General features: G+C 47.2%; 115 protein-coding genes and 3 tRNA genes (1 of these 118 cut by a window edge). 47 read left to right on the forward strand and 71 right to left on the reverse strand.

The genetic code is table 11. The features are described from left to right. Positions 1–42 precede the first annotated feature (42 nt). From QNM19_RS08930 to aspS, 13 genes are all read right to left on the reverse strand, one after another. Positions 43–118, reverse strand: a tRNA-Lys gene (locus tag QNM19_RS08930). A 35-nt stretch (positions 119–153) separates the two neighbouring features. After that, a tRNA-Lys gene (locus QNM19_RS08935) sits at positions 154–229 on the reverse strand. Between the two features lie 38 nt (positions 230–267). Then, positions 268–343: transfer RNA gene (locus QNM19_RS08940), tRNA-Lys, on the reverse strand. 158 nt (positions 344–501) lie between these two features. After that, positions 502–1,257: a tol-pal system protein YbgF gene (ybgF, locus tag QNM19_RS08945; protein WP_049866418.1), complete on the reverse strand. Its 756-nt coding sequence runs from the start codon at positions 1,255–1,257 to the stop codon at positions 502–504. 15 nt (positions 1,258–1,272) lie between these two features. Further along, positions 1,273–1,806 carry a peptidoglycan-associated lipoprotein Pal gene (gene pal / locus QNM19_RS08950; RefSeq protein WP_049866419.1) on the reverse strand — a complete coding sequence of 178 codons (534 nt, stop codon included), beginning with the start codon at positions 1,804–1,806 and terminating at the stop codon, positions 1,273–1,275. A gap of 41 nt (positions 1,807–1,847) precedes the next feature. Continuing rightward, on the reverse strand, positions 1,848–3,206 hold the full coding sequence (tolB, locus tag QNM19_RS08955) for a Tol-Pal system beta propeller repeat protein TolB (protein ID WP_049866420.1): 1,359 nt from the start codon (positions 3,204–3,206) through the stop codon (positions 1,848–1,850). 9 nt (positions 3,207–3,215) lie between these two features. Further along, positions 3,216–4,157: a cell envelope integrity protein TolA gene (gene tolA, locus QNM19_RS08960; RefSeq protein ID WP_049866421.1), complete on the reverse strand. Its 942-nt coding sequence runs from the start codon at positions 4,155–4,157 to the stop codon at positions 3,216–3,218. Further along, complete coding sequence (gene tolR, locus QNM19_RS08965) at positions 4,157–4,585, reverse strand: protein TolR (RefSeq protein WP_010382196.1); 429 nt, start codon at positions 4,583–4,585, stop codon at positions 4,157–4,159. Before tolR ends, tolA begins: the two co-directional genes overlap by 1 nt. Then, a complete protein-coding gene (gene tolQ, locus QNM19_RS08970) occupies positions 4,572–5,276 on the reverse strand; it encodes a protein TolQ (protein WP_010382197.1) in 705 nt (234 codons plus the stop codon). Before tolQ ends, tolR begins: the two co-directional genes overlap by 14 nt. 986 nt (positions 5,277–6,262) lie before the next feature. Next, positions 6,263–7,270 carry a Holliday junction branch migration DNA helicase RuvB gene (ruvB, locus tag QNM19_RS08975; RefSeq protein WP_284026608.1) on the reverse strand — a complete coding sequence of 336 codons (1,008 nt, stop codon included), beginning with the start codon at positions 7,268–7,270 and terminating at the stop codon, positions 6,263–6,265. A 20-nt stretch (positions 7,271–7,290) separates the two neighbouring features. Next, positions 7,291–7,908, reverse strand: a complete 618-nt coding sequence (ruvA, locus tag QNM19_RS08980; protein ID WP_010382201.1) for a Holliday junction branch migration protein RuvA — start codon at positions 7,906–7,908, stop codon at positions 7,291–7,293. 2 nt (positions 7,909–7,910) lie between these two features. After that, positions 7,911–8,432, reverse strand: a complete 522-nt coding sequence (ruvC, locus tag QNM19_RS08985; protein ID WP_010382203.1) for a crossover junction endodeoxyribonuclease RuvC — start codon at positions 8,430–8,432, stop codon at positions 7,911–7,913. Positions 8,433–8,555: 123 nt separating this feature from the next. Then, complete coding sequence (gene aspS, locus QNM19_RS08990; RefSeq protein WP_284026609.1) at positions 8,556–10,331, reverse strand: aspartate--tRNA ligase; 1,776 nt, start codon at positions 10,329–10,331, stop codon at positions 8,556–8,558. Positions 10,332–10,509: 178 nt separating this feature from the next. Between aspS and QNM19_RS08995 the strand changes: the two genes are divergently transcribed. Both QNM19_RS08995 and QNM19_RS09000 read left to right on the forward strand, forming a co-directional pair. Further along, on the forward strand, positions 10,510–11,358 hold the full coding sequence (locus QNM19_RS08995; RefSeq protein WP_049866359.1) for a DUF72 domain-containing protein: 849 nt from the start codon (positions 10,510–10,512) through the stop codon (positions 11,356–11,358). 63 nt (positions 11,359–11,421) lie between these two features. Further along, the gene (locus QNM19_RS09000; RefSeq protein ID WP_157576681.1) at positions 11,422–11,586 is read left to right on the forward strand and encodes a hypothetical protein; all 165 of its coding nucleotides are present in this window, start codon (positions 11,422–11,424) and stop codon (positions 11,584–11,586) included. A gap of 33 nt (positions 11,587–11,619) precedes the next feature. On the opposite strand, the gene QNM19_RS09005 is transcribed toward QNM19_RS09000, so the two are convergent. Beyond that, complete coding sequence (locus QNM19_RS09005; protein ID WP_049866354.1) at positions 11,620–12,027, reverse strand: GFA family protein; 408 nt, start codon at positions 12,025–12,027, stop codon at positions 11,620–11,622. Between the two features lie 71 nt (positions 12,028–12,098). Here QNM19_RS09005 and QNM19_RS09010 point away from each other — a divergent pair, with 71 nt between their 5' ends. Next, positions 12,099–12,623: a M48 metallopeptidase family protein gene (locus QNM19_RS09010; RefSeq protein WP_049866355.1), complete on the forward strand. Its 525-nt coding sequence runs from the start codon at positions 12,099–12,101 to the stop codon at positions 12,621–12,623. Position 12,624: 1 nt separating this feature from the next. Here the strand turns inward: QNM19_RS09010 and QNM19_RS09015 are convergent, their stop codons facing one another. The 3 genes from QNM19_RS09015 to QNM19_RS09025 form a co-directional block, all read right to left on the reverse strand. Next, positions 12,625–13,422 carry a M48 family metallopeptidase gene (locus QNM19_RS09015; RefSeq protein ID WP_049866356.1) on the reverse strand — a complete coding sequence of 266 codons (798 nt, stop codon included), beginning with the start codon at positions 13,420–13,422 and terminating at the stop codon, positions 12,625–12,627. Positions 13,423–13,539: 117 nt separating this feature from the next. After that, on the reverse strand, positions 13,540–14,151 hold the full coding sequence (gene grpE / locus QNM19_RS09020) for a nucleotide exchange factor GrpE (RefSeq protein ID WP_010382216.1): 612 nt from the start codon (positions 14,149–14,151) through the stop codon (positions 13,540–13,542). A 58-nt stretch (positions 14,152–14,209) separates the two neighbouring features. Further along, positions 14,210–15,154 (reverse strand): HrcA family transcriptional regulator, encoded by a 945-nt coding sequence (locus QNM19_RS09025; RefSeq protein ID WP_284026610.1) that lies wholly within the window; start codon positions 15,152–15,154, stop codon positions 14,210–14,212. Positions 15,155–15,246: 92 nt separating this feature from the next. On the opposite strand from QNM19_RS09025, the gene nadK reads away from it, so the two are divergent. The 3 genes from nadK (at position 15,247) to recN (ending at position 18,535) form a co-directional block, all read left to right on the forward strand. After that, positions 15,247–16,131, forward strand: coding sequence for an NAD(+) kinase (gene nadK, locus QNM19_RS09030; RefSeq protein WP_049866358.1), 885 nt, complete (start codon positions 15,247–15,249; stop codon positions 16,129–16,131). Positions 16,132–16,193: 62 nt separating this feature from the next. Then, the gene (locus QNM19_RS09035; protein WP_284026611.1) at positions 16,194–16,769 is read left to right on the forward strand and encodes a hypothetical protein; all 576 of its coding nucleotides are present in this window, start codon (positions 16,194–16,196) and stop codon (positions 16,767–16,769) included. 89 nt (positions 16,770–16,858) lie between these two features. After that, complete coding sequence (gene recN, locus QNM19_RS09040; protein ID WP_049863982.1) at positions 16,859–18,535, forward strand: DNA repair protein RecN; 1,677 nt, start codon at positions 16,859–16,861, stop codon at positions 18,533–18,535. A 304-nt stretch (positions 18,536–18,839) separates the two neighbouring features. Here the strand turns inward: recN and QNM19_RS09045 are convergent, their stop codons facing one another. The 5 genes from QNM19_RS09045 to QNM19_RS09065 all read right to left on the reverse strand — a co-directional run bounded on the left by QNM19_RS09045 (position 18,840) and on the right by QNM19_RS09065 (position 26,581). After that, positions 18,840–19,205 carry a hypothetical protein gene (locus tag QNM19_RS09045; RefSeq protein WP_156202225.1) on the reverse strand — a complete coding sequence of 122 codons (366 nt, stop codon included), beginning with the start codon at positions 19,203–19,205 and terminating at the stop codon, positions 18,840–18,842. Positions 19,206–19,251: 46 nt separating this feature from the next. Then, positions 19,252–19,647: a hypothetical protein gene (locus QNM19_RS09050; RefSeq protein WP_049863984.1), complete on the reverse strand. Its 396-nt coding sequence runs from the start codon at positions 19,645–19,647 to the stop codon at positions 19,252–19,254. Positions 19,648–19,823: 176 nt separating this feature from the next. Continuing rightward, positions 19,824–21,239, reverse strand: coding sequence for an FAD-dependent oxidoreductase (locus QNM19_RS09055; protein WP_049863985.1), 1,416 nt, complete (start codon positions 21,237–21,239; stop codon positions 19,824–19,826). Positions 21,240–21,247: 8 nt separating this feature from the next. Next, on the reverse strand, positions 21,248–25,708 hold the full coding sequence (gene gltB, locus QNM19_RS09060; RefSeq protein WP_284026612.1) for a glutamate synthase large subunit: 4,461 nt from the start codon (positions 25,706–25,708) through the stop codon (positions 21,248–21,250). A 525-nt stretch (positions 25,709–26,233) separates the two neighbouring features. After that, entirely contained in the window at positions 26,234–26,581 is a 348-nt protein-coding gene (locus QNM19_RS09065) for a Grx4 family monothiol glutaredoxin (protein WP_046006741.1), read from the reverse strand. Positions 26,582–26,854: 273 nt separating this feature from the next. Here QNM19_RS09065 and QNM19_RS09070 point away from each other — a divergent pair, with 273 nt between their 5' ends. The 4 genes from QNM19_RS09070 to QNM19_RS09085 all read left to right on the forward strand — a co-directional run bounded on the left by QNM19_RS09070 (position 26,855) and on the right by QNM19_RS09085 (position 32,613). Then, entirely contained in the window at positions 26,855–27,436 is a 582-nt protein-coding gene (locus QNM19_RS09070; RefSeq protein ID WP_010382239.1) for a Fe-Mn family superoxide dismutase, read from the forward strand. 424 nt (positions 27,437–27,860) lie between these two features. Next, positions 27,861–29,783 (forward strand): PrkA family serine protein kinase, encoded by a 1,923-nt coding sequence (locus tag QNM19_RS09075; RefSeq protein WP_010382242.1) that lies wholly within the window; start codon positions 27,861–27,863, stop codon positions 29,781–29,783. A gap of 23 nt (positions 29,784–29,806) precedes the next feature. After that, the gene (locus tag QNM19_RS09080) at positions 29,807–31,087 is read left to right on the forward strand and encodes a YeaH/YhbH family protein (RefSeq protein WP_010382243.1); all 1,281 of its coding nucleotides are present in this window, start codon (positions 29,807–29,809) and stop codon (positions 31,085–31,087) included. A 14-nt stretch (positions 31,088–31,101) separates the two neighbouring features. After that, positions 31,102–32,613 carry a SpoVR family protein gene (locus tag QNM19_RS09085; RefSeq protein WP_010382244.1) on the forward strand — a complete coding sequence of 504 codons (1,512 nt, stop codon included), beginning with the start codon at positions 31,102–31,104 and terminating at the stop codon, positions 32,611–32,613. A gap of 58 nt (positions 32,614–32,671) precedes the next feature. Here QNM19_RS09085 and QNM19_RS09090 read toward each other — a convergent pair whose 3' ends face one another. Both QNM19_RS09090 and QNM19_RS09095 read right to left on the reverse strand, forming a co-directional pair. Then, positions 32,672–33,643 (reverse strand): sensor domain-containing diguanylate cyclase, encoded by a 972-nt coding sequence (locus QNM19_RS09090; RefSeq protein ID WP_284026613.1) that lies wholly within the window; start codon positions 33,641–33,643, stop codon positions 32,672–32,674. A 4-nt stretch (positions 33,644–33,647) separates the two neighbouring features. Further along, entirely contained in the window at positions 33,648–34,652 is a 1,005-nt protein-coding gene (locus tag QNM19_RS09095) for a response regulator (protein ID WP_049863986.1), read from the reverse strand. Positions 34,653–34,854: 202 nt separating this feature from the next. Between QNM19_RS09095 and tpx the strand changes: the two genes are divergently transcribed. Next, on the forward strand, positions 34,855–35,442 hold the full coding sequence (tpx, locus tag QNM19_RS09100; protein WP_049863987.1) for a thiol peroxidase: 588 nt from the start codon (positions 34,855–34,857) through the stop codon (positions 35,440–35,442). 57 nt (positions 35,443–35,499) lie between these two features. Here tpx and QNM19_RS09105 read toward each other — a convergent pair whose 3' ends face one another. Both QNM19_RS09105 and QNM19_RS09110 read right to left on the reverse strand, forming a co-directional pair. Beyond that, complete coding sequence (locus QNM19_RS09105) at positions 35,500–35,934, reverse strand: GNAT family N-acetyltransferase (protein WP_049863988.1); 435 nt, start codon at positions 35,932–35,934, stop codon at positions 35,500–35,502. Between the two features lie 50 nt (positions 35,935–35,984). After that, a complete protein-coding gene (locus tag QNM19_RS09110; RefSeq protein ID WP_010382254.1) occupies positions 35,985–36,728 on the reverse strand; it encodes a sporulation protein in 744 nt (247 codons plus the stop codon). Positions 36,729–36,942: 214 nt separating this feature from the next. On the opposite strand from QNM19_RS09110, the gene QNM19_RS09115 reads away from it, so the two are divergent. Next, a complete protein-coding gene (locus QNM19_RS09115) occupies positions 36,943–38,514 on the forward strand; it encodes a cation:proton antiporter domain-containing protein (protein WP_284026614.1) in 1,572 nt (523 codons plus the stop codon). Positions 38,515–38,798: 284 nt separating this feature from the next. After that, on the forward strand, positions 38,799–39,083 hold the full coding sequence (locus QNM19_RS09120) for a hypothetical protein (protein WP_049863992.1): 285 nt from the start codon (positions 38,799–38,801) through the stop codon (positions 39,081–39,083). A gap of 56 nt (positions 39,084–39,139) precedes the next feature. Here the strand turns inward: QNM19_RS09120 and QNM19_RS09125 are convergent, their stop codons facing one another. The 6 genes from QNM19_RS09125 to ilvY form a co-directional block, all read right to left on the reverse strand. Then, the gene (locus QNM19_RS09125; RefSeq protein ID WP_049863989.1) at positions 39,140–40,117 is read right to left on the reverse strand and encodes a sterol desaturase family protein; all 978 of its coding nucleotides are present in this window, start codon (positions 40,115–40,117) and stop codon (positions 39,140–39,142) included. A 108-nt stretch (positions 40,118–40,225) separates the two neighbouring features. Further along, entirely contained in the window at positions 40,226–42,454 is a 2,229-nt protein-coding gene (locus QNM19_RS09130) for a TonB-dependent receptor family protein (RefSeq protein WP_284026691.1), read from the reverse strand. A gap of 10 nt (positions 42,455–42,464) precedes the next feature. Next, positions 42,465–43,913 (reverse strand): imelysin family protein, encoded by a 1,449-nt coding sequence (locus tag QNM19_RS09135; protein ID WP_049863991.1) that lies wholly within the window; start codon positions 43,911–43,913, stop codon positions 42,465–42,467. A gap of 85 nt (positions 43,914–43,998) precedes the next feature. Further along, a complete protein-coding gene (locus tag QNM19_RS09140) occupies positions 43,999–45,819 on the reverse strand; it encodes a DUF4856 domain-containing protein (protein ID WP_284026615.1) in 1,821 nt (606 codons plus the stop codon). A gap of 333 nt (positions 45,820–46,152) precedes the next feature. Continuing rightward, the gene (locus QNM19_RS09145; protein WP_049866339.1) at positions 46,153–46,851 is read right to left on the reverse strand and encodes a winged helix-turn-helix domain-containing protein; all 699 of its coding nucleotides are present in this window, start codon (positions 46,849–46,851) and stop codon (positions 46,153–46,155) included. 62 nt (positions 46,852–46,913) lie between these two features. Continuing rightward, positions 46,914–47,804 (reverse strand): HTH-type transcriptional activator IlvY, encoded by an 891-nt coding sequence (ilvY, locus tag QNM19_RS09150; protein ID WP_049866338.1) that lies wholly within the window; start codon positions 47,802–47,804, stop codon positions 46,914–46,916. A 128-nt stretch (positions 47,805–47,932) separates the two neighbouring features. On the opposite strand from ilvY, the gene ilvC reads away from it, so the two are divergent. The 4 genes from ilvC to QNM19_RS09170 all read left to right on the forward strand — a co-directional run bounded on the left by ilvC (position 47,933) and on the right by QNM19_RS09170 (position 53,814). Continuing rightward, positions 47,933–49,405 (forward strand): ketol-acid reductoisomerase, encoded by a 1,473-nt coding sequence (gene ilvC / locus QNM19_RS09155; RefSeq protein WP_284026616.1) that lies wholly within the window; start codon positions 47,933–47,935, stop codon positions 49,403–49,405. Positions 49,406–49,625: 220 nt separating this feature from the next. Beyond that, positions 49,626–51,533: a methyl-accepting chemotaxis protein gene (locus QNM19_RS09160; protein WP_049866337.1), complete on the forward strand. Its 1,908-nt coding sequence runs from the start codon at positions 49,626–49,628 to the stop codon at positions 51,531–51,533. 204 nt (positions 51,534–51,737) lie between these two features. Further along, the gene (locus QNM19_RS09165; RefSeq protein ID WP_284026617.1) at positions 51,738–52,943 is read left to right on the forward strand and encodes a tetratricopeptide repeat protein; all 1,206 of its coding nucleotides are present in this window, start codon (positions 51,738–51,740) and stop codon (positions 52,941–52,943) included. Beyond that, a complete protein-coding gene (locus QNM19_RS09170) occupies positions 52,924–53,814 on the forward strand; it encodes a M20/M25/M40 family metallo-hydrolase (protein ID WP_284026618.1) in 891 nt (296 codons plus the stop codon). Before QNM19_RS09165 ends, QNM19_RS09170 begins: the two co-directional genes overlap by 20 nt. Here the strand turns inward: QNM19_RS09170 and QNM19_RS09175 are convergent. Further along, positions 53,754–54,062 (reverse strand): GIY-YIG nuclease family protein, encoded by a 309-nt coding sequence (locus QNM19_RS09175; protein WP_049864269.1) that lies wholly within the window; start codon positions 54,060–54,062, stop codon positions 53,754–53,756. The two genes, QNM19_RS09170 and QNM19_RS09175, sit on opposite strands and share 61 nt — an antisense overlap. A 130-nt stretch (positions 54,063–54,192) precedes the next feature. Between QNM19_RS09175 and QNM19_RS09180 the strand changes: the two genes are divergently transcribed. Next, a complete protein-coding gene (locus tag QNM19_RS09180; protein WP_010382285.1) occupies positions 54,193–54,552 on the forward strand; it encodes an outer membrane protein assembly factor BamE in 360 nt (119 codons plus the stop codon). A gap of 53 nt (positions 54,553–54,605) precedes the next feature. Here the strand turns inward: QNM19_RS09180 and QNM19_RS09185 are convergent, their stop codons facing one another. After that, the gene (locus QNM19_RS09185; RefSeq protein WP_284026619.1) at positions 54,606–55,967 is read right to left on the reverse strand and encodes an ankyrin repeat domain-containing protein; all 1,362 of its coding nucleotides are present in this window, start codon (positions 55,965–55,967) and stop codon (positions 54,606–54,608) included. Positions 55,968–56,351: 384 nt separating this feature from the next. On the opposite strand from QNM19_RS09185, the gene QNM19_RS09190 reads away from it, so the two are divergent. Beyond that, on the forward strand, positions 56,352–56,528 hold the full coding sequence (locus tag QNM19_RS09190; protein WP_010382290.1) for a DUF2897 family protein: 177 nt from the start codon (positions 56,352–56,354) through the stop codon (positions 56,526–56,528). Positions 56,529–56,559: 31 nt separating this feature from the next. Here the strand turns inward: QNM19_RS09190 and QNM19_RS09195 are convergent, their stop codons facing one another. Then, positions 56,560–57,930, reverse strand: coding sequence for a YjiH family protein (locus tag QNM19_RS09195; RefSeq protein WP_049864293.1), 1,371 nt, complete (start codon positions 57,928–57,930; stop codon positions 56,560–56,562). A gap of 98 nt (positions 57,931–58,028) precedes the next feature. Then, positions 58,029–59,096 carry an outer membrane protein assembly factor BamC gene (gene bamC, locus QNM19_RS09200; RefSeq protein ID WP_049864271.1) on the reverse strand — a complete coding sequence of 356 codons (1,068 nt, stop codon included), beginning with the start codon at positions 59,094–59,096 and terminating at the stop codon, positions 58,029–58,031. A gap of 334 nt (positions 59,097–59,430) precedes the next feature. On the opposite strand from bamC, the gene QNM19_RS09205 reads away from it, so the two are divergent. Then, positions 59,431–59,964: a glycine cleavage system transcriptional repressor gene (locus QNM19_RS09205; protein ID WP_049864272.1), complete on the forward strand. Its 534-nt coding sequence runs from the start codon at positions 59,431–59,433 to the stop codon at positions 59,962–59,964. A 10-nt stretch (positions 59,965–59,974) separates the two neighbouring features. Further along, a complete protein-coding gene (gene bcp, locus QNM19_RS09210; protein WP_049864273.1) occupies positions 59,975–60,445 on the forward strand; it encodes a thioredoxin-dependent thiol peroxidase in 471 nt (156 codons plus the stop codon). A 211-nt stretch (positions 60,446–60,656) separates the two neighbouring features. On the opposite strand, the gene pdxJ is transcribed toward bcp, so the two are convergent. The 10 genes from pdxJ to rpoE are packed head-to-tail and all read right to left on the reverse strand — an operon-like array spanning position 60,657 to position 69,055. Then, the gene (pdxJ, locus tag QNM19_RS09215; protein ID WP_049864274.1) at positions 60,657–61,388 is read right to left on the reverse strand and encodes a pyridoxine 5'-phosphate synthase; all 732 of its coding nucleotides are present in this window, start codon (positions 61,386–61,388) and stop codon (positions 60,657–60,659) included. Between the two features lie 5 nt (positions 61,389–61,393). Beyond that, positions 61,394–62,101, reverse strand: coding sequence for a DNA repair protein RecO (gene recO / locus QNM19_RS09220; RefSeq protein ID WP_049864275.1), 708 nt, complete (start codon positions 62,099–62,101; stop codon positions 61,394–61,396). Further along, positions 62,102–63,004 carry a GTPase Era gene (gene era / locus QNM19_RS09225; protein WP_049864276.1) on the reverse strand — a complete coding sequence of 301 codons (903 nt, stop codon included), beginning with the start codon at positions 63,002–63,004 and terminating at the stop codon, positions 62,102–62,104. Then, positions 62,994–63,671 (reverse strand): ribonuclease III, encoded by a 678-nt coding sequence (gene rnc, locus QNM19_RS09230; RefSeq protein ID WP_049864277.1) that lies wholly within the window; start codon positions 63,669–63,671, stop codon positions 62,994–62,996. The genes era and rnc overlap by 11 nt, the downstream gene beginning before the upstream one ends. Position 63,672: 1 nt before the next feature. After that, positions 63,673–64,608, reverse strand: a complete 936-nt coding sequence (gene lepB / locus QNM19_RS09235; RefSeq protein ID WP_284026620.1) for a signal peptidase I — start codon at positions 64,606–64,608, stop codon at positions 63,673–63,675. Positions 64,609–64,619: 11 nt separating this feature from the next. Beyond that, positions 64,620–66,407 (reverse strand): translation elongation factor 4, encoded by a 1,788-nt coding sequence (gene lepA, locus QNM19_RS09240; protein WP_058795887.1) that lies wholly within the window; start codon positions 66,405–66,407, stop codon positions 64,620–64,622. Between the two features lie 58 nt (positions 66,408–66,465). Continuing rightward, complete coding sequence (locus QNM19_RS09245; protein WP_049864278.1) at positions 66,466–66,924, reverse strand: SoxR reducing system RseC family protein; 459 nt, start codon at positions 66,922–66,924, stop codon at positions 66,466–66,468. Further along, on the reverse strand, positions 66,921–67,874 hold the full coding sequence (locus tag QNM19_RS09250) for a MucB/RseB C-terminal domain-containing protein (RefSeq protein WP_049864279.1): 954 nt from the start codon (positions 67,872–67,874) through the stop codon (positions 66,921–66,923). The genes QNM19_RS09245 and QNM19_RS09250 overlap by 4 nt, the downstream gene beginning before the upstream one ends. After that, positions 67,875–68,474, reverse strand: a complete 600-nt coding sequence (locus QNM19_RS09255) for a sigma-E factor negative regulatory protein (RefSeq protein ID WP_049864280.1) — start codon at positions 68,472–68,474, stop codon at positions 67,875–67,877. Then, positions 68,471–69,055, reverse strand: coding sequence for an RNA polymerase sigma factor RpoE (rpoE, locus tag QNM19_RS09260; protein WP_046006775.1), 585 nt, complete (start codon positions 69,053–69,055; stop codon positions 68,471–68,473). The genes QNM19_RS09255 and rpoE overlap by 4 nt, the downstream gene beginning before the upstream one ends. 258 nt (positions 69,056–69,313) lie before the next feature. Between rpoE and nadB the strand changes: the two genes are divergently transcribed. Continuing rightward, entirely contained in the window at positions 69,314–70,942 is a 1,629-nt protein-coding gene (nadB, locus tag QNM19_RS09265) for an L-aspartate oxidase (protein WP_049864281.1), read from the forward strand. A 22-nt stretch (positions 70,943–70,964) separates the two neighbouring features. Here nadB and QNM19_RS09270 read toward each other — a convergent pair whose 3' ends face one another. Beyond that, positions 70,965–71,315 (reverse strand): protein YgfX, encoded by a 351-nt coding sequence (locus tag QNM19_RS09270; protein WP_349654724.1) that lies wholly within the window; start codon positions 71,313–71,315, stop codon positions 70,965–70,967. Positions 71,316–71,355: 40 nt separating this feature from the next. Further along, positions 71,356–71,607: an FAD assembly factor SdhE gene (locus QNM19_RS09275; protein WP_010382320.1), complete on the reverse strand. Its 252-nt coding sequence runs from the start codon at positions 71,605–71,607 to the stop codon at positions 71,356–71,358. Between the two features lie 161 nt (positions 71,608–71,768). Between QNM19_RS09275 and ygfZ the strand changes: the two genes are divergently transcribed. Together ygfZ and QNM19_RS09285 are read left to right on the forward strand one after the other, a co-directional pair. Further along, complete coding sequence (gene ygfZ / locus QNM19_RS09280; RefSeq protein ID WP_049864283.1) at positions 71,769–72,686, forward strand: CAF17-like 4Fe-4S cluster assembly/insertion protein YgfZ; 918 nt, start codon at positions 71,769–71,771, stop codon at positions 72,684–72,686. A gap of 11 nt (positions 72,687–72,697) precedes the next feature. After that, a complete protein-coding gene (locus QNM19_RS09285; RefSeq protein WP_049864284.1) occupies positions 72,698–73,177 on the forward strand; it encodes an FKBP-type peptidyl-prolyl cis-trans isomerase in 480 nt (159 codons plus the stop codon). Between the two features lie 30 nt (positions 73,178–73,207). On the opposite strand, the gene QNM19_RS09290 is transcribed toward QNM19_RS09285, so the two are convergent. The 3 genes from QNM19_RS09290 to QNM19_RS09300 are packed head-to-tail and all read right to left on the reverse strand — an operon-like array spanning position 73,208 to position 74,820. Next, positions 73,208–73,648 carry a hypothetical protein gene (locus QNM19_RS09290; protein WP_049864285.1) on the reverse strand — a complete coding sequence of 147 codons (441 nt, stop codon included), beginning with the start codon at positions 73,646–73,648 and terminating at the stop codon, positions 73,208–73,210. Positions 73,649–73,660: 12 nt separating this feature from the next. Then, a complete protein-coding gene (locus QNM19_RS09295) occupies positions 73,661–74,488 on the reverse strand; it encodes a DUF481 domain-containing protein (RefSeq protein ID WP_049864286.1) in 828 nt (275 codons plus the stop codon). Positions 74,489–74,502: 14 nt separating this feature from the next. After that, on the reverse strand, positions 74,503–74,820 hold the full coding sequence (locus tag QNM19_RS09300; RefSeq protein WP_049864287.1) for a DUF440 family protein: 318 nt from the start codon (positions 74,818–74,820) through the stop codon (positions 74,503–74,505). 218 nt (positions 74,821–75,038) lie between these two features. Between QNM19_RS09300 and QNM19_RS09305 the strand changes: the two genes are divergently transcribed. From QNM19_RS09305 to QNM19_RS09340, 8 genes are all read left to right on the forward strand, one after another. Beyond that, positions 75,039–75,833, forward strand: a complete 795-nt coding sequence (locus tag QNM19_RS09305) for a crotonase/enoyl-CoA hydratase family protein (protein ID WP_049864288.1) — start codon at positions 75,039–75,041, stop codon at positions 75,831–75,833. Positions 75,834–75,903: 70 nt separating this feature from the next. Further along, positions 75,904–76,260 carry a CidA/LrgA family protein gene (locus QNM19_RS09310; RefSeq protein WP_049864289.1) on the forward strand — a complete coding sequence of 119 codons (357 nt, stop codon included), beginning with the start codon at positions 75,904–75,906 and terminating at the stop codon, positions 76,258–76,260. Beyond that, complete coding sequence (locus QNM19_RS09315; protein WP_049864290.1) at positions 76,253–76,945, forward strand: LrgB family protein; 693 nt, start codon at positions 76,253–76,255, stop codon at positions 76,943–76,945. The genes QNM19_RS09310 and QNM19_RS09315 overlap by 8 nt, the downstream gene beginning before the upstream one ends. A gap of 72 nt (positions 76,946–77,017) precedes the next feature. Then, on the forward strand, positions 77,018–77,857 hold the full coding sequence (locus QNM19_RS09320; RefSeq protein WP_049864291.1) for a mechanosensitive ion channel family protein: 840 nt from the start codon (positions 77,018–77,020) through the stop codon (positions 77,855–77,857). A gap of 73 nt (positions 77,858–77,930) precedes the next feature. Beyond that, positions 77,931–80,495, forward strand: a complete 2,565-nt coding sequence (locus QNM19_RS09325; RefSeq protein WP_284026621.1) for an Ig-like domain-containing protein — start codon at positions 77,931–77,933, stop codon at positions 80,493–80,495. A 154-nt stretch (positions 80,496–80,649) separates the two neighbouring features. Continuing rightward, positions 80,650–81,510 carry a glutathione-dependent disulfide-bond oxidoreductase gene (yghU, locus tag QNM19_RS09330; RefSeq protein WP_049866397.1) on the forward strand — a complete coding sequence of 287 codons (861 nt, stop codon included), beginning with the start codon at positions 80,650–80,652 and terminating at the stop codon, positions 81,508–81,510. Between the two features lie 213 nt (positions 81,511–81,723). After that, positions 81,724–82,227 carry a hypothetical protein gene (locus QNM19_RS09335; protein WP_049866398.1) on the forward strand — a complete coding sequence of 168 codons (504 nt, stop codon included), beginning with the start codon at positions 81,724–81,726 and terminating at the stop codon, positions 82,225–82,227. A gap of 16 nt (positions 82,228–82,243) precedes the next feature. Beyond that, positions 82,244–82,855, forward strand: a complete 612-nt coding sequence (locus tag QNM19_RS09340; protein ID WP_049866399.1) for a superoxide dismutase — start codon at positions 82,244–82,246, stop codon at positions 82,853–82,855. A gap of 51 nt (positions 82,856–82,906) precedes the next feature. Here QNM19_RS09340 and aroC read toward each other — a convergent pair whose 3' ends face one another. After that, positions 82,907–84,007 carry a chorismate synthase gene (aroC, locus tag QNM19_RS09345; RefSeq protein WP_284026622.1) on the reverse strand — a complete coding sequence of 367 codons (1,101 nt, stop codon included), beginning with the start codon at positions 84,005–84,007 and terminating at the stop codon, positions 82,907–82,909. A gap of 56 nt (positions 84,008–84,063) precedes the next feature. Further along, on the reverse strand, positions 84,064–84,999 hold the full coding sequence (gene prmB / locus QNM19_RS09350; RefSeq protein WP_010382353.1) for a 50S ribosomal protein L3 N(5)-glutamine methyltransferase: 936 nt from the start codon (positions 84,997–84,999) through the stop codon (positions 84,064–84,066). An 85-nt stretch (positions 85,000–85,084) separates the two neighbouring features. Here prmB and smrB point away from each other — a divergent pair, with 85 nt between their 5' ends. The 4 genes from smrB to QNM19_RS09370 all read left to right on the forward strand — a co-directional run bounded on the left by smrB (position 85,085) and on the right by QNM19_RS09370 (position 87,287). Beyond that, the gene (gene smrB / locus QNM19_RS09355) at positions 85,085–85,639 is read left to right on the forward strand and encodes an endonuclease SmrB (protein WP_010382355.1); all 555 of its coding nucleotides are present in this window, start codon (positions 85,085–85,087) and stop codon (positions 85,637–85,639) included. 215 nt (positions 85,640–85,854) lie between these two features. Further along, positions 85,855–86,655 (forward strand): response regulator, encoded by an 801-nt coding sequence (locus QNM19_RS09360; RefSeq protein WP_049865037.1) that lies wholly within the window; start codon positions 85,855–85,857, stop codon positions 86,653–86,655. A gap of 193 nt (positions 86,656–86,848) precedes the next feature. Then, positions 86,849–87,160 carry a hypothetical protein gene (locus tag QNM19_RS09365; protein WP_049865036.1) on the forward strand — a complete coding sequence of 104 codons (312 nt, stop codon included), beginning with the start codon at positions 86,849–86,851 and terminating at the stop codon, positions 87,158–87,160. 1 nt (position 87,161) lies between these two features. Further along, on the forward strand, positions 87,162–87,287 hold the full coding sequence (locus tag QNM19_RS09370; protein WP_257721229.1) for a hypothetical protein: 126 nt from the start codon (positions 87,162–87,164) through the stop codon (positions 87,285–87,287). A 67-nt stretch (positions 87,288–87,354) separates the two neighbouring features. On the opposite strand, the gene QNM19_RS09375 is transcribed toward QNM19_RS09370, so the two are convergent. From QNM19_RS09375 to QNM19_RS09385, 3 genes are all read right to left on the reverse strand, one after another. Beyond that, entirely contained in the window at positions 87,355–87,960 is a 606-nt protein-coding gene (locus tag QNM19_RS09375) for a peroxiredoxin C (protein WP_010382361.1), read from the reverse strand. Positions 87,961–88,273: 313 nt separating this feature from the next. Next, entirely contained in the window at positions 88,274–88,987 is a 714-nt protein-coding gene (gene fadR, locus QNM19_RS09380) for a fatty acid metabolism transcriptional regulator FadR (protein WP_010382365.1), read from the reverse strand. Positions 88,988–89,209: 222 nt separating this feature from the next. Continuing rightward, a complete protein-coding gene (locus tag QNM19_RS09385; protein WP_284026623.1) occupies positions 89,210–89,815 on the reverse strand; it encodes a class I SAM-dependent methyltransferase in 606 nt (201 codons plus the stop codon). Positions 89,816–89,922: 107 nt separating this feature from the next. Here QNM19_RS09385 and QNM19_RS09390 point away from each other — a divergent pair, with 107 nt between their 5' ends. Continuing rightward, complete coding sequence (locus QNM19_RS09390) at positions 89,923–90,327, forward strand: helix-turn-helix domain-containing protein (protein WP_010382369.1); 405 nt, start codon at positions 89,923–89,925, stop codon at positions 90,325–90,327. 174 nt (positions 90,328–90,501) lie between these two features. Beyond that, positions 90,502–91,674 carry a DUF418 domain-containing protein gene (locus tag QNM19_RS09395; RefSeq protein WP_082225465.1) on the forward strand — a complete coding sequence of 391 codons (1,173 nt, stop codon included), beginning with the start codon at positions 90,502–90,504 and terminating at the stop codon, positions 91,672–91,674. Here the strand turns inward: QNM19_RS09395 and QNM19_RS09400 are convergent. Then, positions 91,623–92,729, reverse strand: coding sequence for a helix-turn-helix domain-containing protein (locus QNM19_RS09400; protein ID WP_049865034.1), 1,107 nt, complete (start codon positions 92,727–92,729; stop codon positions 91,623–91,625). The genes QNM19_RS09395 and QNM19_RS09400 overlap by 52 nt on opposite strands. 15 nt (positions 92,730–92,744) lie before the next feature. After that, positions 92,745–93,152, reverse strand: coding sequence for a nucleotide triphosphate diphosphatase NUDT15 (locus tag QNM19_RS09405; RefSeq protein ID WP_049865033.1), 408 nt, complete (start codon positions 93,150–93,152; stop codon positions 92,745–92,747). Positions 93,153–93,329: 177 nt separating this feature from the next. Between QNM19_RS09405 and dsbB the strand changes: the two genes are divergently transcribed. Together dsbB and QNM19_RS09415 are read left to right on the forward strand one after the other, a co-directional pair. After that, the gene (gene dsbB / locus QNM19_RS09410) at positions 93,330–93,839 is read left to right on the forward strand and encodes a disulfide bond formation protein DsbB (RefSeq protein WP_417712165.1); all 510 of its coding nucleotides are present in this window, start codon (positions 93,330–93,332) and stop codon (positions 93,837–93,839) included. Between the two features lie 7 nt (positions 93,840–93,846). Continuing rightward, positions 93,847–94,149: a hypothetical protein gene (locus tag QNM19_RS09415; protein ID WP_049865031.1), complete on the forward strand. Its 303-nt coding sequence runs from the start codon at positions 93,847–93,849 to the stop codon at positions 94,147–94,149. Between the two features lie 44 nt (positions 94,150–94,193). Here QNM19_RS09415 and QNM19_RS09420 read toward each other — a convergent pair whose 3' ends face one another. Continuing rightward, positions 94,194–94,352 (reverse strand): hypothetical protein, encoded by a 159-nt coding sequence (locus tag QNM19_RS09420; protein WP_156202325.1) that lies wholly within the window; start codon positions 94,350–94,352, stop codon positions 94,194–94,196. Between the two features lie 293 nt (positions 94,353–94,645). Here QNM19_RS09420 and QNM19_RS09425 point away from each other — a divergent pair, with 293 nt between their 5' ends. Both QNM19_RS09425 and QNM19_RS09430 read left to right on the forward strand, forming a co-directional pair. Next, on the forward strand, positions 94,646–96,997 hold the full coding sequence (locus QNM19_RS09425) for a TonB-dependent receptor (protein WP_049865029.1): 2,352 nt from the start codon (positions 94,646–94,648) through the stop codon (positions 96,995–96,997). 11 nt (positions 96,998–97,008) lie between these two features. Further along, positions 97,009–97,920, forward strand: coding sequence for a hypothetical protein (locus tag QNM19_RS09430; protein ID WP_284026624.1), 912 nt, complete (start codon positions 97,009–97,011; stop codon positions 97,918–97,920). Between the two features lie 55 nt (positions 97,921–97,975). On the opposite strand, the gene QNM19_RS09435 is transcribed toward QNM19_RS09430, so the two are convergent. Beyond that, positions 97,976–98,269, reverse strand: a complete 294-nt coding sequence (locus QNM19_RS09435; protein WP_049865026.1) for a ComEA family DNA-binding protein — start codon at positions 98,267–98,269, stop codon at positions 97,976–97,978. Positions 98,270–98,641: 372 nt separating this feature from the next. Between QNM19_RS09435 and QNM19_RS09440 the strand changes: the two genes are divergently transcribed. Further along, the gene (locus QNM19_RS09440) at positions 98,642–98,953 is read left to right on the forward strand and encodes a YebG family protein (protein WP_049865025.1); all 312 of its coding nucleotides are present in this window, start codon (positions 98,642–98,644) and stop codon (positions 98,951–98,953) included. 150 nt (positions 98,954–99,103) lie between these two features. On the opposite strand, the gene QNM19_RS09445 is transcribed toward QNM19_RS09440, so the two are convergent. The 4 genes from QNM19_RS09445 to QNM19_RS09460 all read right to left on the reverse strand — a co-directional run bounded on the left by QNM19_RS09445 (position 99,104) and on the right by QNM19_RS09460 (position 103,148). Beyond that, on the reverse strand, positions 99,104–100,297 hold the full coding sequence (locus QNM19_RS09445) for an amino acid aminotransferase (RefSeq protein WP_049865024.1): 1,194 nt from the start codon (positions 100,295–100,297) through the stop codon (positions 99,104–99,106). A gap of 105 nt (positions 100,298–100,402) precedes the next feature. Next, positions 100,403–101,062 carry a GAF domain-containing protein gene (locus QNM19_RS09450; protein ID WP_049865023.1) on the reverse strand — a complete coding sequence of 220 codons (660 nt, stop codon included), beginning with the start codon at positions 101,060–101,062 and terminating at the stop codon, positions 100,403–100,405. A 115-nt stretch (positions 101,063–101,177) separates the two neighbouring features. Next, positions 101,178–102,824, reverse strand: coding sequence for a fused response regulator/phosphatase (locus QNM19_RS09455; protein ID WP_049865022.1), 1,647 nt, complete (start codon positions 102,822–102,824; stop codon positions 101,178–101,180). Between the two features lie 18 nt (positions 102,825–102,842). Beyond that, the gene (locus QNM19_RS09460) at positions 102,843–103,148 is read right to left on the reverse strand and encodes an STAS domain-containing protein (protein ID WP_010382395.1); all 306 of its coding nucleotides are present in this window, start codon (positions 103,146–103,148) and stop codon (positions 102,843–102,845) included. Positions 103,149–103,293: 145 nt separating this feature from the next. Between QNM19_RS09460 and QNM19_RS09465 the strand changes: the two genes are divergently transcribed. Then, positions 103,294–103,623, forward strand: a complete 330-nt coding sequence (locus QNM19_RS09465) for an SUI1 family translation initiation factor (protein ID WP_284026625.1) — start codon at positions 103,294–103,296, stop codon at positions 103,621–103,623. 47 nt (positions 103,624–103,670) lie between these two features. On the opposite strand, the gene QNM19_RS09470 is transcribed toward QNM19_RS09465, so the two are convergent. Beyond that, positions 103,671–106,664 (reverse strand): bifunctional diguanylate cyclase/phosphodiesterase, encoded by a 2,994-nt coding sequence (locus tag QNM19_RS09470; RefSeq protein WP_284026626.1) that lies wholly within the window; start codon positions 106,662–106,664, stop codon positions 103,671–103,673. Positions 106,665–106,980: 316 nt separating this feature from the next. Between QNM19_RS09470 and QNM19_RS09475 the strand changes: the two genes are divergently transcribed. Further along, a complete protein-coding gene (locus QNM19_RS09475; RefSeq protein ID WP_010382400.1) occupies positions 106,981–108,135 on the forward strand; it encodes a chorismate mutase in 1,155 nt (384 codons plus the stop codon). A 204-nt stretch (positions 108,136–108,339) separates the two neighbouring features. Here QNM19_RS09475 and tyrA read toward each other — a convergent pair whose 3' ends face one another. From tyrA to QNM19_RS09505, 6 genes are all read right to left on the reverse strand, one after another. After that, positions 108,340–109,473: a bifunctional chorismate mutase/prephenate dehydrogenase gene (gene tyrA, locus QNM19_RS09480; protein ID WP_284026627.1), complete on the reverse strand. Its 1,134-nt coding sequence runs from the start codon at positions 109,471–109,473 to the stop codon at positions 108,340–108,342. 161 nt (positions 109,474–109,634) lie between these two features. Continuing rightward, complete coding sequence (rplS, locus tag QNM19_RS09485) at positions 109,635–109,994, reverse strand: 50S ribosomal protein L19 (protein ID WP_058795922.1); 360 nt, start codon at positions 109,992–109,994, stop codon at positions 109,635–109,637. 33 nt (positions 109,995–110,027) lie between these two features. Further along, a complete protein-coding gene (gene trmD, locus QNM19_RS09490; RefSeq protein ID WP_010382409.1) occupies positions 110,028–110,792 on the reverse strand; it encodes a tRNA (guanosine(37)-N1)-methyltransferase TrmD in 765 nt (254 codons plus the stop codon). Further along, on the reverse strand, positions 110,792–111,325 hold the full coding sequence (rimM, locus tag QNM19_RS09495) for a ribosome maturation factor RimM (protein ID WP_049865897.1): 534 nt from the start codon (positions 111,323–111,325) through the stop codon (positions 110,792–110,794). The genes trmD and rimM overlap by 1 nt, the downstream gene beginning before the upstream one ends. Before the next feature lie 17 nt (positions 111,326–111,342). Beyond that, positions 111,343–111,591 (reverse strand): 30S ribosomal protein S16, encoded by a 249-nt coding sequence (gene rpsP / locus QNM19_RS09500; RefSeq protein ID WP_010382415.1) that lies wholly within the window; start codon positions 111,589–111,591, stop codon positions 111,343–111,345. Positions 111,592–111,879: 288 nt separating this feature from the next. Continuing rightward, positions 111,880–113,970, reverse strand: a complete 2,091-nt coding sequence (locus QNM19_RS09505; RefSeq protein ID WP_284026628.1) for a TonB-dependent hemoglobin/transferrin/lactoferrin family receptor — start codon at positions 113,968–113,970, stop codon at positions 111,880–111,882. Between the two features lie 240 nt (positions 113,971–114,210). Here QNM19_RS09505 and QNM19_RS09510 point away from each other — a divergent pair, with 240 nt between their 5' ends. Then, on the forward strand, positions 114,211–115,029 hold the full coding sequence (locus QNM19_RS09510) for a heme/hemin ABC transporter substrate-binding protein (protein ID WP_284026629.1): 819 nt from the start codon (positions 114,211–114,213) through the stop codon (positions 115,027–115,029). Continuing rightward, positions 115,026–115,343: the start of a FecCD family ABC transporter permease gene (locus QNM19_RS09515; RefSeq protein WP_049865900.1), read on the forward strand. It continues 729 nt past the right edge of the window; the window shows 318 of its 1,047 coding nt (coding positions 1–318); it begins with the start codon at positions 115,026–115,028; its stop codon lies beyond the right edge, outside the window. Before QNM19_RS09510 ends, QNM19_RS09515 begins: the two co-directional genes overlap by 4 nt.

Raw genomic sequence — 115,343 nt, forward strand, 5'->3', positions numbered from 1 at the left:
ATGACCCGCTCGAAGATACTTAAGTAATACACCAAATTTGAATGGTGGGTCATGATGGACTCGAACCATCGACCAATGGATTAAAAGTCCACTGCTCTACCAACTGAGCTAATGACCCGCTCGGAGTTACTTAAGTTATAGACCAAATTTGAATGGTGGGTCATGATGGACTCGAACCATCGACCAATGGATTAAAAGTCCACTGCTCTACCAACTGAGCTAATGACCCGCTCTGGTTTTACTTAAAGTAAATATAACAAATTTGAATGGTGGGTCATGATGGACTCGAACCATCGACCAATGGATTAAAAGTCCACTGCTCTACCAACTGAGCTAATGACCCACTAAATTGTTTCGCTGCAAGAAGTGTGTAACACTATCGGCTGCTGCGGGCGCTTATAATACTTATTTAAAAATCTTGTGCAACCGAAATCGCCTGTTTTTTTCAATTTTCGCGTCTAAGCGCCTAATTTTAAATCACTCTGAGAAAAATTCAGCCATTTATATTTTGCTGAGTCGTTCTGTCGCCAGTTTTGCCGCTGTGGTACTGGGGTATTCTTTGATTAAATTCTCAAACAGAGCCTTGGCTTCAGCAGATTGCCCCACTTTTTGCAGTAAGGTCCCCAGCTTTAACATCGCATCAGGTCGCTTATTTGAGTCAGCAAACTGATCAACCACTGTACGGAAGTGCACCATGGCCTGAGCATCCTGATTCTTAATAGACTGAAGCTGACCCAGCCAATAATGTGCATTCGGAATATAAACAGAATTTGGGAACTGCTTTAAGAAGCCTTCAAATTCAGGAATAGCGGCGTCGTAGCGCTTATCTTTCATGATCAAAGCAACCGCTCTGTCATAGGCTTCATTTTCAGATAAGTCCGTGCTCACAGCCTGCGCAGTCGCACTATCAGGCGTCACAACGGGTTGCAGCTGCTTGCTTTGCTCATAGACTTGGGTGACACGTGTTTCGATTTCCTGGTACAGCTCTCGTTGGCGCTGCAGTACTTTTTCGAGTTTGTAACTTTGTTCCTCTGTCACACCACGGATCTGGCTCACTTCGTCCTGAAGTTGATCAAGTTGCGTTTGCAGTTCAGCCTGGATCAAGTTGCGGTTACGCATCAGATTTTCAAGCACAGACAAACGTTGTTCAATAGTTTGGGTAGCACCAGCAGCATCAGATACAGCAGCGGGAGCTGCCCACAATTGGGAGCTCCCGCTGACTAAGATGATGGCTGCCAAAATAGTATTCGGCTTCATAGCATCTCTTTACAATTAGTATACCAGTACCGCGCGGCGGTTCTTAGCAAAAGCTTCTTCGTTGCGCGCTTTATCCATCGGCTTCTCTTCACCGTAGCTCACAACAGAAATTTGGCTGTCAGATACACCCAAGCTCTGTAAGTACTTAGCAACGGCTTTACCACGGCTTTCGCCCAGTGCGATGTTGTACTCAGGTGTACCACGCTCATCGGCATGACCTTCAATCAGTACTTTTACACTTGGGTTTTTAACCAGGAAATCAGCGTGTGCTTGTAGCAGCTCTACAAATTCGCTGCGTACAGTAGACCGGTCAAAGTCGAAGTATACGATCTGCTCTTGACGCAACGCTTCATACTTTTCTTTCAGTAGCTCTTCTGCTGATTTTTGGCGTGTTGCTGTGTTCACATCAACGTTGCTGCCATTGTTTGCAGAAGCTGCATTTGTTTCGCTGCCAGCGCCTTCACCAACATCTGACGACGAGCTACATGCAGCCAGCGTCATCACAGGCAACGCGACCAAAAGGGCCTTGAGAGTTTTGTTAAGTTGCATCGAGTATATTCCTATATCTTTTATAAGTCTTACCAGCAAAATTACTGTAAAAATGGCGACCAAGCTGGTGCCTTAACCTGTCCGTCTAATACCGGCAGGCGAGCCTTAAAGCGGCCATCCATCGACACCAACGCCAGTACCTGCTTATTATTATGCAAGGTACTATAAATAATCATAGAGCCGTTCGGCGCAATACTCGGTGATTCATCGAGTCTGGTGCGCGTTAATACCTGAAACAGCCCAGAGTCCAATTCTTTCTTGGCAATATGGTAACGGCCTAATGTACGATTTACCATTACCAGTTGTTTACCATCTGGCGTGATTGACCCGGCTAAGTTCATGTCGCCGTCAAAAGTGACACGCCGTGATCTTCCTGTATCTAAATTTAACTTATATATCTGGGCATTACCACCCCTTTCAGATGTATAGACTATTTCTTTGCCATTTGGGTGCCAGGTTGGCTCAGTATCTATACTACGGTGCTTTGTCAGACGTCTTTCTTTACGCGTTTCAAGATCAATCAAATAGACTTCTGTTGCGCCGCCTTTATCTTTTGACAACACGATCAACATTTGTGTGCCGTCAGGAGAAAATTGCGGTGCACCATTAATCCCGGAATAACTGGTTAAGATCTCACGCTTACCCGTATAGATATCCTGAATATAAATTTGTGACTGACGATTCTCAAACGTGACATACGCCAGTTTGTTACCATCCGGTGACCAGGCCGGCGACATCAAAGGCTCTTTAGAGCGCAACAGCACCTGTTCATTGTAGCCGTCATAATCTGCTACAACCAGCTGATAAGGTTTATCCTGCTCTTCACGAACAATGACATAGGCAATTTTAGTACGAAATGCGCCTTTTTCACCCGTCAGAGATTCGTAAACAACGTCGCTGATCTGGTGCGCGTAATAGCGAAAACTCTGCGCATCAATAACACTCTGGCGCGCCTCCAGGATATGATCCTGGCTTTTCATCAATTTGCCGTTGGTCATCATGCGCGTTTCCCCACCGGTGATTTGAGCACGGATCACATCGATCAGCTCATATTTCACCAGAAAACGATTCGCAGGCTGTTGAGTAATGGTGCCCACAACAACGGCTTCGACGCCTAGTTCAACCCAGGCGTCGTAATCTACCTCTTCATCCGTTGTTGGTAGCTGAGGCATTTGCTCCTCTGCCACCGGCTTAAACTTACCACTGCGGATCAAATCCGCTGCAATCACTGAACTCAGCTCAGCAGGTGCTTCGCCATTGCCAATGTATTTAAACGGAGCTATCGCAATCGGTCGGGCACTGTCAACCCCTTCTGTAATTACGATCTCCAGTGCTGCGTAGGCGACCCCCTGCGCAGCGAAAGCCAGAACCAAGAGTAAATTTCTTAAATGGTTGTACATGGTCTTCCTTTATAGAGTTGGTTTAATCGTCAGGTTAATATTCTTAAGCTGTTCGAAAACATCTTTATTTTCAGAAACAGGTAACGTATCCGCCATTCGCACTGCTCGTAAAGCCGCTTCACACACCAGTTTGTCACCACCGAGTGACTCTGCTTGTGTCACCAGGCCATTGAAGCCCAGGCGAATATTCAGACGACACTGCTTACCCTTCATTTTCTCATCAATCAGCAGGTTGGATTGGATCCGCTGCATGATCAGTGCTTTGTACTTGTCGACTTCCGTCAGGATCTGTTGCTGGCGGACCTTGGCTCTGGCGGCTTGTTCCTGCGCCAATTGCTCCTGAAGCAGTTGCTCTTGCAAAGCTTTTTGGCGCGCTTCTTCAGCAGCCTGAGCCTTACGTTTAGCTTCTTCTTCTTGTTGCTTGCGCTTGGCTTCCGCCTGTCTCAACCTGTCTTCCTCAGCTTTACGCTTTTCGGCAGCGGCTTTAGCGGCCTGCTCAGCGGCATGGGCTTCCTGGCGGGCTTTTTCAGCCTGCTGACGCTCTTTGTTTTGAATTTCCTGGGCACGTTTCGCCTGCGCTTCTGCCTTACGCTTTTCTTCAAGCTTAGCCAGACGCTGTTGCTCTAGCTTTTTGATCCGACGGGCTTCGGCTTCACGGTCTTTACGTGCCTGAACAGCACGACGCTCTAAATCACGGATCCGTTTCTCTTCGGCTCGTTTTTGTTGCGCTTCTTTTTCACGAAGCTGAGCAATCTTCTTTTCTACAGCCTGCTGGTCAACCGATATCGCTGACACGGCTTTGACTTCTTCAATTTCATTAACGGCCGGATTAAGCTGAACTTCCATCACACTCGGGCTGGAAAATTGGAAATTAGCCGTTGCAAACAATAACCCGGCTATCGCGAAATGAAGTAAAAATGACTTAAATATGCCGCTGGTTAAAGCATCCATTAACTGTCCTCAAACGATTTAGTCATTAGCCCAACAGACGGCACACCGGCATTTTTCAAAAAGTCCATGAGTAACAGAACTTCCTGATATGACACATGCCCTGAGCCTTTAATCATCACCGGGGTCTCCGGATTTTGCTGTAACTTCAGCTTAATAATGGCTGCCACTTCGACGGCATCCATTGGTGCTTCCGGATCGGTTCCTACAGAGACGTAGTAACGGCCCTCAGCATCGATACTGGCGATAATGGGTGGCGCGTCTTTGGTGTCTACCAGATCAGACTCCTCCATCTGCGGTAAGTCCACTTTAACACCATGCGTGATCAGCGGCGCCGTTGCCATAAAGATGATTAACAGCACCAGCATAACATCAATGTATGGCACCACATTGATCTCTGCGACTGGGCGACGTCTCTTATGCTGATACATTTTGCTTAGCCTCAGTTAAGCTGGCAGCCTGGCGATGCAGAATATTGGCAAACTCTTCCATGAAGTTGATGTAGTTTGACTCCAGCTTTTCTACATTCTTTGCAAAGCGGTTATATGCCATGACCGCCGGAATAGCCGCAAACAGGCCCATGGCCGTCGCAATCAAGGCTTCAGCAATACCAGGCGCAACCATTTGCAACGTTGCCTGCTTTACTTCACCCAGCGCAATAAATGCATTCATGATCCCCCAAACAGTACCGAATAGGCCGATGTAAGGGCTGATAGAGCCAACCGTTGCCAAAAATGATAATCCGGACTCAACTTTCTCAACTTCGCGTGACAGAGCTACGCGCATAGAGCGATGTGTCCCTTCTATGATCATGCTCGCCGATCCTGTGTTTTGTTTTTTGTGGCGTGCAAATTCTTTAAATCCGGATACAAACAGCGCTTCTAAGCCACTTGAGCTACCCGCTCTGGCCGTAATTTCATTATATAACTTGCCCAAATCCATTCCCGACCAGAACTTTTGTTCAAATTTTTTCGCATCTGCCAGAGACTGCGCCAGTATGCTGCGGCGCTGAAAAATAATGGCCCATGAAGCAACCGACATGCCGACCAGTGTCAACATTACAAGTTGCACGAGGATACTGGCTTCTAAAATGAGATCTACGAAATTAAGTCCCGATTCCACGTTGTTATACTCCTAGAAAATAATTGTGTTCTCGGCCAAGGCAGCCGTCACCGTATTGACTGTAAGCCAGCAAAAAGGTTCAGGTAGTTTAACCACACTAATAAGGGCTTACAATCTCAATGCCGTAAAATCCACTTAAATGCCGATAATTCGCACATTCAGCCCCTTGACTCTATATTTTGGCCCGATTGACGGACCTCCACCCAGCACCGGAGCAAATATAGCTCACACAAAACCCCACCTTCATTACACACGGTTAGCAATAAAAACAGCCCATAAAAAAGTAAACTTGATCCTTATTTGCAAAGCCTAGCGCGTGTTTGTGACAGAAAATTAATGTGGTCGGAACAGTACAGCATTGAGCGTGTTTATTTATTTATGCAACCTGCATAAAAGTAAAGTTTTATTCACTATCTCCGAATAAACCCTCAAAAACCGATTGGTAATACCAATTAACAACAAATAATCTAATATTCACAAATTGAGTATAATAAATACAAAACCTTATTTTACAAAAGCTTACAAAACACCATCAGTTTATGTTTTATTCAATAAGGGACTGAAGAAACTCATCGCATTAGTTTTTTTTATAGCAAAACTGCAATTTTTCTAGTTTGATAAAATCCCTCAGTCGCCTTATTATACTCCCCGTACTGAGCGAGCAGCATCTCTCAATGCAAATGCACAGTTACTTAGGCCGCAGAAGTCTGATTTATTCTGCAGTCATGATGAGGAAATTTTGGATAACACCTTAATGTACTCATCTGTTCCCTGGATTACTTCCTTCAACTTGTTGTTTTCGCCCGCACACTGTGCGGGCTTTTTTTTGTCCGCAGTTTACAAACACATCAGAATCTTGATCCGCTTAAAATAAATGAAGCAAAATGAGCATGAAATGAATACAAGTGTGCAGAGATAGGAGTGTAAGACCCAGGAAGCGCATTGCGCGCTGCCTGGCAAGGTCGTCTGAGAATTAAGAGTATGTGTTAGTCGTCTGGTTTCGCTAAATCGAAATGCAGATAAGCCCTGTCTGATACGATCCGTCCTCTGGGCGTACGCTGAATAAAGCCCTGCTGGATCAGGTAAGGTTCTATCACATCTTCTATGGTTTCACGCTCTTCACCTATGGCCGCTGCCAGATTATCCAAACCCACAGGACCCCCCATGAATTTTTCAATAATTGCAAGTAAGTACTTACGATCCATGTAATCAAAACCACATTTATCGACGTCAACCATGTCCAGCGCCTGACTCGCAATCAGCTCGTCTACGCTGCCGTCTCCTTTAACCTGGGCGAAATCCCGAACCCGTCGCAACAAGCGATTAGCAATACGCGGGGTGCCTCGGGCACGTTTCGCCACTTCAACCGCACCCGCGTCACTGATTTCAAGATTAAGAAAATGCGCAGAGCGCGACACAATCGATGCCAGCTCAGCCACAGAGTAAAACTCAAGACGTTGCACAATACCGAAACGATCTCTCAGAGGGGAAGTCAGAGATCCCGCGCGGGTCGTAGCCCCCACCAAAGTAAACGGTGGCAAGTCCAGTTTAATCGACCGCGCGGCGGGCCCTTCACCAATCATAATGTCGAGCTGATAATCTTCCATTGCAGGGTATAGGATCTCTTCAACCTGAGGACTCAAACGATGTATTTCATCAATAAACAACACATCCCCTTGCTCCAGATTAGTCAGCATTGCAGCAAGGTCGCCGGCTTTTTCAAGCACCGGCCCTGAGGTGGTTTTAATATTCACACCCAGCTCATTCGCCACAATATTTGCCAAGGTCGTTTTACCTAAGCCCGGCGGGCCAAATATCAGCAAGTGATCGAGTGCTTCCTCACGACTGCGCGCTGCTTCAATGAAGATTTCCATTTGCTGCTTTACATGCTGCTGACCGGTATAGTCCGCCAACAACTTAGGTCGTATTGCTCTGTCTACGGCCTCTTCACTGCCCTGCACTTCTGGCTCAATGAGTCTGTCTGCTTCAATCATAATTATTTAATCAGCCTTTCTTACATCATAGATCTCAGGGCTTCTTTGATCAGCCCTTCGGTATCCATGCCTGGTTTACTCACCGCTTTCAGTGCTTTTTGTGCTTGTGCGGGTTTATAGCCAAGTGCTAACAATGCTGCCAACGCATCATCTTCAGGCGTATTTGCCACAGTAGGATCTTCCTGAGGCGCTAAAATAGCGTTATCGCTGAATGGAGTCAGCAAATCATGACCAAAGTTCTTCAGCTTGTCTTTCATCTCAAGCACCAGCCGCTCAGCGGTTTTCTTGCCTACACCCGGGATTTTCACCAAAGTAGACGCGTCGCCCTGATTAACACACTGTACAAACTGCTCCGCCGACATACCGGATAAAATCGCCAGTGCCAGCTTAGGGCCAACACCATTGGCCTTGATCAACTCGCGAAATAACGCCCGCTCAGTTTTGTGGTTAAAGCCAAACAGTAATTGTGCATCTTCGCGCACCACAAAATGAGTATAGATGGTTGCTTCATTACCCGCCTGAGGTAACTCATAAAAGCACGTCATCGGCATTTGCACTTCATAGCCGATGCCACTTACGTCTAACAGGATCTCTGGTGGCTGTTTTTCTACCAGAATACCTTTGAGTCTGCCTATCATAATTACCTCAATCTTCCTCGTACGGTTTTTTTCGCATTACCTGCCAGCTTGATCAGATTTTGCTCTGAATGTGCATGACAAATTGCAATGGCCAGCGCATCAGCGGCATCGGCCTGGGGAGTACCCGGGAGTTTTAATAGTCGTTTCACCATTTCCTGAACCTGAGACTTATTCGCTCCGCCGGTGCCAACAACGGCTTGTTTGACCTGCCGGGCTGAATATTCAAATACCTCAATCTCATTCATCGTGGCCGCGACAATGGCTGCACCACGTGCCTGACCGAGCTTTAAAGCGGAATCAGGGTTATGTGCCATAAAGACTTGCTCAATCGCAAACCCCTGCGGGTTAAACTGTTCGATAATCTGGCTTACGCCCTGATAAATCATCTGTAGTCGTTGTGGAAATGGCTTATCACCAAGTCGAATACAACCGCTGCCCAGATATTGAAACTGACTGCCTTGACGCTTAACTACGCCGTATCCGGTCAGCCTGGAGCCTGGATCTATGCCTAAAATTACTGCCAAGGCGCATACTCTCGTTGTTTTTTCGCTATCATGCCAAAATACTGTATGGATTTCCAGTTATGTATAACTTGCAGAATAAAAAAAAGCGGCATAATCGCCGCTCTTTCATTCTATTCGCTGTAATTATTCAGCATCTTTTTGCTGCGCAGTTACTGTTACCGCGAGCTCTTTCAGTGCATCCGGGTTTGCAACGCTAGGTGCATTGGTCATCAGACACGATGCCTGAGTCGTTTTCGGGAACGCAATCACATCACGGATGTTGTCTGTACCACACAGCAGCATGACCAGACGATCCAGACCAAATGCCAGACCCGCATGAGGGGGAGTACCGTACTTCAGTGCATCCAGCAGGAAGCCGAATTTGTCTTGCTGCTCTTGTTCATCAATACCCAGGATACGGAAAGCCGCTTGCTGCATATCGTTGTTGTGGATCCGCACAGAACCCCCGCCGACTTCGTATCCGTTCAATACCATGTCGTAGGCATCTGAGATTGCACCAGCCGGATTGGCTTCCAGCTCTGCCGCTGAAATATCTTTAGGTGCTGTGAACGGGTGATGTACTGCGTGCAGGTTACCTTCGTCATCTTCCTCAAACATTGGGAAATCAACAACCCACAGCGGTGCCCACTGGTTCAGGTTTGTCAGCTCAAGGTCCAGGCCCACTTTCAGACGCAGTGCACCCATAGCTTCGTTAACAACATTACGCTTATCAGCACCAAACAGGATAATGTCGCCAGTCTGTGCATTTGTGCGTGCCAGGATCCCTTTGATCACTTCTTCATTCAGGAACTTGGCAATCGGCGACTGAATGCCTTCAAGGCCAGCGTCCAGATCGTTCACCTTCATCCATGCCAGGCCTTTGGCCCCATAGATACCAACAAACTTTGTATACTCATCAATTTGCTTACGAGACAATGACGCACCGCCTGGTACAGTCAACACAGCGACACGGCCTTTCTCGTCATTTGCAGGGCCAGCAAGTACTTTAAACTCAACGCCCTTAACCAGATCAGCAACGTCAATCAGCTCCAACGGGTTACGCAAGTCAGGCTTATCTGAACCATATCGACGCATTGCTTCTTCGTAGCTCATTACCGGGAACTGACCCAGATCAACCTCAAGCAGTTCCTGCCACATTTCGCGGATCAAGCGCTCTGTGATATCACGTACCTGATCAGATGTCATAAACGACGTCTCTAAATCGATTTGAGTGAATTCAGGCTGACGATCCGCACGTAAATCTTCGTCACGGAAACATTTCACGATTTGATAGTAACGATCAAAGCCAGACATCATCAGCAACTGTTTAAACAGCTGAGGCGACTGTGGCAATGCATAGAAGCTCCCTTTGTGTACACGGCTTGGTACCAGATAATCACGCGCACCTTCAGGGGTTGCTTTAGTCAGTACCGGCGTTTCAATGTCCAGGAAGTCATTGCTATCGAGGAAGCGACGCACGAAGCTCGATGCTTTAGCGCGTAGTTTAATGCGGTCGCTCATTTCAAGACGACGCAGGTCAAGGTAGCGATAGGTCAGACGACGCTCTTCTGAGTTTTCCTGGTTAAAGTCCAGCGGTAGTGGCTCAGCGCGGTTAATAATTGTCAGACCAGTACCGAGGATCTCTACTTCACCGGTTGCCATATCCTGATTAATTTGGCTCTCAGGACGCGCACGAACTGTACCTGTCACTTTAACACAGAACTCTTGGCGCAATGTGTTAGCAACATCCATCAGGCCATCTACTTCTGGATCAAACACAACCTGGACCAAACCTTCGCGATCTCGCAGATCAATGAAGATCAGGCCACCCAGATCGCGACGTTTGTTGATCCAGCCACATAGCTCCACTTCCTGACCTACATGGTCCTTGTTTAATTTTCCGCAGTATATTGAGCGCATAATAATCCTATTTGCCTACTTACTCTAAAGGGCATAATGAATGATAAATTTAATCGCCAATTATATAAAATTGCCACGCTTTGTCATCCCACAAAGGCCGGATTCTTTCGCTGTTGCGATTTTTTCTCCATCCGGACTTTGCTAGACTCCAACGCAAAGCAATATGGGAGCGAATGAGATGCTGTATTTGGGGTGCCCTCAGTGGAGCGCAGCGCATTGGAAAGGCCGTTTTTTTACGAGTGACTGTAAAACCGCAGATATGTTGCGCGAGTATGCACAAATCTTTAATAGTGTAGAGGGTAATACCAGCTTTTATGCCAGTCCTAAGCCAGACACGATCACGACCTGGTCAAACGCCGTACCCGACACCTTTCGCTTTACCTTTAAAATCCCGAAACACATTTCTCACGAGCTGGCGTTGAGCCAGTGCCAGCAAGAACTCAAGCAGTGGCTCGATTTATTCTCGCCACTCTTTCCACGCCTTGGCATGGTGATGTTGCAACTCCCCGCCAGTTGCAGCCCCGAGTACTTAACCCGAATTGCAGATTTCATAGCACAAATACCAAAGGAGCTGACACTGGGTATTGAAGTCAGACATCGGGATTTTTTTGCCAAGGGGGACGCAGAAAAACGCTTTAACCAGCTCTTAATGCATACCGGGGTGAATCGTATTATCATGGACACGCGGCCGTTGTTTAGTGAGCCCCCCGCGACCCCCGCCATCCTGGATGCTCAGCAAAAGAAGCCCCGGGTCCCCGTAAATGTCATCGCTACTGCTCAGGCACCGATGCTGCGCTTTGTTGGTTGTTCAGATTTAGCTGCAAACCGCACATTTTATGCACCCTGGCTTAACAAAATTCGTGGCTGGTTAAATGAAGGCCGCACCCCTTATGTGTTTTTTCACACTGCCGACAACCATGATGCCCCGTTGCTGGCCAGGCAGTTTATTCAGGATTTGGGGATACCGCATCAAGTGTTAGATCCCTTTCCTGCTGAGCGTCAGCCCCAACAACAGACGTTAATTTAACCACTTGACAGTGAATGGATTTTGCTGGATGTTAAAGAGGCAAACAACAATAAGGAAAATACTATGCAATTAAAACTCAATAAAAAACCAGTTAAACAACTCTCTGATGACCAGTCGGCATTACCAGCAAAAGCAACGCGTGCGGTTGGCGGTGCAGGAAGAGCGGCACTGCAAAAAACAGGTGGCAACTCACGTGCATCTGATTGCTGTACAATGACAGACAACTAAGCTGTCAATAGCAGGGCATGCTGGCCCTGCTCATCATTCCCGGCCCGGCTCTTTAGCCTCATAGCGAGGTAAGCTGGCATCTAACTCTTCCCAGTTTGCTTTCGACGTCACATAATTATGCGACATAGGCCGCTCCGAAATATCAGAATCCAGGATCCCCAGCCGCAACCTGAGCTTGTCCGGGTTGTCTTCATTAGAACTGAATAGAGGTGATGCGCAAACGCCACAAAAATGTCGTAACCTGCCAGGTTTGAAGGCATAGTGACGAATATGTGTTTCTCCGGCAACGATCTGCAAATCGTCCCGATTGACAAACCCATTTGTGGCATAAGCTGTGCCTGAAGATTTACGACACAAGGAACAGTGACAATGGATGATACTCGAAATGGGCCCGTTTAACCCCAGTTTAACCGCACCACATAAACAACTGGCTTGATACATTTATTATTATTCCTGTTATGATCACAAGCTAACTAGCTTAAAATGTTTGTTTCCTATTTACTACCGCCATTATGAACTATTTGCAGTACTTTCAGCACTATCCATCCAGCTTGCAAGCACAGATCGAAGCCTTGCTGGAGCCCAGTAAACTCGCCAACTACTTTAAAAATAAATATCCGCAAGGCCATCAGCTGCAACATACGCAGGCACTTTACGATTACTGTCATGTTTACAAAAATAAATACCTGAAAAACGTGCCTCGTCTTCATAAAGTCCACTATGCAAAAGGCCGGGATCTGATGACGGGGACGCTGGGCCATCACAGCCAGACACGTAAACAACACGGCGGAAAAGTCAAAACGCGCTATGAAATTGTACTTTCTCAATTGGTGAAACATGCTCCGGAGGCAGTATTAAGAGCACTGGTTGTTCACGAACTTGCGCATTTTAAAGAATTGGATCATAACAAAGCGTTTTATCAGCTTTGTTGTCATATGGAACCGGATTACCATCAACTAGAGCTGGATCTCAGACTGTTTATTGTGCTCGACAAACTGGGCAGTAACTTTTATCAAAGCCCCGCCCAACAACTTTAGTTTACCGGCAAGATGGGTTACGCCCCTGTCGCTTAGCATCAGCAGCCAGTGTGTTTGCCTGTGTCATTTTGCTTTGTAGCATAGCTATCCTGTTTTGCGGCGATGGGTGCGTGGATAAAAATTCCATCGGGCGCTCTCCTCCGGCTTTTTCCATGTTTTGCCACAGCTCCACGGCACCCTCTGGCTTAAACCCGGCTTTTGCCATCAGATCAAGCCCAATGACATCCGCTTCACTTTCATGAGTGCGACTAAATGGTAGCGCTATCCCATATTGTGCACCTAACCCAAGGCCCTGCATGATGGCATTTCGATACTGCACATTGCCCATTTCAAGCGCCGCATTACCAGCCTGTAGCCCTAGCTGTAACAGGTTGTTCTGAGATACCCGCTCATTGGCATGCTGGGCAATCACATGGCCGACTTCATGGCCCATCACCGCAGCGAGCTGATGTTGATTTTTAGCTACCTTCAACAGTCCGGTATGAACCCCTATCTTACCGCCTGGCAGGGCAAATGCATTCGCACTGGATTCTTTAAAGACTACCACTTCCCATTGCTGTTGGGTGTATTGCGCTGGTAACTGTGCGATCAGTGCATCTGCAATGCACTTCACATAGCGATTTGTACTGACATCGCGCTCTATGGTCTGCTCTTGCTTCATTTGCTCAAAGCTCGCCACCCCCATTTTATCCATCTGCTGCTCTGAATACAGGGCTATCTGGGTACGCCCGGTCGGGGACGTTTTGCAACCAGCCAATGCTAACGCTATGGCCGTTGCAGCTATGATTTTTTTATTCATCGGGTCATGCCTGCTAAAACATACTAATAATTAGTGTAAAAGGAGCCTGTGGGCTATGCAAATCAGATCAAAAAAGCCCGCACTAATGCGGGCTTCATAACTTTATGTTTCTGTCGCTCAGTCAGCCGCTTTTGAAACCATCACCATGGCTGGGCGAAGCAAACGACCATTTAACGTGTAGCCTTTTTGCATCACAGCTAATACTGTGTTCGGCGACACGTCATTGCTAGGCTGAATTGACATTGCCTGATGCAGTTCAGGGTTGAACGCTTCCCCTTGCGGGCTTACCGCTTCAACACCAAACTTAGCCAGTGCATCGTTAAATGACTTTAACGTCATTTCGATGCCTTCTAAAATTGACTTAGTCGCTTCGTTTTCTTTGTCAGCAAACTCAATGGCGCGCTCTAAGTTGTCAACCACAGGTAGCAACTCATTTGAAAACTTTTCCAAAGCAAACTTCTGTGCTTTTTCTACATCCTGTGCGGCACGGCGACGGACATTTTCAGAATCTGCAGCGGCACGTACCACGCTGTCTTTCTGACCTTCAATGGTTTGTTTCGCCGCTTCCAGCTCTGCATACAGACCTGCAATCTCTTCTTCTGGGCTCAACTCAGCTTGCTCAGTTTGTGCACTCTCTTGCGCTGGTTCTGCTTGCTCAGCCGTATTTTCCTGTACGTCTTCTTGCACTAACTCTTGTTCCTGCTCTTGGGCTTTTGTCTGCTCAGACATGAAAAATTCTCTCCGATTCTTTACAACTGCCGTAATTATGGGGATTCAAATTCGTTATTCAAGCTTCTTTTTTGGGGATTTGCGTAAATTCACCGATAATTGCTTCAATTGGTGCATCGGCCGGGCAAATCAAACAAAAACGACTCTGATATTCGCTGGCCGTAAAATAAGGCACGCTCAGAACAACAAACCGTTCTAAATTCAAATAGCTAAGTTCGCTACCAAGTAACACGGACAGACCGTTTTTGAATGCCAGATGATCTTCCACCTGATGCAAAAAGCTCACACCCAGATTCAGTTCATTGTTCCCTTCCAGGCGGTTATACAGATACCGTTCTCCAACCACAATGCTGTTATCGGTGCCCAGCTGCAAACTTAACTCACGGCTCCATTGCATCAAAGAGCCTCGGCAGTCGGCCATCGCACTTTTGGCCATCGCCCGCATTCTGTGTAGCCCTTCTTTAAGTGTTTGCTGGCTAAATACGGTATTCATCCAGGCCGCAAACTGATAGCGCACCTGATCGGAATTCGACTCCGGTTTATTGATCAAAATATTGTTGGACTGGCCTGTGCGGTCAATCAGCAATACCAACCAGTGCTTACGGTCAAAATCTAATACCTCAACCCGAAAGATGGTCTGTTCACTCACCTGAGGTAAGCCAACAATACAACACACTTGGTATTTCTGACTTAACGTATGGGCAAAGCCTGTTAATTGTTCGCGTTCAGGCTCCCAATAAGACGCAATGTCCTCAAGCCCGAAATACTCTTGTAGCCAGTACTTGATCCCCAAATCGGAAGGAACTCGCCCTGCCGATGTATGGGGGGAAAAAAGCAACCCCTGATTTTCAAGGCGAGCCATGGCGTTGCGCACTGTCGCAGAGCACACCGCCATACCTTTTAGTTTTGCTATCTTACTCGATGCCACAGGGTGGCCGTCACCATTACAGTAGAGGCTCATTACGGCAGAGAAGACTTGTTTATCACGTGCACTAAGTTTCATAACATTATAAATAAGGCTAAATTTGCGAGTTTCAAGCAAATTCATTTTAAGATAATCTTGGCAACAGATATTTTGCCAAGGAAACTCACTGAATGAGCACACCATTTAAAACCATCGGCCTGATTGGAAAACCCAACCATGATGGCGCTGCCCTGACATTACAACGCCTGTATACTTTTTTGCAAGCACTTGGCTATGAAGTTTTTGTGGAGCAACGCGTAGGCAGACAGATAGCAGATTTACCCGACTCACATATACTCGATGTGGTTGCGCTGGGCGAACGCTGCGACCTGGCTGTGGTTGTGGGTGGAGACGGTAATATGCTTGGGGCTGCCCGGGTACTGGCCAGATTTGATGTGGCTGTGATAGGCGTAAACCGAGGCAATTTAGGATTCTTAACCGACCTTGATCCGGATGATTTTGAAGCCGAGCTGGAGCAGGTGCTGAGTGGCAAGTTTGTTGAGGAACAGCGCTTTTTATTGGAAGTTGAAGTATTTCGCCATGCCGAATTAAAAAGTGCCAACCTGGCCGTTAATGAAGCAGTGTTGCACGCCGATAAAGTGGCCCACATGATCGAATTCGAAGCCTTTATTGACGAACAGTTTGTGTTTTCTCAGCGCTCCGATGGCCTGATAGTGACCACACCAACAGGCTCTACTGCCTACTCGTTGTCGGGCGGCGGCCCTATTTTAACTCCAGAACTGAATGCCATGGCACTCGTGCCTATGTTTCCGCATACCTTGTCAAGCAGACCACTCGTTGTCGATGCCAGTAAGCAGGTCAAACTCAAACTGAGTCCGGAGAATACTGCAAGCTTACAGGTCAGTTGCGACAGCCATGTGGTACTCGCGCTGCTCCCCGGAGATGAAGTGGTCGTAAAAAAAGCAGAGAAAAAGCTTCGTTTAATTCATCCTGACAGTTATTCCTACTACAATGTTCTGAGACAGAAATTAAATTGGGGCAGCAGGCTTTACTAAGCGCTGGAAGTTCAGCAGAATAAGTGAAATTTGTTTTCTATTTTAGGGAAAAGTAAACCAACATGAGCTACGTTGTTTTCGTATCTATTACTTTGTTGATCACCATTTTAGGTGTCTATGTAGTAATTGAGAATAACCGTAAAAAAGCACGCGAAGCCGAAAAGCGCGTGTTCAATGAGCGCCTGAAAGAGATCAGCAGCCACTTTAAAAGTAAAATCAGCGAATTTGTGAATTATAAACTGATCCGCCCTAAGCATGCGCCCCAGTTTAACGCCATTGTCGGCAACTTTTTTGTTGTTCAGGCCCATAATGATGACAATCTTGAAGCGCTGGAGCGTGTGACAGATCAACTCCTTGCAACAATAGGTAAAGAACTGAATAAATGCAGGGAAAATGGCAATATGGATTTATTGGCCGACCAGCTGTTTATGTTTGTCAGCGAGTTACCGTCTGCCGGGCTTGCCTACAATAAAGCATTTTACAGTGAAATATTACCTGCGCTGATATCTCGGATCCAAACCCCTGATACGCCGGTTCAAGCCGATGCTCAGGAAGCCGTACAGAATGAGGAAGAGTCTGTAACATCGAGCGAAAGTGACGACTCTTCAACACAACAGCAAAAAGCCGCGGCTCTGTAAGGCACTCACACACCAAAGTGTAATTTCAAGTTGCATTTTCTAAGAATGCTGTATAGATTAACAGTAATTATACTGTTTGGATATACAGCATGCTTATCAGTCTGCAAATTAAAAACTTTGCCATTGTTAACGAATTAACCATCGACTGGCGTTCAGGTATGACCGCTATCACAGGTGAAACCGGAGCGGGTAAATCCATTGCAATCGATGCATTGTCTTTGTGTCTGGGTGAACGCGCGGATGTTGCCAGTATTCGTCCGGGTGCCGCCAAAGCTGAGATCTCCGCTCAGTTTGATATCAGACAGCTCCCCTACGCACAGCAATTTCTGAGCGATCTCATGTTGGATGACGAAGAGCAAAACTGCATATTGCGCCGTGTCGTCATGCAAAATGGCCGTAGTAAGAGTTTTATTAATGGCAATTCGGTGACCGCTGCCCAGTTAAAAGAGCTAGGCCAACGCCTCATCGCCATCCACGGTCAGCACGCCCATCAGCTATTGCTCAAGCCCGAACACCAGCTCGGGTTGCTGGATGCCTATGCCGGGCACGACACTTTGCTGCATGCAGTACGCGCTCAATACCAGCACTATCACACGCTGCAAAAAGAGCATGCCGAGCTTATTAAACAGCAACAAGCACAGGCTGCCAAAAAACAGCTGCTTGAATACCAGGTTCAGGAGCTGGATGAATTCGCTTTGGAAGAGGGTGAGTATGAGCAGATTGAAACGGAACATACACGACTAAGCCACAGCCAGACACTGGCTGAAAGCTGCCAGCGCGAATTAATGTGCCTATCAGAGCAGGACGATCAGACAGTATTGGGCCAGCTGCAACATAGCGTACAGACTTTCATTGAGCTCAGTAATTATGATCCCAAATTGCAAGAGATCAGTCAGCTATTAGGAGAAGCCGCGGTACAACTCGAAGAAGGCTGCCGAGAACTGCGCGCTTATGGTGAAAACATAGAGCAAGACCCGGAGCGTCTCCAGAGCGTTGAAGACAGGCTGGCACAGGCCATGGCCTTATCACGTAAGCATCAGATCAACCCGGAATTACTGCACCAGCATCATCAGCAGTTACATGAAGAACTGGCTTCCATTTGCTCTAACAACGAACGCATTGAAGATCTGCAACACGAAATCGCGGAGGCACTACACGCCTATCAGATCTCAGCTGCACAGCTTAGCGAAAGCCGCGCACAGGCGGCACTGACTCTGAATGATCTGATCAGTGAAAGCATGCATGAACTGTCAATGGAAAACGGCCACTTTGCGATTCAACTCAGTCAACATGAAGACAGGCGCCCTAATGAGCTGGGCATGGATCAAATTGAATTCCTGGTTTCGACCAATCCAGGTCAACCTCTGCAAGCGCTGGCCAAAGTGGCCTCCGGTGGTGAACTATCGCGGATCAGTCTGGCCATTCAGGTGATTATCGCAAATCGCGTAACCACCCCCACCCTGATTTTCGATGAAGTCGATGTGGGGATCTCCGGCCCAACCGCTTCTCAGGTCGGTAAACAACTGCGCTTACTTGGTAAGTCAACTCAGGTTATCTGTGTAACGCACCTGCCTCAGGTTGCCTGTAGTGGCCATCATCAGTTCTTTGTATCTAAGCGCGTTGAAGGCGGGGAAACCTTTACGTCTATGCTCCCACTGGTTCAGGAGCAACGCATTGATGAAATCGCCCGCCTGCTTGGTGGCGACAAAATCAGCAGCACCACACTTGCCAGTGCTAAAGAGCTGCTTGAGGTGCAAGGGGCGTAATGCGGCAGATTGGCGGGTTGTGACAAAGTAAACCGGCAAACGACAAGCTCGATTTTGTATGATTTATAAATCCTCTAATGTCGTTTGCTTGTGTCTAGATTGATTGTCGACTCTGTACTGCATTAAAAACTCGAGGCGGGCCAGCCTTACAAAGTTATACGCTGTGCTACGCTCGACAGCAAACTAGTCATTCTTACCACGTACCTGAATGTACAACTTGAATTGCTTGTGTACCGTCAGTTCAAATGTACTATGCGAGTCGAGTCAACATAGCTAGACATAAACGATTTCCGTCCCGCAATTTTTAGTTGTCATAACCTAATAGCCCTTTTGCACAATAGACAACTGTGTCTGACACAGTTGAAACACAAAGCATATCATTCTCATCTGGACTCGATATTTCTACGCCAGACAGGCCATTGATAGAAACCTCCTTCTCGCTTCCCTTTGCGATTATGGACACTCTAGCCCCGTTATCATATTCCCATCCAGCAGACAGACTATGTATATTTCCACAAATGAAAGCCTCACAAATAAACTCTTGTTTTTGACTCGCCTTAGCGACTGAACAGGATGTGTCAACTACAGTACATGCAGCACATACTTTGAGGCTGGTTAGCAGGCCTACGGCAAAGAAACCTGGGAGCATTGATTGAATATTCACTTTCAAAACGTTCCTAAACGTGTAGATACCGACTTTAAGGTTGTCGAGAAATCTACCTAAATAGTGTGGGAAGTGCGCCATCTATCCAGGCCTGTACAGGAAGTCGCCCACTCTCCAGACAAATAGAATTTCCTGTTGAAGCCGGATAATCGAAATAGACGCACAACTCATCAATGTGTGTTGCCCAATCATTTATCTCGTACATGCCCACTAAATCGTGCTTTACACCAATCACGACTAGGCGCAGAGACGCCCTCAGTCCCCCGTTAAAATAACGACGATAGTTAAAAACCTTATCTCCATTACTGAGCGATCCTAAAAACTGAAATTCAGTCTGATCATCAATAACAATATGTTCTGAGGATGAGGCTGTATTTTTAAATATCAGACTAATATCTGAGCTAGTCGGTATAGTTACCAGAGCGATTGCGACAGTAATGTAGTTCATGGATCCCTCAATCAATACTTACGGCTCCAGCAGCTGGCTTGAGCGTACTCTACTTGATAACTCAGTCCAAGAACAGAGCGATTCCCCCCAAAAAACAAAAAGCCTACCGTACAGCGCAGCTGAGTTACGGTAGGCTTATTTAGAAACAGAATCACTCTTAGTGAAGTTTCACAACTTTATACCCCAAGATAGTCCATGATCCCTTCTGCAGCATTCCGGCCTTCAAAGATAGCTGTGACCACCAAGTCAGAGCCACGTACCGCATCACCACCTGCGAAGATTTTTTCATTACTGGTTTGATGTGTGAATGCGCCTTTTTCAGGGGCAACAATACCGCCCCACTCATTGATGGCAACGTCATACGCTGCAAGCCAGTCCAGGTTATGAGGTTTAAAACCAAACGCCATAATCACCGCATCAGCTTCAATCAGGTGCTCTGAACCAGAGACTTCCTGTGCCCGCCTGCGCCCGTTCTCGTCTGGCTCACCCAGTTCAGTTCGGACCATGCGCACACCCGTTACCTTGCCGTTTTGGTCTAATTCGATGCCTTTAGGCTGAACGTTAAAGCTAAACTTAACCCCCTCCTCCTTGGCATTTTTTACCTCACGACGTGACCCCGGCATATTGGCTTCATCACGGCGATAAGCACAGGTTACCGACTGCGCGCCCTGGCGCACAGAAGTGCGCACACAGTCCATCGCGGTATCACCGCCACCTAACACCACCACACGTTTGCCTGCCATGTCGATATACGCCTGCTTATTCTCATCGTATCCCATCACGCGGTTAGTATTACCAATGAGAAACGGAAGTGCGTCATACACCTGCTCAGCATCTTCATTATCCAACCCGGCACGCATGTACTGATAGGTACCCACGCCGATAAACACCGCATCATACTGAGACAGTAGTTCATCCATGCTGATATCTGTGCCAATTTCAGTATTCAGGCAAAACTCCACCCCCATTTCCGTAAATATCTCTCGACGCTTCTCCATCACCGACTTTTCCAGCTTAAATGATGGTATGCCAAACGTCAGCAAACCGCCGATCTCTGGGTTGCGATCGAATACCACAGGTTTCACCCCATTGCGTACCAGAATATCGGCACAACCTAGCCCGGCAGGGCCAGCGCCAATGATGGCTACCTTTTTATCGGTCCAGGTCACATAAGACATATCGGGCTTCCAGCCCTGTGCAAATGCCGTGTCTGTGATGTATTTCTCAATATTGCCTATGGTCACAGCACCAAACTCATCGTTCAATGTGCATGAGCCTTCGCAGAGCCTGTCTTGTGGACAAACCCGACCGCATACTTCCGGCAGGCTATTGGTCCGGTGCGACAACTCCGCAGCTTCCTGGATCCTGCCTGTACGGATCAATTTCAGCCACTGCGGAATATAGTTGTGCACCGGACACTTCCACTCGCAATACGGGTTACCACAATCCAGACAACGATCAGCTTGCGAGCTAACCTGCTGCTTGGAGAACGGTTCGTAAATTTCAACGAAAGAGCTCTTACGCGTCGTGATTGGCTTCTTTCTCGGGTCGATGCGCTGAACATCGATAAATTGATAGACATTTTCGCTCATACTTCCCCCTACTGTGCCTGTACACGTAATTCAGCACTGCTGCGTGCACGGTGCCCCAACAAGCTCTTCACGTCGCTAGATTTTGGTTTGATGAGCCTAAACATAGGCACATACAACTCAAAGTTAGCCAGGATCTGCTCTGCCCGGCATGATGCCGTGTGCTCAAGATGTTCTGCGATTAAACCCCGCAAGTGCTCCTGCATGGTTGCCAGCCCTTCCAGCGACAACACTTCGACCAGCTCAGGGTTATAACGCTTATCAAAATCCCCTGCTTCGTCCAGCACATAGGCAAAACCGCCTGTCATACCGGCACCAAAGTTAACCCCCACCTGACCAAGCACACATACCACGCCCCCAGTCATGTATTCGCAACCATTATCACCCAGCCCTTCCACTATGGCCTGAACACCTGAATTACGCACTGCAAAGCGCTCTCCGGCGCGACCAGCTGCATATAACTTACCGCCGGTGGCCCCATACAAGCAGGTATTACCAGCAATCGTGGCAAGGTGCGTCTGGAAGCTCGAACCAACCGGTGGGCGCAGCACCAACTTACCACCCGCCATGCCTTTACCAACGTAGTCGTTCGCATCGCCAACCAGAGTCATTTCCAATCCTCCGGCATTCCACACACCGAATGCTTGTCCGGCAGTACCATGTAGCTCAATCACGACAGGATCTGCTGCCATCCCCTGATTGCCGTGACGAGATGCAATATAGCCAGACAACATGGCGCCCACGGAACGATCGGTATTTTTGATCCGATTCACCAAAGACGTGCCTGTTTTATCGTCTATCGCCTGTTTTGCCTTATCCAGTAAGCTCTCATTAAGTTGCCCTTGGTAGTGCGATGTATTCGGCGCACTGCAATAGAGCGTTTCGCCCGAAGGATTCGCAGGTTTTGCCAGTAAAGGCTGTAGATCAAGCTTTTGCTGTCTTGCAGTCGTACCTTCCAGCACCTCAAGCAGGTCCGTTCGACCAATCAGATCGGTCAGCTTGCTTACTCCCATCGACGCCATAAGCTCTCTCGCTTCCTGAGCGATAAAGCGAAAGTAATTCATCGCCATTTCTGGCAGGCCATGGTAGTGCTTCTGTCGCAGTGTCTCGTCCTGTGTTGCGACACCTGTCGCACAGTTATTGAGGTGACAAATACGCAGGTATTTACAACCCAGCGCAACCATAGGTCCGGTGCCAAAGCCAAAGCTTTCAGCGCCGAGAATGGCCGCTTTGATGATATCCAGACCGGTTTTCAAGCCACCATCCGTTTGTAAACGGATACGGTGACGCAGCCCATTTTCAACCAGAGCCTGCTGAGTCTCAGCGAGACCAAGCTCCCAGGGACTGCCGGCATACTTAACCGAGGTAAGCGGACTGGCGCCTGTACCACCGTCATATCCCGCTATGGTAATTAAGTCTGCGTAGGCCTTCGCCACACCGGTGGCTATCGTGCCCACTCCAGGCTCAGACACCAATTTGACAGAGATCATGGCCTGAGGGTTGACTTGCTTGAGGTCAAAGATCAGCTGCGCTAAGTCCTCAATGGAGTAAATATCATGGTGCGGCGGTGGAGAGATCAAGGTGACCCCAGGCACTGAATATCTTAATTTAGCGATATAAGGCGTCACCTTTTCTCCTGGTAACTGACCGCCTTCTCCAGGCTTCGCGCCCTGCGCGACCTTTATCTGGATCACATCGGCACTTTGCAGATAATGGGGTGTCACCCCAAAACGGCCTGATGCCACTTGCTTGATACGCGAGTTTTTCTCCGTACCAAAGCGGAGTTTATCCTCACCACCTTCACCGGAGTTAGAACAGCCACCAAGCCGGTTCATAGCAATTGCCAGGGCCTCGTGAGCTTCTGGTGAAAGCGCACCAATACTCATTGCCGCTGAGTCAAAACGTTTGTATAACTCAGTGGCAGGCTCAACCTGATCAACATCTATTGCAGGACCACTGGTATTGAGCTTGAGTAAGTCCCGTAAATTGGTCACTGGCCGGTTGTTTACCAGATCCGCATATTTTTGATAATCCGCGTAGTTACCGGAGCGCACTGCAACCTGGAGTGACTGTACAACGTCCGGGTTATAGGCATGGTACTCGCCACCATGGACGAATTTTAATAAACCGCCGTGTGACAGTAACTTGCGCTTGCTATACGCCAGCTTGTGTAACTGTACGCCGTCAGCCTCAAACTCCGCAAAGCCTGCCCCCTGTATCCGACTGCTGACACCTTTAAAACACATATCAACGATTTCGTCTGACAGACCGACCGCCTCAAACAGCATAGAGCAACGATAAGACGCGATTGTACTGATCCCCATTTTGGACATGATCTTGTACAGGCCTTTATTAATCGCATTGCGATAAGCTAGAGTGACATCGCGATAAGTTTTCTCAATGACTTTACTGTCGCACAAAGCAACCAGCGTCTCGTAAGCCAGGTATGGATAAACCGCGGTTGCACCAAACCCGAGCAACACTGCAAACTGATGTGGATCGCGCGCACTGCCCGTCTCCACAATAATGTTAGAGTCACAACGCAGATTGGTATTGACTAACCGTTGCTGTACTGCTCCGACTGCCATCGCTGCGGGTACCGGCATAGTATCTTTACTGATAGCTCGGTCGCTTAATAACAGCATCACACAGCCGTGCGCCGCTTTTTCCTGTGCTTCATCACAGACCCGAGCGATTGCACTTTGCAAGCTTTCGGTTTGTGGATCGTAGTTCAATGAAATACGACACGCACTGTAATGGTCATCGTCAGCTGCCAACAATTGCTGTATGTCTGAATAGGTCAAAACTGGTGAATCAAACTGGAGCCGTTTAGCATGCCCGGTGGTTTCGTTAAATACATTCTGCTCACGACCAATACAGGTCGCCAGTGACATCACGTGGTTTTCACGTAACGGGTCAATTGGTGGATTAGTAACCTGTGCGAATTTTTGTCTAAAGTAGTCGTAGGGCGAACGGATCCCTTCCGACAACACGGCAAATGGCGTGTCATCTCCCATTGACCCTGTTGCTTCCTGGCCATTTTGACCCATCACTCGGATCACTTGCTCAATTTCTTCGTTGCTGTACGCAAACAGCTTTTGATAAGTCAGCAAGGTATCGTCATCAAAATCCCGCTGACCCGCATCCGCCTCAGCCAGGGCTTCAAATGGTGTCAGCCGCTTCACGTTTTGCTCTAGCCAGGTTTTATATGGGTGTCTGGCCTTAAGATCTTCGTCGATTTCGTCGGATTGCCAGATCTTGCCATGCAGTGTATCCACCACCAATAGTTCACCTGGTCCAACACGGCCTTTCTCAATGACTTCATCGGGCTCGTAATCCCAAATTCCGACTTCAGAGGCCAAAGTAATAAAACCATCTTGCGTGATCACATACCGCGCAGGTCGCAGGCCATTTCTGTCCAGGTTACACGCCGCAAAACGACCATCAGACATCACTATGCCTGCTGGGCCATCCCACGGCTCCATGTGCATTGAGTTAAAGTCGTAGAATGCTCTGAGCTCATCATCCATAGCACGGTTTTTTTGCCAGGCAGGCGGCACCAACATGCGCATCGCGCGAAAGATATCCATGCCACCAGCCAGAAATAATTCGAGCATGTTGTCCAGACTGGAAGAGTCTGAACCGCTTTCATTGACAAACGGCGCAGCATTTTGCAAGTCTGGCAACAACGGCGAAGCAAACTTATAAGCACGCGCTTTTGCCCACTGGCGGTTGCCGGTAATGGTATTTATTTCACCATTGTGCGCCAGATACCGGAATGGCTGCGCTAACGGCCAACGCGGTTGCGTGTTAGTTGAAAAGCGCTGGTGAAATACACAGATGGCACTTGTCATACGGATGTCTGCCAAATCCAGATAAAAGTTTGGCAGATCGGCCGGCATCATCAAGCCTTTGTATATAGTGACAAGGCCTGACAGACTCGCTATATAAAAGTCTGGATCTGCTTCCAGGCGCTTTTCAATACGTCGTCGCGCAATATACAGTCGGCGTTCCAGGTCTTTTGGTCGCCACCCTTCCGGTGCAGACACAAACACCTGTTCAAACTGAGGTAATTGCTCTGTGGCAATAGGACCTAGCATACCTGGATCTGTCGGTACTGTCCGCCAGCCCACTAGCGTTAAAGTTTCTTTTTCTAATTCTTCGTTGATGAATTCACGTGCTTGCCTGGCAAACGACGTATCCTGGTTAAGAAACACCATACCCACGGCATAGTTTTTCCCCAGATGCCAGTCATTTTCAGCCGCAATTGCTCTGAAAAAACTATCGGGCTTTTGCAGCAGCAAGCCACATCCATCTCCAGTTTTTCCATCCGCAGCTATGCCCCCACGGTGCTGCATTCTATCCAGGCCAGTAATTGCCGTACGGATCAGCTTATGGCTCGCCTGACCTTGCGTGTGTGCAATCAAGCCAAAACCACAGTTTTCTTTTTCTAATGCCGAGTCATATAACATGGACTCCTCCCCTTGCTACAACTGCCAGCCGGTAATTTCAGACGAACTACTGGCAGATAATCAAAGCTAGCCTTGATTAGTATTCGAGTCAATACAATAAAGAATAGTTATTCACATACATGAATATTTCTCATTAAAAGGTACTCAAATCACTTCTTCTCATATAAAAAAATATTGATTAAAGGTAGAGAACCACAAAATGACACCGGTATCAAATCAAAAAAATAGGACAAACCGCACAAAAAGAGGGAAGTTTACGTTAACGTAACCCAATTATTGACATGAATAAATATTCACTATTCACCTTGTGAATTTGGCAACCCCTTGATTTGTGCAGGACGCGAGCTTGACGCATGCGTAAACTGAGTGTTGCAAAACTTAAAATACACCGTGAAACAAGAGAAAAGATATCAATGATAAAAGCACAAATAAGCTGGTGCGGACCAAGATCAGAAAGGAGGGAAAAGAAACAAAAAAGGGGCATGCAATCAATAGTCACATGCCCCACTATGAGTTAAATCAGACTTACTCGGCTTTTTCAGCGTCGTCTTCTTTGTACTTAGCAGCAGTTTCAGCAATCAATGGCTGCAACTCGCCTTTTTGGAACATCTCGATAATGATGTCACACCCACCGATCAGCTCACCCTCAACCCACAGCTGCGGAAAAGTCGGCCAGTTGGCATAATGAGGCAGCTCAGCACGAATGTCCGGGTTAAGCAAAATATCGACGTAAGCAAACTGTTCACCACACGCCATCAGCGCCTGAGATGCCTGCGAAGAAAAACCGCAGTTAGGTAACTTAGGTGACCCTTTCATATATAGAATGATCGGATTCTCTGCGATTTGCTGTTTAATCTTTTCAATGGTTTCCATTATTTACCTCAAAATGACGATAGCATAACTCATAATCGCACCCGCTTTGCCGGACACTGCCTGTCAGCCATTACTCTGCCCGTACAAAATAAATGCAATCTGAGCCATTCATTTTACAAGTCTTGGCTATTGCCATTGCTGTTTGCCAAAACTTGAGTAAAATACTCAGGAATTATAGTATCACTATATGCCGTCAAATCGTATAGAAATGTAAGCTAAGAAAGACATTGCTTTTATTTGCTTTGACAATTAAACAACGAAATGGAGATTAACATGGCTTTTGAACTACCGTCACTTCCGTATGCTATCAACGCGCTTGAGCCGCATATTTCTCAGGAAACGCTTGAGTTCCACCACGGTAAACACCACAACACGTACGTTGTAAAACTGAACGGCCTTATCCAGGGCACAGACCTTGAGAACAAATCTTTAGAAGAAATCGTATGCAACTCAGAAGGTGGCGTATTCAACAACGCGGCACAGATCTGGAACCACACTTTCTACTGGCACAGCCTTGCACCAAATGCAGGTGGCGAGCCTACTGGTAAAGTCGCTGAGCTTATCAATGCAAAATGGGGCTCTTTCGCAGCATTCCAGGAAGCATTCAATGATAAAGCTGTTAACAACTTCGGTTCTAGCTGGACTTGGTTGGTACAACTTGCTGACGGTTCTTTGGATATCGTTAATACATCTAACGCAGCAACTCCTTTAACAGAAGCAGGTGTAACGCCAATCATCACTGTAGACCTGTGGGAACACGCTTACTACATTGACTACCGTAACGTTCGTCCAGACTACCTGAAAGGTTTCTGGGCACTGGTTAACTGGGATTTCGCAAACGCAAACCTTGCTTAATTCTGAGATAACGCAAAAAGGCGCTTTTTAGCGCCTTTTTTGTTGCCCTTTATACCTGATTGTCGTCACTTATCACCGCCCCGTTATCCCAATAAATAACACTTCAATTCCATCACCTGCGGTCTACTCCGCATAGAGCATTTCCGTTATACGCTGCTGACACCAAGTCAGGGACTGACAAACACCTTCAACCCAACCAATTGGCACAAAGATACCTGCCTTACTATCCTAATTAGACCATTTATATGAAATCTGTAAGTAAAAGCTCCTTAAGGTCAATTGACACCCACATTCCGCACTAATGCATTGAGCTGAATAGACATTAAATTACTGGAATTTTTAGGCAATTTTTAAATAACCCGACTAAGCTTTAAATAGCCTTGCATTAAGAGACCGCATCATCAACAGGTTATTGGAGTTCATTATGAGTATATTTGAGCATTACCAGTCCAGATACGAAGCGTCCCAAGAAGAAGAGTTCACGATTGCGGAATATTTGGAAATATGTAAAGAAGATAAAGCTGCATATGCGAGCGCCCCTGAGCGCCTGCTAATGGCAATTGGTGAACCTGAAATGGTTGATACTTCGACAGATGCGCGGCTCAGCCGTCTGTTCTCAAATCGCGTGATCGCACGCTACCCCGCTTTCCATGAGTTTTATGGCATGGAAGACGCCATCGAACAGATCGTTTCTTACCTAAAACACGCCGCACAAGGCCTGGAAGAGTACAAGCAAGTACTTTACTTGCTCGGCCCGGTCGGTGGGGGTAAGTCTTCGATTGCCGAGAAGCTCAAATACCTGATGCAACAGGTGCCCATTTATGCAATTAAAGGCTCTCCGGTCAACGACCACCCGTTGAGCTTGTTTAATCCGCTCGAAGACGGTGAGTTACTCGACAAAGAGTACGGCATTAACAGTCGTTATTTACGCACCGTGATGTCCCCTTGGGCGACCAAGAGATTGCATGAATTTAACGGCGACATTTCTAAATTTAGAGTGGTAAAACGCTATCCCTCTATCTTAGACCAGACAGCCATCGCGAAAACTGAACCCGGCGATGAAAACAATCAGGACATTTCCGCATTGGTTGGTAAAGTCGATATTCGAAAATTGGAGCATTACGCTCAAAATGACCCCGATGCATACTCATATTCAGGCGCACTGTGTTTAGCGAACCAGGGCTTAATGGAATTTGTGGAAATGTTTAAAGCCCCCATTAAAGTGTTGCACCCATTGCTCACCGCGACGCAGGAAGGCAATTATAACGGCACAGAGGGTATCTCTGCTCTGCCCTTTAACGGGATCATATTGGCGCACTCCAACGAGTCCGAATGGCAATCATTCAAAAACAATAAAAACAATGAAGCGTTTCTGGATCGGGTCTTTATCGTTAAAGTGCCTTACTGCTTGCGAGTTTCAGAAGAAGTTAAGATTTACAAAAAGCTCATAGAAAACAGCGAACTTAAAACTGCTCCTTGTGCACCAGGTACGCTTGAAACCTTGGCTAAGTTTTCGACTCTGTCACGTATCAATGAGCCTGAAAATTCCAGCATCTATTCTAAGATGCGTGTTTATGACGGTGAGAGCCTCAAAGACACAGATCCAAAAGCGAAGTCTTATCAGGAGTATCGAGACTACGCCGGAGTCGACGAAGGTATGACTGGCCTGTCTACTCGCTTTGCATTCAAGATATTGTCGCGCGTATTTAACTTTGACCATGCAGAGGTTGCCGCAAACCCTGTGCACTTGTTCTATGTACTGGAGCAACAGATTGAACGCGAACAGTTCAGTGCTGAAGTTCAAGAGCGCTATCTCAGCCACCTGAAAGGCTACTTGATCCCGCAATATGTGGAGTTTATTGGTAAAGAGCTACAAACAGCGTATCTCGAATCTTACTCAGAGTACGGACAAAATATTTTCGACCGTTATGTCACATATGCTGATTTTTGGATTCAAGATCAGGAATACCGTGATCCGGATACTGGCCAGCTATTCGACAGAGCGGCACTCAATGCCGAGCTTGAGAAAATTGAAAAGCCAGCTGGTATTTCGAACCCCAAAGATTTTCGTAATGAGATCGTCAACTTTGTCTTGAGGGCCCGCGCTCACCATAATGGCGCAAACCCTGTCTGGACCAGTTACGAAAAACTCAGGACGGTGATCGAGAAAAAAATGTTCTCAAACACAGAAGAGCTGTTACCGGTTATCTCATTCAATGCGAAAACCTCAGCTGAAGATCAGAAAAAACACGAAGACTTTGTCAATCGTATGATGGAAAAAGGCTATACCCAGAAGCAAGTCCGCTTACTTTCCGAGTGGTATTTACGGGTTAGAAAATCTCAATAACATTAGCGGTTGGAGGGTGTTCTATGGCACATTTCATCGATCGTCGACTGAATGGCAAGAATAAAAGCACGCTGAATCGTCAGCGCTTTATTAGACGCTACAAGAAACAGATAAAAGAAGCTGTTTCTGATGCCATCAATAAAAGGAGTGTCACTGATATTTCCAGCGGTGAGAGCATCTCTATACCGCAGCGAGATATCAGTGAACCAATTTTCCATCAGGGCAAAGGTGGTAATCGCGAGCACATTCACCCAGGCAACGATCAGTTCACAACAGGTGACAAAATTCAGCGCCCGCCCTCAGGTCAGGGCGGAGGCGCTGGCGAGGGTAATGCGAGCGATCAAGGTGAAGGCCAGGATGATTTCGTTTTTTCCATATCGAAAGACGAATATCTTGACCTGTTGTTTGAAGACCTTGAGTTACCAAACTTGCAAAAAAGCCAGCTCGACAAATTGGTACAAATGAAAACACACAGAGCTGGCTTTTGTAATGACGGTATGCCCAGCAATCTCGACATTGTACGATCTTTAAAAGGATCTGTTGCACGCCGAATTGCCATGACAGCCAGTAAAAGAAAACAACTCAAAGAGTTGGAAGAAAAGCTAGCGCTTTTGTTACAGGAACCTGTTCCCAAGCAAACCGAGATCCAACAACTAGAGCAGGAAATCGCAGAACTCAAACGCAAGATTGATGCAGTCCCATTCATTGATAATTACGATTTGCGGTTCAGAAACTACGAAAAGCGACCACACCCTACGAGCAAAGCCGTTATGTTTTGTTTGATGGATGTATCAGGCTCAATGGACCAGGCAACTAAAGATATGGCAAAGCGCTTTTATATTTTGCTATATCAGTTCTTAACACGTACCTACAAAGACATTGAAGTTGTTTATATTCGCCACCATACGCAGGCCAAAGAGGTCGACGAGCAGGAGTTTTTCTACTCGCAGGAAACCGGCGGTACCATTGTATCGAGTGCGTTAAAATTAATGGATGAAATTATTGCTGATCGTTACGCGCAGGGCGATTGGAATATTTACGCTGCGCAGGCATCTGATGGCGATAACTGGGCGGATGACTCTCCTCACTGTACTGATATACTAACGAACAAACTGCTAAACACAGTGCGTTACTACGCCTATATCGAAATCACCACACGTGCTCACCAGAGTTTGTGGCGCGAATACCAAGGTATTGCGGACACATTCGACAACTTTGCCATGCAGCATATTCGGTCAGTGGAAGATATCTATCCGATATTCAGAGAGCTGTTTAAGAAAAACCGACAACAGAATGCAGCCTAACAAGGGGAGTGCCTATGACGTATAACCCGCTAAATGATGGCCCGGATTGGACGTTCGACCTGCTTGAAGAGTATCAGGCTGAGATTGCCCGTGTTGCGGCCCATTACAGACTGGATACCTATCCGAACCAAATTGAAGTGATCACCGCAGAGCAGATGATGGATGCCTACTCCAGCGTTGGCATGCCCATTGGCTATGCGCACTGGTCTTACGGGAAGAAATTTATTCAGACCGAGCAAACTTATAAACGAGGGCAAATGGGACTCGCTTATGAAATTGTGATTAACTCAGACCCTTGCATTGCCTATCTGATGGAAGAAAATACCATGCCAATGCAGGCGTTGGTTATGGCACATGCATGCTACGGACACAATTCGTTTTTCAAAGGCAATTACCTGTTCAAAGCCTGGACAGATGCCTCTTCAATTATTGATTACTTAGTTTTTGCAAAAAACTATGTTGCCAAGTGCGAACAAAAATATGGGATAGATGAGGTAGAAAACCTACTAGACTCTTGTCATGCCCTGATGAATTATGGCGTGGATCGCTATAAACGCCCTCAACAGATCTCAATGTACGAGGAACAGAAGCGTCAAAAAGAGCGTGAGGACTACCTGCAGTCACAGGTCAATGAACTTTGGCGGACTATTCCACAAGGCAAGCAACAGGACGAACGAGAAGACGTCAAGTTCCCATCTGAGCCGCAGGAAAATATCCTGTATTTCATCGAGAAAAACGCACCGCTGCTGGAATCCTGGCAACGTGAGATAATACGGATTGTACGCAAAGTCTCTCAGTACTTTTATCCACAACGACAAACGCAAGTCATGAACGAGGGGTGGGCGACATTTTGGCATTACACAATCCTTAACCACCTGTATGACGAGGGTAAGTTGAGCGATGCATTCATGCTGGAGTTCTTGCAAAGCCACACCAATGTTGTTTATCAGCCTCCCTATAACAGCAAATTTTACTCGGGCATTAACCCCTATGCGCTGGGCTTCAATATGATGGTCGATATACGTCGGATCTGCGAGAACCCGACTGATGAAGACAAGTATTGGTTTCCGGAGTTTGCTGGCAAAGACTGGTTGGATACCCTGCACTTTGCTATGGAAAATTTTAAAGATGAGAGTTTTGTGAGCCAATTTTTATCGCCAAAGATCATGCGCGATTTTAAGCTGTTCACCATTATAGATCAGGAAAAGTCCCCTCATCTGGAAGTTGGCGCTATTCATGATGAATCAGGCTATCAGAAAGTCAGAAATAGCCTGTCTGCTCACTATAACTTGAGTAACCATGAGCCCAATATTCAGGTTTACAATGTAGACATACGAGGTGACCGCTCACTTACTTTGAGATACGTACCACATAACAAAGTGCCCCTTGCAGATTCAAAGAAAGAGGTTATAAAGCATTTATATCGATTATGGGGCTTCCCCGTTAAGCTTGAAGAACTTCAGGACGATGGGTCGGTGAGCATATTAGGCCAGTGTCCTCAGGAAAGTAAAGAAGACGCTTTATAGCAAAAAGCCCTTTTAAAAAGGGCTTTTTTGTTTTTATTATTCCAAATACCAGGCCTAGTTAATGAGCCATTGAAGGGTCGTATACAGTCACAATGTTACGACCATTTTCTTTTGAATGATACAAGGCAGTGTCCGCGGCCTCAATCCACTGCTCATACTTTTCAAAATTGTCGTCACAGCAGGCAATACCCAGGCTCACCGTTAATTTAATTTCTTTATTATCATAATAGATGACTGAGTTCTCAATTAAGCTACGCAGCCTCTCAGCAAATACTTTGGCCCCTTCGGCGTCAGTATCAACTAATGTTACCGCAAACTCTTCACCACCATAACGCCCCGCAACATCTGTTTCACGGAGTGTCTTTTGCAGCAGATCTGAGATATGGCGAATAGCCTCATCACCGCCGCTATGTCCATAGGCATCATTGATACGCTTAAAGAAGTCGATGTCGAACATCAGCAAACTGCTGCTACCATGGCTGCGCTGCAAGCGTTTGAACTCTGTCCTTAAACTCTCCTCCCAGTAGCCCCGGTTGGCCAGCTTAGTCAGGCTATCTGTGCGGCTCATCTTTTCCAGAGTTTTGTTGACCTTTTCAAGCTCAAGCTTGTTCATGGCTTCGTCAGTCACATCGTAAATGATGACACAGATGTGCCCCACTTCACCGGTCACTGTCGTCAGTGGAATAAAGGTCGCATTTTGATACATATAGTCGGCTTTGCCGGTAATTGGCCGATAATTCTTAAAGCGAAAAATATAGGGCTGCTGCTCCCAGATAGTAAACGAGCGATTCTTCAATACAAAAACAGGTTCTGATTTACTCTTAAACCACGCTTCGTCAATACCAGGGAACAAGTCGAACACGTCTTTGTCTTTAACTGCGCTTGGCAATAATCCAGAGTGGTTTTCCATAAAGCCATTCCAGACGCACACTCGATAATGCCTATCCAGCACAACCAGGCCGACATCAACTGTGTTAAACATATCCATCAACCAATGGATCTCATTCATGTCAAAATCAGATGCAGGCATAATTTTAATCTTCTAGCAGGTACTCAACTTTATATTTGAGTGTTTTTAGTGAGTCTTCGGTAAACAACAACATTAAATCACAATTAATGTCATGGTTTTCGATCCCGTAACTAATTTCAATCGCTAACGTACGTTGCCATCTGGCTTTATTTGCCTTCACCAGTTCAGACACTTCGCAGTGCTGTCCTAGTACCACAGGATGACCTTGGCTGAATGGCATGTCGAGTTGCTTCGAGAGTCCTGTCAATATTGCCCCTATCAGAATATTACTGATGTCCATGAGCAACTCAAGCTCCACTTTTTGGTTGAGCTCCCCCTGATAACTCATCAGCGACGCAATTTCCTTAAAACTGGAATCATTGAGCAGCAATAAGGCTTCTCCGGACACGCCACCACCAATGAACCCCTGACACACACCCGATGTTGTAGCGCTGGCATCGATAGCTTGCAATGCCATATGCAGTTCACTGACTTCAAGGACGTTGACATTCGGAATAGGTAATTCCACGAAAACGTTTAACAGACGTGCTAGCAGATCACCAGCCTGGCCCATTGCCACATTGGTGATTTCCTGATAGATATCACGGATCTCAGGTTCAAGTTGCTCCCCGAGTTTATGCACCAGATTGGCCCGGATGGCTTTGTCTTTGATCCCATGATGCGTGATGATTTCTTCCAGCTTCGCGGCATCACAGGGTTTTCGAATAAAATCTATTGCACCTAGTTCCATGACTCTTTGGTGCGCGTTTGGCTGGATATCTCCAGAGACGACGACTGTCAAAACATTCAATCCTTGTTCGTTTATTGCTTGTAGCACCTCATATCCATCCATGTGAGGCATATTTAAATCTAGAAAAAGTATCTCTGGCGAGACCACTTTTATTTTTTCAATACAGTCCAGGCCGTGCTCAGCAAATTCTACTTTAATATCCCAGTCGTCCGGCAATGACCGCGCCAGTTGCCGGCGAGCCAATTTTGAATCATCGCATATCAGGACAGGTGTTGACATAAAAGCTCTCTTCGCTTAGCGGCTAACTCGTTGTAAGAAGCCGTAATTTTTCTAATTATAGTTATGACACAGCAGCATTTTAGGACCTACATGGTAATCAAAGCTTGGCCGATTTACAATCCAATTTACTGCAAAGGTTGGTTATATAATTTCAGTATAATACACTGACGAGAATTGCAAAAAATTTAAAAGGGAATACGTTATGCGGATCATCACCTTGCTTGCTGCGTCTTTATTGACAATGACCAACCCACTCCATGCCAGTGAGCTGCCTGAGAACCAGGTTGACGCGGGCAAAGTCAACGCTCAGGGGAAACCTGTTACCTTATTAGGCCAGGGTGTTAAAGTCGGCGACACTGCACCGGACTTCAAAGTTGTCGATGGCAACTTTGTACCTGTTACCTTAGCCAACTATCAGGGCAAGCCCGTTCTGATCAGTGTGGTGCCGAGCCTGGACACCGGGATCTGTAGTCTGCAAACTAAGTACTTCAATGAAAAAGTAGCTAAGGAGTATGCAGGCGTGGCAATGCTCACCATCAGTGCGGACCTGCCCTTTGCACAAAAGCGTTTTTGTAAAACAGAAAACATCGACCAAATTGATACCCTGTCGGATTCAGTCTGGCGCGACTTTGGCGCTAAGTACGGACTTTACATCAAAGATATGGGACTATTGAGCAGAGCCGTTCTGGTCTTAGACAAAGACCACAAAGTCGTATACAAGCAGTTAGTCAGTAACCTGGCCAGTGAACCTGACTACCAAGGTGCCATCGAAGCACTTAAACAACTCTGACTAGCATAATATGCTACTGACCTGGTATACAGTAAGCACTGTATACCAGTACCTGCCCTAGCGTAATACCATATCTATATGCTCAATCCCATCTTCCAGATAGGCCTCGCCACAAGGTACAAAACCGAGAGACTGATAAAATTGAGTCAGGTAAGTTTGCGCTGCGATTTTTATCGGTTGTGGTCCATAGTGTGCGTGACAGGCTTCTATCGCTCGGGCCATCAAAGTTTGTGCAACTCCCTTCCCTCGACATTCTGGTGACACCAACACACGCCCAATTGCACTGACACTAGGTTGCGGCTTGTAACATCGGGCATAGGCCTGCACTTCACCCTGTTGAATTAAGAAAACATGAAGTGTATCAGCGGCTCTGTCAACTTCATCAATTTCCTGATATGCGCAGGCTTGCTCAACAACAAACACGGCAACCCGGGTCTTCAAAATGCTGAAGAGCTCGTCGTGTGACAACTGGTAAAAGGTTTTAACTTGCATGGATTTTATCACTGTGGGTAGATACGCCTCCGGTGAGGCGTAAAATAGATTCAGGCAAATAGCCTTTCAAGCTGATCGCACAGCTGAGACAGGTTCACATGGTCATGCTCAATTGTCAGGTCTACATAGCCATCTCCACGAAAGGCTCTGTCGAGCTCAATCAGCACATGGGTGCGATGTGCTTCCGGCACAAAGGATAACTCAACTTCCTGAAGCCCGAACAAAGACGTATTCGCCGGGCGGTATTCAATTTCCTGATAGCAACCAGATACCGACTGAAAATTCGACGCTTTCAAATAGCCACGCTCAACATCCGCTTTAATCATCCGAAAGCCGAGCTTCTCCATAGCCATTAAACAGTTCTTAACCGCTTCATTCGGATAGATATGCAATAGGTCTTTATCACTGGGATCTAAAGCCAGATCGATATCCAATCCGGTTTCAAGCCACACATAACTGTGGTTATACGGCGCATTAATTTCAGTGATTGGGGTTTCAGAATGCAACCGGGCCTCAAACGGGATCACTTTTTTCTCACCTGGTGCTATGGTGAATTGGCTACCCACACGCCACTTTTCAATGACCTGATTTGCGTAGTACTCGCCATTGTCTCCTTCAACCTTGACTTTGGTCATCAGCGCTAACTCTAAACCGCTAATTTCTTGTTCAACATCTCCACCCACAACAACGATCTGAGCCTGAAATTTCTGACCCGGATGCAGGTGTTCTGTTTCTAAAATTGTATCTACTTTCGCGGCACCAATACCTACGGATGCCAAGAGCTTTTTAAACATCTTATCTCCTCTCGAGGATGTCCCCTTATCCGCATCTTAACCACATTTTTTCTGGTTTGTCAGCGAAAATTTATAGCAATCAGCCAAATAGTTGAGGATAAACCTTATAACAATCGCCATACGGCATTTACCATTCACTACAGCAGCCAATTTTTCATTTATATATCAGATTGTTTTGTTACACTGCTAACACCTTCGACTTGACTGAATCACTATGGAATTACTGTACTTTGCCGTTGCCTTTGCCTGTGGCTTTTCTGTCTACCAACTTAAACTCCCGCCTTTAATTGGCTTTTTGCTGGCGGGTTTTGTGCTCAATCTGTTAGGCCACAGCAGTACCGACTTACTCACCCAACTGGCCGACTTGGGTGTCACACTATTACTGTTCAGTATTGGTTTAAAACTGAAGGTTTCGAATTTGATTAAACCTCAGGTTTGGGCGCCCGCCAGCTTACACTTAGTCACCAGCATTGCCTTCTTCGCCTCCCTGTTATTGATGTTGGGTGCGTTTGGTTTACCTTTATTTGTCGACTTGTCTTGGCAAAGTGCCTGTCTGGTTGGGTTTGCGTTCAGTTTTTCGAGTACCGTATTTGCAGTTAAAGTACTGGAAGAGCGAGGCGAGATGGCCAGCCTGCATGGTAAAATTTCCATTGGGATCCTGGTTATGCAGGATATTTTTGCAGTGATCTTCCTCGCTATTAGCACAGGAAAATCTCCCAACATATGGGCGCTTGCTCTGCTGGTTGGACTGCCACTGTTACGACCGCTGCTATTCTGGGTACTCAACCGCTCAAAGCACGGCGAACTCTTACCCTTGTTCGGGTTTTTCTTTGCACTTGTGCTCGGTTACCACGGATTCGAGTTAGCTGGTCTGAAAGGTGATTTGGGCGCCCTGATCATAGGCATGTTGTTTGCGCCACATAAAAAAGCTGGCGAGCTATCCAAAGCTTTGCTGAATGTTAAAGATATCTTATTGGTTGGCTTTTTCCTCAACATCGGATTGAATGCCAATATCTCACTCGAAGCCGTGTTGATTGCCGTGTTACTTGCCGTCGTGCTGCCAGTTAAAGTCTTTATTTATTATCTTTATACCAATATGTTCAGACTGCGTGCCCGGACGTCGCTACTCAGCGCATTTACACTGTCAAACTACAGTGAATTTGGTCTGATCGTATGTGCTGTCGCTGCCAGCAGTGGCATGATCACCGCCGACTGGCTCGCTGTGGTTGCATTGGCTGTCTCAGTTACATTTGTGCTGGCCACACCGCTCAACAAGAAAGCCAATGAAATCTACGTGAAGCTGGAACCCCTGCTGGTTAAATTCGAGAGTGATAAGCGGCTCGAAGAAGAGTTACCTGTTAACCTGACCGACACACGCATCGTGATTTTTGGCATGGGACGTATTGGCACAGGTGCTTATGAGACCATTCATGCCTCTTATCCGGGCTCAGTCGCAGGGGTCGACATCAAGCCCGAAGTCGTCGAGAAGCATATTAGTCTGGAACGTCGGGTACTACTGGCAGATGCAACGGACCCTGATTTCTGGCAACGCGTCAATCACTCCAATGTTGCTATGGTTATGCTGGCAATGCCAAAACATATGCAGAATATTTACGCGCTGGAGCAGCTAAAAGCGTCAGGCTTTTCAGGTCAGGTAACTGCTATCGCCAACTACCCGGATCAGCAAAAAGAACTTGAAGATTTAGGCGTACATTCCACTTATAACTTCTACCTGGAGGCCGGTAGCGGCTTCGCAGAACACGTTAAAGAAAAATTATTTTCATAGACTAAAAAATAATTCTCAGTATCGATAGGGGTACTGAGAATTATTTCTAATTCCGCATCATATAGTTACATCTAGACGTCTAAAAATCAGGCACATAACTCTGACGGTTTTGTAACTCTACGATTTACAAAGCTTTACATCATCGTTGGTAATTGCCCCTCAATTCGAAGTACACTGAGCTCAGTAGGTTGGTTGCACTAATCTATTTTCTCAATTTAAATCTTATACTTATACCCCTCAATCAGGAACATTGAGTGGGGACCATATTATTCGAGAGGGCAAGCATGTTAAAAAATAAATCGGCTTCTTACTTTCCTGCAGCGGTGGATGATGCAAGTGCAGGCCCGCTCGCAAAATTGCAAGCGCAGTTGGATGCTATTCAAGATTCAGGAATGACAGCGTTGACAATTAGGGACATTCTTTTTCACAAAATGCTGGACATGCATGCGGTCCCTAAAGAACACTTTTTACGCGATCAGGCAACCCCTGACAGATTAGACGACCCAGCGATTATTGAACAACTAAACGCGCTGGGATTCTACCGCACCTCGCCAAATCAGGTGCACTAAGTCTCAATTTATGGGAGCCTACTCTCCCTTATAGGCTGGCAATGCCCGTCGCCAGCCTATTTCTCTTCTCTCACATCGCCACGCGCTTTTTTAGACAACACGCTAAACCACGCTTCTCGCAACGGTTTCAGGTATATGGCGCTCAAGCTATCATGGCCAGCATCATAACGCCCTACACCGATTTCAATATTGCTCACTGCTGATGCGCGGATCAAACTTCTGCCCATTCTGTCCCATATGGCCAGTGCCGAGCCCAGGTTAGTATCAAAATGAGCCGGATCTGCACTATGATGGATCTGATGTTGTGCCGGACTAATAAACCAGTTTTCTATCTTGTCTCCCCAACTGAACCAGATGTGTGAATGTCTCAGGTTTGAGCCAAAAATGTTGAATAGAAAGACAAAAGCATTCGCACCTAAGATATCAAACATACTCAGCGCCGTACCGAAGACAAAGTAGCCCAGCCCAACCACAATCCCCTGCGTCAAAGCCATTCGACATGCATACAAATAACTTTCAACCGGGTGGGAGCGATAAATGGTGAATGGGGTCAGCACTTTTGCAGAATGATGCACCTTATGAAATTCCCAAAGAAACGGGATTTTATGTAACGCCAGATGTAACAGATAGCGAGTAAAATCATCGACCAGAAACAACATCAGTGTAAACAGAAAAATCACCACGGAATCATCCCAGGCCAAATGCAGAGGTGTCCCAAATAGCCATTCGAGACCATCAGAGACTGCAATCGCAACCGGCACCATAGTTAATACAATAGGTGCAAAGGTCAGGGCTTTGATCAGTTTGTTGACGACAAATAAGCCATAATCCAGCTTCGCACTGTCAGACAGCCACACATCGCGTGGGAACAGAAACCCCAGGAAACCTTTAAGCGAACGAGGGCCTTGTAGTTTGGTGTAAACCAGACCAGCCATCACCACTGCACTCAGCAGGTACAGCCAATAAATGCGTTTATTTGCATCCAGTAAATAACCGGGCAAAGATAACAAGCTTTGCCAGAGTGTTTCGATCATAAAGTGGACTGACTCCTGTAAAAAAGGCCACTGATGAGTGGCCCTGTTAGTATACATAATTATGTCAGATACACAGCAGATTGTGCATCTGACATTGACTTATTCAGATTAGAATGAGTACTTATAACCCAATGTAAACTGGCGAGGTTTGCCTGGTCGAGCCCCATAAGGACGACGACTTACAATCTTGGTCTCATCCAGCAGGTTATCAACTTTAGCGTAGACCTGACCATATTTGCCCAGCTCATAGACCGCTGACAGATCAACGGTTGTGATCGCTGACACCTCTTTGCCTTCAAGCACCAGATCATAGCTACCATTTGGCGCATTTGGATCTGTGCTGCTATCCCAGCTTCGTCCAGCCGCTTCAGACATAGAGCCAACATACTTGACAGCAAGCGATACACGCCAGTCCGGAGCCGACACACCAATGTTAAAGCTGGCCTGATGCTCGGGCAGGTATGGCAGCTCGTCACCGCTTTTCACATGACCCCATTGGGCAAAATTAGTGTATCGATCGTTTTTGAATTCACCTTTGGTATAGGTGTAAACAAACCCGTAAGGAATATCAATTTGCAAGTTTAGAGGGTAACGCTGACTAAACTGGGCTTCCAGACCATATACATGTGCTTCACCGCCGTTGAACTCTTTGCCGACTTCCAACGCACCACAGTTAGACTGACCGCAACTTTCTTTCAAATTACTGTAATCATTGAAAAAGCTCACTACTTCAAGCTGCGTTACCCCATCATTAAAACGGCCGCCGAATTCATAGTTGGTGCTCTTCTCGATTTCGATGTCAACCGATTGCTGCGGCGACGCTGGAGAGAAACCCTGATGAACGCCAAACAAAATACCGGAGTCTTCCGACAACTGATAGAAGCCACTCATACCCGGTAACCAGATCCGTGTGGTTTTGTCCTGCCAGTCATCCGCATTAACGGTATCCTGATACGCCATATCCATCAGCTCACCACGTATACCCAGGCCAAGAGTCAGGGCATCTATGGTGACCTTGTCCTCAAGATAGACAGACCAGGCCTTGGTATTTTCGGTGTTCTGAGAGGTATAAACCTTATCCAGGCCCAGATTAAACGCACTGCCATCTTTCATCCCGTAGGTTTCTTTAAAGTGCTTACGCTCGATCTCGTCTTCATGAAAACGCACACCAAATGACAAGGTATTGTCATAGCCTGCCAATTTAAACTTAGCTGTGCCATCTACCTGCATACCTTGTGAGAAATATTCTCTGTCATTCGTCCCCATACTAAGGAAGTTTGGTCGCCCACTAAATGGGATCGAATCTTCTACCCCACTTAATACATGGTACAAACGTTGATACTCTTCATCTTGCGGATTTGCCAGTATCTCAGGCAATGTTGCTTCTGTATTGGTCACTCCATCCAGCTTAAGCCAGGCACGTTCATAGTCATTACGATAAACACGCGATGTTAAACTCACATCCTGATACTTCAGATGGTGGGAGAACATCACCTGACTGTGCTTAGTATCCATGTTGTCTGGCTGAGATGCTGCATAACGACGATAAGGCGTGGCATCAAAATCCGCATCTGTCAGGCCAAGATACGTTTCATTAGAAAGCTCGTCAGCATAACTGAGCTTAAGTCCGAACGTGTGCTCAAACTCCCCTTGTTGCAGCTTATAGTTGAACTTTGCCAGCAGGTCATTTTTCTCGAATCCGGTATCTGTACCACCATCCAGGTCTTTAAACCCATCCGCTTGCAGATTCACCCCTTCGAGTAAAAACCCAACATTGTTCACTACAGATCCAAAATACGCATGCGCTTTGGTATATCCGTCACTGCCCATGGCAAGATCAATGGCCCCTTCCGAAAACTCAGGTACAGCACGAGTCACCAGGTTCAGTGCACCAGCGACAGACTGTGGCCCATGTTTGATAGCAGCAGGGCCTTTAAAGACCTCAACGGCTGTCATCCTCGTTGTCACAGGGAAATAATATGCAGCTGGTGCTGAATAAGGTGCCGGGCCAATCAACACACCATCTTCCATAATGGTGATTTTCTTACTTCGTTCTGGTGTTACACCACGAAAGCCGATGTTAGGGCGCAAGCCATAGCCATCTTCCTCACGGATATTCACTCCCGGTACTGACGCTAGAATACGATGGATATCATCATACTCAAACTCCGCTAATTGCTCCTCACTTAACAGTGTCGCAGAGCCCGCTTCTGTGCGAAGTTTATCGTAATGACTCAGGATCTGAATATGCTCCATGTCGTCACTTTTTACGTCATCATTTGCCAGTGCCTGAGGCGCAGCCAGCGCAACGGCAATGGCCAACATAGATCTCTTCATCATAGGTCCTTTAGTCATTGTCACCTGCCGATGTTTTTGGAAGTTCAAGTGCCAACTTTTGGATAAAATCATTCTTTAGTTGATCTGTAACATCCTTCACTTTGTCATGCGTATTCTGCACGCCAGCGACATTCTCTTCCAGAGATTGCTGTAAACTGTCATCAAGTGCGCCAGTTGCCGCCTTAGCGCTTGCGATACCAGCCAACATAACCTCTTTGGTCTGGCTGGCATTTTGCTCATCCAGGAAATCATCAAAGCCTGTTGTGTCTTCACTGTCTGTGCCCTGACCCAAGAAAATCTGCTCAAAAGCAGCTATGTTGGCCTGAATATTCTCTACAGAATGCTTGGCAAAACGAGACTCAACGGCTTCAGGACACACATCAATGCCACACTGGTTAGCAAACATGCCTAATGGCGTGGCAAGCTTATAATCTTTCAACTCTTCAGTCATATAAAACAAGGCATCTGAGATATGATTAACAGCCTGAGTAACGGACGTAAACTCACTGCCTGATTCACCCGCCTTTTTCAGCTTAGCAGCATAACCCTGGTCTCCCGCCCACTCGAACATCAAACGTTCAGACGTCGTCTTAAGATCACCAGAAACTTCCACTGCATATTGACAACGCATCGTACGTCGCTGCTGTTCACTTAACGTATTCCATTGAGCCAAAACTTGTCCACTGGCCGCAGTTGAACAGCTATGATTGAGATCATTGTTGAACAGTAAATATTCGAGCGCATCCAAGCCGCGACGCTTGTCACTGCGCTTGCTAATGTCGTAAGGAACACCGTTAATGTCACCTTGCGCAAAATAAGCCACATCCTGATCGACATTACAATAGTTGGTATCCGGCCAGGAATAGATGTCTTTACGTAGTGCTTTATCATCTTCCAAAAGCGGACCGACGATCATTAACTCGGCATGCTGCCAGCTCACCATCGTCTCTTTCCAGCTATTCTGCGCAGCCAGCTTTGCTTCATCTCTTGCTGTTTTTGCCGCATCATCATTCAATGTCGGATCAAACACAGTTTCCAGATCGCAATATGCCCGTATCACATCAGGCTGAGCACTTGCTTTACTAGCAAACTGTTGAAAGGTCGGAGTAAATACATTATCAGTCAGGTTAGCAATCAGTTTTTTTTGACTGAAACTTGTCTGATTATTGTCATCACCAGAATTAGGGTTATCACCCGTCGAATCCTGGTTATCACCTGATGAATCCTGGTTGTCGTTTGACGAATCCTGGTTGTCGTTTGACGAATCCTGATTGTCGTTTGACGAATCCTGGTTGTCGTTTGACGAATCCTGATTGTCATTGCTCGAGTCTTGGTTATCGCCCTGGTTAGCTGCTTGTTTATAACCTGGACCCGCAGAGCTCGATGTGCTCTCACCACACCCGCTTAATGCCAACCCAATGGCTACAGCCAATAAAAGAGGTCTGGATTGTATTTTCATTGTCTGCCTCAAATGAATAGTCTAGATACACAAAAGGCTAGCAAAACCTGCTAACCTTTTGACAGTTCAAAGAATGGTTTATAACTTACCAGTTAGCAACATTCTCTGCATCAAAGCCGTATACTTCCTGAAGGATGTCACGTGCTTTTTGCAAATCTTCCTTATAAGTCGGAATAGCATCAGCTGTTATAGCAGGCTGTGTGCCCATGAAGTCATGCATTTCCTCGAATTTACCGATATTGCTTTCAGTGTAGAAAGGTGAATGTCGATTAAACTGGAAATTCAGTGCAAAGCCTTTCATTTCAGACCAGTGCTTAGCTAACGTCGCAAAATCTGAAGGCTCGTATTGTTCACCGTCATAATCATCTGCATGTGTTCCTGCCAGCTCTGACGCTAGACGGTCCAGGTCTTTTTGAGTGTCGTTGATATAGTGAACAACAGTAGCAGCAATCGCTTTCTCCCACGCAAGTAACGCATCTTTCGCGTGACCTTGCAGCGTTTCCATTTGCGTTTCGCTCAATGCACCTTCAGTTGAATTAATCAACTTACGACCATTGTAAAATGCTTCAAACGCTTCTTTCGTCAGGTCCGTTGGTTTTGCGTTATCCACAGTACCGCGGTCACGCTTAGCTGCGTTAGTCGAGTTACCGAAGTTATACTCTGAGTTAAAGTCAATTTTACCGTCAGCATTGGCATCGTTGTACCCAGCACTAAAGCCATCACGTCCGCCTTTACCGGCAATCTCGTCATCCGAGTAGTTCATGTAATTACGCGCCGCGCCGAAGTAGCCAAAACCTTCGTCCCATTGGTGCTCAAGATTGGTGTAAGTCTTGCCCTCAACAGCTTCCGTATTGTCAGTCAGCAAGCCTTTCCCTTCTGTATTATAGTCCAGATAATCATCTGCTGACTGAGAGAAAGCCAATGCGCCATACAAGAACTTTTGGATCATCTGATTCAGATCGACACCGGTTTCAGTGACGTAAATAGTCTCGATTTCTCGACCAGTTGAATCTGATGGAGCTTCAGACTGAGCACGTTCCGCCAACTGAGCAAACAACTGTCTTACAACTAACTCAGGAATGGGTGTCTCACCATCTGCAGCAATCGCTGTCCAGCCTGCAAAGCTGCCATCTTCTTTCCAGTCTTTGTGCTGACCTTTGGCATCATTGCCTGCCACTTTGCCGTTCAGATCTTTATGAGACGAAATATCTGTCAATTTAGTCTGTGCAGCGGGATCTGTCACAACGGTAAGGTCACGCTCTCCCCAGATGCCTTCAAAATCTTCTTCAGAAACCGCATAAAATTTATCCAGCTCGGTCAAAATGGCGTCTTTGCCTTGTTTTGAATCGGTGACAAACTGCTCACTTTTGATGTAATTGAATAATTCTTTGATTAAAATGTGACGCGCAATCTGGCCTGAGTAAGCAACACTAGATTCACCCTCTGCAAAGCGGCTGATGAAGTCATAGTCCATTTCGTCTAATACTTTGAACTTTACGTCAAAGCTCTTTTCGTTATCGCCGCCGTCTTTCACTGTCACACTAACAGTTACTTCTTGCTCAAGTTCATAGTTCAGGTGCTCACCAGCTTTTAGCTTGAGAACGCCCTCTTCAGTCACTTCAAAGCGATCATCAGATACACTGACATACTCATGCTTGTCGTCGTCGCTGTCGGTTACGAGCAATGTACCAATCTCTACCGCAACCATGTTTTCAGTCACAGTGACTTCGGTTGCGTCTGCATCCTTACTTTTCAGAGTAACAGCGGTTGGCGCTGCATTTGTCGGTTGATCAGGTGTCTGACCATTATTGATATTGTTGTCATTTGAGCTTGAACCACCACATGCGGTCAAACCTAAAGTAGCAACTAAAATAGAAGTAGCAAGCAGAGATTTTTTGAAAATCATTGAGCATTCCTTAATAAAGCAATGTTAAAAATTATTCTTAGTCGCGTTAAGTATACACCGCTTTAAATAGCAATCAATTCTATTTACGTTGCTAAATACACGATTTAGATCAAGGAATGCGCAATTTCACTCTACATGTAAAACAGACAGGGACCGTTTATACGAATATAATGTGGGGCTATGCAATTGATTTGTATAGACTACTAAATCAAAAATGTCACTAAAGCAGAAGAGGAAACAGAAGGGATATACAAACGAGAGCGAATGGATAGTTCGAATAATTGGAACTATCCAATGTGGAAATTTCACCAAATTATGAGCTAAGCGTTAAGGTTACCAGGCATCTTTTACAAACAAATAACCTTTGCGCCAAACCGTTTTGATTTTTTCTGCGCCGACAGCAGTATCCCCCAGCTTTCTGCGCAAACAAGATACACGCACATCTACGGTTCGACTATTCGCCTGGTAATGCTGTCCAACCACCTTTTTATATATGTCTTCGCGACTAACAACGTCAGGGGCGCGAGAAGCCAACAGCCAGAGCAGCTCAAACTCATGACTGGTCAAGCTAACCGGTTGCTTTTTCAGTGAAACACTGCGCTCATGCAAATTCAGGTAAAGCTGACCAAAATGAAGCTCATTTGGCGTTTCGGCATGCATGGCCGATGTGGCCGGGTGTCTACGTGCCAAAGCATCTAGCCGGGCACGCCATAGCCGAGGTTTGGCCATACAAGGAATAACGTCATCCGCACCCAGCTCCAACATCAGGCTCTGCAAGTCTTCGTTATCCTCATCAAGTGATACCATCAGGGGCGCATCGAAACAGGTTTTGAGCGTATTGATAGTATCGTACCGCGCACTGGTCGCCAGAGCCTGACCAATCACAATGCTGTCTACCTGTTGAGCCGGACCCCCTTTGCGGGTTGCCTCATGAATATTCATAAACCGCATGACATAACCATGCTGCTGCAATGCCTCAAAAGGTGCGATGCTGTGTCCTTTTTCATCTTGTGCAATTAATACCGTTGACACGAAAAAGCCTCGTTCAAACTAACTATGCTGGCTAGTCTAGTGACCCTAGCTGAACAACCGCTTTACGCAGCAAACAATCGCGCCGCAACCTGAAATAAGGCACTGACAACCGGGTCCTGCAAGCGTTTCTTTTTACATACCAGGCCAATTTCAATCTCTTCGCTTTGCAACCCCAACGTTTGCACCTGGTTTCTAAACGGGCTCTGTTCCAATACGACCTCGGGTACATAAGCAATGCCAAAACCCAGGCTGGTCAAGGCAACCATGGCTTCATGACCGGAGACATGTGCATAGATCTTTGGCTGGAGTGCTTTTTTCTTGAAAAACACATCAAGGCGGTCCTTCAAGACGCCGTGCTCGGGCACAATAAAAGGCACTTGCTGCCAGGGCAACTCTCCGCGGTGCTGCTCCAGCAGCTCACTCAAAGGGCATTTCATCGTTGGCGCAATAAACAACAGCCGCGAGCGACCAATACTGAGGTACTCCAGTCCCTGAGGCAGGTTACGAGGCCGAACGGCAACGGCAACATCAACCACCTCTCCTTGTACCTGAGAGATAGAGTTTGCAGGATCGCCAGTCAACAAATTGAGTTCAACCTGAGGGAAATCCTGTCGGTAACGCGCAAATAAATCATAAATAAAACTGTAAGAAGCCGTCACAGAGCAAAACAGACTCAGTTCACCACTAAGCGGCTTGTCTTCATCCAGACATTCACTTTTAAACTGCCGCCAGCTTGCCAGCGTAGCCTGTGCATAATGAATAAAAGCCTGCCCTTGTGATGTCAGAGCGACACTGCGATTGTCCCGGATAAATAACGGCGCACCAACCTCTTCCTCCAGTTGTTTTATTTGCCGACTCAGCGTCGGGGGGCTGATGTAGCAGCGCTCGCTGGCGCGGGAAAAATGTAACGTATCCGCCAGCGCCAGAAAGTACTTTAATTGTTTATGGTCCATCTTGTTATCACTTAGTGCGTTTCACAATGTGAAATACAATAGTTTAAATATATCATTTTACGCAACTTAAACTTATTACTAGTCTAGAACCTAACTCATAATGTTAGAACATTCAGACAGGACAAATCATGGCGAACTATTTCAATTCACTGCCACTACGTGAGCAACTGGCCCAACTGGCGCAATGCCATTTCATGGACCCCAAAGAATTTGAGGACGGCGTTAACGTCCTGCTTGGTAAAAAGCTGGTTATCATTGGGTGTGGCGCTCAGGGCCTGAACCAGGGTCTGAACTTACGCGATTCAGGGTTAGATGTCAGCTATGCGCTGCGTCAGTCTGCCATTGATGAAAAGCGTCAGTCTTTTAAAAATGCCAGCGAAAATGGCTTTGAAGTGGGTACCTACGAAACCTTAATCCCACAAGCTGATCTGGTTCTTAACCTGACCCCCGACAAGCAACACACCGCGGTTGTTGAAGCAGTGATGCCACTGATGAAACACGGGGCTACCCTCGCCTACTCCCATGGCTTTAATATCGTTGAAGAAGGGATGCAGGTGCGTGAGGACATTACCGTTATCATGGTGGCACCTAAGTGTCCTGGCACCGAGGTTCGGGAAGAATACAAGCGTGGCTTTGGCGTACCGACCTTAATTGCAGTGCACCCGGAAAATGACCCTCAAGGTCATGGTTTGGCTCAGGCTAAGGCCTATGCAGCAGGGACTGGTGGACACAAAGCCGGTGTGCTTCACTCATCCTTCATCGCCGAAGTGAAGTCTGATTTGATGGGCGAACAGACCATATTGTGCGGTATGCTGCAAACCGGGTCATTGTTATGTTTTGATAAAATGGTCGAGCAAGGTATTGAAGCGGGTTATGCCTCAAAACTTATCCAGTACGGTTGGGAAGTGATCACAGAAGCACTTAAACACGGTGGTATCACCAATATGATGGACCGCCTGTCCAACCCAGCCAAAATCAAGGCGTTTGGTTTAAGTGAAGAGCTTAAAACACTCATGCGACCTCTTTACAACAAACATATGGACGACATCATCAGTGGTGAGTTTTCTCAGGGTATGATGGCGGACTGGCACGAAGACGATGCCAAGCTGCTTAGCTGGCGCGCTGAAACCGCAGAAACCGCGTTCGAGAAACAGCCAAACTGTGAACAAGAAATTACCGAGCAAGCATTTTTTGACAACGGTATTTTGATGGTCGCTATGGTTAAAGCTGGTGTAGAGCTTGCGTTTGAAACAATGACCGCTGCGGGCATCATCGAAGAGTCTGCCTATTACGAGTCCTTGCATGAGACGCCGTTAATCGCCAATACAATAGCCCGTAAAAAGCTGTTCGAAATGAACCGTACAATCTCAGACACGGCAGAATACGGCTGTTATTTATACAACCATGCCTGTTTACCGTTACTCAAACCATTTATGGAGAAAATCGGTACAGATGTCATTGGCAAAGGGTTATCACTTGACAGCAATGAAGTAGACAACCAGGCGCTGATCGAGGTCAACGCGGCAATCCGTAATCATCCGGTTGAAGTAGTTGGTAACACCTTGCGTGGCTACATGTCTGCCATGAAGAAAATAATCTAACCATTTGAAAAATAAGAGTACAGCAGCCTTTTAAGTGTTTTGTACTCTGCTCCTTTGCCATTTTAGTTCGCTTGTTAGAAACCAAGGCCCGCCTGCTATGCAGCGGGCTTTTTTACTTTATAAATCATGACAGTATTATGACAACGACTTTATACCTATAGGTGTTAATTATTGACCATGCTAAAATTATTATCCACGGGATATAGAAGTAGTAACTTTAATGCATAACACTGGTTTAACAATTACACAACGTATTACTCTGCTGGGCAGTCTAATCGCGGTTGTTGTCGCTTGTCTGATCGGATTTATTTCAACCTATCAGGCTAAGTCTATGATCGAGACGCGCATGCTGGGCTCTGAATTACCCAGCAAGGTTGAGAGCATCAACAAGTCGATTAGCCAACAAATTGACCAGCTTAAGAGTGCGGCAAAGCAACTTTCAAGCAACCAATTCTTACTCAATGCGGTCAACAAAGGTCAATTAGATGAGCAAGTCTTACTGACTGAATTGGCGCGTGTGCAAAATCAATACGCGCTGGTTACCGCCTCCTGGGCAAACAGAGAAACACAGCAGTACTGGAATCAGAACGGCTTTTTGCGTGTACTGAACCAGCAACAAGACGGTTGGTTTTTCCATTTCACGCAAAGTGCTGAGGAGTATTCCATCAGCATCTACCAGGAAGCACCCGGTGATGTGAAAATGTTCGTTAACCATCAGCAAACCAATGGCATTGGTCTGGCTGGTCTTGCCAAAAGTATCGATGCCATGCAGACCATGCTGGCTAACATGACCATTGAGCAAAGTGGCTTTGTCTTTGTCGTCGAAAAATCTCAGGGCGTTGTCCAGCTTCACCCTGATGCGAGTAAAGTAGCCAAAACTAAATTACTCGACTTATATGGAGCACAAGCTGCTGGCCAGTTGCGCAATAGTCGCGACTTTGTTGTGCTTGACCTGGAAGCCAATGGCACGCCGTCTTTGGTTGCTGCCAGCCCGATAGCAGGCACCGATCTGCTTGTTATTGCACAAGTTCCTAAATCAGAAGTCTTTGCACAAGTTTCTTCTTTACAGTGGCAAATTGTGATCTGGTCACTGGTCGTCGTGGTTGTGGTCTGTATTGCGAGTATGCTGATGGCACGCAACCTCAGTGCACCGTTGCTGAAAATGGCTGACGTGTTCCGTCAGCTCGGTAGTGGTGATGCCAAACTGAATTACCGGGTGCCTAATGCAGAGCAACCTGAACTACAAGCTCTGGGTCAGGGGTTTAATCAGTTCATTGAAAAAATAGAAGCCGCGATCTGTAACGTTGCAAAAGAAAGCAGCGATATACGCATTGCCAGTGAGCATGTCTTTACCCAGGCAAAGAAAAATTCATCGTCATTGGATGAGCAAAAATCTCAAACACTCTCTGTTGCAGCGGCGATAAACCAGATGGCCGCAACGGTGCAGGAAATAGCAGGCAGTGCCAACAATACCGCCAAGCTCACCGATGAGAGCCGTGAGCACACCAAACACAGCCACAGCTGTGTGCAACAAAGTCAGTCTACCTTGCATCAGTTAGCGCTGGATATACAACAAATGGCAGACCAGGTCGCAACGTTGGCGAGCAAAACACAATCCATCGCCAGTATCTTAGATGTGATCAGAGGGATTTCAGAACAAACCAACCTGCTCGCACTCAACGCAGCGATAGAGTCTGCCCGTGCTGGTGAACACGGTCGTGGGTTTGCTGTTGTTGCAGACGAAGTCAGGGCACTGGCAAGCAGAACTTCTCAGTCAACAGACGAAATTCAGGCGACAATCCAGGAGCTGACCGCAGCATCGGACTCTATTGTGACCCAGATCGCACAATCCTCAGATCAGGCGCAGCAAAGCGTCAGCAACATGCAAACGTCAGTAGAGCTGATGAACACCATTAGTGAAACAGCCGATCAGATCAACGATATGACCACTTTAATCGCGACAGCCACCGAGCAACAGAGTAACGTGGTCGCAGATGTAGGACGCAGCATTGAGCAGATCAGTGTGATCAGCGACGCTGTAATGAGTGAGCAACTCGACACTGAGCAGGCAATCCAGCAGCTGGCTAATTCGGCCAAAGCACTCGATAAACTGGTTGCCAGCTTCTAGCTTGAGTTATCAAGCGGTCACCTGTATGTGGCCGCTTACTTTTGCCAAAAAATCCTGCTTTGTCGTTTCTTTCCATACCTCTCCCAAACGCGCATTTTCCCGATAAAACGTGCATTTACTGCAACGGATTGTAACAATTTTTGCTTCCTTAAACGGCCAAAATAGCTACACTGAAAGTAAGCTGTAGAATTTAGGAACGTCTTTATGTTGTCGTATACTCGTTTTGCCCGACGCTATCTCTGCTCTTTGCTGGCCGCCTCAACTTTGTTACTCAGTGGCTGTGAAACAACCAAGGTCCAGCCAGAAATCAACATGCTACTGCTCGATAATGCCCCCTTCAGACAACATGAAGTAGAAACACAAAGCAGTATCTTTGCATTAGACGCCAATATTCGGGCCACGTTAGACCGATACCTGGATCGCAACAATGGGTCTAATATTAAAGTGGCAGAGCAGTTACTGCAGTTTTTAGTCGAAAATGGCGATTCAAGCCTCGCATATATGCGCGGTGCCAACCTCAGTGCCTCAGAAGCCTATTACAACCTCAATGCCAACTGCCTGTCACTGTCGATCCTGGCTTATAGCTTGTCGGATTACCTGGGCTTTAAGGGCCAGTTTCAGCGCGTGCATATTCCTGAGTACTGGGCACAAACCAAAGGCTACAGCTTGTTGACCGGACACGTCAATTTGGTGGTGACCCAGACCAATGCCGGAGCCCGAAAAAACAGCGATAATCGCGAGGTGTTATATACGCGCCCGGCGCGCGTTGTGATTGACTTTGACCCCAACAGTCGACAACAAAAATTCGCCACATCTAAAATCAGTAAAGAACGCATCACCGCTATGTTTTATAGCAACAGAGGCGCTATGCACATGATCAATAAAGAGATGGATCAGGCATACAGCTACTTCCGTGCTGCCATAGACATAGATCCACTCTACTCCGCAGCCTGGGGGAATTTGGCCGTGCTCTATCGCATTAACGACCACAACGCACAAGCCGAATCTTTATATCAACAGGCACTGCTCATCAATGACGAAAACAAAACTGCGCTGGGTAATCTAGCGCTGTTATATGAACTGACTGACAGACCACACAAGGCGCAAGAGATCAGAACACAGCTACATGCCCTGCGTAAAGACAACCCCTATTATCTAATCGCACTCGGTGATGAAGCCTTTGCTGCTGAAAACTACGATCAGGCATTGAAGCATTATCGCGCCGCAAACAAATTGTCAGCGTCCATCCACGAGGGGTATTTTGGCCTGGCAAAAGTCTACTATGTACAGGGTGAGCTTGAGCTGAGCAGAACATTTCTAAACCGGGCTTTGAACCACGCCAGTTTCAACCATGACAAGAAACGGTATCAGAACAAGCTGGAGTGGCTCAGTGCAACGGCTAAAAATTAGTGCCCTGTGGCTTTGTTGTATTACCGCTACAACGCATGCGAATACGCAGCTGGAAACAGACCTAAAGGTACTGACCAGTCCGGAACACGCGGGTCGGGGTTCTGGCAGCATCGCCATCAATGAAAGTGCCCGCTATATTCACACACGCTTTGCGGAGGCGGGGTTAGATACCTATTATCAGTCTTTTCGCTTTCGTCAGGGGCTCGGTAAACTAGGACACGGTCACAATGTTGTTGCCACCTTGCCCTGCAACGCGCTTGTATGTCACAAAGCATTAGTGATCAGTGCCCATTACGACCATTTAGGCAGCAGGGGCTCTCGTTATTATCCCGGCGCCAATGACAATGCCTCTGGCGTGGTGGTAATGCTGGACATTGCGCAGCGCCTGGCCTCACAGCTTAGGCATCGGGAAATCACATTTGTGGCCACCGATGCTGAAGAAAAAGGCCTCTACGGAGCACATTTTTTCGCAGCCACGCTGACTCCCAGCCAGGTTGCCCTGAATATCAACCTGGATATGCTCGCTGTAAGCCCAAAGAATCGTTTGTATGTCCTTGCCTCAAAACAGGCAAGTAAGTTTACCGATGCCATTGAGCCTGCATTTGACAGCCAGATCCGTGCTTTGATCTATACGTCTGCGGCCAGTATGGCACGTCGTTTGGACACGCCCCGGGTAGACTGGCTCCGAGCCAGCGACCACTATGCCTTTCACAAAGTTGGAATACCTTTCGCTTATTTTGGCGTGGGCATTGACCCCAATCACCACACCCCAAAAGACCAGTTTGATAAAGTGAATTTACCTAAACTCAATCAGGTATCGGAACATATCAGTGCTTTTATATCAGCATTATCGGTGTCAGCCGCTCCCTGAACAAGCGCAACCTTGCGTGACTTTGACAAACGCTTAAACCGCCACTCAAGCCGGGCGGCAGTGCGCTTGTCTTCAACCGCCAGGCTGTAGACAAGCTTTAACGGGCCTTTGCCACGCAAATTTTTAGCACCTTTGCCAGCATCATGCTCGGCAAAACGCCGAGAGACATCGTTGGTGATCCCGGTATACCAGTGGCCAAACCGATTTTCAATTATATACAGATACCAGGGCTGCTGGGGTTTACTCATGGCTTTGACAACTCAATACAATTAATGGAACTATTTTAACGGTGAACAGTCGAAACTTACCAATAATTCTACTTTACCTTCTTTATCCATTCTGTATCATTCATACAACCAAAAATAAGGATACACATACATGCAGTTAAAAAAGCGCCTTTTTGTTTGGCTTAGTATTATTCTTGCGACGACATTGCTGTCTGCCTGTTCCAGCTGGGTATACCGGATAAACGTGCCTCAGGGTAACTTCCTGGAGCAATCCGATGTCGATAAGCTCAGAATTGCTATGACAAAAGAGCAAGTTTTATATGTATTGGGCACGCCGGTGGCTAAAGACGCGTTTAACAGCGAGATCTGGCATTACTCTTATGTGTTCAATCTGGGCCGAGACTCAGAGCAACGCAAAGAGCTGGTGGTTTATTTCAACGGTGATGCATTGAATGATATTTCAGGGGATTTTGATAAACCGGCGGATTTCAATACGCCGCTTACCGAGTGATTTGATTCTCTCGCCACTCTTTCCCCATTAAAAGCAGAGCTTGTGCTCTGCTTTTAGCTACCCATCACCGCAATCAACACCACAACACTGAATAAAAATTGCAGTGACATACTCAGCCAGGCCAACACATTCACACCGATCAGGCTCCAGGGTGAGGCATCCTGAGGGTAAAGCGGGCTGCGCTTTTGCCAACGTGCTAGCGCGAAAAACAGCAGTGTCAGACTCGAGATCATGATGGTCGCTGACAGCTTGTCACCATGTGACTCATTAAAAAAGAAATTCAACTGCACCGGCATCAGAATTGCCACCAACGCATACAAACTGTAAACCCGTGCGACTTTCTCGTATTTGGCTGCAAAAGATAGTTCAATGATGCCCCGTGCTTCAAGAAACTTCTTTGCAGCGACCGCTTGTGCCTGATTTGCCAGACGATATGGCGTCATTCCGGTGACATCAGCTAGTCTCGGGTCGACCCCCATAGACTCAACCAATTCAAGCATGGCGGTTGAATTAGAGAGCACCGCATAGTGCATCAGATTGCGACCGAGATCATCCAGGGATTGAGGACAATACTGCTCTTTGAGCGCCTCGGCAGCGCTCACGAAGCCCTGCTCTACGAGCCACATCATGGCCGATTTACCAGACTCATCTTTGCTTTGTCCGCTGGCCCCTTTTTCTATGAGTTTGAGGGCAATAGATTGCTTTGCCTGTTTAGACACCACATGAGCCAGCAGTGCCTGATCCAGCAAGCGTTCGACTTCGTCACCATCACACAGATGTTGCAACAGTCCAATATAGGCTTCATCGTTTTGCAGGCACTCAACGGCTAGCTGTAAGGTCGCTACGGTGTCTTGCAACACCGAGTTAAGCATATCACTGAGCTGCTCTCGTATTGCTTCATCAGCAATACGCCATAGCTCGCAGGCTTCTTGGGCTGTTAGCGTTAAACCATGGTGCAGAAGTAGCAACAGAGCACGGGTGTAAGTTTTATTCAGCAGCAGTGTCGCGGGTGAGACTTCAGTATGATAAGCAAGCTGCGCCTTAATATCAGCATACTGAGCAAACACGCCCAGCAATTTGGCAATCAACTCATCCTTGCTAACACCTGCATCGGCAATATGCGCCAGTAAGTCATCACAATAAGTCTGGTGCGCCTCATCGTAGTCATCAATATGCTGATAATGACAAGACTCGAATGGCTCTAATGGTTTAAGCCACAAAATATACATCAGCGGAGGTAAAACCGATGAGCGTACGCCTTGTTGATCTGTCAGTGTTTCACACTCAGGCCAGGCCTCGAGTGCATCCAGAATAAACGCCCCATTATTTTCAACCAGGCCTTTGAGTAGCAAAGGAAACTGAGCCGGCCAAATTAAAACATGCTCCATTAAAGAATTAACCACCTTATTAGTCATATCACACGCTTATTGCCATCAATATTGTCGCAGTGCTGTTAGCGGAATGATACCAATTGCATCTTAAAAAAGCTGCTGCTGATCTCAAGAATTTCGCCAACTTTCCTAATATAAGGACATCCAAATATTCAATACGTACCTTATATGTTTACATGCTGCCCTATGCACTCCTGTACTGAATGCCCTGCGAACTTTCTAGCGCATCGAAATAGCTCACTACCGCATTGTTATTATGGAAAATACCTGATTATTTGATGCACCGACGCAATGAGTAGTGGCGGTGTTTTGTAAGTAACTTAGGTCTGTGCTTGAGGTATTGTGCGCTTAAGATATACAATGGAAGTGAACGTCCAATGAAGGCCCTGTGATAGGGAACAAGTCAAGATGGAAAATACCTTACCAACCTGGCACGTGATACTGATCATTGTCATGGTCCTTGGGTTCATCATCAGTAATATTATGTTATTGAAATATATGACCCGCTTTGATGTGAAAGGCAAGCTCGATAAGCAAACCAAACCAGAGCCAGAGACCAAGCCCGAGGAAAAGGAAGATAAGTAGGGCCGCGCTGCGCCAGCCCTACTTTCATTGCTTAACCTACCAGCCAGTGCGCCATCAGCGCAATCACCGGTAATGTCACCAACGTACGCAAAATAAAGATGCAGAATAGCTCAAACAGATTAACCGGGATCTTACTGCCCAGCAGCAACGCGCCGACTTCAGACATATAGATCAACTGAGTAACACTCAGTGCCGCAACAATGAAGCGTGTCACGTCACTTTCTATGTTTGATGCAGCCAGAATAGACGGAATAAACATGTCTGCAAAGCCAACGACTATGGTTTCAGCGGCTTTGGCAGCTTCTGGTACCTGAAGCAACTCAAGGTAAGGGATAAACGGTTTACCCAGGATCTGAAAAACAGGTGTGTGCTCAGCGATGATCAATGCGAACGTACCAACCGCCATCACCACAGGCAAAACAGCAAACACCATATCCAGCGCATTATGTACGCCTTCTTTTAGCGTCCCTTTTACCCCAGGGGCTTTTTCTGCTTTTGCCAATGCCACGTCCAGCGCATGACCAAATAACGTTTTACCCTCAGGTACCAGCTCTGCACCCGGGTTTGCATCACTGCCGTCAACATAACAGTCTTTTTTCCATCGCAAAGGCGGTAAGCGGGGAACAATAATCGCGGCGGTAATACCTGCGGCACACACGGTCAGATAAAAGGGGGCAAATAAATGCTCCAGTTTAACCTGGCCAATGACCACCAGGCAGAACGTAATAGACACCGCAGAGAAAGTCGTGCCAATGATAGCTGCCTCTCTTTGTGTATAGTGCTTGTCTTCATACTGACGAGAGGTCATCAAAATCCCTACGCTGCCATCGCCCAGCCAGGAGGCCACACAATTCACCGCACTGCGTCCGGGTACCCCAAACAAAGGCCGCATCACTTTAGTCAGTAACGTACCAACCAGTTCCAGCAAACCAAAGTTAAGTAACAAAGGCAGCAAAAGACCCGCTAGCACAAACACAGAGAACAACACAGGCAAAAGTTCATGTAGAACCAGTGCACCGGTACCTGACGAGTAAATAGCTTCAGGGCCCACTTTGAAATAGGTCATTAGAATGAACAGCATGCCCGCCAGTCGGGTCACTAACCAAATTGGACTGACAGCAAATAAGTGCCGGAACAAGTGGTTCTTTAGCAATTGCCTGGGTTTGACGAGAGCAACAAAAGCACTCATTACCCCGGTGATGCATACTATGGCCACTATCATGGCCTGTGCAAAGGGGGCTATCCAGCCTTGCAGAGTCTTCGCCATCACAGCAATAGGAATGGTCATGGCTTCGCCTATTGCAACAGGTGTCATAAATAAAAACACCCCAATCAGGGAAGGCACGATAAACGCAAATAGCGTGCGCCAGTTTGGCGACGCTGAACCCGTAGATTCTGACATCATATGATTACCCACTAAAAAGAAAAAGAGCGTAAGGCTCTTTTTCATATTACTTCAACTCATTGTTTTTATTTTAATATTTTGATTTATATAAAATATTATAGTTGCAGACCTCGACTGCGTAACACCTCTAACAGAGATTGTAACAACAGCTCCATAGTCGGTGCATCCAGCACTTGCTCCTCGCTATCCAACCAGGTCAACGCCGTTTGACCATCATCCGTTGTAGATACTTTCACGACATAATCGCCGTCCGCCAGTGGCAAGACCATCGCTTCCTCACCCCAGATAGAATCCCAGACGCTTTGCTCAGGTGCTTCATAACGCACTTTCACCAGATCATTGTCTCTGTCGAGGCGGATCACCGTAAAGTTAACACGCTCAAGGAAGTTCGACAGGCGATCCATTACAGCACTTTTTTCGACCAGCGTCAGCATGGCTGCATTACCATCCTGATCAAACCCGCCTTCCAGAGATAACAATCCCTGTTGTTTGCGTAGCTCAACTGCCAATAGTCGATAGCGGTAGTCAAATTCTGCTATCACCTCATTTAGTGCACGTACTTCTAACTGCTGTTTAAGCATATCAGTGAGTGGCTGCTCTTCACTTTGATAATCAAGCAGCTTAGCACTCAAAGAAGCGGTGCGCTGGTGTTCTTTTTGTTCAACAGTGAAAGCAAAACGCTGACGCGATACTTCAACAATGTCTTCCCACAACCAGCCTTCGTCTTTTTTAATCAATGCATACCAGTCAGTTTCGACTGTGCCTGTCTGACGGGCATCCTTCGTAATCTGGGTATTGTGGTTCGCTAAAACGCCATCCAGCGATTGCCAGATAAAACCAGCCAAATCGTCAATGCCATCGTTTTTATCGAAATACACTCTGGCGACTTTATCTTTGCTCTCTGCCCAGCTGCCCTGCGCCAGCGTCAGCACTTGCTGAGGGGGTCGATACAGCTTATTTTCGCCATCCGCGTCGTTGTCATAAACAGCAACGGCCATCTTATACTGCGGATCCTGATACGGCTGTTCCAGCCCTTCAGGGACGCTAATGGCTTCACTAACGCGGTAGTTTTTGCTGTGATGTGCATCATTTGGAAATACACTACATCCCGTTAAACCAAGTAAAACACCTAAAGTCAGTGCTTTTGGAACCCAATACTGCACGAATAAAACTCCTTAGCAAACCCTGTTATATTTATTTACGGTAAACGAATATCGTCTTTATATGAGTGGGGATTGCCGATTTGGTTCACTGCCGGAACAATTTTTTATATCCGTCCGGCGAGCCTAAACAACTTGCAAAATTTGCCCTATGTTACTTGCCTCGCCCTGTAAACACAAGATGTGAGCCAGTCCGACCCATTATCTGGCACAGCTAAACAGTAAAGCCTGTCGCTGCCGGTATCCCAAGTAACCAAATTATGTTAGTATTTACGGCTATACATCTAAAAACTGCCGTTAGGCAATACCATATTCTCAGCGTATAGGGTGCTCTTAAATGACCACATTTACCAACCAACAACTGGTTTTGACCGCAATCGGCGAAGATCGCTCGGGGATTGTCAGTGAACTGACTATGCTGGTCAGTGAATGTCATTGCAATATCATCGATAGCCGTATCGCGATACTCGGTAACGAATTTACGTTCATTATGCTGTTATCGGGCGACATGGCGGCAATCAGCCGGGTTGAGCATACCCTGCCGACTAAAGGGATGGAGCTGGGCTTACTGACCATGATGAAGCGCACCGCCAGCCACCAACAAAACGAGTTCAGTGCCGGATACACTCTGGAATACAAAGGACTCGACGCCCCAGGCACGCTAAGCAAAGTAACGCGCTTTTTTGCAGAGCAAAACATCAGTATTTGTTCTTTGAAGTCTGATACATACGAAGAAAGTGACGCATTGCATATGCGCTGTGAAATCGAAGTCAATATTCCCATTGAGGTCGATGCCGACGCATTTAAAATACAGTTCGAGCATCTCTCAAACTCACTAGATCTGGATTATATTTTTCGACGCATTCGTTAAGGAGCATCCTATGAATACGCTACAAGCAGGCGCTCAGGCCCCGCAATTTACTTTACAAAATCAAGATGGTGACAGTATTGCACTGGGCACACTTCTGGAATCAAACCAGGTGCTGGTGTACTTCTATCCAAAGGCACTGACACCAGGCTGTACCGTTCAGGCTGAGCAACTCAGAGATCACAAGGCTCAGCTAGCACAATATAATACGGTAGCCGTTGGGATCAGCCCAGATCCGGTTAAGAAGTTAAAAAATTTCGAGACCAAAAAAGAGCTGAATTTTGACTTATTATCAGACGAAGATCATGCCATCGCTGATGCATTCGGCGTTTGGGGACTGAAAAAGTTTATGGGCAAAGAATACGACGGTATCCACCGCATTAGCTTCCTGATCGGGCAAGATGGCACCGTTAAACACGTGTTCAACAAATTTAAGACCAAAGAGCATCACCAGGTCGTTATCGACTATCTGGCAGCACAGTAAAGAAAAAGGGGCTGAATTTAGCCCCTTTTTAGATCCTTTCGCATCATATTATACCAATTTGCTTAATTAAGTGATCTATTCTGAGGCAAGAAAATAGGGTCGATAACAAGGCAAAAATTTTGCTATTTAGTTGTTCTAAATGAGAAATTTTTAACGCTGTTAGCGCCCTATTTGCTCCTTCAAATAGACCAGGTATTAAGTGAAATTGGTATTAGCTGCGTGCATCCAGCATCAAGCGCTTCATATCTCTCACGGCTTTCTCTAATCCATCAATAGCAGCTCTGGCAATAATCGCATGACCAATGTTGAGCTCATAGATTTCCGGCATTTCAGCAATGGGCGTCACATTGTGATAGTGCAGACCATGGCCTGCGTTAACAACAATGCCCAGGCCATGCGCATATTTTACGCCAGCTCGGATCCGTTCCAGCTCAGCCTGCATTTCAGCATCTGATTCTGCATCAGCATAAGCACCGGTGTGAATTTCGATATAAGGCGCACCTGTCTCTTTAGCAGCATCAATTTGCTTAGGATCAGCATCAATAAACAAAGACACCTTGATACCCGCATCAGCAAGGCGCTCAACGGCCTGAGCCACTTTTTCTTTATTGGCTATCACATCAAGACCGCCCTCAGTGGTCAGCTCTTCACGCTTTTCCGGCACCAGACAAACATAAGCAGGCTTGACCTCACAGGCGATATCCAGCATTTCATCTGTCACTGCAATTTCCAGGTTCATACGTGTCTGAATGGTCTTCGCCATTACGTACACATCCCTATCCTGGATATGACGACGGTCTTCACGTAAATGGATGGTGATCCCATCTGCACCGGCATGTTCAGCCACTGCCGCAGCGTGAGCCGGATCTGGATAGCTTGTGCCTCTCGCCTGGCGCAATGTGGCAATATGGTCGACGTTTACACCCAATAATATCTCTTTCATTGTTATTACCTTGGTTGAAATAACTCTCTGCTTTTCAGCGGTTTATGGCCAAGTAACGGCCTGAGTAAATATCTGCTTAAGCCCTTAGCCTGACGCCTGACCTGATCATCAGTAAAGTCATGCTGAGCGATCTTTTGAAGCACCCGGCCCAAAAAGCCGATGTGCCTGTCATCTGTTCTGATAAATCCCAGCTCTCGGGTATATTGATAGTAGGCAGTCTCAACAATTGCCTCGCCATCAGCATCACAGTCAAATTCAACACCGAACCCCAGTTGCTCGAGTAACTGAAACTCAAAGCTACGCAATGTCAGTTCAAACTGGTGCTTACTGGCACTATCGACGAGACTATGAAGCTGTAATAAATGCTGATGGTAGAGTGAGAATATCGACTCCAGTGGTTCATTAACCGGAATTACCCGTGCACTGAGTTCGTTGAGGTAGAATCCACAATACAGTACCTGCCCTTTTAAAGCCAAAGGTTGAGTATGTAGCTCAATGTCGTTAAGGTATTTTAAATCGTGACGGCCGCTGTAGCGAACCAGCAGCAGGCTGAAGGGTTGTAGATGTGCATTCTGTCTGAGCGCCTGACGCCCTTTAATACGGGCCAGCATCATCAGCTGGCCCACCCCTTCGACAAGCATATTGAGCATCACCTGAGAGTCGCTATGCGGTCGGCGATGCAGCAAATAAGCCTGTCGAAAGTCATTGTTCAATTAGTCTTCCCCGTAGCCAAGACTACGCAGTGCCCTCTCATCATCTGCCCAGCCAGACTTCACTTTTACCCAGCACTCGAGGAATACTTTGTTATCCAGCATTTCTTCCAGATCACGGCGCGCTTCACGGCCAATGACTTTGAGTTTCTCACCCTTGTTGCCAATCACCATGCGCTTTTGCGACTCACGCTCCACCAAAATAAGCGCGTTGATCTGCCATACGCCATTATCAAGCCATTTAAACTGCTCAATCTCAACAGTGACTGAATACGGCAGTTCATCACCCATAAAGCGCATTAGTTTCTCACGCACAATCTCAGCGGCCAAAAATCGCATTGAGCGATCCGTGACATAATCATCCGGGAAGAAAAACTCGCATGCAGGCAGGTGCTTATGTACTTCCGCTTTAACCATATCGACATTGCGATTTTGCTTAGCCGAAATTGGAATAATGCCCACGAAGTCACCTTGTTCAGATAACCACTGCAGGTGTGGCATCAAAGCTTCACTTTTATCTTTAACCTGATCGCTTTTATTGATCACCACCAAAACCGGTCGACCGCTGGCTTTAACTTTGCTCAGCACCATTTCATCGTCTTTGGTCCACAAAGTGCCTTCAACAACGAAAATGACGAGTTCAACGTCGCCAATCGAGCTCGACGCCGCTCGGTTCATCAGGCGGTTAATGGCACGCTTTTCTTCGCTATGCAAGCCAGGAGTATCAACATACACCGCCTGATAGTTATCCTCGGTATGGATCCCCATGATGCGATGTCGGGTGGTTTGCGGTTTACGCGAAGTGATACTGACTTTTTGTTCAACCAGCTTGTTTAATAACGTTGATTTACCAACGTTGGGTCGCCCGACAATCGCGACCATGCCACAATGGGTATTAGGAGTCATTCTTTAAAATCTTTAGTGCTTTTTCAGCGGCTTTTTGCTCAGCCTTACGACGAGAGCTGCCTACTGAGATAATACTTTCCATCCCTTCCACAATACATTCAACCGTAAAGGTTTGATTGTGCGCTTGTCCCTTAGTGTCAATTACAGTATAACCGGGTAGCGGTAACTTGCGTGCTTGCAGGTATTCCTGCAACAAAGTTTTCGGATCTTTCTGGTTATGTCCTGGAGAGATTGCCGCCAAACGCGAGTCATACCACTTTAATACCAACGTCTTACAGGTCTCGATGTCTGAATCTAAAAACACCGCGCCAATAATCGCTTCAACTGCGTCTGCCAGGGTTGATTCTCGGCGATAGCCGCCGCTTTTCAACTCACCCGGACCCAATCTGAGGTAATCGCCCAACCCAAACTCAACACCAAACTCTGCCAGCGTCTGACCTCGTACAAGCGTTGAACGCATCCGGCTAAGATCGCCCTCTCGCGCTTTAGGAAACTGCTTATACAGCGCATCTGCAATAACAAAGCTTAAAATCGAATCGCCCAAAAATTCCAGACGTTCGTTATGTTGACCCTTATGGCTACGATGTGTCATAGCCTGCTCAAGCAGGCTTTGATCTGTGAATTCGTAACCGATTTTCTTGTATAATTCTGTGACGTTTTTTTTCATGCTACTGAATATTACCTAGGCGTTCAAACCGAACTCCTGTTGGAACCCAGGAAGGCAAAACGCTGTCCTGGCCATTTTCAAAATCAAAACTCATCCAAATAAATACCGCTTTACCAACCAGGTTTTCCTTTGGTACAAATCCCCACATACGGCTGTCCTGACTGTTATTACGGTTATCACCCATCGCAAAATAGCTCCCCTCAGGAACTACCCACTCGTCGCGGCGCGTGCCAGGCTGCTGATAATAACGCTCGGTTAGCTCTGGCAATTGCGGCGTCACCAATACATCGTGCGTCACGTTAGGCAAACTTTCGGTCAAGCGAACCATTTGCATCGCGCCTTGTTTAAACTCGTCGCGATTAACAATGTCCAGATTGATCTTGTTAAACTCACCACACGCTAAGCCGTCCCGCTGCTGTTCACCATCATTACACTGAGGCTTAATATATAACTGACGATCACGATACACGATGCGATCTCCCGGCAAACCAATGATGCGCTTAATGAAGTCAATGCGCTCATCCAGTGGGAACTTAAATACCGCGATGTCACCTCGCTGAGGATCATCCACATCAACCAATTGACTACGCCAGACCGGATCTTTAATGCCATATGCGTACTTTTGCACCAGGATAAAATCACCATCCAGCAACGTAGGCATCATAGAACCAGACGGGATCTGGAAGGGTTCAAAAATGAACGAGCGAAACACTGTTATCGCCGCAATCATAGGGAAAATTGATTTTGCGCTTTCAGTGATGGCAGGCACTGGTGCTATCTGCTCAATTATTTCTTCATCGAGCGGCTGCTCAGACGCGCCTTGTGCTAATGCGATGCGCTCTTTACGCTTAGGCGCATACAACAAGTGATCGATTAGCCAAATCAAGCCCGAACCGAGCGTCAATAACACCAAAAATACTGAAAAATAACCTGCCATAATAATTCCTGTTACTTACCTACTTTAAGAATCGCCAGGAAAGCATCCTGTGGCACTTCAACGTTGCCCAGCTGCTTCATGCGTTTCTTACCTTCTTTTTGCTTTTGCAGTAGTTTCTTCTTACGACTGACATCACCACCGTAACACTTCGCGATGACGTTTTTACGTAACTGTTTCACAGTGGTTCGTGCAATCACATGGTTACCGATTGCAGCCTGAATAGCAATATCAAACATCTGACGCGGGATCAGCTCACGCAGTGCGTCTGCCAACTGGCGTCCACGACCTTGAGAATTCTCGCGGTGTGCAATAATCGCCAGGGCATCAACCCGATCACCGTTGATCAGAATGTCCACACGGACCATGTCCGACGCCTGGAAACGCTTAAAGTTGTAGTCCAGAGAAGCAAACCCTCGGCTAGTCGACTTAAGCTTATCAAAGAAGTCCATGACTACTTCGGCCATTGGCAATTCATAGGTCACTGCAACTTGCTTACCGTGGTAGCTCATTTTTGTCTGTACGCCACGTTTTTCAACACACAGAGTAATGACATTACCCAGGTATTCCTGCGGTACCAGAATATTCGCTTCTACAATCGGCTCGCGGATTTCGATGATGTCGTTCACCGGCGGTAAGTCTGATGGGTTATCAATCTGGATCACCCCATCTTTAGTTTCAACTTCATATACAACCGTGGGTGCCGTCGTGATGAGGTCCATGTCATATTCGCGTTCAAGACGCTCCTGAATGATTTCCATGTGAAGCATGCCAAGGAAGCCACAACGGAAACCAAAACCCAGTGCAGTTGAGTTCTCAGGCTCGAAGAACAAAGACGCATCATTCAGACTCAGCTTATTCAATGCATCACGGAAGTTTTCATAGTCATCGGACGAAATAGGGAACATACCCGCATAGACCTGAGGTTTAACTCGCTTAAAACCAGGTAAGCGTTCCTCTGCTGGTTCCTTAGTTAGGGTGATTGTATCCCCCACCGGAGCACCATGAATGTCTTTAATGCCGGCAATCACGAAGCCTACTTCACCCGTTTTCAGGACACCCGTTTCTGTTTGTTTGGGTGTGAAAATACCAACTTTATCAGCAATGTGCGTCTGATCTGTCGACATAATCTTAATCTTGTCACCACGGCGTAACTCACCGTGCTTAATACGTACCAAGGACACAACACCCTGGTAAGAGTCAAACCAGGAGTCGATGATCAATGCCTGCAAAGGTTGCTCTGGCTCACCCTCAGGTGGCGGCACGTCGCGCACGATCATTTCCAGTACCTCATCGATACCGATACCGGTTTTAGCACTACACTGCACCGCTTCTAGCGCTTCAATACCGACGATTTCTTCAATCTCTTCGGCAACACGCAATGGATCAGCCTGTGGCAAGTCGATTTTATTCAACACTGGCAGCACTTCTAGGTCCATTTCAATCGCGGTATAACAGTTAGCCAGAGTCTGAGCTTCAACACCCTGACCGGCATCAACAACCAACAAGGCGCCTTCACAGGCAGCCAGCGAACGGGATACTTCGTAACTGAAGTCTACGTGTCCCGGTGTATCGATAAAGTTAAGCTGATACGTCTCGCCGTCATTGGCCTTGTAGTTTAGCGTTACGCTCTGCGCTTTAATGGTGATCCCACGCTCTCGCTCAAGGTCCATCGAATCCAGCACCTGCTGCTGCATCTCGCGATCTGTTAAGCCGCCGCATACCTGGATTAAGCGGTCCGAAAGGGTCGATTTCCCGTGATCGATGTGGGCAATAATTGAAAAGTTACGGATGTGCTTCATATACTGGATTCTAAACTTCTGTTTTTCACAAATAGAGATTAAACGCCGATTTTACAATTTATTTGGCGCAATCACCATCTATTTGCGTTAGGGGAAGGCTAATTGGATAAATTTTTATCACTTTGATGTCGTGACGCAGTGCTTTTGTGCGCTGTTTTGCGATTTGGAAGCCAACCAGGCCACCCAATACGGCGGCCAGTATTTGCCAGGGCTCAGCCGCCTGCAAAAAAAGATGTGTAATAAACATCGCAGCAAACGCCATTGCCAACGGCAGTAGGTAAACCCATAAGGCATTTTCAACCACTTTGCTGTCATCCAGCCTCAGGGTCATCTTTTGCCCAATCTGAACTGGCTCCTCACAGGCAATAGGTAAAGCTTTCTTGTGGCTGCCAAACAGCTTACTAAAAATCTGCGAGCCACATTTACCGTTGCAACCCGCACACGCCGGTTTTTCCTCAGCAACAAGCCAAACGGTACCGGGCTCGACACGTGACACTGTGAGTGTTTGTTCTATCATAATGGTCGCGTTACTGACTCTGCAATTGCTTTGGCCGTCATCGTGGGGATTTTCCCAACCACAGACACATCAAACGCACCTGAGTTGTGAACGTAAACCGTGGTTGCGCCAGAGCTGAGCGCACCGCTGGCTCTTTGCCCCGATAGAGGTCTTTGTACAAACACAGAGAACTCAACAAGCCCGTCAGAAAACAAAAAGTAATCCGCCAGTTCATTATTTAAATCAAGCTTATGACGGTCTGATTTGAGCAGTTTAAACCCCTCGGGTAACCAGCCAATACGCCAGTTATTTTGTAGTTTTTGGGTGTTTTCTGTCTCTGCCAGAGAAGCCAGAGGCATTGGGAAGTCTTTGCTGCTTAACTCTATCAAAGGCTGTGCAGGCTGCTCAGTCACACTGATATGAGTGAGTTGCAATTGTTCCAGCACTTCACCTTGCTGTGTAACATACGCGGCTTTAAGCAATAACGCAGACTGAATGTCGATCCACAACCAATAGTTGTATTTGTGCTCATCTTTCGAAACCAGACGAACGAGTTGCGCAGCCCGATCGGCGATGCGCTCTTTACCACCGAGTACAAAATCGTAACTGTTAGACAGATTGCCTATCTCGCCAAACAAAATCTCGGGAATAGGACCCGCAATGGCGTCCGTTTCTATAGAATAAGGTTGAGTTTGCGGTTCAAAGTAAGTGACTTTGTTGTCGACACGCACTACTTCCAGACCAGCACCATTTTGTCGGCTGAGAATCTCCAGTTCGCTGTCATCCACTTTACCATGGAGCCAGCGATAGGGTTCCATACCTTTACCTTTTACCACCACAAATGATGCATCAAAGTTACGCTCCTGAATGGCAGAAGACATATCTGTGAGCAGCTGTTTTGCATTAATGATATCGCTGGCAACAACCTGGGCACTCAGGCCCACTCCCAGTAGTAACGCAAGCCACTTCATCTACTTTTTTTGTTCCTCTTGTTCTTCCTGTGCTTGTTGGGTCAACGCATGTGCCATTCTGGACTGGCGTTGATGCTCCAATACCAGTGCACCAATACGTTGCTGTTGCAACTCTCTTAGACCTTTTTCTGCACTTTCTAGCGCAGGTTCCGACGAGAGGCTCACTGGCGACACAGACCCGGTAACTGGGGTCGATTGTAACACAGGAAAATCACCGTTGGCTTGTTCCTGTGGTGCATAATTACTAACACCCAGCACTGCAACCAAAGAGACACTTGCAGCAATCGCTACTTGTGCCAGAGGCTTACGCCAATTTGACAACGCAACGACATTGTCTTCCTGACGTACTTTTTGCGGCTCTTGTTGTGGAGCCTGTTCGCCATAAGTAACTTCATCTGCTAGCGCATCAGCCATGCTGGCTGTGATATCTATACAAGGTGCCTGATTTTGCTGGCTACGCATTGCATCACCTATCAGCGCGTAACGGGCAAACTTGTCTGCATCGAACTGTGCCTGACTGGCGTTATCCAGTGCCTGTTCGGCATCAAAAATACTGGATGTTACTTGCCCGTCTTTGACATTAAAGTTTGATTGCGTCATCTACTATTACCTATGAGTGGGTTAATATTATTGTCAATGGCCTCACGTGCCCGAAAAATCCTCGACCTGACAGTGCCTACCGGACAATCCATCACAACAGCGATTTCTTCATAGCTCATGCCCTCGATCTCGCGTAACGTGATAGCGGTTTTAAGATCATCGGGTAAGGATTCAATGGTTCTGAAAATTACCGCTTTGATCTCATCACTTAACAATAAGCTCTCCGGAGATGCATTTGACCTCAATTGCTCTGCACCGTCATAAAACTCTGCTTCCTCAGCATCAACATCATTGGCAGGCGGCTTGCGCCCCTGTGCCACCAGATAGTTCTTCGAGCAGTTAACCGCTATTCGGTACAGCCAGGTGTAAAATGCACTGTCGCCCCGAAAATTGGGTAAAGCCCGATATGCCTTAATGAAGGCCTCTTGTGCTACATCGGCCACGTCGCCCGAATTGGATACGTAGCGCGAGATCAATGCTGCAACTTTGTTCTGATATTTGGCAACCAACAAATTGAACGCATTTTTATCTCCTTGCTGAACACGCCGAACTATCTCTAAATCTAAATCCTGCTCGCTCATTCGAGCCGGTACTCCTCTTTGTTATTACTTGTTTTTCACACACATTGTCGCGCATTGTTGCCATCTTTTACAGCTACTCTGACTAAGTGCTGAATAAAAAGTTCTGTTTTTTTGATATTTTTTTTAAAATACCCCGTATTGTCACGTCATAAACGTATTCGGTGTTAGATATTTCAGCTAGCAGCCTTACTGGGCTAAGCATAGCAGAATTATCAAAACACGCAGAATAACAGGTTTAATTAGCTAAGACCCACTAACATGAAAGAACAAGTTCAACACCAAACAGACGTCATTATCGTCGGCAGCGGCGCAGCTGGATTAAGTCTGGCCTTATCGCTTGCAAACACATGCCGCGTCACTGTGCTCAGTAAAGGCGAGCTGCGTGAAGGCTCAACTCTATACGCACAAGGTGGCATAGCTGCGGTGTTTGATAAGAAGAATGACAGCATAGAATCACACGTTGATGACACGCTGGCCGCCGGTGCCGGCCTCTGTGACAGAGAAGCGGTGCACTACACAGCCACCAATGCCAAGCAATGCCTCAAGTGGTTAATTGAGCAAGGCGTGCCATTTGATATGGAGTTTGACAGTAAAGGACGGGAGCGTTTTCACCTTACCCGGGAAGGGGGGCACAGTCATCGTCGTATACTGCACGCCGCCGATGCCACCGGCAAAGCAGTGCAATCAACTTTAATTGAACGTGTTCAGGAGCATCCTAATATTCTGCTACTGGAACAATACAACGCCATCGACTTGATCACCCAGGGCACCTCAGATCACAAGGTTGTTCAAGGCTTGTACGTCTATAACCGCCGTGCCAACCGGGTCGAAACGGTCACTGCCAAATTTGTTGCCCTGGCAACAGGTGGCGCGAGTAAAGTGTATCTTTATACTTCTAACCCGGATGTGTCCAGTGGTGATGGTATCGCTATGGCGTGGCGTGCCGGCTGTCGTGTGGCAAACATGGAGTTCAATCAGTTTCACCCAACCAGCCTGTACCACCCTGAGCTTCAGAATTTTCTGATCACCGAAGCCATGCGTGGCGAAGGCGCTTTGCTGAGACGCCCAGATGGGACCCGCTTTATGCCCGATTTTGATGATCGGGAAGAGTTAGCACCCCGTGATGTTGTTGCCCGTGCTATCGACTACGAGATGAAACGCCTGGGTGCCAATTGTGTCTATCTGGATATTTCTCATAAAGACAAAGACTTCATCATCGAACATTTCCCAACTATTTATGCCAAATGTCTGAGTGTCGGCCTGGATATCACCAAAGAGCCGATCCCAGTTGTCCCTGCGGCACATTATACCTGTGGCGGCGTCATGACAGACTTTAACGGTCTGACCGATATCAGCAATTTATACGCCATCGGCGAAGTGGCTTATACCGGGCTTCACGGCGCCAACCGCATGGCAAGTAATTCGCTGCTCGAGTGTATTGTATTTGCCCATGCCGCAGCGAAAGACATCCTCGCTAAGATAGATACTCAACCGCTCCCGCCTGAGTTACCTGAATGGGACGAAAGCCAGGTCAATGATTCAGACGAAGAAGTCGTGATCACCCACAACTGGCATGAGCTTAGATTATTTATGTGGGACTATGTTGGCATTGTACGCTCAACCAAGCGACTGGAGCGGGCACTTCGCCGGGTTGAATTATTGCAACAGGAAATTCAGGAATACTACTCTCACTTCAGGGTAAGCAATAACCTGCTCGAGCTGCGCAACCTGGTACAGGTGGCTGAGCTGATCATTCGCAGTGCGCTGGCCAGAAAAGAAAGCCGAGGATTGCACTATACGCTGGACTTTCCGGACAGTGCTGAAACCACAGAGCCGACAGTGCTCAGCTCAGACGCGCCAAAATGCCAGTCTGACGGCAATTTATAAGGGTAGAAAGCCTGGAAAACCCTCATACCATCAAAAATACCTGGCGGCATAATTGTCGCCAGTATTCTTCTTGCATAGCGTGACGCATGATCCCGATATGTCGGGTCCCTTTATCTGTCTGAACCGTCAGCAACAGCGAACAATGAAAGTATAGACGTACAGACTTGAGTTGCCCCTGCCAACGCTGCTGCCCGGCAGACACAATGAGTGTGCCTTGCTCTGGTAACATCCCCAGTTGCCCCGACAGTATGAAATAGTATTTCATCTTATGTCTGGCAAAGCAGTATCCCAAAAAGCACGTTGCCAGGTGCCACCACCAAAGTGTTGGCGTCACGATAAGCAATGCTGACATCAGGCAACAAAAAAAGACCACAATAATTTTGTGGTCAGGTGTATTTTGCTGGAAATAAAAACTAAGCGCGGACTCGGTCAAGGACAAACTTTACCATAGTGTCCAGCTCAGGATATGGACAAGCTTCGTGGCCCATAAACCAGGCAAATAAATCGGGGTCTTCTACTTCCAGCAAACGTTGAAACACCAACTTATCCTGCTCAGATAACTGGTCGTACGCTTCATCAACGAAAGGCTCCAGCAAAATATCCAACTCCAGCATGCCACGGCGACATGCCCATTTTGTACGAGCCTTTGAATACAACTCAGCCATAATTTCCACATACCCTTAAATTTTATTGTGTCACCGTGATTATAACGTATCCTGCGGTGCGCGTTAACTGTGTGAAGAAACAATAATCGCGCCCTTCGCGCCTATCTCAGACGCAAGATTTACGGTAATATTAGGTAAATTCTTCAACAAGGATCAATAAGATGGCACAAGCAAATGCATATCCTCTTAGTTTACAATTGATCTCTGTAAGCGGCGCCGATAAGTTAAGTTACCTGCATGGCCAGGTCACCCAGGATCTTAATCTGCTAACGGATGATAACTTCCTTTGGGCCGGGCATTGCAGCCCGAAAGGTAAATTGTGGGCGACCCTCAGGCTCAGTAAATTAAACGATGCCTATCTGCTGCTCGGGTCTCAGGCCGAGACCGACGCTTCCTGTCGGGAGCTCAAAAAATATGGTGTATTCGCCAAGGTTGAGATTGAAATAACGCATCATCAGGTGCTTGGCATACTGACGGATGACCTGCCCCAAACGTGCGACCTGTTAGGGCTTACCTTTGCTCAAGATGCCAACGCCTGTACATTTGGTGATAATAGCAAAGCACTGAAATTAGATGATCAGCGCCTTTTACTCATTGTCGAGCATGGATACACACTACCGCAAGGCATTGCGCTTCACACTGACCCAACACCGTTTGACAGTGCCACAATCCTGGCTGGAGAACCACAACTCGGTGAAACCAGTGTCGATGAATACGTGCCTCAAATGGTAAACCTACAGGCCCTGGGTGCAATCAGCTTCAAGAAAGGCTGCTATACTGGTCAGGAGACGGTGGCCCGGATGCGTTATTTGGGTAAAAATAAACGTGCGCTTTATATCGTAAAAGGCCAGGCCAGCGCGCATCCTCAAGAGTCAGAGCTTGAAGTCCAACTGGAAGGCGACAACTGGCGCCGGGCAGGTAAAGTGATCCACCAGGCCTACGACAGCGCCAGTCAGGACTATTATGCACTGGCCGTGATGGCCAACGATTTGACTGACTCAGCAGTTTTGCGTTGCAAAACGCACCCGGAAGTTGAGCTGACAGTTCAGCCACTCCCCTACTCTTTAGAAGACAATTAAGCGGAAAGATTATGAAGATTGCCCCGAATACCGTTGTAAAAATGCACTACGCTGTGTTGGACAATGATGACAACAGCATAGACAACACCTTTGATGATGAACCGCTTGAGTTTATCGTGGGTACGGGTTATTTAATTTCAGGCCTGGAAGAGGCGCTGATGAGCAAACAGGCCGGAGACAAGCTCAGTGTGTCTGTTGAGCCACAAAATGGCTATGGCGAACGTCACGATAACTTAATGCAGGCTGTGCCTAAAAGCATGTTTGAGGACATGGAAGTAGAAGTTGGTATGCAGTTTCGTGCCACCACAGACGAAGGTGAGCAAACGGTGATTGTGATTGGCGTAGAAGGCGACGAAGTCATTGTTGATGGCAACCACCCACTGGCCGGTATCACACTAAACTTTGATGTGGAAATACTGGATGTGCGTGAAGCAACAGCGGAAGAGTTGGCGCATGGTCACGTCCACAGCGAAGGCGGCTGTGCGCACTAGCACTCACGCCCCCATACGCTAAAAAAGCGCCTATTTGGCGCTTTTTTTGATCTCCTCAAGCGCTGCAAGCACGCCTTCCTGGTCGTTAGTACCGATTCGGTACTGTGAGCCATCCTCAAGCACAAACTCAATGGCTTTAAAGCCATGTGCAGCATATACCCAACCATCGTGGGTGATCTTGACACCTATGCCATGGCGAAACGAGTTCGTCACGGCCGAAAACGACTGCAAATCAGTGACTTTAACCGATTTCTTTAGTATGCCCGGGCCAAACCACCAGCTCACTGTCTGTTGCGCTTTATCTACCTGTACAGTGAGCCCGTAGAACAAATAGCCAATCAGCGCCAAAATACCAATGAAACCATACAGTAGTGCATTATGACCTAATAAATAAATTGCCATGGCAACAAAAGTGGCAAACCAGCCTAAAAACGCCCAAATTATCCAAGACCACTGCGTCTTTTTATACATGCACTTACTACCTTAATTAAAACTATATACGAGCGTCACGCCTATTTCGCTATCTACTTTTTCTTTGCCTTCTTCAGGCTGGGAGTGATAACGATAGGTATAGGCGACTTTCATAGAAACACCGCCCATGACCTGACTGATCAAAGCTGTTTCTGAAAAAATACGTGCCCCCAGACCCGACACGGATCTTTCATAGCTGATATCCTGATTAAAACGCGTACGTTTGGAAACGGTGCGCTCCCACTGTAATGCAGCACGCAACAGGTGACCACGTTCAACCCTTTCCTGCTCGGGCTCTAACTCGGTCTCATCGTCTCGCCTGTACATAGACAAACCCGGACCAATATCTAAATCAACGGTATTTTTGCGCCCTTCAAAGACACGCTTACCATAACCAATAACAAAAGTGGTGGTGTATTCACGGCCATTGAACTTATCCAGCTCATAGTCGCCATACAGAAACAAAGACGTATTTTTTTGCCCTATTTTATAGTTACCCTGTGCGGAAATGAAGTAACGGGACGCGGTTTCGTCTTCAATGTTTGTGTCCGGGTCAACCTCGCGACGATACGCCCCATCAAACTTAAACTGGTTACGCCAGTATTTGAAATCCTGATAGAGATTACTCTTGAGCTTAAACGCGGTATTACTGGTATTGCCCCGATTGAGCAAAGCACCAAATTCAACGTCGCCGTATAAAAACTCTCCTTCATGAAGCGCATGGATCTCTTCTTCCGATAACTCTCCATACTCATGGAAATCTTCAAACGGATCAACGGCCAAAGCCTGCGTACTGAGTAACAACCCTGCGCAGGCAAGGAAAAAAGTGGCGTATTTCACAGCGCTGATTTCTCTTACTGCTTCCAGACAATGTGGCAAAAAGGCGCATCCAGGTCGCGACTGATCAGAATTTTGGCAAAAATGACATCGCCTTGCGCTACTTCCAGGCCAACACTCACCTGAATAAAGTGCTCAGCTTCAGCTTCCTGATCATAGGCAACCAACATATGCCAGCTGTCATCAGGGACACTGTCTTCAATAAAACCAAACTCTTCACTTTGGCTGTCGAACAGCTCAACGTCTTCAGCTGTCAGGTTATCACCGGCCAGCTCAAGGAAAATATCATAGGCTTGTTGCGTTGCTTCTTCGATGGAACTTAAACGTGCAGACATTACATCACCTCGTCTGTCAAAATTGAGGGGTATAGTAGCAAATTGCAAATTTACAAGGCTACGGCTTTTAGTTAGTTTTAACAAAAATGTCGCCCAAATGCATGAAAACAGTAAATTGACCTTCTCACAGTACCACCCACAACGGTGGTAAGTTTAAAGTAAATACTCTATGCTGACCCGACAAGAATAATGAAGATGCACAGCAAAAGGGGAAAGATATGGTCCAGTTAGAGACAATTGATGGCATCGCCTGGGTGACCTTCTCCCGGCCTGAAAAGCAAAATGCGTTATCCTTTGAGATGTTCAGGCAGCTGGATAACATTATCCATACGCTCAAACGAGATCGTCAGTTGCGCGCTGTTGTGATCCAGGGTCAGGGCGCGCATTTTTGCGCTGGTCTGGATGTCGGTGCAGTCATGAAAAAACCCCGCAATATCTTCTCACTGCTGGGGAAATGGCTGCCAGGTAATGCCAATCTGGTACAGCGCGTTGCGCTAGGCTGGCGTGCTCTGCCCGTGCCTGTTTTCGCATTAGTCCGTGGTAATTGCCTGGGTGGGGGTTTACACATCGCACTGGGGGCAGACTATCGCATTGTATCACCCGATGCTCAGTTCGCCATTATGGAAGCGCGCTGGGGACTGTGTCCGGATATGAGTACCAGCATCATATTGCCAGGTATTGTGCGTCATGATCAAGCGCTCTGGCTGGCCTCCAATCCACAACGTATCGATGCCCATCAAGCCTGTGAGCTGGGACTCGTTACGCAAATCAGCGACGATCCGCTGGACACGATAAAACAGCGGCTCGCTCAACTCGCACACATCTCGCCCGATGCGCTGGCTGCCATTAAACATCTTTACAATTGCGCTTATCATCCGCCTCGACGTAAACTATTGTGGCAGGAAACCTGGTATCAGATTAAGTTGTTACTGTCGAAAAATACCCGCATTGCGATGCACAATGGCCGTCAAACGGAACAAGCCAAGTCCTATCGCCCAAGAGGCAAATGGTAATAAGGTCGCATTGTGCACCACGCAGATTGTATCCAGAATAACCCAAGACTTAATCACGAACGTGTCTATTATGATGACTGCACTTAGATTTATTGCATCCCTGGCTATTCTGATTGGGTGCCTCTGGGCTGCCAAACTCATCACAGCAACCTTTGCACTGAGCATGCCCGCCCCTTTGTTGGGGCTGTTGATCCTATTTGGACTGTTGCAATCAGGCATATTTCAGAGTAAACACTTACTTCCTTCCTGTGACCCTATTTTAAAGTATATGGCCCTGTTTTTTATACCCGCAGGTGTTGGCTTGATAAACTACCTGGCAATATTTAGCCAATATGCCTGGCTGCTGGCAAGCGTGCTCATCCTGGTACCCGCACTGGGCCTATTTCTAACGGGTAAACTGGCAAGTCAGGGCAGATTTCATGATTAATATACTAGTGGGCTGCGCATTCACGCTGGTCTTATTTGCCATCATGCGACGCATCAATCATCGCTGGCGCTCCCCTATACTCAACCCCGTGTTGCTCTGCATTGTGCTGATCAGTGCCATTTTGCTGTTCGGTGACATTGATTATATTGACTACCGCAATGCAACTACACCAATCAGTTTCTTTCTTGAGATAGCCGTGGTTGCCCTCGCTTTGCCGTTATACCAACAGCTCCATGCAATACGACCTTACCTGATACTCATTGGCCTCAGCAGCTTTTTGGGGATCTCCTGTGCAACAATCACAGCCTTTATGCTCTGTCAGTGGTTTAGTGCACCTGAGCCCCTCATGGCGTCGTTAATGGCTTTGTCAGTCACCACACCAATTACGTTGATCGTGACAGACACACTAAGCGGCCTGCCTGGTATTGCCGCCATTATGGTGATCCTGATTGGTGTGCTGGGCGGCGTGTTTGGCTTATCACTGCTCACTTTAGCTGGCGTGACACAACCTCAGGCCAAAGGTGTCGCACTGGGTGTGGCCTGCCACGCAATCGGCACAGCCGCAGCGATGGAACATCATCCTGCCGCCGGTGCTTTTGCCTCCGCAGCAATGATAATCAGCGCCGTGCTCACAGCGAGCTGGGTGCCAGTGCTTTTTACTCTGTTACAGGGCATAATCAGCTAAACTAAAAGAAACCCCAATGTGATCAACCGATAAGCGTTCACAAATATCATAACGGCAAGGCAGGAGCACAGCATGATAGAACAAGAAATTGCACAAATTGAACACTACTACGTGCTGATCCGGGACTACCTGGTTACCTACAGTATGCAATTAATTGGTGCCCTGGTGATCCTACTGCTCGGGCTATGGCTGGCTAAGAAGCTGGCTAAAGCCACCGAGCGCCTGATGCTCAAACACAACATTGATGTGACACTGACAAACTTCATCAGCAACGTAGTCAAAGTGCTGCTCATTATTATGTTCACCATCATTGCGCTGGGCAAAATAGGGATCAGTGTGACCCCGTTTGTGGCCGCAATCGGTGCGGCCTCACTGGGGGCTGGTCTGGCAGTCCAGGGCATGTTATCCAACTACGGCTCTGGATTAGCCATCATTGCGACCCGACCGTTTGTGGTGGGCGATACAATCGCTGTTAAAGGCGTGTGTGGTCAGGTAAAAAGCATTGAGCTGGGTCATACCATTTTGGTCAATGAGGAAAAGGTCGAAATCACCATCCCCAATAAGCATATCATTGGTGAAATTATGCAAAACTCCTTCGCTCACTCGCTGGTGAAAGGAGAAATTGGCATCGCTTATAGCGCCAACGCCGAGCAAGCAATTGCGATTATAAATGGTATTTTGGCGGACCATGAAGCGGTCGCAGACACCCCGCAAGCTCAGGTTGGCATTGAAGCATTTGGCGACAGTGCCGTACTGATAAGCTATCGTTACTGGGTCCCAACCACTCAAATCATCGAACATAAACTGGCTATCAACGGAGCCATTTATACCGCAATCCAGACCGCCAACATAGAAATCCCATTTCCACAGCGAGTTGTCACAATCAAAGAGAAGCCTGCGTCCGCAGATTGATCCTGGTTGTTTTTCACTCTATGCTGTCAATGTTTTGTCTACAAAACATACAACATGTAAAACGGAGTGATTTATGAACACAAGAAAGTTAATGAAGATATGCTGTGCCGCAGGCCTGCAAATGATTGCAGTACACAGCTGGGCCCAGGGCGATACAGCCAACTATGACTGTAGTGCCCTCGCCGAATGGTCCAGTTCAACGGTGTACCGCAAAGGGGATCAAGTGCGTGCTCAGGCTCAAGCTTATGAAGCAAAATGGTTCAATCAAAATGAACTACCTGCGAACAATTCAGATACCTTTGACGTATGGCGACAACTTGGCCAGTGCATCAGCGGCAACGCCCCGGTGGTTACCTTGGTAAGTCCTTCAGACGGTGCTGTGCTGAACAAAAATGACAGCGCTGTTTTTGCCGCAAATGCCAGTGATCAGGATGGCGATCTCGCCCAGGTTGAGTTTTTTGTCAACGACATCAGCGTCGGTATACTCAGCCAGCCTCCTTATCAACTTACCTGGTCTGCACAGCTGGGCATGCACACAGTGAGCGCAGTGGCTGTAGACGCCAAAGGAAACCTCAGTACACCTGCAACAGCTGGCATTACGGTGCGAGATGACAACGGCAATGTCCCCCCCGCTCTCACCATTGATACACCGACAAACAACCAAGCATTTAAAGTTGGCGATACCGTTAGCCTTGCGGTGCAGGCCACTGACACCGATGGCCAGGTTGTGCAGGTCGAAATGTGGCAAGATGCTCAGCGTCTTACAACGCTCAGTACCCCGCCTTTTCGGCATGATTTTGTGACCGTGAGCCCCGGCAACAAACAGCTCAGAGTCATTGCACAAGACGATAAAGGCGCCACCGCTGAAGCCAGTGTGACCATTCAGGTGAGTGCAGCAAGCTCAGGTGGCTGCGCAAGTCTAAGCACTTATCGAGCTGGTCAAAGCTATCAAAGTGGTGAGCTGGTTGCACACAATAATCGCAAATACCGCTGCGACATCGCTGGCTGGTGTAGTTCCAGTGCTGCGTGGGCCTATGAGCCCGGCACAGGTCAACACTGGCAGGACGCCTGGAGCGATTTGGGGATCTGTGCAATCGCGCCCGAAATTAGCTTTACTCAGCCTAATGATAATGCCACTTTACTACGCAACCAGCCGACCCAGATAGCCGTCAGTGCCTCAGATGCAGACGGGACCATCTCGCAGTTAGAGTTATTTGCTGATCAAACCTTACTTGGCAGCACCACGCAAAATGCACTGACTGTTGAGTGGACTCCAAGCAACACCGGGCCAGTTATACTCAGCGCCGTTGCAACCGATAACGAGAGCAATCAGAGTCAACAAACTATCCAGGTTACGGTTACAGATCAGCCACTGGTCGTTGATTTAACCGCCCCGACTTCGGGTACGAAATATGTATTGGGTAATACGATTTCTATCAAAGCCAATGCTCAGGCGCTCAGCGGTCAAATCTCGATGGTCGATTTTTATGCCAATGGGGTAAAAGTTGGCAGCGATACTCAGGCTCCCTATGAGTTTAGCTATGCGCCAGCGACAGTTGGCCAACACAGTATCTATGCAACTGCGACCAGCACATCGGGAGATACGGCGAGCAGCCCGGCCGCTACAGTCACAGTCATTGCGCCGCCGGTTGGCAAAACTCATAAACTCATAGGCTACTGGCATAACTTTGTTAATCCGGCTGGCTGCCCTATTCCATTGGATCAGATCTCCGATGCCTGGGACATCATTGACATTGCCTTTGCAGAAAACGACCGTTCCTCTAATGGTACGGTTCACTTCAAGCCCTTTGAAAAGGACATTCGCTCTAACTGCCCACCCATTGACCCCGCTAAATTCAAAACCGATATGCAGGCACTACAGGCTCAGGGCAAAATTTTTGTGCTCAGCCTGGGTGGCGCTGAAGGCACCATTACACTGAACACAGATGCTGATGAAGCGAATTTTGTCAGCAGCCTCACGGCTATTATTCAGGAGTGGGGATTTGATGGCCTGGATATTGACCTTGAAAGTGGCTCAAACCTGTTACACGGATCCCAGATACAAGCTCGTTTGCCCAGGGCAATTAAACAGATAGAGCAGAATATGGGCGGAAATATGGTCTTAACTATGGCACCTGAACACCCTTATGTACATGGGGGCATGATAGCCTACTCCGGCATTTGGGGCGCATACATTCCATTGATCAACGAACTCAGAGACACGCTGGATTTATTGCATGTGCAGCTCTACAACAATGGTGGGCTACCCAACCCATACGAGCCAGGCAGTGCCCCTGAGGGTTCAGTTAACATGATGGTCGCCCACGCAAAAATGCTCATTGAAGGCTTTGATCTTGCCGATGGCAGCCGCTTTATGCCACTGAGAGATGATCAGGTTGCCATTGGGCTACCCTCAGGTCCGCAATCGGCCAACTCAGGCCAGGCACCTATTGCCAATATCCTTGCGGCACTGGACTGTCTAACCAAAGGTACGCAATGTGGTACGATTACGCCCAGCCAGCCTTATCCCGCTTTTGGCGGTGTTATGACGTGGTCAATTAACTGGGACAAGTTTGATGGTTACAACTTCTCTGTGCCTGTAGGCAATAAGCTTACAGAAATGAATCAGGGACAATAAACGTTCCATAACGGGGTAACGGCGTTTCCCGCCCGTTACCCTCATTCCACCGTATATTGAAGCCAATTTAAGACCCTTTGCTACTGGCAGTTCGGTAAAATTAACGTTAAGGTGGAGTTAATCTGTTACCCCCGATTTGAATCAAGGAGAACTTATGAGTAACAACACGTATACCCCACCCAAAGTGTGGACACACCAGCCCAACAGCGACAACAAATGGGCCAACATCAATAGCCCGGAATCCGGTGCCCGCCATGAGCAAGCACTACCCGTAGGCGCACACCCACTGCAACTCTATTCAATGGGCACACCCAATGGACAAAAGGTCACCATTATGCTGGAAGAGCTGCTGGCGCTTGGGATCAGTGAGGCAGAATATGATGCACACATGATCCACATTGGTGAGGGTATGCAGTTTTCTTCAGGCTTTGTAGGCGTCAACCCAAACTCGAAAATTCCTGCTTTGGTTGATAAAAGCGGTGAAAATGAAGTGAATGTATTTGAATCAGCCTCCATCCTCGTTTACCTCGCCGAGAAGTTTGAACAGCTATTACCTGCATCCGGCCCGGACAGAATAAACACCTTTAACTGGTTGTTCTGGGCACAAGGCTCAGCGCCCTTTGTTGGTGGCGGGTTTGGCCACTTCTATGCCTATGCAGATGAAAAGCAAGAATATCCCATCAACCGCTTTGCCATGGAAGCAAAACGTCAGCTTGATGTACTGGATAAACACCTGGCAAATAATACCTATGTTGCCGGTGAGCAATACAGCATTGCCGACATTGCCATCTGGCCCTGGTATGGCAGCCTTGCACTAGGCAGAATGTACGACGCCGGTGAGTTTTTACAGGTTCACCAATATGAGCATGTTGTACGCTGGGCAAAACAACTGGATGCACGCCCTGCCGTTCAACGAGGCAGGATCGTCAACCGTACCTTCGGTGAGCCATGGGAGCAATTGAGAGAGCGCCACAATGCTGCCGATATTGATGCTGTACTGGCATTAAAAGCTTAATGAGTAAGCGCGTGTCTTCCACGCGCTAATTTTCCGCTCTGTCACCACCGTAGCCCCCGTTTCTTACCTCGTTCGCTTTCTGGTACCCAATAATATGCAGTACACATTCAATTGAGATCAAATATAAATGACAATCATTTCTATTTATGTTTTCATATTAAAACTGTAACAATTGAGTGGTTCAAATCCGGTAACCCTTGACGAGGAGTCCTTATGCTGCAAACTAATTCAACGTCGAATAGCGCGGCAGAGCAGTTAGAGCATGCGCTAGCCCCCTGGCAAAAAGCCATCACCGCAGGGAACGGTGCTTTTGAAAATCGATCATTCTATAGTGCAAGAGACCACTACCAAAGCGCACTGTATCTGGTAAGCAATTTAATTGCCCATTTTACTCATCAGTATGATCCGCAGCTCCAGGAAGATGCACTGATGCATTGTTGCCCGGCGCTAATTGTCGCCTCACATAATCTGGCTGATTGCTACCTGGCACTGGGTTTACCGCACAAAGCGTGTGAGCAGCTCATTGACGTCCATCAAAGTATGATCCGGCTATGCGACCATGCCAATCCGCAAGTTGGATTGATTGCCATGCACCATTGTATGCGAACACGAACTGAGTTAATGCACTTTATTACCGCCCATAAAGCCCATGAAAATCTGGTCAGCTGGGCCACTCAGACACTCAATACGCCCCAATCAGCACACCATTATCATTAATTTAAAGGAGAGAAGTATGGCATTTACACTGCCCGCGTTACCTTATGCCTATGATGCGTTAGAGCCGCATATTGACAGTAAAACCATGGAGATCCATCACACCCTACATCATCAGACTTACGTCAACAAAGCCAATGCTGCGCTTGAAGGTAGCGAGTTTGAAGGCCAATCTACCGTAGAGCTGCTAACCAACATCCATGATCTCCCAGAGACATTGCGTGGTGCTGTGCGCGATCACGTCGGTGGTCACAACAATCACTCTTTATTCTGGGAAGTCATGTCGCCACAAGGCGGACAGCTGCATCAGGGAGAACTGTCCTCAGCCATTGATAAGCACTTTGGCGATTACGACACATTTAAAACGCAATTTACCCAGGCTGCGGTAAGTCGTTTTGGAAGTGGCTGGGCCTGGCTGGTCGTGGATGCTCAAAAGCGCCTGCTAGTCACCAGCTCACTCAATCAGGACAGTCCATTTATGGACGGCCTGACCCCTGTGTTAGGGCTCGATGTGTGGGAGCACGCCTACTACCTCAAGTATCAAAACCGCAGACCTGAGTATATAGAGGCATTTTACAAAGTGGTTAACTGGCAAGAAGTAGAACGCCGTTTTCTTGAAGCGGTAAGCTAACGTAAAAGAAAGCCAGCGACGCAGCGCTGGCTTTTTTTCTCCGCTCCACCGTTAAGTGCGTTGCGCAGGAATAGGACCGTGGGATAACTCAACATGTGGATTCTGACCACGTTGTCTGAGCAAATGGTCCATCAAAGTGATTGCCATCATGGCTTCTGCAATCGGTATCGCCCGGATCCCAACACACGGATCATGACGCCCTTTGGTGATCATCTCTACCGATTCATTTTGCGTATTGATACTCTGACCCGGGATCGTAATACTGGAAGTCGGTTTAAGTGCGATGGAAGCAATGATGTCCTGGCCTGTCGAAATACCCGCCAGTACACCACCAGCATGATTACTGGTAAACCCGTCTGGCGTTAGCTCGTCGCGATGCTCTGAGCCTTTTTGCTCAACCACCTCAAAACCATCACCAATCTCAACGCCTTTTACGGCATTGATACTCATCAGAGAGTGCGCCAGTTCAGCATCCAATCTGTCGAATACCGGCTCGCCTAAGCCAACCGGAACCCCTTTTGCCACGACTTTGACTTTGGCGCCAACCGAATCACCTTGCTTTTTCAGATCCCGCATATATTCGTCCAGTGCGTCCAGTTTGGTTACATCAGGAAAGAAAAAGGGGTTCTGCTCAACCTGTTGCCAGTCAAACTGCTCAGCTTTAATAGGCCCGAGCTGGGACAAACAGGCATGGATCTCAACACCATGCACCTGCTTAAGGTATTTTTTGGCAATGCCACCCGCCGCAACACGAATGGCCGTTTCTCTGGCTGACGAGCGTCCGCCACCGCGATAGTCACGGTGTCCGTATTTGTGCCAATAACTGTAATCACCGTGACCTGGGCGGAAAACATCTTTGATTTTGCTGTAGTCTTTGGAGCGCTGATCGGTATTCTCGATTAACAAACCAATACTGGTGCCAGTCGTTTTCCCCTCGAACACCCCAGAGAGGATTTTAATTTCATCCCCTTCGCGGCGCTGAGTCGTATAGCGGCTTTGTCCAGGTTTGCGCCTGTCCAGATCAACCTGAAGATCCGCTTCGTCCAATTCAAGCCCCGCCGGGACACCATCTACCACACCGCCCAGTGCGAGACCATGGCTTTCACCAAAAGTCGTTACCTTAAATAGTTGGCCTATGCTGTTGCCTGCCATTGATTTTCCTCATTCCAAAAAAACACCATCGCGCTTCCCTGCCTGCAGGAAAACGCTTAGTCGTTAAAGTAATCCAGTAACTGTTTTTTACTGATCACAAACACGCCCAGTCCGCCGCGTTCAAATTCTAGCCAGGTAAATGGCGCGCCTGGATAAAGCGCTTCCATATGTACCATAGAATTACCCACCTCGACAAATAACAAGCCCTCATCTGTAAGGTGTCCGGCAGCCTCTTGCAATAAAGTCCGGGTAACATCCAGACCATCCTCACCTGAGGCCAGGCCGAGTTCTGGTTCATGGTGGAACTCCTCCGGGAGATCCGCCATATCTTCCGCATCAACATAAGGTGGGTTTGCTACGATCAGATCATATTGCTGTCCAGGTACACCGCTGAACACATCGGACTGAATCGCAAAAACCTGCTCCTGTGCCTGATGGTCATGAATGTTCATTTCAGCCACTGCCAGGGCATCGAAAGAAATATCAACCGCATCTACCTGAGCCTGCTCAAAGGCTTTGGCCAGTGCGATTGCAATACACCCCGAGCCCGTACACATGTCTAATATACGCGTTACTTTTTCCGGTGACTTTAACCACGGCGTGAACTGCGTTTCGATCAGCTCAGCAAAAGGCGAACGGGGCACTAACACACGCTCATCCACATAAAACGGCAGCCCCGCAAACCAGGCCTGGTTAGTCAGGTAAGCAACCGGAATACGCTCATCGATGCGTAATCTAAGGTATTCTACCAGCCGGACTTTCTCGCTGTGTGTCAGACGCGCACTGATTAACTCTTTCGGCGCATCAACGGGCAAGTTAAGCAATGGCAGAACCAGACTGACCGCCTCATCCCATGGGTTATCGGTGCCATGACCAAAAAATACACCATTGCCCGCAAACTGACTCGCAGTCCAGCGTAACCAATCCTGTATGGTGACTAAATCCTGATAGGCTTCTTCAGCCATCGCCTGAGAAATAACAGAGTCGCTCATGAGTTGCTCTCACTACTAAATGCATGGCGGCATTGTAACGGTTTTTACGCTAGGTTTTTACGCTTTTTTTCTTTAAAATGGCGCTATGAACACAGATAAACCAAACTCACAACTGCCAGCTGATGATTTCGCCTTGTTCCGCGAGGCAATATCGGGCACCAGTCAGTTCAAACAAGATACCGTGCAACAAGCCAGACGTCAGACGCGCTTTAAGGGTGAAGTGATCGCCGAACAAAAAAAGCAGCATCAGGCAGAGTTCTATTTTTCAGACGAATATGTTCCGGATATAGACACTCATGGCACCGTCAATTATGTTCGCCCGGGTGCGGACAAGTATCTCGCCAAGCAACTGCGCCGCGGTGATTACGCGCCTGAGCTGATCCTCGATATGCATGGTATGAACAAAGAAACGGCCAAAGATGAGCTGGCTGCGTTGATCCACGCCTGCAAAAAACAGCATGTCGCTTGTGCCTGCGTTGTACATGGCATTGGTGAGCGCGTGTTAAAGCACAAAGTGCCGCAATATTTAGTGCAACACCCGGATATATTAGCAATCCACCAGGCCCCGTTAGAATATGGTGGCAAGGGTGCAGTCTTGATCCTGGTTGATTTGCCACAAAATATGGAATTTCGTCGTTAATGACAAACCGGGCGTGCGCAGTCAAAGTCGCATCGCCCTGTCGCGCCATCCAGATTTACCCAATAGACAAACACCCGACTTTGCCTATCGCCTCTCCCATCCTATTTTCGTGTAAGACCTTTTAACACTCTGCTCACCAAGCTAGCGACACGGTTGCAAATACGTTATATTGCTAGGTAATCTGACTATTTATTCTCAACATTTGCTGTCATACCATGAATGAACTTTTAAGCTCAGATCTGAGCATCCTACTTCTGGAACCGTCCCAGACACAAAGACGGATCATCAGCAACGAACTTCAGGAAGAAGGGATCCGCAATATCGAGAGCGTGGACACACTTGCTGCCGCAATCGAGAGCCTGAATAACAGCAAGCCCGATTTGGTGATCAGTGCACTGTATCTGCCTGACGGTGAAGCACTGACCTTATTGCAGCACATCCATACCGAGCTGGCTGATCACCAACTGCCCTTTATGCTGGTATCCAGTGAGACACGCAGAATACAGCTGGAAGCGTTCAAGCAATCAGGTGTGGTTGCCATTCTGCCGAAACCTTTCAACAAAACGCACCTGGGCAAAGCCATCAACGCGACACTGGATATACTCTCTCCGGAAGAGCTGGAGCTGGACTTGTATGATATTCAGGAGCTGCGGATCCTGGTCGTAGACGATTCACGTCTGGCGCGCAATCACATCCGCCGGGTGCTGAACAACCTGGGCGCAACTCGGATCAGTGAAGCGGAGCATGGGGCCGAAGCGCTCACAATCTTAGAAGAGAGCATGTTTGATTTGATCATCACCGACTTCAATATGCCAGAAGTGAATGGCCAGGAGCTGGCTGAAGCCATTCGAAACTCCAATGAGCATAATCACGTGCCAATCCTCATGGTATCCTCTGAGGCCAATGAAACGCATCTGGCTAACATTGCGCAATCTGGCGTGAACGCTTTATGTGATAAGCCTTTCGAACCTCAGGTCGTGAAACAATTGATCTATCAGCTACTTGAGCAAAGTTAACCATTTATTGGTTAAAACCACCATCCAGACTGGTCAAAATACTCAACCTAGATTTTGACCAGCGAGTTCACAAACTTAAAAACCAATATAATTCATATATTTATAATTTTTCTTTAAGCTGGCACAACCTTTGTAATAGTTAGAACGACTAACACAATAAAGTCATCGTAACTAACGCAAAAGGAACCAGACAATGAAAACCGCAACCCAACTTAGCATCCTTATTCTGACTTTTGGTCTGAGCACAAGCGCTATCGCAGCAGGCAATAGCAGTGTGACAGCCAGCGTCAATGCCACAACCGTCGCCAGCGTCAGCGCAATGTCAGCTATCAATAGCGGGACTACTTCTGCAACTCAGGAGATACTCACTGAAATGAAGTCTCACATCAGCCAGACCATCAAAGCAAATCTGGTTGAACTGAAAGAAAGCACCAAAGCTGCGTTGATTAAATCATTCACGCCAGAGCAAGAAGAAGCACAACAAACATCAGGCAAGGAACAGTAATATGCTGAATGAAATGACACTATTTAGCCTGCTGGTCACGCCAGTTATCAGTTTAATGCTGGCGTATGGTTCGGTAGAGTTAATCAAACGTCTCAATCACAAGTGGTCGATAGGACGTGCATCATGACAAGGCAAAATCGGGGTATAAAAAAACCCGCACAAAGCGGGTTTTTTTCAGAACAACAAAGTCGAGCTTACAGGTCGCCTTCGTTTTCAGATAGGAACTTAGCTACACCTTCAGGGCTTGCATCCATACCTTTTTTGCCTTCAGTCCAACCTGCTGGACATACTTCACCGTGCTCTTCGTGGAACGCCAGCGCGTCAACCATGCGCAGCATTTCGTCGATGTTACGGCCCAGAGGCAGATCGTTTACTACCTGGTGACGTACGTTACCTTCAGAATCGATCAGGAATGAACCACGGAAAGCAACGCCAGCTTCTGGGTGCTCAACATCATATGCCTGACAGATTTCGTGCTTCACGTCAGCAACCAGGTCATACTTAACCGGACCAATACCGCCTTCGTTTACTGGGGTGTTACGCCATGCGTTGTGAGAGAACTGAGAATCGATAGATACACCGATCACTTCAACACCACGCTTTTGGAATTCTTCGTAACGCTTGTCAAATGCGATTAGCTCAGAAGGACAAACGAAAGTGAAGTCTAGTGGGTAAAAGAAAATAACCGCTTTTTTACCTTTAATACGCTCATGTAGATTGTAACCATCTACGATTTCACCGTTACCTAAAACTGCTGCTGCTGTAAAGTCAGGTGCCTTGCGGCCTACTAATACACCCATTGTTATCTCCAAATAGTTAGTTTGAGTTCCAAAGTTCCACATTGACTCAGAGCCACACGGCCAGTAAGGCAACGTATTTCTGTATCACTGTGAATTGTCACTTATTATTGAGGCGTTTTATAAAAAAACAACCCTTATACCAATTGGTATTATTTGGCGCTCAGTTTATGCTGTTCCTTCAAAAGGATACAATCGAATTATCCGATAGCAGCCATCTAATAAATTGATGGCACAGTGATTAACCAGAATCACAACAACTTTCGGGTACAAAAAAAGCACCCTGAGGTGCTTTTTCATGCGGATTGGTTAACCCTTAATCCATGATGTCGTCAGGCATATCACCACGTAGCTGCTGCCAAATCTCACCAGAGCGATGACCGTATTTACGCATCAGTGTAATGGCGCCGTCGTGCTCGCCTTTTTCTGCCAGCGCTGTCAAATCAGCATAAAACTCGCGAGCAAGTTCGCGGGTACGCGGATCTGAAAAGTAATGACAGCCAATCTTTGAATAGAGCCCTTTGAATCCGTTAAGGATTAGCACGTAAATTTTATTGTTGCCGGCACTGGCCAACTGGTGATGAACTCGATAGTCATACTCAGCAAACGCTTCTGCCGTATCTGCGACTTCCGCATGCTTAGACAAAATGTCGACCACAGATTGAGGATTGAACTTAATGGCCGCACGCGTATAGATAGCGCTGATGTTGGTACGTGCAGACAATAATTGGTCAGTCAGTTCAGGGACCTTGTCCTCGTCCAGCCGTGCCAGCGTCTCGAGAATATTCAGACCAGACGTTTCCCAGAAATTGTTTACCCGCGTTGGCTTACCATGCTGGATAGTCAGCCAGCCATCACGCGCCAGGCGCTGCAATACTTCACGCAAGGTGGTGCGAGTAACACCAATAAGCTCCGACAGCTCACGCTCGGCTGGTAAAATGGAGCCGGGAGGAAATTCGCCATTCCAAATTGACTCGACAATATACTCCTCAGCAAAACCTGCTGGGCTCTTGGCTTTAAAGATTCTCATTTAACACCACTTTTGACAACATAAAGTACGTCGACAAGCCTGCGCTTCTGTACGTAGCACACCGACAGGCTTCTGCAACTCAATAATCCACTGATTGTACCAGATGATTTAGAACTAACAAGGCATATCTGTGCCACGGTGCAACCTCAGATAACATCATGAAGGAAAAGCACGAATAAAGGAACATACCAGGCCACGTCGCCATACTTTTTTACCGGTACATTAAGGTTTAACGCCGATCCCCTGAACCACAGCAGCCAGCCCTGTATGATATTGACCCTCTAAAACCGGGCGCTCCAATTGTTCAAGGTGCGTCCAGTCCAGCCCCGGTAATTCTTCAGCCAGCTGGGTTGCACTCAACATTGTTTCCACATCACTTCCACCTCCCGTCCCGAACTGGATCTGTTCAGGCGAATAGGCCTCTGTTAAAAACACCCCATTGGGTTTAAGTGCCTTTACCACACGCTGGTGTAATTGCGCACGCACAGGCTTTGCAAACGGTGCGAATATCGACACAATACTATCCCATTGCTCTGTGCCCAGTTCAAACTCAGCCAAATCAGCTTGAATAAACCTGACCCGCACATTCATCGCCTCGGCCAACAGCCGTGCTTTCTCTATCCCTTTAATGGAGGCATCGACAGCCGTTACCTCAAAACCCTGCATAGCCAGATACACCGCGTTACGTCCTTCTCCTTCCGCCAGACTCAATACACGTTTGCCTTTAAGCTGCTTTACTTTTGCCTTTAAAAAATCATTCGGCTCTGTGCCATAAGCATAATCGGATGCAGCAAAACGAACATCCCACATAGGATCAAAATTCATCATAGTCTCCTCTCGTCAAGTGATATAAACCATGCTACAACTTAAAGTCGACTTTAGGTCAAGCACTGATAGGCACACTTTGCCTGCGATTTCATATCAAAGAGGAACACATGGATATTGCTGATGTCGCCAAAGCCTCCGGGCTGAAACCTTCCACACTCAGGTATTACGAACAAAAAGGCCTGATCCACAGCGCTGGTCGACACGGGCTGCGTCGCTATTACGACGCCACCGTGCTGGAGAAGCTCGCACTCATAAACCTGGGCCGTTTTGTCGGTTTGTCTCTGGATGAAATCGGCCAGATGCTACTGCCCAAAGGGGTAGACATAGACCGCGCCCTGCTGCGCCAAAAAACCGCGGAACTGGATAAGCAAATAGCCTCTATGCAAGCCATTCGAGACGGCCTCCATCATGCGGCACATTGCCCGGCGCCTAATCATCTCGCCTGTCCGACTTTTCAGCGGCTCATGAAACTGGCCGGAAAGCGCCTAAAGCCACAAAAAAGTAAACTTTAACCGCTTTTTTAAATACTGTGTCCAATCAGGTTTTATAAATAACAATATCAGACAGTTAAATGTTTCACTTGCTTATTTTTAGTGTGCATTGATGTCAATTCCGGCCAGATTAAGCAGGCCGACGATCTGAACATGTTAGCGTTCGGCATGATTTAAATTTAGCTGAGCATTACAATGAACCAACCCAGACAAACTATACTCGACGTCATCAGAGGCACCGCCGTCCTCGGTATTCTGTTAATGAATATTCGTCTTTTCTCTGAGCCCTATGCCGCATATTTCTCTCCTCTGGCACACACAGACCAATCTATCAGTGGGCATCTGTGGTGGCAGATACAGTATCTTTTCGCTGATCAAAAATTTATGGCTATCTTTTCCATGCTGTTTGGGGCCAGTACAGCCCTTATTTGCGATAAACAACTAACTATCGGCAAGTCGCCCTATGGCTATTACCTGAGACGGTTAGCCATGCTGCTGCTCATTGGTCTGATCCATGCCTACCTGATCTGGCATGGTGACATTCTGGTCTATTATGCTCTGTGTGGCCTGCTTCCCTTGTTATTTATCCGTGTGTCCGCTTTGTTAACGCTACTCTTTGGATTGCTGATACTGGCTGCTGGCAGTGCCAACAGCCTGATGACATTTAATGCACTCAAACACCTGCCAGACCCGGTTTTGTCCGAAGTCGTTGCCCAACACTTTGCTCATTCCGTAGTCGTCAATCAAGCCGAACTGGACGCTTTCACTGCCGGTTGGTTAGAGCAAGTCAGCATGCGTGCGCATCTGGCCGCTGAGTTTCATCTCTCGACTTTTCCTGCCTGGGGAGTCTTTCGGGTATCGGGTTTGATGCTAATTGGCCTTGCGCTCTACCGATTCGGGTTTATATCGGGTCACTTGTCTTGTCGCAGCTATCGCAATGTGGCGCTGCTTGCTACCCCTGCTGGCATGGTTTTATCTTTCACCGGGCTGTGGCTTAACCAGCACCAACACTGGCAATTCCCAGAGTACTTTTTCAAAAATACACTCTGGAACTATTGGGGATCTGTACTTACTGCATGCGGCTATATAGCTCTACTGGCCTATATCAGTAAGCGAGCATGGCTGAAGCCCTGGCGGGATTATTTGGGTCTGGTTGGCCGCATGGCTCTGAGCAATTATTTACTACAAAGCCTGCTCTGTACGTTCTGGTTTTATGGGCTCGGTTTCTATGCCAATACCCAGATATCGGGTGCTGTCATAACTATCATGATCGTCTGGGCTATCCAGTTATACGGCTCAAAACGATGGCTGGAACGCTATTCTTCTGGACCCGTTGAATTACTCTGGCGCAAACTGTCAGGTCGCTGAGACTGAGTACGCCACTGTGCAGGGGTAAGCTGACGATGCTTTTTAAATGCAGCATAAAATGAAGCCCGGGTACCAAACCCTGCACGAAACGCAATCTCTTCCACCGAATAATCTGTGGCTGTGAGCAGTTCAACCGCCTGTCGGACACGAAAGCCATTGACATAGTCATGATAGCCTGTACCAACATGTTCGTTTAACAACTGCGATAAATTATGTGGATTTAGCCCGACTCGCTCTGCCAATGTGCCTAAAGTAAGCTCACTGTCCAGAAACAGTTGTTCATCATTCATCAGGGTATCCAGTTTACGCCCATAATAGGCTGACAACGCAGGCGTCAAACCCGACTTTTGGTACTTTTTGCGCACTGCCAGACGTTGCTGCTCGGTATAGATCACCTCAGGTGAACGAATAACCCGCCAGGCTATCAGTAGTAAAAACAACTGTAACGCGATATTGATGAACACTCTGCTATGCGCCACTGACAACGCTCCGGTTGAATATGAAATATGATAGATAATTTCGAACACCAGGATCAGCATATTGAGATGACATAAAGAGTGAAGCCAGCGCAGTTTGACCGGCTCAGAGGCACCAGATGTCTCGTTGAGAAAATGTGATGTTTGTTTTAGCCGGAAATAGACAACAATGACATAGGCCAGCTCTGCTGGTGCCAGTATCATCAAGGCTGTTTTATGCGCTATTAGCGGCATTTCAAGCACTGACGCCTTGACCAGCACAAGGTGCAACAAAAACAAACCAGCGGGCAAGAATAGCAAATACCTTTGTCGCTGACTGACAGTCTGATGAAGGGTCTGCGATCCCACATATAAATAAAAAAACGGACCCAGCATCAGTGCAATTGGCACGATAAAAAGGTGTAGGGTGTCACGCGTGCCACTGGCGATATCCAGCAGCTGCACCAACCCAATCAACGCAAAATAGCTCAGCAGGTAACGGTTGTTTTTGCGTGATTTGTGATCCAAAGACAGCAATAAAAACGCAAATAACAAGCAGGTTGTCGCGCTACTTGCCAAAATGAGATCTTGAAATGACACCTACACCTCAGCGTGTTAACTCAGCCCAGTGGGGTTTTGAGCCAATAAATTTTGCAAAGATAAAAACAAAGGTTGTGGCAAAGTATCGGATGAGAACCAGCGCCACTGCAGACATTTATCAGGCTCCAGCAACTGGGCGTCACCCTCTAAGCACTCTCCCAGCACAAATAAGGTGATGTAGTGCTTACCTTCGGATTCAAAAACATCATTGGTGTAATCCAATTGTGTGATCCGGGTCAGTTCAAGGCCGGTCTCTTCCAGGACTTCACGTCGCGCACACTGCTCTATCGTCTCTCCAACTTCAAGGTGACCGCCTGGCGTCGCCCAGGTGTGGGCACCATGCGCACCAATGCGTTCACCCAGTAAGATTTGTCCCCGGCGTTTAATCACCACAGCCACACCAACTCGTACAACAGACTGCATTGCTCATTTTTCCTTTACTATTTAATGGCACAGAAGATACCACATTTAGCCTTTGAAACATCTCTGTCCCTGAAACTAATATTACATTCAGCAGTCAAACTGCACGACTAGTCTGAAACCAGTTGCCCGGATGCAGTGACAAAGCCATAATAATGGGCAAAAAAAGGAACACTTATGTTGAACAAACTTGCTGAATTTTCTCGCACCCGGCTTGCCTGGGGCTTATTATTTTTTTCTGCTTTTGTACTAGAAGCAATCGCCCTGTATTTCCAGTATGGTATGGGTCTTGAGCCCTGCATCATGTGTATTTATCAGCGCACAGCCACATTGGGAATTGTCGCTGCAGGCTTGATAGGACTCGCTTCACCAGCTAGCCTGCCTGTAAGACTCATTGCCTTAAGCTGCTGGGGCGTATCGGCCATTTGGGGCTGGTTACTGGCAAAAGAGCACATTAGTATGCAAACCACCACAGATCCTTTTGCTTTTACCTGTGACTTTGTGCCTAATTTTCCAAGCTTTATGCCGCTGCATGAATGGCTCCCGGCCTTCTTCGCGGCAACTGGCGATTGTGGTAATATAGACTGGTTTTTCGCGGGCCTGTCGATGCCTGGCTGGATGGAAGTCATATTTGCACTTTACAGCCTCTGTTTTATCGCCTTTGCCGCAGTATTTATTGCTAAAAGATGAGAAGTAAATGATTTTCAGACTCAGTAAACTTGCCGAATTAGATGACTTTGCACTGCGCGATAAACAACGTATCAAAGCGCTGGCTCTGGCCCAGCTGCCGGCATCGCACAAGATTTTGCTTAATATCGCCAAACTTTTGCTACTGACGCCACTGTTTATGGCGCTGGCGTTTATAGAGGGCTGGCTATTGCTACCTGTGCTACTTGTGTGTGGATTGGCATACCCTTTGCTCACCGTACCACTGGAAATACAGTTCGCCCGGCCTCATATGCACCACGCGATCTCAGAATTTCGTAAAACACACTCCTAAAGAAGTGGTGCACCGCACCACTAACTACTCGTCAGTTTTCAGCGCTAAGCACGACAATCAGGTCCTTTGCTCAACTCTTCACACCAGACCGTCCAGGGCTTAGTCGTGTACCCACCTCCCACCTGAGGTGTATTAGCCTGGTCCAATTGTTTATGTTGTTCATTCAGACACTTTAGCTTGCTGGTTTTTAACTGTAGTTTCATAGTTTAGCTTCCTTCTGGGTTATTGTTTCATGACCATAAAATCACAAAAACCCAAACTAAAAAAGCACAAAAAACACACAAATGTTACAAAATAATGCATTCGACACACCCCATCATATTATTGAGATTTGCTGAGTACCTGCTGGTGCTCCTCTGCATAGTTGAGTTTGTGCAGCAGTCCTGCGAGCCGCAATTTAGCTGCTATACTCAATGGCAACGATCCGATAAATGGGGTCATTGGAGCCGCATTATTCTCCAGGGAGTAGGAATAATTGTCATCAATAAGGTACTGAATGAACAATAGACTCCCCTGCATCACGCGCTTATGCGCAGGTTGCGTGCTATTTAGCTCAATTTCCTGGGCCGACACACAGCCCGATAGTGACAATGATGTATTTGCTTTGTCGATTGATGAGCTGATGGAAGTCACCGTTGAGGCACGTAAAATCAAAGAGGATGCATTGGCTATCCCCGTCTCTATTTCTGTTATGCCTGAACAATTTCTGCGCGAACGCAACGTCAATACTTTGCTGGAGGCCGCGTACTTTATTCCCAATATAGATATCACCACAGTCGGCGAAAATTCTGGCTGTACACACTGCGCCAACATCACCATTCGCGGCATTGGTCAGGTGGACCCTTTGCCCACCGTAGACCCCAGTGTGGGGCTCTACCTTGATGGGGTCTACTATGCCCGTTCCCCTGGAGGAATTTTTGACCTGTATGATGTGCGTCAGATAGAAGTACTGAGAGGCCCACAAGGCGCTATTTTCGGTAAAAACACCATCGGTGGCGCTGTCACAATCTACACCCACGACCCCGTCGCAGATACATTCGCAGATGGCGAAATCACGCTGGGCGCTTTTGAACGCCGAGATGTCCGTATGCGCACTAACCTTGAGCTCAGCGATTCACTCAGTAGCCGCCTGACATTCACTCATCTCAACCGGGATGGTTTTGTCAGGCGTGAGAATGGTGAGTTTGAGGGCGGGCAAGATGAATGGGCGATCACCGCCAAATTTCGTTATCAGATGACACCAAATTTAACGGCACAGTTGTCTCTGGATCAGCGCAGGATCAATTCAGGATCCGCGCCGTCTATCCTTGCTGCTAAAAACGATCAGGCCGACTTGCTGGTGCTGTACAACGACTTAGTCACACAAAGTGGCATTACTGACCCTTATCCGCCTTTGCAAATCTTCGACTCATCACACCAGAGCGCTTCGCTCGGCACGAACTTTAACACACTGGATCAGTCAGGGGCTTTACTCTCTGTCGCATGGCAAACCCCACAACAGTGGCAAGTAAAGTCATTAACGGCTTATCGGGAGTTTTACGCAACCTATGGCCGTGATTTTGATAATAACCCCGTAGTCATTGGCGATACACAGGACTTTCAGCGTCAGTTTCAGTTCAGTCAGGAGCTTAATATCAGCGGCAGTGCGCTGGACGATCAACTCAGTTGGTTAGTCGGCTTATTCCACTTTGACGAACACATCAATCATCTCACCGATCTGGTCTTTATTGGTGGGTTATATGAGGCATTGGAAAATGTACCAGGTCCGCTGGATGGCTCACCACTGAATAACCCCACCAGCATAGGAGGGCCTGGTAACCCGCTCAACATTGGTCTGGATATAGACAGTGGTTTTGATAATGAAGTGGACATTAAAAGTACCGCTATATATACCCATGCCAAATACGCACTAACACGTCACTGGGCTTTTCACCTTGGTGGGCGGCTCACATTTGAAGATAAGATGCAACAGGTTCAGAGTGACGCTGACAATGCCGGGGTCATTTTGATTGACAGGACGCTGCAAACTCAGGGGCAAAAAAACGGCGGCCCCATTGAGCGAAGCTGGCGAGTGTTTTCTCCGCAAGGCGGTTTAGAGTATCACTTCAGCGACAAACACTTCGTCTATCTAAGCGCATCACGGGGCTTTAAATCAGGTGGTTTCAACGGCATTCCGAATTCACCTACCTCAGCTCAGCCATTTGACCCCGAATACCTGACAGCTTATGAGCTGGGCTATAAAACTAAATTGCTGTCAGATACCCTTCAGCTCAGCGTTGCGGCTTTTGATATGCAACACAAAGCCATGCAGCTGCGAGGTGGCCAATCGACAGAAGCCGGCCTTGAGATCTTTATCGACAATGTCGGGGAAACCAGTATTCGGGGTATTGAAGCCAGTTTTGAGGCCATACCTGCACACGACTGGCACCTTTCAGGTAACCTGTCGTATACAGATGCACAGTTTGATTCAGTCGGTACAGCCACGCAGGTAACAACAGACAGTACAGTAATGCGTTCCCCGCGCTGGACCGCCGCATTTGGATTACGTTACCACTGGCCGATTGCACAGCGGCACCCGCTAAAAGTGTCACTCAACTGGGGCTTTCGCAGCAAAACGTATAACGATGTTTATAATACTGAACTTGGGGCGCAAGGCAGTTTTGCTCTGTTAAATGCACGTATCAGTCACGCCATCACAGCCCAAATGGAAGTTGCACTCTTTGTTCGCAACCTCACAGATAAACGAGTGTTAATTGGCGGCAATGACTTTACCGAAGTATTCGGGGTTGCGGAGCATTACCTGGCCCCACCCAGAGAGTGGGGAGTCTCCCTGTCTTACCAATTTTAAAGATGTACGTTATGATGGCAATCACGCAGTCTGTTTTACTCATAAGCATGGTGGTTTTACATACCTGGATTGCATTTTCAGCAAGTGCTCAGGTCCAGCTACTAAGCGATGACCCACTAGACATCGAGATGGTGTTTTCACAACAGCCTCTGGATATTTCAACAGACTCAAATAACCTGGTGCTGAATTACATCTTAAAAACAGCCCCTTCTTTTTTCCGCCCGCCTTTGCTGCTTGCTCCGGGCACACGCATCGATCAGCTGCTCCAAAGCAACCTGCCCTTTTGCGCCCTAAACCGGATAAAAACACGCCAGCGAGCAAAGCAGTATTTATTCAGCTTGCCTGTGCACCTTTACCCCAGTCACAGGCTATACTTTTTGCCACTGAATATTAACCTTGCCCCTTTTCTTAATGAACAGGGACAATTGACCGATCTCATTGCCCTACTCCAGGCACACCCCAGAACTACCTTACTCACGGAGGCACAACGCTCATACGGCGATTACCTGGACGCACAACTGGCCAGGGTTGATAAAACTCAGTTAATCAGACGCCCTGGTGGTGACAGCTACAAAGCAACCATCACCATGTTCGAGCGAGGCCGGGTGAGCTTTATTTTGACTTACCCGACAACGATTCAACGCTATGCAAGCAAGCTGACACTTACGCAGGTACATAGCATCGAAATAGCAAACAACCCGCCTTTTGTTCTTGGCCACATTGCCTGCTCTGATACCCCCGAAACCCGGCAATTTCTTAAAGTTGTCAACGCCGCACTGCTGCACTTGTACCAAACAGCGCGCTTTTATGAGCTGCATCTGCGCTACCTCCCTGAATCAGAGCGAGATTATTTCAAATTGCAACTCGAACAACAAATCACCAAGGCGCAATTGAATAATCAGGAAATGTACCAGGAAAGATAAGAAAAAGAGCAGCCTAAGCTGCTCCTGGAGATGACCAGACTCAACTGGAACAACGCTAAAATGTTACTTTGCCTTTAAGTTTGGCAAGGATGTTTACACCTATTCCGTTTACCCTTAGTAAAGCATCCATATCCTGAAAGTCTCCCGCTTCTTCGCGAGAGCGGACAATCGCTTGCGCTTTTTTCATGCCAATACCAGGTAAACGGGTTAACTCTTCTGCGCTGGCATGGTTTACATTCACCACCGCATCAGCAACTTGCTGGGTTGTAGCAGGCGCTTGCTCTGGTTGAGCCATAATTGGCAGTGCGGCGGACAGCGCCAATGTCGCTAAAAGTGTTTTGATATTCATCGTGAGATCCCTCAATTAAAGTGTCCATGTTTTAAAGTATGCATTGCAATGTGCATGCACAGTTAAAATAAAGTAAACGCAGAGAAATATGTCAAAATTATGTCTATATTTCCTGTTGCTAATTTTTCATCTCTCTCTGTTATGCTAATTTTTATAAACTATGCTAGTGGTAATCTGACATCATCCACAAAGAGCATACAGGTTAACTTTATCAATTTGTTTTTATTGATAAAGTTAACATTGGACAGGTGCTCAATGTGTTTATTAATTGCACCAGGATCCGCTGTATCGGTACATAACAGCACTTTATCAGTTGTAATTATTGACGAGACAAGTTACTGTACAAAAAAACAGTGTTCGTGGAGAGTGATCATGGCGGTTATCGTTAAGTATGTGGTAGAAAGAAATGGAGTAGAGCGTATGACATTTACCAGCAAAAAAGAGGCTGATGCTTATGATAAAATGCTGGATGTTGCAGAAGCGCTTGAAGGCATGTTAGAAAAAGTGGATGTTCCACTCAGTGAGCAACAAGTTGAGTCGCTCGCACTGGAAATTGCCAAACAAAAAGACGATTTTATGGCCATCCTGAAAGGCGGAAAAGTGTCAACAAAGAAAGACACTGAGGAAAAACCCGCTAACAAGAAAGGGGATGACGATAAAGTAACGGCCATTAAACAGGCCTAATGTCTCTGACCATACCTACAAAAAAGCCAGCTCTTTCGAAAGAGCTGGCTTTTTTAGTATAAGCGAGCTTATACCACCCTGTATTAATACATAACCAATTGGAGAGATTTACTCACCTCAAGATTGGCTACTTAATTACGCGAACTGGTATTATTTCAGTACAGTCGCAACTGCATCGGCAAAGTAATCGATGTTGTCTTTGCTCACACCTGCCACGTTTACACGACTGGAACCCACAATATAGATTGAGTATTCCTCACGTAATCTGTCGATTTGGGCCTTGTTTATACCGAGGAATGAGAACATCCCATTCTGACTTTCAATGAAGGAGAAGTCCTGTCCCGCACCTCTGGCGTTCAGATTGTCTTTAAGTAAGCTACGCAGGCCATTAATGCGGTCACGCATTTCAGCCAGCTCCTGATGCCACTCCTGAGTCAGCTCCTCGCTACCCAGAATCGTGTTCACAATGTCCGCACCGTGTGCAGGTGGCATTGAGTAGATGCTGCGTACAACGCTGAGTAACACTGAGTTAGCAACATCAGCCACTGCAGCATCCTTAGCAACGAATGTGCACGCGCCGATGCGTTCACGGTAAAGTCCAAAGTTTTTAGAGCATGAAGAACAGATCAGCATTTCGTCGACTGTTGAAGCCAGCAAACGCATACCTTGAGCGTCTTCTTCCAAGCCGCTGCCAAAACCCTGATAAGCGATGTCAACAAGTGGTGTAAAGCCCACATCTTTCGCTAACTCAGCAACAATTTGCCATTGCTCTGCGTTTAAATCCATGCCGCTTGGATTATGACAACATGCGTGAAGTAGCACGATGTCGCCTTTTGGTACTTGCTTCAGCGTTTCGATCATTTCATCGAACAGCAGGCCTTTATTCTCATAATCATAATACGGGTATTCTTTGACTTTCAGACCAGCTGCTTCAAATAAGCTGATGTGGTTCGCCCAAGTTGGTGTAGTAACCCATACAGTAGCATCTGTGTTACAAAGCTTAATAAATTCCGCTGCAACACGTAAAGCACCGGTACCACCTGGCGCCTGAGCTGTTCTGGTGCGGTTAGCCAGTAAGGCCGGGTGTTCATTGCCCAGCAGCAACTTTTCCATCTTGTCGCAGTAATCCAGGTTACCCGCTAAACCGATGTAAGATTTAGTTGTTTCATTTTCCAGACGAAACGCTTCAGCCTTTTTTACCGCCTTCAGAACCGGGGTATGACCCTGCTCGTCTTTATACACCCCAACCCCTAGGTCAATCTTATTTGGGTTAGTATCTTTTTTATAGGCGGCCATCAGGCCCAGGATTGGATCCATCGGAAGTGGTTTTAGTTCTGAAAACATGGTTCTCTCTTTTCCTAATTAACGTAAACGAGGTTTTCTGACTCGTTTGTCATGGGGTTAACTCTGAGCTCATATTAACATAAGTTGCCGCGAAGACGAGCCCGCTTAACTTGGAAGATACTCAATCGCACGAATACAAGCGGCAACTAAAACTGCCAGCTTGTATTCATCAAAGCACTCCTGCTCAAAAGCTTCTGCATCAATAATCCCCAGGCATTCACCCTGTTGATTTAACAATGGCAAACACACCTCAGCTTGTACTTTAGGATCACAGGTATAATATTCGCCCCCTTGAGCCACATAATCAGGGATGTTATTGATCACACGTGCCTGCTCAGACAAATACGTTTGAATATTGTTTGATGTAGCGGCAAACGCCTCGGTAATCGGAAATAGAGGACGGCTAGGTGCACCATAATAAGCCAGCTTCAGCAACTGCTGTATACCTTCGGCCGGACGCGCCTGGTAAATACCAAACCAGTCAACCTTCGTGGCAGTTTTGACATATTCCGCAATTGTTTGTAAACGCGACAACTGCTGCTCACTCTCACTGTTACGAGTAACAAAGTCCGTCAGTAAAAAGGGCGCTTCCTGTAGATTGCCGAATAGACTGCAACTGCCCCCCTCGCCCAGTTCTGGAATTTGGTATGACCATGTGGCACTGAGGCTATGGGTATCAAGATACGCATCCAACTCGGCGAGCTGACCCGCCACTACGGCTTCGCTAATAGATAAATTACAATGAGAAAGATAGGTAGAAATCATTTGGCCATCCAAACATCTAAATATCCATCAAATTTAACATGGACGAATGAGGTATGCCAGCGTGATATTAGAATTTTTTATTTTCAGCAACAGTGGCAACATAAACAAAGTCACGTTATCGAAGCGAGTATACCAGCTCAACCTCGTTACCCACCTGATTGTACGTCACACTTTTTGCAATTTCAGAGAGTAACTCAACGCCCCTGCCATGTTCCTGCTGTGATTTATGTAGTGCGGTTGAACTGTGATCAAAGCCATTTCCCGAATCACAGATATTAAAAACAAGACAGAACTCATCCGGGCAAAAACGCACATTGATGATGATCAGCGCATCCTTGAGGCTTTCCAACGCACGTGCCCTTTGCTGATAATATTCAATAAAACCATCGTCCTGATTTTTCAAATCCGACTGCAGCCCCAACACACCATGGTCCAGTGAATTGTTGTATGCCTCAGAAAGTAATAAAAACACATTTGACCGGTGCGCGTGTAAACCTTCGACCTGCGACAAGATATCAACCAGCTCCAGCACCGGATCGGTATATCGCATCTGTTGCGCATTCAGTGAAATGCTAATGTTAAATGGCAAAGTTGAATACTCGGGAGGCAAGGCTTCAGTGGAAGTATCAGGCAGACAGTTGATAATTGCGATACTCAAATCATCCTGCTGCTCTTTGTGTCCGCTGTATTCGCGCACTTGCTGGATAATATCCTTCGTCGAGACATCTACTTTGCAACTCAATACATCGATCAGGCGCTGCTCACCAAACAATTCACCGTCAGGGGCTTCACTTTCAATAATACCATCCGTTGCCATCACAATACGGGTGCCCACATCCACTTCAAAGTGCAGCGTATTGCGTTCGAATTCATCCTCATCGAGGATCCCAAGGGACATGTGCTGAGACTCAATGGTTTTAAGTATTTGCCCCTGCCCGTCTATCAAATAGATATCGGGGAATCCACCTAACCAGGCAGACAGGTTTCTTCCGGAACTACTAATTTCTATAATGGCTGCAGCGCAAAACATATGTCCGGGCAGCAGTGTATTCAGTGAGCTATTGAGCTCTGCTGCAATGTCATTCACCGCCATCCCTTTTTGCACCATAGTGTAAAAAATTTTAGATGCAGGCAACGCCCCCACTGCGGCAGCCAAACCGTGCCCGGTAAAATCGCCTAACAAGCAGTAAAAGCCGCCAATCGGGCTTTTTGCCATCAGGAACATATCTCCGTTAAACATAGAGGCAGGTGACAGGTGATAGTCACATAAATCCGCAAAATCTTGCTGCCCAGATAAGGCATTACGGAAAATATGCTCGACAATTTCGTGTTCTCGTTCGATTTGGTTGTAGTGGTACTCTAGCTGCTTTTTTTGCTCGTTGGCTTCTTTGCTGAGCTTTCTCGTTCTGGCATGTGCACGGATTTTTGCTGACAACACAATCCTGTCGAAAGGTTTATGTATGAAGTCATCTCCTCCAACATGGAGGCACTTCTCAAAGCTGGCGTGATCTTCCAGCGCGGTGATGAAAATCACAGGCAAGTACACGTCACCCGCATGTTCCTTAATCTTGGGCGCAGTTTCGAAGCCGTCCATTACTGGCATCATTACGTCCAACAAAACGATATCCACATCATGCTCATAGAGCAAGTCCAACGCTTCCTGACCATTATTTGCCACCAGCACATCGTAATGTTGGTGCTCAAGCATGGTTTGCAGCAATCGACAATTGAGTGGCTGGTCATCCACAACCAAAATTAACATACACGAATCCCTCGTGAATCAGTCAATATCGAATTTTTTATCGAAGCGTGAAATTTGTAAGATCTTCTTCAGCTGGGGTCTGCAATTACTGATCTGTATACTAGATACCGAATCACCCAGGGTCTTCTTCATGTTGAGCAACATACCTAATGCGGAGCTATCCATGTAGTCAGTGTCGCGAAGATCAACAACCACTTTCTCCGTTTGGTTACCTACGTCGGCATAGGCCTGACGAAAAGACTGGACCAAGTTGAAATCAAATTTCCCTTTGATTTGAATCGTTAGAGTTTTTCCATCCGCTGAAGCATTTTTGCTCAGGCTCATCGCAAGCTCCTACTTTGGTTAAATTTTGGTATCCATGATGTTGTTTTAAATATAAACCGATAAGTGAAATTAGCCAAAAAATTATCTCGCTTCAAACCGCTTTTTGTTACCATAAGGGTATTAAGATTTATACAGGAGAGGCAAAATGTCAGAAAGTCGTTTGGTGTACTCCACCGAGTCTGGCCGGATCAAATATACCGAAAGCCAGCCAGAACCAGAAGTGAAATTATTTAAAGATGGCGCTGTACGAATAGAGCGACAGACAAAAGGCCGCAAAGGAAAAGGCGTCATGCTGGTCGTGGGTATCGACCCGACAGAACATGACCTGAAGAAACTAGCAAAAACCCTGAAAAGTAAAATGGGCCAGGGCGGCGCACTCAAAGACAACATCATTGAGATCCAGGGCGATGATCGCAACAAGCTGAAAGCCCTGCTGGAAGCACAGGGCTTTAAGGTTAAAATAGCTGGCGGCTAGCCTGTATGTCGTGCGAAGTCTGACACGGGCTGGCTTCGCACGCCAGACTAATGCGCTTGTTTGCCCTGACCAATATCCGGGTGCTGACTTTGCATCAAAATTTCATGCTCAGTCAAAGGCGCGCTGTAATAGTAGCCTTGTACAATAAAACAGTTATTTCTTTGTAAGAAGGCCACTTGTTCCTGAGTCTCTACCCCTTCTGCAATCACCTTCATACTGAGTTTTTGTGCCATCGCGATGATAGCCGCGGTGATTTCCATATCATTAGAATCCTCAGGGATGTCCTTCACGAAGGACCGATCCACTTTGAGTACATCGACCGGAAAACGTTTCAAATAACTCAATGACGAGTAGCCCGTGCCAAAATCATCAATGGACAAAGACACACCGAGCTTTTTCATTTCCAGCAATTGCTCAATGGCGGCTTCAACGTCTCCCATTAACATACTCTCTGTCAGCTCCAAATGCAGCATTTGAGGTGACAGCCCTGTCTCTTTTAATGTCATTGCAATATTGTCAATTAGCTCAGCATCTTTAAACTGACGGGCTGACAAGTTGATTGAAATATCTGCGGTACGTCCACTGCGGCGCAGTCTGGCTGAAAACTGGCAAGCTTCACGCAATACCCAGGCACCAAGCTCTACTATCATGCCGGTTGCTTCAGCAATAGGTATAAACTTTGTCGGTGCAATAAACCCTTTTTCAGGATGATACCAGCGCACTAGGGCTTCGTAGCCGACCACTTGCTCCGTGATGCTGTCAATCTGAGGTTGGTAGCGCAGACTGAACTGTCCTTCCTTAATGGCCTGGCGCAGCTCGTTTTCAATATACAAACGCTCGTTGGCCGCTGCATCCAGTTCCTGTGAGTAAAAATGGAATGTATTGCGCCCCTTCGCTTTGGCCTCATACATTGCCAAATCTGCGTGTTTCAGTAGCTGCTCTTCTTCTTTACTATCAAAAGGAGCCAGTGTTATGCCGATACTGGCGCTGACAATCACTTCATTGTTGCCAAGCCGGATTGGCTTGGCCAATGTTCGCTGAATGGTATGTGCGACATCCATTGCATTTTCGCGGCTCTCAATCCCGCTGAGCAGAACAGCGAATTCATCACCGCCCAGGCGTGCAATCGTGTCTTCTGCGCGCAGCCTCTGTTTTAACCTGTCCGCCACTTCGACCAGCAACCGATCTCCGGCATCGTGGCCCAATGTGTCATTGATGCGTTTAAATTCGTCAAGATCAAAATAAAACAGTGCAAAGGCATAATGCCCGCGCTCTGCCAGTGCCATCGACTTACGCAGCTGCATGCGGAAAAAAGTGCGATTTGCCAGCCCGGTCAGAGTATCAAAATAAGCCAACTCTTCCATTTTTCGCTGGCTCTCTTTCACAAAGGAAATATCCTGAGCCGACGCCACATAGCTGGAAATTCGCCCATTCTCCTCTCTGATTGGGGAAATACTCAAACTCACCCAGATCGGCTCATCAGAGACACCTTGCAGCAGTGTGTCACCACGCCAGTAATTACGACTGCGCAGGTCAAAGTCAATGTCATCGACAATGATCGCCATCTCTTTCGAGACAATACCGAGCAAGGGCGCACCGGTGAAATGCGCTTCATTAAAACCGGTCATTTCCAACATTTTAGGATTAACATATTCAATCTTGAATCTGTCATTGGTGATCAGCACGCCGGTGCCAGAGAATTCCACAGCCTTACCTAACCGATTTGCTTGTTTTTGCGCAGACTCTCTTTCTGACACCCGGGTATTTAGCCCATGGATCAATTTACGGGTTTCATCACTCATATCATTGATCGAAGCATTCAACATTCCCAGCTCATCATTAGCATCTGGCAATTCAGGATAGTCCAGTTGACCCTTACCGAACGACACCAACGCATCGACAGATTGATTAAGGCGTCTGAGGATCAAGTGATAAATCACCTGATGCAGTAACAGAGAAACAAACAGCCCATAAATGATAAACAAGCCTGAAAACTTCCACTTCAAGTCATGCAATGCAAACAAAGCCGAATCTCGTTTCTTGTAATAGCCGATATACCAATCCAGCTCGGTCAGGTGAACAACGTTCGCCAGATAAGACTCCTGCTGATACCCGAATTCACTTTGCAAACTAGGTAAGTTAACGCGCAACGTATTGTCTATCATTTCCTGAAAAGCAGCGGGCAAGGAACCTTTATCTGCCAGTTGATTATTATGCGCAACAATCCCCATATTGGGTGCAGACAACACGCGTCCCTGCTTATCAAAAACAATGTATGCTGACTCTTCGGTGGATTTCGGTAGCCGTCTAAGTAACACATCGAGCTCCAGATCACTGCCCGTAAACCCCTGATAAACATCGTCAACATACAGTGGCACGAGTACACTAACAACCCATTTGCTCCAGACTGCATCATAATGAATGCCAGACCACAGTGCCTGGCGAGTGGGGTTAAGCTCTTCGCGCAACAGTGGCAACGCATGAATACTAAAATGACTACTCCCTTTGCCGTCCACCAACAACGAGTTTGGCGGTGAAATACGCACAAAGTCATCTGTGGTATGGAGATAGAAATTGAAAAAGTCCTGCAATAACAAAGGCGACAAAGAATTCCAGACGAATTCTGATTCGGTAAGTAATGCCTGAGTCTGTTCGTTCAGGTTTTTTACTGGCAAATAGGCCGCTGAAATACCATTTGCCGCGATACTATTAATACGCTCATCGTTTCGATTAATTTGTACCTGCTGTTCAGATGAGGTTTGTCCGGGTTGCTCCGAGAACAAAGACCTGCTCACCACCATGTTGGCTTGTTGCGCCAACTTTTTCTTTAGTGTGAGAAATTCAGAGAAGTGCATCTGGGTTTGTTCGCTTTGCACTCTCAATGCATGAAATTCTTCATAGACAAGCTGCTTCTCTTCGGTTTTCAACATTAAAGCAGCAGCAATTGCCCCGGCAATCAAACAAACAGCGGCAGTTAACACCGGAAGTTTGACACTAAGCGAGTTAAAACCAAAGCGAGACACAGGTCGTCGATAGCCCACGATAAACCTTTTAGCTAGTTATAGTTTTTTCAAGATAAGTGCGCAGAATATACCAGATCATAGGGAACCTCGCCAAACACTTTGCCAGATATGTCTCAATTCGGACTTGTATAGTTAAAATGATCTGTGCTAATAATAGCGTTAATTAAATTAAGCACCAAAATTTAGACAGATTTATGACTTTAACAACACGCAACTATTTTTTCTTTTTTAGCTTCTTTAGGTGAAGAGGCTTAACTGTTTGCGTGTAAAAGTTCAGATAGCTAAGCCTCCCACACTGGGAGGCTTTTTTTTGGCACAATGGGAGTGAGGACCTATGACACAAGATACTTTGGATGCTCTGCGTAAAGACATCAACGAAATTGACTCTGAGCTGCTTATCCTGCTGGCAAAACGCCGCAGACTAAGCCACAGCGTATTGGAATATAAGATCACCAATAACAAACCAATCCGAGACGAAGCTCGCGAGCTCGCGCTACTGGAAAAGCTCATCAACTATGGTAAATCACTGGGCCTGGACCCTTTTTATATCAATAATGTTTTTCAGGTTATCCTGGAAGATTCAGTATTGAATCAACAAGCGATGCTACAAAAAAGCCTGAATCCGGAGTCGTTAAGCGATACGCATAAAGTGGCTTACCTCGGCGGACAAGGATCATACAGCCAGCTTGCATGCCATAAATATTTTAGCCGCCGTCCGGGTACCCTGGTCGAACTAGGATGCCAGACATTTTTAGATATCACTCAGTCTGTCGAGAAAGGTCAGGCTGATTACGGTATTTTACCCATTGAAAACACCAGCTCTGGCAGTATCAATGAGGTCTTTGATTTGCTCCAGCACGCTCAGGTCTCCATAATTGGTGAGGTAACGCACAGTGTAGAACATTGTTTGTTGGCCCAAGAGGGCACAACCCTCAAAGACATCAACAAAATCTTTGCACATCACCAACCCTTCGCACAATGCAGTCGCTTCCTGGAAGGGCTCGGCGACCTGACGCAAGAAGCCTGTGACTCCACCTCCAGTGCGCTTAAACTGGCAGCCGATACTCCGAATAGTGCAGCTATTGGCTCAGCACAAGCCGGGAAAGGATTCGGCCTTGAAGTGCTGAAAACGGGTCTCGCGAACCAGGCTGAGAATCACAGTCGCTTTATTGTTGTTGCGCGTCAGCCACTGCAAGTATCGACACAGATCCCGACCAAAACCAGCCTGATCATGGCAACCAAACAAAAAGTCGGCTCGCTAGCCGATGCCCTGATGGTTTTCAAAGAGCACAACATTAACATGACTAAGCTGGAATCACGTCCGGTACCAGGTAACCCTTGGGAAGAAGTCTTTTATGTTGACCTGCAGGCCAATGTTGCCGACAAGCTGGTGCAAAGCGCCCTTGAATCGCTAAAAGAGCATACTCAGTTTGTGCGCATTCTGGGCTGCTATCAAAGCGAATCTTTGCAGGCTGTCGAAGTTGTATAATACCAATTTGCTTAATTAAGTGCTCTATTTTGAGGCGAGAAAATAGGGTCGATAACAAGACGAAATTTTTGCTATTTAATTATTCTAAATGAGAAATTTTTAACGCCGTTAGCGTCATATTTGCGCCTTCAAATTGAGCAGGTATTAAGTGAAATTGGTATTAATTATTCTGAGCGAGGCCCGCCTCGCTCAGATCTGAAGCAATTATGAAATGACCTTAGCGTCGTTAGCCTTGTTCAGCAAGCCACGGCTTTGGCGCAAAAAGGTTTGGGCACTGTCCGAAAAATATCCCTTAGCTTCTTCAAACGCGGCCATTAAAGCGGCTTTATCTTTGGCCTGTAATCTGCTCAGGGTCTGCTCAAACGTATCCTGATAGCTGGCAAGCAGCCCTTCTACCTCGTCAAATTGAGCCAGCATAATGTCGGTATAGAGCTCTCCCGATTGCGCGAACAAACGACCGACCATCATGAGTTCTAACTGATAAATTGGCGATGAGCAGCTTCTTAGCTCTTCCAGTGTATGACATTGCCGGGCCAAAAACTGGCCATATACAAAGGTTGTCAGGTGGCGCATAACCTGAATGATCTGCATTGCCTGATCGTGTTTTTTAGCCGCCATGTTCGCCAAGTGACAGCCCCAGATCTGTAATTGGTCAAGCAGCCCCTGATAAACTTCACCACCACGCCCGTCGCACACTACGACAGTTTGTTTAACCCAGTGTGAAATATCCGGTCCAAACATCGGGTGTAGTCCGACCACAGGTCCCGGATGCTTTTTCATCATCGCCTGTAACGGGGCTTGTTTAACCGATGTAATATCAGCGAGTATACACTCATCAGGCAATGGTGGCAGGTCCCGGATCACTTGCTCTAAGGCATTAATGGGAACGCTTAACAATACCAGTCTGGCGTCTGCAAGAATGCTTGCCTGATCGGCCTGCTGTGCCTTGTCGAGCACCCGCACTTCATACCCAGAGCGTTGCAACTGACGAGCAAAAAGTTGGCCCATCGCACCCGCGCCACCCACAATCACCACAGGGGATAACTGAGGTGCAGCACATGCCAATTCACTTTGCTGATTTTCATAAGCCTCGCGCATCATACGACGCAGAATGTCTTCAACCAGATCCGGGTTTACCCCTTTGCGCTCGGCCTGTGCTCGTCGGGCCTCAATCAGGCTGGCTTCCCGTTGCGGCACATGCAGTGGTGCCCCGGAAGCTTGTTTAATTTTTCCCACCTGTTCAGTTAGCTCACGCCGCTGCGCGAGCAGGTCAACCAACGCGCTGTCGCACGCGTCAATTTTGTCCCTGAGCAAGGATAGTTCAGATGTTTGACTCATTCCCATACCGTAAACTATTATTTACTTCAGTAAACTAAAAGATACAGCCAGTCTAACAGGAAGAAATAGGATTAGGAAGCGGATTGATATTATAGGATACAGAAACCAAAACGGGCCACTCAAAGAGTGGCCCGTTTTTAAGCATTGGTAAATGCGACGTATTAGTTAAGTTTTTCTTTAATACGTGCAGACTTACCAGAACGCTCACGCAGATAGTAAAGTTTCGCGCGGCGAACTGCACCACGACGCTTCACTGCAATACTGCTGATAAGAGGGCTGTGCGTTTGGAATACACGCTCTACACCTTCACCGTTCGAGATTTTACGAACTGTGAATGCAGAGTGAAGACCACGATTACGCTTAGCGATTACAACACCTTCAAAGGCCTGTAGACGCTCTTTGTCACCTTCTTTAACGCGAACCTGAACAACAACTGTGTCACCAGCGCCGAACGCAGGTACGTCTTTTTTAAGCTGCTCTTCTTCAAGCGCTTTAATAATATTTTGGTTTACTTTTGCCATTTTATTTCTCACATTCCTAGGAGTAACTGTCTTCTAGCCACAAGCTTCATGTTCTTGCTGAAATTCAGCAAGCAAACGTACTTGCTCCTCAGTCAGAGCTAGGTTACGCAACAAGTCTGGACGGCGTAACCAAGTTCTACCCAGTGACTGCTTTAAGCGCCACTCGGCTATCGCTTGGTGGTTTCCACTGAGTAATACAGCAGGCACCTGTTTTCCATCCAACGTTTCTGGCCGAGTATAGTGTGGACAATCTAATAAGCCGTCTGAAAACGAATCTTGTTCTGCAGACTGGTTGTGTCCCAGCACACCAGGCACCAATCGCGCAACTGCGTCGATCAATGTCATGGCAGGCAGTTCACCCCCACTTAAAATAAAATCCCCGATGGACCACTCTTCGTCGACATACGACTCGATGATCCGCTCGTCTATACCTTCGTAGCGACCAGCGACTAAAATCAACTTTTCGGATTGAGCCAGTTCGGCCGCACCTTGTTGATCTAACTTCCGCCCTTGTGGAGACATATAAATTACTTTAGCGCCCTCTCCTGCCGCCTGTTTGGCGTCAAGGATAGCTTGCTTGAGAGGCTCGACCATCATCAACATCCCCGGACCACCACCATAAGGCCGATCATCAACGGTTCTGTGTTTATCTAGCGCATAGTCTCTCGGGTTCCAGCAGTGAAAGTCGATCAGCCCGTTTTTTACGGCCCGACCGGTTACACCTTGCTGAGTTACCGCGTCAAACATTTCAGGAAAGAGTGAAATCACTCCAACCCATAGTTTTTGCTGTTCACTCATTAAAATGCCGGATCCCAGTCTACAGTAATTTCTCGTTCTTCGTGTTTAACCTCAATCACAACAGAATCTGTCAGGAATGGAATTAAACGCTCAGACTGACCAAATGCATCTTTTTTGTTTGCTTTCACAACCAAAACATCATTTGACCCTGTCTCCATCAAGTCATCAACATGACCCAGGTTATACCCTTTTGTCGTAACGACTGTCATACCGATGAGATCTCGCCAATAAAACTCCCCTTCTGGTAATTCGGGAAGCTGCTCTACATCTACTGAGATTTCTGCATTGGTCAGTGCCATTGCTTCGTCTCTGTCGTTGATGTTCGCAAACTTAGCGATAAAGCCCTTGCTGTGTCGACGCCAGTCGCTCACTTCAAGGGTTTGCCATTTACCTTGTTGACCTATCAACCATGGGCTGAAATCGAAGATCCCTTGGGGATCATCAGTAAATGAATGCACCTTAAGCCAACCTTTGATGCCATAAGGAGCACCAAGTTTACCAACAACGATTGTCGAGGCTTTCTCTTGACTCATGGTTACACTTACGCCTATTAAGCCGCTTTACGAGCGTCTTTAACCAGTTTAGCTACGCGGTCAGAAAGACCAGCGCCTTGACCTACCCAGTGATCAACACGGGCAAGGTCTAGACGAAGCTTTTCTTCTTGACCAGCAGCGATTGGGTTAAAGAAACCTACTTTCTCGATGAAACGACCGTCACGCGAGAAACGGCTATCCGCAACCACGATTTGATAGAATGGACGCTTTTTAGCGCCGCCACGTTGCAAACGAATAGTTACCATACCGTCCTCTACATAGATTGACTGTTTTCATTAATAAGATTTGCTTCCCACTTTGGGAAGCTGGGGAATTGTACGTCTTTTTTCACGCATTGCAAGTGTGAAATCCATTTTATTACCAAATGATGAAGACGCAGTGTCATTGCCAGAGAGTAACGAGTTGGTGGGTGGGTATTTACAGAGCTGTCTCCATAAACTTAGATCAATATAGGAGGGCGAGTCTGAGAGTAGAAAAGGGTCTTAAACGCAAAGACCCTTCTATATACAGGTAAGATGTCAGAGGCGAGCTAATTAGAAAGTCACTTTTACCTTAGCTGCCAGATATCTCCCTGGCATAGTGTACTGAGACAAGTCCGTGTCTGAGGCACTGCCCGCGACACGCTCGTACTGCACGTATTCTTTGTCCAGCAAGTTAAACACGCCCATATTGACTTTCCAGTTGTGCCATTGATAGTCAGCAAACACATCTACAGTCGCCCAACCAGATGTTTTAATGTTTGCATCGGAAGGCACTTTGTCCATGTTACTGGCAGCTCGCAGCGCAGTGGTTACCGACCAGTTGTCAGAGTCGTACCGCGCTTTAACAAATCCGTTGAGCGGGCTCAGGGACTCTATATACGCATCAGTTTGTGCGTTTTTCCCATGCAGATAAGTCAGACCGCTGTCTAAGGCAATCTGGTCACCCAGCCACAGAGTCATGCTGGCTTCCATTCCCTTGATTTTAACTTCCTCAATATTTTGATACTGGAATACCTGCTTACTGACGTTTGGAATAAAGGTGGGCTCAGTGCGGATTAGCTGATTGGCAATAAAATCATCAAAAGTCGAGTGAAATACCGCCACTGAAAACTGGCTGTTATCAAAGTGCCCCTTTAGGCCGAACTCAAGGCTGTCACTGGATTCCGGATCCAGGTCTGAATTAGGCATAATCTGATAAAATGGCTCAACGCCATGGTTCTGATAAGCCTGGTCATGTGGCGGGATCTTAAAGCCCCTTGCATATTGGCCAATCAAATTCAGATGCTCAGTGATGCTATACACAACCCCCAACTTAGGCGATAAGGCAGTTTCATTGATTTTTTCAAATGCGCCTTGTGTGTAAAGTACATTGTCTTTTGGCGTCATCCGGTAGCTGTCGAGACGCAGCCCGGCATTCACCGTCAGTGTATCGGGGATCAACGCCATATTATTCTGCACAAATACCCCCAACAGCGTTGTATCAGCACCTGGAAACGCTTTTTGCGCTTCGCGATCTTTCACCAGAGTGCCTTGCAGCGTGCGCCTTGATTTATAACGAGGGCGCTGCGTTTCATAAACGTCAACATCGAATCCATACACTAGCTGATGCTGCACATTACTCAGGTTAAGCTGCTTGTCGAGTACCAGGCGAGTGCCAATAATCGTTTGCTCAAAACGGTAGTCATTGTTATCCACATACGGCCCGGTGCGATCTGCGCCAGTACGGACTTGATCACTCGTTTGTTCATACTCACTGAAGTAACCCTGCGCTTCAAGATTGTCGAACAGCTTAGTTGCTGCACTGCTTTTATACAGCGCCGACACCGCCAGACTATCATTAACCTCTGCCGTCTCATTGCGTTGCACTGCCAGCACCTGATCGGTTTTCTGTTGATAGTAATCCAGCGTGACCAATAAACTGGATTGTGTATCCAGCGCGAGCTCACCTTTGAGCACCGCAGCAGTCGCAGTGTAGTCATAGTTCGGAAGAGATTCGTCATAGTTTTGTGTCTGCTCGCCCTCGCGACGGGTTAACTGGGCTGAAATTGCATGTTCATCAAGGCGCGTTGCGAATACACCACTGAGACTCTGTTCGTCGCTGGCACCATGATAGCCAGCGCTCAGATGCGCATAACCGGTGTTGCCTGCCAGGTAGTCAGAGGGTGACTTAGTGGATATGACGACAATGCCACCCAGTGCGTCGGAACCATATAATGAAGAGGCGGCCCCTTTGGCGATTTCAATTTGTCTGACACCTTCTACATCCAGATAGCCACGCCCAATCAACAGCCCCTGCCCCCCTTGGTAAGCATCATTGAGACGACGACCATCTTTAATATACACGACCCGATTACCGCCAACCCCCCGTACAGTGATCGCTTGCGCATTACCTGCATTGCCTTGCGTGGTCATGCCGGTCTGATAACGAAGCGCCGTTGCCAGATCAATACTGACTTCCTGCTCCAGAGCCTGCTCTGTCACCACGCTAACACTGCCAGTCACATCCGATAGCTTTTGTGCTATTCGCGAACCGCTAACGACAATAACCTCCGCGGACTTTTCAAATTCATCGGCCTTAACATCGGTTGTACCAAGAAGCGCCGCCACTATACCAAGCGCAATACTACTGTGCTTTAGAGTCATAGAAACCTCATTCAGAGAATTGATCAGAACTATTTTGCTGTGCACTATAATGTCCCTATAACTCAATTGCAAATGATAATGGTTTGCATTTTTATATTTATGTAGATTTAATCAACCTCATTCAGTAGAATCAAACCCTCACGGGGGAGGCACCTCTTTATCGGCGGTCAACCTTGCATTAAGAAAGTGTGACTCAGGCGACACTTTCACTGAAAACCATTAAATTAAACGGGATAAACAATGCGTAAATGTGTATTTTTAATCTTGGTACTGGCAATCAGTCAGCCACTGCTTGCCGCGCAACGGATCGTCGTCGCTGGCGGCTCATTAACGGACATCGTATTTGCCTTGGGGGCCGGAGAACACGTCGTGGCTGTTGACACCTCCAGCACGTCACCAGTTGATGCAACTAAACTACCTAAAGTTGGTTATTACCGGGATCTGGCCGCTGAGGGCGTACTGTCACAGCATCCGGAACTGATCCTGGCATTGGAAGGCAGTGGCCGACCCGAGGTATTAAAGCAGTTACGCAGCACTGGGGTACCACTAAACCTGTATGACAAACCGAAAAATATCAGCGAACTGTTCAACCTGATAGGTCATCTTGGCCGAGATCTGAACCGTCAAAGTCAGGCACAACGGCTGATCACCAGACTCAAACAAACCTTACCGGCCAAAGCCCCCCCATCATCACACAGTGCCTTGTTTATCCTGTCTGCCGGCGATCGCGGCGTAACCGTAGCAGGCCCTGAAACAGTACCCGATCTTTTATTTGGCTATACGGGTATACGTAACCTGGCAACAGCACCCGGATATAAACCCTTTAATCGAGAAGCGATGCTGGTCAGCGCCCCTGATTTTCTGGTTGCACCCAGTCATGTTGTCTACAGCCTTGGTGGACCCGAGCAGTTTTGCCAGCAAAGTGCGCTGGCCTTGTTACCAGCCGCACAGCAATGCAAACTGTTAGTCATGGACTCACTAATGTCGATGGGAATGACGACTCGCCTGCCTGAGGCGATTGCACAACTTGCGACATATCGTGAAAACTCAGCGCTATGAGTCAGACTTTTGCGATTTTAACTGCGCGTCATCACCATATCTGGTTGTGGTTATGCGGCGCCACACTCATTGCACTGGCCTGGCTGTCTCTCAGTAGTGGGCCGGTTGGCTGGGACTGGCGCATCCCGCTGGCGGTCTTCCTCCCTGACTCTGCGATACAAGGGATCAGTGAATTACACATGACCGTCGTTACCCAAATCCGCCTGCCAAGGTTACTGCTGGCGTTGCTGGTAGGGTGTGTCCTGGCCTGTAGTGGTGCAGCCAGTCAGGCGTTATGCCGCAATCCCCTGGCAGATCCGAGCCTGATGGGAGTC

Source organism: Pseudoalteromonas ardens, from assembly GCF_030125445.1.
GTDB classification, from domain to species: domain Bacteria; phylum Pseudomonadota; class Gammaproteobacteria; order Enterobacterales; family Alteromonadaceae; genus Pseudoalteromonas; species Pseudoalteromonas ardens.

What these genes read in the sequence shown, in the direction of transcription:
- QNM19_RS09315 (WP_049864290.1), top strand. Translation starts at nt 76,253, where the DNA reads ATGATTAATATACTAGTGGGCTGCGCATTCACGCTGGTCTTATTTGCC.
- QNM19_RS09160 (WP_049866337.1), top strand. Translation starts at nt 49,626, where the DNA reads ATGCATAACACTGGTTTAACAATTACACAACGTATTACTCTGCTGGGC.
- QNM19_RS09415 (WP_049865031.1), top strand. Translation starts at nt 93,847, where the DNA reads ATGATTTTCAGACTCAGTAAACTTGCCGAATTAGATGACTTTGCACTG.
- QNM19_RS09475 (WP_010382400.1), top strand. Translation starts at nt 106,981, where the DNA reads ATGACACAAGATACTTTGGATGCTCTGCGTAAAGACATCAACGAAATT.
- era (WP_049864276.1), bottom strand. Translation starts at nt 63,004, where the DNA reads ATGACTCCTAATACCCATTGTGGCATGGTCGCGATTGTCGGGCGACCC.
- QNM19_RS09465 (WP_284026625.1), top strand. Translation starts at nt 103,294, where the DNA reads ATGTCAGAAAGTCGTTTGGTGTACTCCACCGAGTCTGGCCGGATCAAA.
- grpE (WP_010382216.1), bottom strand. Translation starts at nt 14,151, where the DNA reads ATGTCTGAGCAGACAAAAGCCCAAGAGCAGGAACAAGAGTTAGTGCAA.
- tolA (WP_049866421.1), bottom strand. Translation starts at nt 4,157, where the DNA reads ATGGATGCTTTAACCAGCGGCATATTTAAGTCATTTTTACTTCATTTC.
- yghU (WP_049866397.1), top strand. Translation starts at nt 80,650, where the DNA reads ATGAGTAACAACACGTATACCCCACCCAAAGTGTGGACACACCAGCCC.
- rimM (WP_049865897.1), bottom strand. Translation starts at nt 111,325, where the DNA reads ATGAGTCAAGAGAAAGCCTCGACAATCGTTGTTGGTAAACTTGGTGCT.
- QNM19_RS09365 (WP_049865036.1), top strand. Translation starts at nt 86,849, where the DNA reads ATGAAAACCGCAACCCAACTTAGCATCCTTATTCTGACTTTTGGTCTG.
- QNM19_RS09420 (WP_156202325.1), bottom strand. Translation starts at nt 94,352, where the DNA reads ATGAAACTACAGTTAAAAACCAGCAAGCTAAAGTGTCTGAATGAACAA.
- rnc (WP_049864277.1), bottom strand. Translation starts at nt 63,671, where the DNA reads ATGAAAAAAAACGTCACAGAATTATACAAGAAAATCGGTTACGAATTC.
- pdxJ (WP_049864274.1), bottom strand. Translation starts at nt 61,388, where the DNA reads ATGAAAGAGATATTATTGGGTGTAAACGTCGACCATATTGCCACATTG.
- QNM19_RS09390 (WP_010382369.1), top strand. Translation starts at nt 89,923, where the DNA reads ATGGATATTGCTGATGTCGCCAAAGCCTCCGGGCTGAAACCTTCCACA.
- QNM19_RS09335 (WP_049866398.1), top strand. Translation starts at nt 81,724, where the DNA reads ATGCTGCAAACTAATTCAACGTCGAATAGCGCGGCAGAGCAGTTAGAG.
- QNM19_RS09325 (WP_284026621.1), top strand. Translation starts at nt 77,931, where the DNA reads ATGAACACAAGAAAGTTAATGAAGATATGCTGTGCCGCAGGCCTGCAA.
- QNM19_RS09175 (WP_049864269.1), bottom strand. Translation starts at nt 54,062, where the DNA reads ATGAGTAAACCCCAGCAGCCCTGGTATCTGTATATAATTGAAAATCGG.
- QNM19_RS09370 (WP_257721229.1), top strand. Translation starts at nt 87,162, where the DNA reads ATGCTGAATGAAATGACACTATTTAGCCTGCTGGTCACGCCAGTTATC.
- QNM19_RS09205 (WP_049864272.1), top strand. Translation starts at nt 59,431, where the DNA reads ATGACCACATTTACCAACCAACAACTGGTTTTGACCGCAATCGGCGAA.
- prmB (WP_010382353.1), bottom strand. Translation starts at nt 84,999, where the DNA reads ATGAGCGACTCTGTTATTTCTCAGGCGATGGCTGAAGAAGCCTATCAG.
- QNM19_RS09320 (WP_049864291.1), top strand. Translation starts at nt 77,018, where the DNA reads ATGATAGAACAAGAAATTGCACAAATTGAACACTACTACGTGCTGATC.
- QNM19_RS09385 (WP_284026623.1), bottom strand. Translation starts at nt 89,815, where the DNA reads ATGATGAATTTTGATCCTATGTGGGATGTTCGTTTTGCTGCATCCGAT.
- QNM19_RS09010 (WP_049866355.1), top strand. Translation starts at nt 12,099, where the DNA reads ATGAACTATTTGCAGTACTTTCAGCACTATCCATCCAGCTTGCAAGCA.
- QNM19_RS09430 (WP_284026624.1), top strand. Translation starts at nt 97,009, where the DNA reads ATGATGGCAATCACGCAGTCTGTTTTACTCATAAGCATGGTGGTTTTA.
- QNM19_RS09090 (WP_284026613.1), bottom strand. Translation starts at nt 33,643, where the DNA reads ATGCCTGCATCTGATTTTGACATGAATGAGATCCATTGGTTGATGGAT.
- tpx (WP_049863987.1), top strand. Translation starts at nt 34,855, where the DNA reads ATGCGGATCATCACCTTGCTTGCTGCGTCTTTATTGACAATGACCAAC.
- QNM19_RS09435 (WP_049865026.1), bottom strand. Translation starts at nt 98,269, where the DNA reads ATGAATATCAAAACACTTTTAGCGACATTGGCGCTGTCCGCCGCACTG.
- QNM19_RS09510 (WP_284026629.1), top strand. Translation starts at nt 114,211, where the DNA reads ATGCGTAAATGTGTATTTTTAATCTTGGTACTGGCAATCAGTCAGCCA.
- rpoE (WP_046006775.1), bottom strand. Translation starts at nt 69,055, where the DNA reads ATGAGCGAGCAGGATTTAGATTTAGAGATAGTTCGGCGTGTTCAGCAA.
- QNM19_RS09305 (WP_049864288.1), top strand. Translation starts at nt 75,039, where the DNA reads ATGGTCCAGTTAGAGACAATTGATGGCATCGCCTGGGTGACCTTCTCC.
- rpsP (WP_010382415.1), bottom strand. Translation starts at nt 111,591, where the DNA reads ATGGTAACTATTCGTTTGCAACGTGGCGGCGCTAAAAAGCGTCCATTC.
- ruvB (WP_284026608.1), bottom strand. Translation starts at nt 7,270, where the DNA reads ATGATTGAAGCAGACAGACTCATTGAGCCAGAAGTGCAGGGCAGTGAA.
- ilvY (WP_049866338.1), bottom strand. Translation starts at nt 47,804, where the DNA reads ATGGACCATAAACAATTAAAGTACTTTCTGGCGCTGGCGGATACGTTA.
- pal (WP_049866419.1), bottom strand. Translation starts at nt 1,806, where the DNA reads ATGCAACTTAACAAAACTCTCAAGGCCCTTTTGGTCGCGTTGCCTGTG.
- QNM19_RS09135 (WP_049863991.1), bottom strand. Translation starts at nt 43,913, where the DNA reads ATGAAAATACAATCCAGACCTCTTTTATTGGCTGTAGCCATTGGGTTG.
- QNM19_RS09440 (WP_049865025.1), top strand. Translation starts at nt 98,642, where the DNA reads ATGGCGGTTATCGTTAAGTATGTGGTAGAAAGAAATGGAGTAGAGCGT.
- QNM19_RS09185 (WP_284026619.1), bottom strand. Translation starts at nt 55,967, where the DNA reads ATGACTAATAAGGTGGTTAATTCTTTAATGGAGCATGTTTTAATTTGG.
- QNM19_RS09015 (WP_049866356.1), bottom strand. Translation starts at nt 13,422, where the DNA reads ATGAATAAAAAAATCATAGCTGCAACGGCCATAGCGTTAGCATTGGCT.
- QNM19_RS09310 (WP_049864289.1), top strand. Translation starts at nt 75,904, where the DNA reads ATGATGACTGCACTTAGATTTATTGCATCCCTGGCTATTCTGATTGGG.
- nadB (WP_049864281.1), top strand. Translation starts at nt 69,314, where the DNA reads ATGAAAGAACAAGTTCAACACCAAACAGACGTCATTATCGTCGGCAGC.
- QNM19_RS09165 (WP_284026617.1), top strand. Translation starts at nt 51,738, where the DNA reads ATGTTGTCGTATACTCGTTTTGCCCGACGCTATCTCTGCTCTTTGCTG.
- QNM19_RS09105 (WP_049863988.1), bottom strand. Translation starts at nt 35,934, where the DNA reads ATGCAAGTTAAAACCTTTTACCAGTTGTCACACGACGAGCTCTTCAGC.
- aspS (WP_284026609.1), bottom strand. Translation starts at nt 10,331, where the DNA reads ATGCGCTCAATATACTGCGGAAAATTAAACAAGGACCATGTAGGTCAG.
- QNM19_RS09120 (WP_049863992.1), top strand. Translation starts at nt 38,799, where the DNA reads ATGTTAAAAAATAAATCGGCTTCTTACTTTCCTGCAGCGGTGGATGAT.
- QNM19_RS09195 (WP_049864293.1), bottom strand. Translation starts at nt 57,930, where the DNA reads ATGTCAGAATCTACGGGTTCAGCGTCGCCAAACTGGCGCACGCTATTT.
- QNM19_RS09070 (WP_010382239.1), top strand. Translation starts at nt 26,855, where the DNA reads ATGGCTTTTGAACTACCGTCACTTCCGTATGCTATCAACGCGCTTGAG.
- tyrA (WP_284026627.1), bottom strand. Translation starts at nt 109,473, where the DNA reads ATGAGTCAAACATCTGAACTATCCTTGCTCAGGGACAAAATTGACGCG.
- QNM19_RS09275 (WP_010382320.1), bottom strand. Translation starts at nt 71,607, where the DNA reads ATGGCTGAGTTGTATTCAAAGGCTCGTACAAAATGGGCATGTCGCCGT.
- QNM19_RS09285 (WP_049864284.1), top strand. Translation starts at nt 72,698, where the DNA reads ATGAAGATTGCCCCGAATACCGTTGTAAAAATGCACTACGCTGTGTTG.
- ilvC (WP_284026616.1), top strand. Translation starts at nt 47,933, where the DNA reads ATGGCGAACTATTTCAATTCACTGCCACTACGTGAGCAACTGGCCCAA.
- lepA (WP_058795887.1), bottom strand. Translation starts at nt 66,407, where the DNA reads ATGAAGCACATCCGTAACTTTTCAATTATTGCCCACATCGATCACGGG.
- QNM19_RS09290 (WP_049864285.1), bottom strand. Translation starts at nt 73,648, where the DNA reads ATGTATAAAAAGACGCAGTGGTCTTGGATAATTTGGGCGTTTTTAGGC.
- aroC (WP_284026622.1), bottom strand. Translation starts at nt 84,007, where the DNA reads ATGGCAGGCAACAGCATAGGCCAACTATTTAAGGTAACGACTTTTGGT.
- QNM19_RS09125 (WP_049863989.1), bottom strand. Translation starts at nt 40,117, where the DNA reads ATGATCGAAACACTCTGGCAAAGCTTGTTATCTTTGCCCGGTTATTTA.
- QNM19_RS09095 (WP_049863986.1), bottom strand. Translation starts at nt 34,652, where the DNA reads ATGTCAACACCTGTCCTGATATGCGATGATTCAAAATTGGCTCGCCGG.
- QNM19_RS08995 (WP_049866359.1), top strand. Translation starts at nt 10,510, where the DNA reads ATGCTGTATTTGGGGTGCCCTCAGTGGAGCGCAGCGCATTGGAAAGGC.
- tolB (WP_049866420.1), bottom strand. Translation starts at nt 3,206, where the DNA reads ATGTACAACCATTTAAGAAATTTACTCTTGGTTCTGGCTTTCGCTGCG.
- rplS (WP_058795922.1), bottom strand. Translation starts at nt 109,994, where the DNA reads ATGGCAAAAGTAAACCAAAATATTATTAAAGCGCTTGAAGAAGAGCAG.
- QNM19_RS09375 (WP_010382361.1), bottom strand. Translation starts at nt 87,960, where the DNA reads ATGGGTGTATTAGTAGGCCGCAAGGCACCTGACTTTACAGCAGCAGCA.
- QNM19_RS09300 (WP_049864287.1), bottom strand. Translation starts at nt 74,820, where the DNA reads ATGTCTGCACGTTTAAGTTCCATCGAAGAAGCAACGCAACAAGCCTAT.
- QNM19_RS09110 (WP_010382254.1), bottom strand. Translation starts at nt 36,728, where the DNA reads ATGTTTAAAAAGCTCTTGGCATCCGTAGGTATTGGTGCCGCGAAAGTA.
- QNM19_RS09505 (WP_284026628.1), bottom strand. Translation starts at nt 113,970, where the DNA reads ATGACTCTAAAGCACAGTAGTATTGCGCTTGGTATAGTGGCGGCGCTT.
- tolR (WP_010382196.1), bottom strand. Translation starts at nt 4,585, where the DNA reads ATGTATCAGCATAAGAGACGTCGCCCAGTCGCAGAGATCAATGTGGTG.
- fadR (WP_010382365.1), bottom strand. Translation starts at nt 88,987, where the DNA reads ATGAGAATCTTTAAAGCCAAGAGCCCAGCAGGTTTTGCTGAGGAGTAT.
- bcp (WP_049864273.1), top strand. Translation starts at nt 59,975, where the DNA reads ATGAATACGCTACAAGCAGGCGCTCAGGCCCCGCAATTTACTTTACAA.
- QNM19_RS09140 (WP_284026615.1), bottom strand. Translation starts at nt 45,819, where the DNA reads ATGATTTTCAAAAAATCTCTGCTTGCTACTTCTATTTTAGTTGCTACT.
- QNM19_RS09450 (WP_049865023.1), bottom strand. Translation starts at nt 101,062, where the DNA reads ATGATTTCTACCTATCTTTCTCATTGTAATTTATCTATTAGCGAAGCC.
- recN (WP_049863982.1), top strand. Translation starts at nt 16,859, where the DNA reads ATGCTTATCAGTCTGCAAATTAAAAACTTTGCCATTGTTAACGAATTA.
- QNM19_RS09035 (WP_284026611.1), top strand. Translation starts at nt 16,194, where the DNA reads ATGAGCTACGTTGTTTTCGTATCTATTACTTTGTTGATCACCATTTTA.
- gltB (WP_284026612.1), bottom strand. Translation starts at nt 25,708, where the DNA reads ATGTTATATGACTCGGCATTAGAAAAAGAAAACTGTGGTTTTGGCTTG.
- QNM19_RS09005 (WP_049866354.1), bottom strand. Translation starts at nt 12,027, where the DNA reads ATGTATCAAGCCAGTTGTTTATGTGGTGCGGTTAAACTGGGGTTAAAC.
- ygfZ (WP_049864283.1), top strand. Translation starts at nt 71,769, where the DNA reads ATGGCACAAGCAAATGCATATCCTCTTAGTTTACAATTGATCTCTGTA.
- QNM19_RS09080 (WP_010382243.1), top strand. Translation starts at nt 29,807, where the DNA reads ATGGCACATTTCATCGATCGTCGACTGAATGGCAAGAATAAAAGCACG.
- QNM19_RS09115 (WP_284026614.1), top strand. Translation starts at nt 36,943, where the DNA reads ATGGAATTACTGTACTTTGCCGTTGCCTTTGCCTGTGGCTTTTCTGTC.
- ybgF (WP_049866418.1), bottom strand. Translation starts at nt 1,257, where the DNA reads ATGAAGCCGAATACTATTTTGGCAGCCATCATCTTAGTCAGCGGGAGC.
- QNM19_RS09130 (WP_284026691.1), bottom strand. Translation starts at nt 42,454, where the DNA reads ATGAAGAGATCTATGTTGGCCATTGCCGTTGCGCTGGCTGCGCCTCAG.
- QNM19_RS09340 (WP_049866399.1), top strand. Translation starts at nt 82,244, where the DNA reads ATGGCATTTACACTGCCCGCGTTACCTTATGCCTATGATGCGTTAGAG.
- QNM19_RS09050 (WP_049863984.1), bottom strand. Translation starts at nt 19,647, where the DNA reads ATGAACTACATTACTGTCGCAATCGCTCTGGTAACTATACCGACTAGC.
- QNM19_RS09405 (WP_049865033.1), bottom strand. Translation starts at nt 93,152, where the DNA reads ATGCAGTCTGTTGTACGAGTTGGTGTGGCTGTGGTGATTAAACGCCGG.
- trmD (WP_010382409.1), bottom strand. Translation starts at nt 110,792, where the DNA reads ATGAGTGAACAGCAAAAACTATGGGTTGGAGTGATTTCACTCTTTCCT.
- QNM19_RS09250 (WP_049864279.1), bottom strand. Translation starts at nt 67,874, where the DNA reads ATGAAGTGGCTTGCGTTACTACTGGGAGTGGGCCTGAGTGCCCAGGTT.
- QNM19_RS09360 (WP_049865037.1), top strand. Translation starts at nt 85,855, where the DNA reads ATGAATGAACTTTTAAGCTCAGATCTGAGCATCCTACTTCTGGAACCG.
- QNM19_RS09425 (WP_049865029.1), top strand. Translation starts at nt 94,646, where the DNA reads ATGAACAATAGACTCCCCTGCATCACGCGCTTATGCGCAGGTTGCGTG.
- QNM19_RS09445 (WP_049865024.1), bottom strand. Translation starts at nt 100,297, where the DNA reads ATGTTTTCAGAACTAAAACCACTTCCGATGGATCCAATCCTGGGCCTG.
- QNM19_RS09255 (WP_049864280.1), bottom strand. Translation starts at nt 68,474, where the DNA reads ATGACGCAATCAAACTTTAATGTCAAAGACGGGCAAGTAACATCCAGT.
- QNM19_RS09395 (WP_082225465.1), top strand. Translation starts at nt 90,502, where the DNA reads ATGAACCAACCCAGACAAACTATACTCGACGTCATCAGAGGCACCGCC.
- QNM19_RS09245 (WP_049864278.1), bottom strand. Translation starts at nt 66,924, where the DNA reads ATGATAGAACAAACACTCACAGTGTCACGTGTCGAGCCCGGTACCGTT.
- QNM19_RS09075 (WP_010382242.1), top strand. Translation starts at nt 27,861, where the DNA reads ATGAGTATATTTGAGCATTACCAGTCCAGATACGAAGCGTCCCAAGAA.
- QNM19_RS09065 (WP_046006741.1), bottom strand. Translation starts at nt 26,581, where the DNA reads ATGGAAACCATTGAAAAGATTAAACAGCAAATCGCAGAGAATCCGATC.
- nadK (WP_049866358.1), top strand. Translation starts at nt 15,247, where the DNA reads ATGAGCACACCATTTAAAACCATCGGCCTGATTGGAAAACCCAACCAT.
- QNM19_RS09000 (WP_157576681.1), top strand. Translation starts at nt 11,422, where the DNA reads ATGCAATTAAAACTCAATAAAAAACCAGTTAAACAACTCTCTGATGAC.
- ruvA (WP_010382201.1), bottom strand. Translation starts at nt 7,908, where the DNA reads ATGATAGGCAGACTCAAAGGTATTCTGGTAGAAAAACAGCCACCAGAG.
- QNM19_RS09025 (WP_284026610.1), bottom strand. Translation starts at nt 15,154, where the DNA reads ATGAAACTTAGTGCACGTGATAAACAAGTCTTCTCTGCCGTAATGAGC.
- smrB (WP_010382355.1), top strand. Translation starts at nt 85,085, where the DNA reads ATGAACACAGATAAACCAAACTCACAACTGCCAGCTGATGATTTCGCC.
- QNM19_RS09460 (WP_010382395.1), bottom strand. Translation starts at nt 103,148, where the DNA reads ATGAGCCTGAGCAAAAATGCTTCAGCGGATGGAAAAACTCTAACGATT.
- QNM19_RS09085 (WP_010382244.1), top strand. Translation starts at nt 31,102, where the DNA reads ATGACGTATAACCCGCTAAATGATGGCCCGGATTGGACGTTCGACCTG.
- QNM19_RS09055 (WP_049863985.1), bottom strand. Translation starts at nt 21,239, where the DNA reads ATGAGCGAAAATGTCTATCAATTTATCGATGTTCAGCGCATCGACCCG.
- QNM19_RS09455 (WP_049865022.1), bottom strand. Translation starts at nt 102,824, where the DNA reads ATGTTAATTTTGGTTGTGGATGACCAGCCACTCAATTGTCGATTGCTG.
- QNM19_RS09190 (WP_010382290.1), top strand. Translation starts at nt 56,352, where the DNA reads ATGGAAAATACCTTACCAACCTGGCACGTGATACTGATCATTGTCATG.
- lepB (WP_284026620.1), bottom strand. Translation starts at nt 64,608, where the DNA reads ATGGCAGGTTATTTTTCAGTATTTTTGGTGTTATTGACGCTCGGTTCG.
- QNM19_RS09180 (WP_010382285.1), top strand. Translation starts at nt 54,193, where the DNA reads ATGCAGTTAAAAAAGCGCCTTTTTGTTTGGCTTAGTATTATTCTTGCG.